We start from the raw sequence: 115,016 nt of genomic DNA on the forward strand, positions 1-115,016 counted from the left end.
GTCGCCCGGCTGTTCCCAGGCGAGGATGCCCTTGTCGTCGGTGAGAGCCGAGTTGCGCGCGTCATTAAACCAGTCGACCTCGGCTTGGGCGTGGGCGGCCGGGCGGTCGACGTCCCGGTGGTGCCTGGTGTCGTGGGCGGGGGGGCGGGGGCGCGGGGGGGGGGGGGTGTGGGTAAGTGGGGCACCGCGGGTTTGGGGGGGTGGGGGGGGGGGGGGGGGGGGGGTGCGTTGTCGGGTGCGGGTGAGTGGGGGGGCTGGTCGCGCAGTTCCCCGCGCCCCTAAAAGCATCAGGCCCCTGCGGGCCTGAAAAGCGCGGGACGCAGCCCCTGCTTTTCAGGGGCGCGGGGAACTGCGCGAGATGCCCCACCGGGGCCGCACCCGACAACGCACCCCACCGCGACATTGGCGGCCGATCCGCCGAGGAACGTCCCGAAGGACTCGACACGCGCGAGCGGGACGCCGGTCTGCAACGGATAGAGATCGATTCCGCTACGACCCATCGTGATCAGATCGAAGGATTCGGCGGGCTCGGGCATGCGCGTCGCTCCTCGGGTGGGGGATGCGGGCCACCGGAGACCCGCCGCGCGCGGGGATGCGAACGCCCGGGACCGGATGTATCCCAGGTTTAGGACCCGAACCGACCCGGTGTCAAGTGTTTGTACTGACATCCTGACCTGCTCGTGAAATGATGTCTTAACAAAGTCTTGACAGCGGGGTCGGTCAGGGGTTTGTATCCCGTCCCAACGAAACAGCGCAGTCGGCCTACCGGCACAATGATCCGGACTTCGAACGTCCGGGCCCGCGCGGGCAATCCGCCCGACGCTGTCCCGTTCCCTTTCCCCCTGTCGCACAGTGAGGTGCAGGAAAGATGGACCGCACGTACTCCCGCTCGCGCAGAGTGGCCCCCTTCTTCGCCATGGCCGCGGCTTCCGCGCTGCTGATAGCCGGCTGCTCCAGCGACTCCGGCGGGAAGGAGGCCGAGGAGGGCGGGTCGAACGCCTCCGCGGGCAAGGCCGACACCCCGCAGATGACGGTCGCGATGGTGACGCACGCCGGGCAGGGCGACACCTTCTGGGACATCGTCCGCAAGGGCGCGCAGACGGCCGCCGACAAGGACAACGTCAAGCTGGTCTACTCGAACGACCCGAACGCGGCCAACCAGGCCAACCTCGTCCAGAACGCGATCGACCAGAAGGTCGACGGCATCGCCGTCACCCTCGCCAAGCCGGACGCCATGAAGGACGTCATCGCCAAGGCGGAGAAGGCCGGCATCCCCGTCGTGGGCCTCAACTCCGGTATGGACGTGTGGCAGGAGCAGGGCCTCCTGTCCTTCTTCGGTCAGGACGAGACCGTCTCCGGCGAGGCCTTCGGCAAGAAGCTCAACGAGACCGGCGCCAAGCACGCGGTCTGCGTCATCCACGAGCAGGGCAACGTCTCGCTGGAGGCCCGCTGCGCCGGTGTGAAGAAGACGTTCAAGGGCAAGACCGAGAACCTCTACGTCAACGGCACGGACATGCCGTCGGTGAAGTCGACCATCACGGCGAAGCTCAAGCAGGACTCCTCGATCGACGAGGTCGTCACGCTCGGCGCCCCGATCGCCCTGACCTCCGTGCAGTCAGTGGACGACGCGGGCAGTGAGGCGAAGGTGGCGACGTTCGACCTGAACAAGGAGCTGACGGACGCGATCAAGGCGGGCGACATCGAGTTCGCCGTCGACCAGCAGCCGTATCTGCAGGGCTACCTGGCCGTGGACTCGCTGTGGCTCTACAAGAACAACGGCAACTACAGCGGCGGTGGCGAGGAGCCGGTGCTGACCGGTCCGGCCTTCGTGGACAAGGACAACGTCGACACGATCGCCAAGTTCGCCGCGAAGGGCACCCGGTGATCTGACCATGACCCAAGCAACGGCACCGGCGGCGAGCTCCTCGCCGCCGGCTCCGCCGGCCGCCCAGAAGGACGGCCGTACCGCACAACGCTCCCTGGGCCGACGCCTGTTGGCCCGCCCCGAGGTCGGCGCGCTGATCGCCGCGGTCGGCGTGTACGTCTTCTTCTTCGCCGTCGCCCCCTCCTTCCGGGAGGCCTCCTCACTGGCGACCGTGCTCTACCAGGCCTCCGTGATGGGCATCATGGCCCTGCCGGTGGCGCTGCTGATGATCGGCGGGGAGTTCGACCTGTCCGCCGGTGTCGCGGTCACCACCTCCGCCCTGACCGCCGCCATCCTCAGCTTCCAGCTCACGGTGAACGTCTGGACCGGTGTCCTGGTCGCCCTGGTGGTCTCCCTGGCGGTGGGCGCGTTCAACGGCTGGCTGCTGATCAGAACCGGCCTGCCCAGCTTCCTGGTCACCCTCGGCTCGTTCCTGATCCTGCAGGGCTCCAACCTCGCGGTCACCAAGATCTTCACCGGGAACGTGGCGTCCGACTCGATCGCCGACATGGACGGCTTCGACCAGGCCAAGAGCATCTTCGCCTCCGAGGTCTCCATCGGCGGCGTCGACTTCAAGATCACGATCTTCTACTGGCTGGTCTTCGCGGCGATCGCTACCTGGCTGCTGCTGCGCACCAAGTTCGGCAACTGGATCTTCGCCGTCGGCGGCAACAAGGACAGTGCGCGGGCCGTCGGCGTGCCCGTGAACTTCACCAAGGTCGCCCTCTTCATGGGCGTGGGCGCCGGTGCCTGGTTCGTGGGCATGCACCTGCTGTTCTCGTTCAACACGGTGCAGTCCAACGAGGGCGTGGGCAACGAGTTCCTCTACATCATCGCCGCGGTGATCGGCGGCTGTCTGCTGACCGGCGGCTACGGCTCGGCGATCGGCCCGGTCATCGGCGCGTTCATCTTCGGCATGGTCAACCAGGGCATCGTCTACGCCAACTGGAACCCCGACTGGTTCAAGGCCTTCCTCGGCGTGATGCTCCTGATCGCCGCCCTCGTCAACTTGTGGGTCCGCGCCCAGGCCACCCGGAGGTGAACCCATGACCACCAGCAACGACACCACCACTCCCGCCACTTCGGGCGCGGGCGAGGCCCCCGTGGTCGAACTGCGCGACACCGGCAAGGCCTACGGCAACGTCCGCGCCCTGCACGGGGTCGACCTCGCCGTCCACCCCGGCCGTGTCACCTGCGTGCTGGGCGACAACGGCGCCGGCAAGTCCACCCTGATCAAAATCATCTCCGGCCTGCACCAGCACACCGAGGGCGAGGTCCTCGTCGACGGCAAGCCGGTGCGGTTCACCACCCCGCGCGAGGCCCTGGACGCCGGCATCGCCACCGTCTACCAGGACCTGGCGACCGTGCCGCTGATGCCGGTCTGGCGCAACTTCTTCCTCGGCTCGGAGTTCACCAAGGGCCCCTGGCCCGTCCGCCGCCTGGACATCGCCCGGATGAAGGAGACCGCGGACACCGAACTGCGCAACATGGGCATCGTCCTGGACGACCTCGACCAGCCCATCGGCACCCTCTCCGGCGGCCAGCGCCAGTGTGTGGCCATCGCCCGCGCCGTCTACTTCGGCGCCCGGGTGCTGATCCTGGACGAGCCCACCGCCGCGCTCGGTGTGAAACAGTCCGGTGTGGTGCTGAAGTACATCGCCGCCGCCCGCGACCGCGGACTGGGCGTCATCTTCATCACCCACAACCCGCACCACGCCTACATGGTCGGCGACCACTTCAGCGTCCTGCGCCTGGGCACCCTCGAACTGTCCGCCCCCCGCGATCAGGTCAGCCTCGAGGAACTCACCAACCACATGGCCGGCGGCACCGAACTCGCGGCACTCAAGCACGAGTTGGCCCAGGTCCGCGGCGTCGACGTCGAGGAACTCCCCGAGGAGGGCGACCTCACCGCACCGGTGGTCTCCTCGAAGGACGGGGCTGCCTGACCCCGGCCGCTCCTCATGAGCGGTCACGCGGCCGACGACTCGGCGAGGGGGCTCCGCGCGGAGCCCCCTCGCCGGTCGGCTGACGACTTCTCGCCGGTCAGCGTACTTGGCTTGCGATCGCCTTGCTGTTCGGTTACCGGGCCGTCACTATGAGGTGTGCCGCCCGGAGCCGTACGCCCGAGGAGACGACGCCTATGGACAGGTACGAGCAGCCCTTCGCCACGAGCGTGGTCAGGGACCTGCACGACACCTCACTGGACGAGGTGCCCGAGTCCGCGCAGGAGTCAGCCATGGCAAGGATGCTCGCAGGTGGCGGAGAGCCGGTGGCCGCCTTCCAGTCGTCGCTCTGACCGGCCTGGCCGGAACGACGAGGGATCGTACCGGTGACGGTGGCGGCGCGGCCCTTCCGCCAGTTTGTGATCAAGGTGCACAGCCGGTGCGATCTGGCCTGTGACCACTGCTACGTCTACCAGCACGCCGACCAGAGCTGGCGCGGGCGTCCGGTGACGATGTCCGAGGAAACGTTCCGTCGTGCGGCCGGGCGGATCGCCGAACACGCGGCCGCGCACCGACTCACCCGGGTGCACGTCGTCCTGCACGGCGGTGAGCCCCTGCTTGCCGGGCGGGAACGCCTGCGCGGCTTCGCCCGCACACTCCGCTCGGCGCTGCACGGCGTGGCCGAACTCGACCTGCGCATGCAGACCAACGGCCTCCGCCTGGACGACGAGTTCTGCGCGATGCTCGTCGACGAGTCCATCGTCACCAGCATCTCGCTCGACGGCGACGAGGCGTCCAACGACCGCCACCGGATCAGGCGCGACGGCTCCGGTTCCTACCGCGACGTGGTCCGCGCGGTGCGTCTCCTCGGCGCGCCGCCCCACCGCGCCGCCTTCGGCGGGCTGCTCTGCACGATCGACGTCGAGAACGACCCCGTGGAGGTGTACCGGGCGCTGGCCGAACTCCGTCCGCCTGCCGTCGACTTCCTGCTGCCGCACGCCACATGGGAGTTCCCGCCGCCCCGCCCAGGCGGCGAGACCGACTACGCGGACTGGCTGATCGCCGTGCACAAGCAGTGGACCGCCGACGGCATGCCGATGCGCATCCGGATGTTCGAGTCCATCAGTCGGCTGACCCGAGGCCGTGGCAGCCTCACCGAGGCGCTGGGGCTGGGCAGTTCGGACCTGCTCGTGGTCGAGACCGATGGCGCCCTCGAACAGGCCGACTGGTTGAAGACGGCCTATCCGGGAGCCCCGGCGACCGGGATGCACCTCGCCACCCACCGTCTGGAGGAGGCCGCCGAACACCGGGGCATCCAGGCCCGCCGCGCCGGACTGGACGCGCTGAGCGCACAGTGCCGCGCGTGCCCCGTCGTGTCGGTGTGCGGCGGCGGCCTCTACGGGCACCGCCACCGCGCCTCCAACGGGTTCGACAACCCGTCCGTCTACTGCGCCGACCTGCTGAAGATCATCGAGTACGTCCAGACCACGGAACGCAACGACGCCGACGTCCGCCACGGCTGGCACGGTCTGTCCTGGACCCACTTCGACGAACTGGCCGCAGGGTACGGCAGCGCGGCGGCCGTCCGCTCCCTGGCCGCCGCACAGAACAGCCAGCGCCGGGCACTGCTGGCGGCGGCCCGCCGCGCGGACAGCGAGGGACCGGAGCCCGGCCCGGGCATGGGTTCCGACCGGGGACGGGCTTCCGGCTCGGGCTCCGGGCCGGGCCAGGGATCGGGCTTCGGATCCGGCTCGGGCGCCGGGCCGGGACTGACGGCCGGGCCGACGTCGAGGTCGATTCCGGCGGGTGCGGGTGCGGGTGCGGGTGCGGGTGCGGGTGCGGGCCTGGGGACCGGCGCGGGCGCGGCTGAGGGGACGGGGTCGGCGAGGGGGGCCGGGCCGGTGGACTCGGGACCCGGCTGGGAGGCGATCCTGGCCTTGCCGGCCGCCGCGCTGGACGTCCTGCTGGCCGATCCGTATCTCCGCGTCTGGGCCCTCGAGTGCGGGCAGCCGGTGCGACGGCGGGCCGAGGGCCGTCCGGCCGAGGCCGCGCTGTCGGCCGTGGCACGCGCCGGAGGCCGGTTGACCCTGGCCGTCCCGCTGCGGCACGAGCCCGAGGGGTGGGCGATCCACCTCCCCGGCCTGGGCCGGCTGTCACTGGGCACCGACGGCCACGACCGGCGCGCCGGGATGGTCACGGTGACGGCCGCCGACACCGCGCTCACCGTCGAAGGGCGGACCCTGGGACAGGAGTTGCCCCCCGACGGCATGCGCTGGCAGCCACTGCGCCACCTGTCCGCCGACGGACTGCGAGTGGCCCTGGACGACCTGGACCCCTCCCGCGACTGCTACGGCTACCAGCCACTGCCCCGTCTGTCCGAGGCCGAATTCCGACGGTGGGAGACGATGTTCGGCGAGGCCTGGCAGCTGATCAGGACCGAGTACGCCGAGTACGCGCAGGGGATCGCCGCCGGCCTGACCACGGTGACCCCGCTCGCGCCCGCGGCGTCCGGCGACGACGTCAGCGCCACCTCCCGGCACGCCTTCGGGGCGGTCGGGATCGCGCTGCCCCGCTCGGCCGAGGACCTGGCCATGCTGGTCGTCCACGAGTACCAGCACGTCAAACTGGGTGCGATGCTCGACATGTTCGACCTGCTCGACGGGCTCGACGACCGGCGCTACCGAGTGCTGTGGCGCCCCGACGCGAGGCCACTCGACGCCATCGTGCAGGGCGCGTACGCCCACCTCGCCGTCGCCGACATCTGGCGGCTCAGGGTCCGCCGCGGTGCGGCCGGCGTCGGCCCCGCCCTGTACGAACGCTCCCGCGCGGAGGCGGACAAGTGGCGTACGGCCGTACTGGACGCCCTCGACACGGTGGCCGGAACCGGCTCCCTGACCGCCCTGGGACACCGCTTCGTACGCGGGCTCCGGGGCGAGGCCGAGGCCTTGGGGGGAGTGGCCGAAACCGGTCCGATCGCGGTCTGATGTCGAGCCAACTCCCCTTCCTGGCACCGGTGTCCGGTACAACTTGGTCCGGCCGACCCCTGGCACCCACAGTGGTTTTCGCGTTCCAATGGATCCTGGAGGAGATTCAGCGGTGATGCTCGGGGCGGGGAGACCCGAGGTGGGCGACGGGGGAGTGGAAAGGCGAGTCCATGATTCATCCGGCTTCTCAGGCGGCACCGGCGTCGGATTCCTCCGATCCGTACGTTTTCTTCATGAGTTACGCACGGTTGCCGATGACGGGCACAAGGACCAGGAAAGACCCGTCGGATGTGGCGCTGGAGCAGTTCCACGCCCATTTATGCAGCGACATCATGCAGTTGACGGATCACGACGGCGAGGAATCGCCCGGATTCCTCGACCAGAGCATTGATCTCGGTGAGGACTGGCAGGGCAGACTCAAACACGCCCTGGCCACCTGCCGGGTGTTCGTGCCCATCTACACCAGCCGGTACTTCAAGAGGGAATGGTGCGGAAAGGAATGGGACGCCTTCGCGCGACGTCAGGAGGAACAGCTTCGAACCCGGCCGTACACGGGCAACGCGATCATCCCCGTCCTCTGGGTGGGGCAGCAGCATCTGACACTGCCGCCCGTCGCGGCGAAGGTGCAGTACGCTCACCCCGCCCTGGGTAAGGATTACCTTCAGTCGGGCCTCTACGGACTGAAGCAGGCGGGGCGCCATGCCAAGTACCGCAGCTCGGTGTGGGCGCTCGCCCAGATGATCGTCAAAGTGGCTCAGCAGACCAGCCTTGAACCGTGCGACGTGGAGCTGTTCAAAGACCTCCGGAACGTCTTCGAGGGGGAGTAGCAGGATGCCGATGTTCTTCATGAGCTATGCGCGGGTTCCTGTTCCCCGACACCGGGACGCCTCGCAGGATCCCAATCGTCTGGTCTTCCGGTTCTTCGACGAACTGTGCGCCAAAGTGGCGCGGCGCGCGAGGGTGACGCAGGAGGAGGCCGGCTTCGTCGAACGGCCGGGGACACCGGGGGAGAAGTCGGTCCACGCGCTGCTCGACTGCCAGGTCTTCGTTCCGCTGTACTCCAAGCGGTACTTCAGCAATCCCCAGTGCGGCCGGCAGTGGACCGCCGTCACTCAAGGTGTTCCCGGGGACCGGCCGAGCATCGTCCCGGTGCTCTGGACGCCGTACTCGCCAGCGTCGCTCCCGAAGAAGGTCAAGGAGCAGTACCCGGAGGTGCCGGACGGTATCGGCGAGGCCGCCGAGAACTACGCGTCCATGGGACTGCACCGGCTGCTCGACCAGGTGCTCGACCTGTCCGAACGGCCGGACCCGGAGGACGAGGGCGCGGCGGCCCGGGTCTCCGCCCAGGTCGCCCAGGTGACCGACTGGCTGGCCCAGCGCATCGTCGACCTGGCGGCCACGGGGCCCACGCGGCCGCGGACGCTGGTCGGCGAGGGGCGGGCGCCGCAGCCGGAGACGCTGGCGGGGCTGGACGACGCCTTCGCCGACCCGCCCTACGCCTCCCCGCTGCACATCACCGTGCTCGCCCCGACCGAGGAGGGATTACCGGTCGGCCGCGACGGCGCGCGCTACGGACCGCAGGTGGACGACTGGCGCCCGTACGGCACGGCGGTGGGTCCGCTGGTCGAGCTGATGGAGGCGCTGGCCCGGAACCTGGGCTTCGAGCCCACCGTGAAGCCCTTCGACAAGTTCCAGACGGAGCTCAGGGACACGGAACTCCCGACCGCCCCATGGATCCTGGTGGTGGACCCCTGGGCGCTGGAGAACTCCCAAATGGCGCGCCAGGCAAAGGAGTTCGACCGGGCCAGGCGGCCGTGGACGGCGGTGCTGAGTACTCTGGCGGGGGACGATCTGCAGACGAAGGAGCAGACCGACCGGCTGCGCGGACTGCTGGCAACGAACTTTCCCCGGTTCATCAGTGAGGGCCGGGTGGGCGAGCAGGAAGCGGTACGCGGGCTGGCCGGGGCGGATGTCTTCACCCGGTGGTTCAGCGAACTGGCTGAGGCAACCAAGATCCGCTACTTGCGGTACATTCACTCGCAATTGCCCCGGAGCGGCACGGGTGTCCGGGGCGTCCAGGATTCCGGTGCGGACCTGCCCCGACGGCCCGACACCGGCCGGGGCAACGGGGCATCGAGCGACGGCAGTCGCGTGGAGGGCAGGCCATGACCGGCGAGGACGCGCGCAGGATCATCACGTTCTACTCGTACAAGGGTGGTACGGGACGGACGATGGCGCTCGCCAACACGGCCTGGATCCTCGCCTCCGCGGGCAACCGCGTCCTGGTGGTCGACTGGGATCTCGACGCCCCCGGTCTGGACCGTTTCCTGCACCCCTTCCTGAGCGAGAGTCAGCTGCGGACCACCCCGGGCGTGCTCGAACTGGTCAGCCGATCCACGCAGTTCGCGCGCTCGATGCAGAGCAGGGGCGACACCCTCCCCCAGTTCGAACTGGGTTCCGACTACGCGGGCGGGTCCGACCTGGAGGCGGCCGACGGGATCACCCTCAACAGCTGTCTCATCCAGGTCGACTGGAACTTCCCCTCCGGCGGTCAGCTCTACTACATGCCGGCGGGCACCAAGAACAAGGGCTATCTCTCGGCGTTCTCCCAGTTCGACTGGAAGGACTTCATGGACGGGCCCCTCGCCACCAGGTTCCTGGAAGGGCTCAAGCGCGAGTTCGTCGAGAACTTCGACTACGTCCTCATCGACAGCCGCACCGGGCTCAACGACATCTCCGACATCTGCACGGTCAACCTGCCGCACACCGTGGTCACCTGCTTCACCCCGAGCAGCCAGAGCATCGAGGGCGCCGCCGGGGTCGCCGAGCGCATCGACGGGATGCTGTACGGCAACCGGGACATCCGGATCCTGCCCGTCCCCATGCGGGTGGAGAACGCCGAGGCCGACCGACTCGACGCCGCCCGGGGACAGATCCAGTACCGCTTCGACCGCATCGTGCGCAAACACATCCCCGACCGGGACCCGGAGAGCTACTGGGGCAGTGTGGAGATCCCCTACCGGCCCATCTACTCCTACGAGGAGACGCTCGCCCCGTTCAGGGAGAAGCCGGGGGACCCCAAGAGCCTGCTCGCGGCCTACGAGAGACTCACCGAGGTCATCACGGACGGCCAGGTCGACTCGATGCCCCGCATCGACGAGTCGCTGCGTCACAAGACCCTCGACCGGTACACCCGCCACCGCCCGCCGCGGATCTCCGACGTGTACATCAGCTTCGTCCCGCAGGACCGCAGTTGGGCCAACTGGGCGGGCGCGGTGCTGGAGCAGGCGGGCTTCAAGGTGCACCTGGCACAGGAAGGCACCACGGAGAGCTCGCAGGTGCGGGACGAGATCGAACGGGGCGTCGAGTCGGCCTCGCACACCCTGGTCATCTTCTCCGAGGCCTACCTCAGGTCGTCCCGGTTCCGCACCACCTGGGAGGCGGTCTACGCGGAGAGCGACCGGCGCGCGCACCAGCTGGTCTCGATGCAGGTCGACCCGATGTCGTTGGAGGCGCCCTTCACGGAACAGCTCGCCGACATGACGGGCTGCGACAACGGTGAGGCGGGCCGTGACGCCCTGCTGACCTGGTTCGGCCGAAGTGCCGACTCCCTGTCGCGCAACCACTTCACCGGCGACGAGCCGAAACTGCCCCGCTTCCCGAAGACCGAGCCCACGGTCTTCGGCGTCCCCCTGCGCACGTCGTCCTTCACCGGCCGTACGGAACTCCTGGAGGGCATCCGGGAGAAGCTGTGGAAGGACGACACCCGGGCCCTGGTGCTGAAGGGCATGGGCGGGGTGGGAAAGACCCTGCTGGCCCAGGAGTTCGCCCACCGCTACAAGAGCGACTACGACGTGGTCTGGCACATCCAGGCCGAGCAGAAGATCCTGGCCGTCGAGCAGTACGCGGGCATGGCCGAGGAACTGGGGCTGCCCGCGCGCACCAACCCCACCGACACGGCCAAGATGGTGTACGAGGCGCTCAACCACGGTGACCGGTACGACAGTTGGCTGCTGATCCTGGACAACGTCCCCGAGGCGGACCACCTGCCCGAGTGGATGATGGACGGCCGGAGCGGCCACGTCCTGGTCACCAGCCAGCGCGCCGAGGGCTGGGGACGTTACGTGGACACCGTGGACATCCCGGTGTTCGAGCGGAACGAGAGCATCGCCCACCTGCACAGCCGGCTGCCCGACTGTGGCTGGACGGAGGCCGACCAGATCGCGGAGGCCCTGGGCGACCTGCCGATCGCGATCGAACGGGCCGCGGCCTTCATCGAGCAGACCCGGGCCGACGTACGCGACTACATCAAGAAGCTTCAGCCGCAGGCCACCGGAGCCCCCGATGACAACTCGGTGGGAGCGGTCGTCAAGTCCGGTACGAACACATGGGAGTTCGGCCTCAAGCAGCTGCGGGAGAGCTTCCCGCCGGCCGTGAAGCTGCTGCAGATCTGTTCGTACTACAGCCCCGAGGAGATCTCCATGGATCTCCTGGAGGGCTATGAGGTCTCCCGCGCGCTGGGCGGGGTGCGCACGGTCTCCCGCGCCTACAAGGAACTCAGCAAGTTCTCCCTGGTCACGCTGGACCGCAAGGCCCGGAGCGTGACGGTGCACCGGATGATGCAGAGCGCGATGCGGGAGGAGATGACCGCCGCGGAGCGCGAAGCGGCTCAACAGGCCGTCTACCGCTCGCTGATCGCCGCCCGGCCCAGCGGGGACGACCCGGAGAACCCCAACACCTGGGAGAAGTACCGCATCATCTGGCCGCACCTCGGTACCCCCTGGGCGGAGAGGGCCCCCGACGAGGGCATCAAGGAACTCTATGTGGACCGGGTCCGGCAGCTGCGCCGCCGGGGCGAGCTGAGCCAGGCCATGGACTACAGCCTGCGGCGCGTGGCCGCCTGGTCCGCGGAGGAGTCGCCCGACGAACGCTGGACGCTGCACATGCGCTTCCAGATCGCCAACGTCCTGCGCGCACAGGGCAAGTACGAGGAGTCCCTCGCCCTCGACCAGGAGGTCCTGAAGCGGCAGAAGGAGGTGCTGGACGACGTTGACGACCAGCACATCCTGATGACCACCAGTAGCATCGCCGCCGACCTGCGCGGTCTGGGCCGACTGACCGAGGCCCTGCGGTACGACGAGGAGACCTACCGCAGATACGACCAGAACTACGGCGAGGACAACGCGCGCACGCTCAGCGCGGCCAACAACCTCGCCGTCGCCCTGAGACTCTCCGGCAACTACTACCGTGCCCGCGATCTCGACCGCAGAACACTGGAACTCCGTGAGGCGATCCAGCTCCACGACCACCCCCTGACCATCGAGTCGGCGGTGAACCTGGGCCGTGACCTGCGTGACTGTGGGGACTACGACGAATCCGTCGCGCTGCTGCGGCGCGCCTACGAGCGCTGTCTGCGCAATCCCCGCCTCACCCAGGGCTCACCGACCGTGCTGAACACGGCCAAGGGACTGGCCGGTTCACTGCGCAGGGCCGGCCGGGCGGCGGAGGCCGAGGAGCTGGTACGGCATGTGCTCAGAAGCACACCGGACGGCGAGAAGTCGACGTCGGAGGATCTGCTGCTGGAGATGAGCCTGGCCGGAGACATGGCCGCCCAGGGCCGGGTCGACGAAGGACTCGATCTGATCCGCAGGGTCCAGGAGAACCTGAGGGACAAGCTGGGGGAAGGGCACTCCCACACGGTGGCCTGCTCGGTCAACCACGCGGTTCTGCTCCTGCACGACATCGGGTCCATCCACCCGGAAGCCGCGGGCGAGGCACAGGAGTTGCTGCGCAGGGCCCAGGCCAAATTCACCGAACTCAACGGCGACCGGCACCCGTTCGCACTCATCTGCCACGCCAACCTGGCGGTCGCGGAGGCGGCGCTCGGCAGCTGGGAGAACGCCCGCAGAATCAGCGCCGCGTCGTTCGAACTGCTCAAGGAGAATCTCGACCCGCTGCACCCGTCGACACTGACCTGTGCCGGGAACCTCGCCGTCGCCCTCAGTCATCTGGGCAAGGCCGACGATGCCCGCACCAAACACCACGACGCGCTGGCCGCGCTGAGCAAGCGCATCGGCAGGGACCATCCCCGTGTGCTGGCCCTGAAGGACTGGAAACTCAGCTGCCTCGACCTGGAGCCGCATCCGATCTGAACCGGGTCCGGGTCCGGATCCGGGTCCGGGTCCGGACCCGATCTGATCGGGAGCCGCGTCCGGTCTAGGAGGGCCCGGCCGTGTTCCGGGCCCAGGCCAGCACCTGGGGCAGGGCGGGCAGCGCCGCGAAGTGAGCCGCGGAGGGCTGCAGCATGGCCTTGGCCGTGGGGATCCTCTTGGCCAGCCAGTGGAAGTGGGCGACCGGGGCGAAGATGTCCCGCTCGCCGTGCCACAGCATCACGGGCACGGAACCGTCGATGTCCTTGAGGTCGAAGCCCCAGGGCCGGCGGAACGCGACCAGGTCGTCCACCCAGCCCATCGGCGCGCGGGGGTCGACCGCCTCCCCCTCGCCCACCGCCGACAGGTAGTTCCGCAGGAGGTGCTGGCGGATCCCGGCGTCCTCGACGATCACCCGGTCCACGCTCGGCATCTCGTCGCGCAGGGACGCGAGGAACACGGTGGGGTCGCGCCGGATGGTCTCGGCATTGCGGGCCAGCAGCGCACCCAGCTCGGTCACATCGGGTGCGTGGCGGCGCAGCAGCTCGTAGGTCGACACATTGGACTCGGACATCTCCTTTCGCCAGTCGGGCCAGTCGAGTCCGTCCACGGCACTGTCGCCGGGGCTGTCGTCGTCGCTGTCGGGCTTCGGCGGAGCGAGGGAGACCAACGCCGCGACACTCGCCACCTGGCTGCCCATGTTCCGTGCCGCGCAGGCCAACGCGTGCGGTGCGCCGCCCGATCTGCCCACCACGGAGTACTTCTTGAGATCCAGGTCCTCGGCGATGGCGGCGACGTCCTCGGCGGCGTCGACCACTCGGCGCCGCTCGTGACGGTCGGAACCGCCGTACCCAGGCCGGTCGTAGGCGATGAGGCGCACTCCGAGTTTGTGCAGGTCGAAGGTGCGCAGTCGGGGCCCGAGTCGGCTTCCGGGAGTTCCGTGCAGCAGAAACACCGGGTGTGCGTCCGGATCGCCCCAGGTCTCGTAGGCGATCGTCCGTCCGCCGGACGGCGTCTTCACTGTCTTAACCACCCGATGCCCTCCCGTGCCAGCGGCTGTGGAGTGAAGCGCGGGACCTCCCAGCATTACGCATGGAAAGCCCCGCTCCTAGTAGCTGCTCAGCCGTTCTGGCTTCATATGGCAAGAATTGGGTAAACGTGGGCCGCTCGGCTGTTCACGGCCCAAGGTAGTGCACCGGGGCACGGGTCGCCGGACGAGGGCGGAATTCGTGGTGGCCGTACGAGTCATGGGATATGCCGCCTCACCGTGCTCCCGAGTGCCTTTCCGCCCCTGCGTGATGCCCGGCACCTGGGTGAAGGCGCGACCACCCGTAAGGAGCAGTACGGACGCTGACGTTCCGGCGAGTGGTGTGTCTCACGCCCCCACCGCGGGCTCGGGGCGGTGCACACCACGGGGCCGGTAGCCCAGGGCGTCGGAGTGGCCCAGCAGATCGGCCAGCAGCCAGACGATGGCCAACCACATCTCGGTCCCCTGCAGCCCCGGTTCCGGGCCCGGGCCCGCCGTACCCGGTCCGAACCCGAACCCCTTCCCGTCCTGCCAGCGGGCGAGGGCGGCGGTGAGTCGCTGTTCGGCCCACCCGCGGATCTCGGCCGCCCGGTAGCCGCCGTCGCTTCCGCCCCCGCCGCTCAACTGCCGTGCGCACAGCCACAACGGATGGGCGACGTCGAGGACGTTGCAGGCGTTCTCCCGGCCCGCGCCGAAGTAGCGGGTGTCACGGGCGTGGTCCAGTACCGCGTCCACGACCCGTTCCGGATGCGGGACGGGTACCCCGAACTGTGCGAAGGAACCACGGGTGAGCCGGTAGTAGCCGTTCACCACCTGGAGGCGGCCGGTGCTGGTGGAGGGGGTTCCCCACATGCCGGTCCAGGGGTCGGCGCGGGTGAGGAGCCAGCCGAAGAGGGCCTCGAGGGTGCCCGGGACGAGGTCCGCGCCGTCCGGGTGCCGGCGGTTCCAGTGGGCGGCCGTGGCCCAGGAGTCGATCCACGCGCCCGCTCCCCAGGCGCCGTCCCGCCACGGCAACTGCTCCAACCGGGCGAAAAGTTGACGAGCCGTCATATCCCTTACTGCGCTTATGGGTTGGCGGAAGGAGCCGCCCAGGAGGTCCAGGGCGTAGCCCACCGACAGGACGTGGTAGAGCGCAGGGCCCTCGCCGGTGAAGCCGTCGGCGTCCATGGCGGGCAGTCGCTCGCCGAGTTCGGGTACGAGGCCGGTGTCCCGGTCCTGGAGGGACGCCAGGTGCTCGATGTGTTCCGCCCTGTCGAGTTGTGTGGGGGCGGCCGACAGCAGCAGGTCGGCGATCTCCACGGCGTCGCAGTGGGCCCGAACGGTGGGGGCGACGCCGGGCCGGTCCGTGTACCGCTCGCCGTCCCAGCAGCGGGCGAGCAGGCCGGCGGCCTGGGCCCGAGCGGTGTCGGCGAACCGCGCCAGGGGCTCGGGGCCCGCCGTCTTCCGTCCCACGCCGGGGGTCCCCCACTGCAGGCCGGACGCCTCTGGCCCGAGGCTCGCCGCCTCCGGTCCCAGGCTTCCCGGCTCCCGGGCCAGGCTCGCCGCCTCCGGCGCCGGGCTCATCGCCTCCCGCCCCGGGCTCGTTTGCTCCGGCCCCAGACTCCCCGGCTCCCGTCTCCCGCCGGGCGGCTGGCGGCGGTCGCGGATGTGGCGGGCCGGGTTGCCCGCGGCCACCGTCCATGCCGGTACGTCCTTCGTCACCACGGCGCCCGCGCCGATCACGCAGTGGTCGCCGATCGTCACGCCGTCCACGACCACCACGTGCGAGCCGATCCAGACGTCGTCGCCGACGGTGATGCCCCGGCTGGTCTGGGGCTGCCGGTGGATCGGCCGGTCGGGGTCCGTGGAGTGGTTGAAGGCGAGGAGGGAGGTGTGGGCGCCGACGCGTACACCGGTGCCCAGGGAGACGGTGCCGCGGGCCACGGTGAACGGGTTCAGGGTGCAGTCCGTGCCGGTGGTCAGGGTGCCGGTGACATAGGCGTGGGCGGCGATGTACGAGTCGTCGCCCAGACGGAGGAGGTCGGGGAGGACCGCCGCCGACTCGGCCACGTAGCAGCGCTCGCCCACCTCGCCGTCGCCGTCGAGCGACCGCTGCCGCTCCCGCTGCGCGGCCCGCTCCTCCTCCGTCGCCTCCTTCTCGAACAGCCAGGGGCAGTGGTCGAAACGGACCGACCGGCCCGGACGGTCGGGCTGTTCGGGGCGTTCGGCGTCGTCGAAGGGCGGCGTGGGCGGCGACTGTCGGTGATCCATGGGCGCACGCTAGGCAGACCGGCGTCCCGTGCGGAAGAGGGTGAGCACCCCTTGCGCACCGCATGGCCACCCGATGAGCGAACGACCCCTTTGTCCCTTTAAATGCATTTGTCGTGTCAGAGGCTTGTCGGTGTCGCCCCGGGATGGGTCCATGCGCATGAGTTCGAACGCCGCTCCGGTCGTCGCGCCCGTCGCCGTCCCGGCGGCCGGATCGGCCGCGGGACCCGGCCCCGTCGCCGTGGTCGCCGGAGCCTTCACCCTGGCCCAACTCCTGCTCGTACCACCGGGGATGGGCCTCGGCTGGGACGAGACCGTGTACGTCAGCCAGGTCAGCCCGCACGCGCCGGCGGCGTTCTTCAGCGCCCCGCGCACCCGGGGGGTGCCGTTGCTGGTGGCCCCGGTGGTCGTCTGGACGTCCTCCACCGTGGTGCTGCGGGTGTATCTGGCGGTGCTGTCGGGCGTGGCGCTCCACCTCGCCCTGTACGCCTGGCGAGGACTCTTCCCGGCGCGGGTGCTCGCGGCCGCCGGCGCGCTCTTCGCGACCCTGTGGGTGACCCTCTTCTACGGTCCGCAGGCCATGCCCAACTACTGGGTCGCGGTCGGCGCGCTCGGGTGTGTGGGGTGCTTCCTGCGGGCGCGGAACGATCCGGGGGACCGGACGGCGCTGTGGGGCGCGGGCGCGGCCACGGCGCTGATGGCGTGGATGCGGCCCACCGACACCGTCTGGGTGACCCTCCCGCTGTTCGCGCTGCTGCTGGCCGTACGACGGTGGCGGCGGCCGCGGCTCCTGGGGCTGATGGCGGCCGGCCTCGGCACCGGGGCCGTCGCGTGGATCGTGGAGGCGTACGCGCAGTTCGGCGGCCCGGCCCGGCGGCTCGCCGACGGGTCGCGGATCCAGGGCGGGCTGGGCTGGAACATCGCCGTCGACGATCAGTTGCGCGGCCTGGTGGGGCGTACGTTGTGCCGGCCGTGCACCGGCGACCTGCCGCACCCGGCGGTCATCGCCTGGTGGTTCGTCCTGCCGGTGCTGGCCGCTCTCGGCCTGGCCGTCGCGGTCCGGGCCGGGCGGCCGACGCCCACGGTGGTGCCGCTGGTCTGCGCCGCCACGGCCGCCGTCCCCTACCTGTTCCTGATCGGGTACGCCGCTCCGCGCTTCCTGCTACCCGCGTACGCCCTGCTGGCGATCCCGGTCGCCGACGCGCTGCTGGACCTCGTCAGGGGGCCGGGCGGGGCCTGGCGACCGGTCGTGGGGGCCGTGGTGGCGCTCGGGCTCGTCGGGCATCTGGCGGTGCAGTACGCGGTGCTGGAGCGCACCGTCACGCGCACCACCGCGTTCCACCGCGACTGGGACCGTGTCGCCGCGGAGCTGCGGCGCCTCGGAGTGCGGCCGCCCTGCCTGCTGACCGGCGACTACGCCATCCCCATCGCCTACTACGCGGGCTGCTCCTCCGCCCACACCAGCGGCAACAACGCCAACATCACCCGGGACGGCATCCTGCGCACCGCCGACCGCATGCCGGTGGCGGCACTCGTCGCACCGGGCGGCGGGCCGCCCGAGTACGCGCGGGCGTGGCCGGAGCACCGGGTCGCGGGGTTCCGGCTGCGTGTGGCGCCGACCGGGGTACGCGCGCTCACGGGGCCTTGAGGGAGGCGTCGGTGGTGAAGCCGTCCTTGACCTTGTCGAAGACGGGGCGGTAGACGTCCCAGTCGAGGTCGGGGGCCGAGAGGTAGATGTCGTACTCCCGTTCGCCCTCGCGGCCGTATCCGAGGTCGATGGCGCGGAAGGTCCGGGCCCGGCCCCGGAAGGTGAACTCCCAGACGGCCGCCGGCTCCCCGCGGAAGGTGGTCCGCTGCATCCGCAGACGCCGGTACGAGTCCGGGTAGTTGATCTTGGTGTTCGCCTCGATGTCCGCGAAGTGGGCCTCGGGGTGCGAGCCGGCGGGGTCCACGACGCCGATGGTGAGTTCGACCAGTTTCGTCTCGTCGGTGTAGGTGACCGACTCGGACGTCCGCTTGCCGGCCCGCCAGCCGTCCGGGACGGGGAAGGAGATCCCCAGGGTCTTGTCCCTGACCAGGTGATAACCGGCGGGTACGGGCGGGGAGGAAGGGGAGGGGGTGGGGGCGGCGGAGGTGCCGCCCTTGGGGGAGGTGGGTTCTCCGGCGGGGTTCGACACCAGGTAGAGCGCGGCGCCGACGACCGTCGCGGCCACGGTCACCGCGACGGCGACCGGGACGAGGAGCCGTCGCTTCCCGCGGCCGCCGTGCTCCGGCCGTCCGCCGTCCGAAGGGTTGCCGTGGTCGGCCGGGGGCACCCCCTGGCCCGTGTGCCGACCGCCGACCCCGCCACCGGCGGTGTCGACGCCGACCGCGCCACGGCCGGTCGCATCGCTGTCGTACGAGCGCGTGCTTCCCCCGGCCGTGCCTCCGGCCCGCTGCGAAGGCATCGGGCCCGGTGCCGCCGCCGCTGTCGGGACCGGCATCGGCATCGGCGTCGGCAGGGCGATGGTCGCCTGGCCGGAGATGACGGCGCGGAGCGCCCGTTCCGTCTGCTCGGTGGTGGGCCGGTCGGTGGGGTCCTTGGCCAGGAGGGCCTCGATGAGGGGCTCCAGGGCACCGCCCCGCTTCAGGGGCTCCAGGGGGTCCACGGCGATGGCGTACGCGGCCTCCATCGCGGTGAGGCGGCGGAACGGCGGCCGGCCCTCGACCGCCTGGTAGAGCGTGGCCCCGAGGGCCCACAGGTCCGAGGCCGGACCGGGCTTCTGGCCGCGGATCCGCTCCGGGGCCATGTAGTGGATGGAGCCGACCATCTCGCCGGTCTTGGTGAGGGTGGAGGCGTCCGCCGTCATCGCGATGCCGAAGTCGGTGAGAACGATCCTGCCCTCGGCGCCGAGCAGGACGTTGCCGGGCTTGACGTCGCGGTGCAGGACACCGGCGGCGTGCGCGGCGCGCAGCGCGGCGACCATGCCCAGACCGATGCGGGCCGCCTCCTCGGGCGGGACGGTCCGGCCGTCGGTGAGGAGGTCGGCGAGGGTGGGCGCCGGGACGTACTCCATGACGATGCAGGGCCGGCCGTCGCCGGAACCACTCGGGGCGCCGCCCCGGCCGCCGTCCATGGGGCCGCCCGCGCCGGCGTCCAGGTGGTCGTCCACCACGTCATGCACGACGATCACGTTCGGGTGCGCGATCCGGGCCGCGCTGCGGGCCTCGCGGCGCGTGCGCTCGTACAGGGTGACGAGGTCGTCGGGCGACAGGTGCGGCTGCACATGCAGGCGCTTCACCGCGACCTGGCGGTCGAGGACCTCGTCCCCGGCCCGCCAGACCGTGCCCATGCCGCCGCGGCCTATCTGCTCCGTGAGCCGGTAGCGCCCGGCGACGAGCCGCCCTACGTCCGACACCACGTGCCTCCGCCAGCCCTGCGTACGTTCGATGTGCCTCGTCACCATAACCGGCCCCGGGTAAGGAGCAGGGAGGAGGACCACTCCGGGACGGTGGGACGGCGGACCGAGCGGACCGAGCGGACCGGACGGGGCGGGCGGGGCGGGCGGGGCGGGCGGGCTCGCGGTGGGGCGTCAGCGGGTGTTCGGCGTACCGTCGTGACTGTGGACTCCACGGCTGACGGTCTCGTGGCCCGTGTCGCGCGTGAGCTCGTCCCCCGAGCGGACGAGCTGACCGCCGAGGTGGAGCGATGCCTGCGCCGCGAGATGCCCGAACTGTGGGCGCACCCCGACGCCATGGCCTCGGACAACGTCGCCGAGCACGTCGTCGCGGTGCTGTCCGCCCTGCAGTACGGCGTCGAACCGGGCGGCATCGAGGTGCCGTCCGCCGAACTGGAGCGCGTACGCCGTGTCGCCCGGCACGGGGTCCCCGTGAGCGCGGTGCTGCGGGCCTTCCGGCTCGGCCAGGGCATCATCCTCGACCACCTGCTGGCGGAGATGCCCCGGTGCACCGACGACGCGGCCCTGATCAGCGAGGCCGCGCGCAGCCTCATCGCGACGGCGACGGGGTACGTGGACCGCACCTCCGAGCAGGGCGTCGTGGCCTACGAGGAGGAGCGGGACCGGCGGCTGCGCTGGCGGCTGTCCATGGTGAACGAGTCGAGCGTCCGCATCGGCACCACGCTGGACATCGCGCGCACCACGCAGGAACTCGCCGACTTCGCCACCGAGCACTTCGCCGACCTCGTCACCGTCGACCTGCTGGACTCCGCGCTCGGCGCCCACGAGACCCCGCCGGACGACCCGCCCAGGTCGCCTGTGCTCCACCGGGTCGCCCAGCGGTCGGCCGCCCGCCCCGGACCGGACGCCGCGCCCACGCCCCGGCTGCCCCACACCTTCCCGCCCGGCTCCCCGCCGGCCCGCGCCCTTGCCACGGGCCAGCCCAGCAGGCACCGCCTCGACGGCGGCCGTCGGGGGCCGTACGCGGCCGCCGAGCCCGCGGACGGCGGGTGCGCCGGGGACGGGGGCTGGGGCGAGACCGAGGGCCGGGGACCGGGGGAGGGCGCTACGGACGCCGTACCGCCTGCCGGCGGCGAGGGCGGCTGTGGCGCGGCGGACGCTGACGGGCCGGTGGGAACCGCAGGCGACGACGGATCGGGCGGTCGCCGGGCCGGAGGCAGCGGCGGGCGGGCCGGGGGCGATGTGGCCGGGCGTGCCGTGGACGGCGGCCGCGGCGGTCGGCGGCCGGTGCACTCCACGCTGGTGGTGCCGTTGCGGGCGCGGGGGGCCACGCTCGGTGTCGCGCAGTTCTGCCGGGACCGCGATCCCGACGCGTTCGACGACGAGGATCTGCTGCTCGCCCAGGAGATCGCGGCGAGGGCGGCGATCGCCGTCGACAACGCCCGCCGCTACACACACGCCCGCGCCACCGCCCTCACCCTGCAGCGGAGTCTGCTCCCGCGCCGCACCCCGCGCCAGTCCGCCGTCGACGTCGCCTTCCGCTACCTCCCCGCCGACGCCCAGGGCGGCGTGGGCGGCGACTGGTACGACGTCATCCCCCTCTCGGGAGCCAGGGTCGCCCTCGTCGTGGGCGACGTCGTGGGGCACGGCATCCACGCCGCCGCCACCATGGGGCGCCTCAGGACCGCCGTACGCACCCTGGCCGACATCGATCTGCCGCCCGACGAACTCCTCACCCATCTGGACGACGTCGTGCTCCGCCTCGCCGCCGAGGTGGAGGAGGACGACGCGGACGACGCTGACGACAGAGACGGCGAAGACGACGCGGGCGACGAGGGGGCCGCGACCGCCGTAGCCAACGCGACCGCCGTGGCCGACGCGGCCGATGCCGGGGGCGGGGACATCGGGGCCACCTGCCTCTACGCCGTGTACGACCCCGTGTCGCGCCGCTGCACCCTGGCTCGCGCGGGGCATGTGCTGCCCGCCGTCGTCGGCCGGGACGGCACCGTCGACATCCTGGAGCTGCCGCCGGGCCCGCCGCTCGGTCTGGGCGGGCTGCCGTTCGAGGCGGCGGAGTTCGAGCTGCCGGAGGGCAGTCTGCTCGCGCTCTACACCGACGGTCTGATCGAGGCGCGGGACCACGACATCGGCGCGGGCCTGGCCCGGCTCCGCGCCGCCCTGGCCCGGCCGGCCGCCTCTCTGGAGGCCGCCTGCGACGCCGTACTCGAAGCGCTGCTCCCGGCCACGCCACCCGACGACGTAGCTCTGCTCCTGGCCCGGACCCACGCTCTCGGCGCGACCCAGGTCGCCACCTGGGAGCTGGCGGCCGAACCCGCCGCCGTCGCGCGGGCCAGGGCGTACGTCACCCGGCAGCTGGCCGCCTGGGGCCTCGCGGAGCTGGAGTTCACCGCCGAGCTGGTGGTCAGCGAACTCGTCACCAACGCCATCCGCTACGGCCGGCCCCCCGTCCGGCTGAGGCTCATCCACGACCGCACCCTGATCTGCGAGGTCTCCGACTCCGGCGGCACCACCCCGCACCTGCGCCGCGCACGGGGCTACGACGAGGGCGGCCGGGGTCTCCTCCTGGTCGCCCAGCTCGCCGAGCACTGGGGCACCCGCCGCGCCCGCCAGGGCAAGACGGTCTGGGCCGAACTGCACGACTCCGCCGACCTCGCCCTCCCGGAGGCGGCCGCCCTCTAGGGGGGGGCGGCCGGGTCACATGTGGACCACGGGGGCGGCGTCGGGGTCGTGGACGGGGGCGCCGCGCCGGTAGAGCAGGAAGCTGACGACGACACCGGCCACGAAGAAGAGGGCCGACCACCAGTACGCGGTCGAGTAGGCCTCCAGACCGGCCTGGGCGACGACGGCGGGGTCCTTCGGGTTCCGGTCGGCCAGATAGTCCGCGGCGGCGCTGGTGGAGAGGGTGTTGAGCAGGGCGGTGCCGAGGGAGCCGCCGACCTGCTGCATGGTGTTGACGGCGGCGGAGGCGACGCCTGCGTCCTCGGCGGCGACCCCGTCCGTGGCCAGACTCATCGCGGGAGCCATGATCAGGCCGAAGCCGAGTCCGGCGAGGACCAGCGGCGGCAGGATGTCGGTGGTGTACGAGCTGTCCAGGTCGAGGGCGGTCAGCCAGGCCATCGCGGCGGCGGCCATGCCCATGCCCAGCGGGACCACCGGCTTGGGGCCGAGGCGCGGTATGAGCACCGTGGAGGCGAGCGTCGAGGTCAGCATCAGCCCGGCGATCATGGGCAGGAAGGCGAGACCGGTCTCGACGGGCGTGTAGCCGAGGTTCTGCTGCAGGTAGTAGGTGAGGAAGAGGAAGACACCGAACATGCCCGCGCCGATGATCAGCACGGAGACGAACGACGCGCCGCGGTTCCGGTCGAGCAGGACGCGCAGGGGCAGCAGCGGATGCGGCGAGCGGGTCTGCCACACCGTGAACGCGGCGAGCAGGACCGTCCCGGCGAGCAGGAAGCCCCAGGTGGCCGGTGCGTCCCAGTCGTGGCTCTCGGCGTTGGAGAAGCCGTAGACCAGGCAGAACAGTCCGGCGGAGACCAGGACCGCACCGGGTACGTCGATCCTGGCGGTCCTGTCGCGGCTGCCGCGGCCGAGCAGGATCAGCCCGCCGACGAAGGCCGCCGCGGCGAAGACGAGGTTGACGTACAGGGTCCAGCGCCAGTCGAGGTGCTCGGTCAGCACGCCCCCGAGCAGCAGGCCGACGGCACCGCCGGCGCCCGCGATCGCGCCGTAGACACCGAAGGCCCTGCCGCGCTCCTTGGGGTCGGTGAACGTCGTGGTCAGCAGCGACAGGGCGGCCGGGGCGAGCAGCGCCCCGAAGAGGCCCTGGCCCGCCCGGGCGGCGACGAGCATCTCGAAGCTGCCGGCCGCGCCGCCGACGGCGGAGGCGCCGGCGAAGCCCACCAGTCCCACCAGGAAGGTCGGCTTGCGGCCGAACAGGTCCGCCGCGCGGCCCCCGAGCAGCAGCAGGCTGCCGAAGGCGAGGGCGTAGGCGGTGACGATCCACTGCCGGTCGCCGTCCGAGAACCCCAGGTCCTGCTGGGCCGAGGGCAGCGCGATGTTCACGATCGTGGCGTCCAGCACCACCATCAGCTGCGCCAGGCCGATGACGGCGAGGATCCACCAGCGGTGGCGGTGGGGCGGGTCGACGGTCGCCGGGGGCGGCGGGGGTCCGGACGTGCCGGTCTCTGTGCCGGAGACGGTTCGAGGCATGACGGAACTCCTGAGGAGGCGAGGTTTCGGGAAGCCACGGCATTTCGGGAAGCCACAGCGGGCGAGCGGGCCGACGACCCACCCTGACACCTGTCAGATTAACGGTAATCTGACAGGTGTCAAATAGCGGGCCCGTGGGTCCCTAAAATGGGCGCGGACCGCCCGCACCGCGTACGGGCAGGCGCCCGAGCGATGGAGGCAAGCGTGGGAGCAAGAGCCGAATCCGCCCGTCGGCCGGGACGTCCCGGCGCGGACACTCCCGCCCTGCCGGAGGAGGAGAGCATCCTCCGGCGCGGCCTGGAGGCCTTCGCCGAGCTGGGCTACGACCGGGCGTCAGCCCGCGAACTGGCCCGCCGCCTGGGCGTCAGCCACAACTTCATCAACGACCGCTACGGCTCCAAGGCCGCGTTCTGGCGCGCGGTGGTGGACTCCGTCCTGGGGGCGCAGGTGGCCCGTATGCCCGAGTCCGACCCCTCGCTCGACGACGAGGAGAACCTGCGGCGGCTGATCACCGCCTTCTACCGGACCGCCGCCGACACCCCCCTGGTCGGCCGGCTCTTCGTCGACGAACTCAACCAGGACACCGAACGGTTGGACTACCTCTACGACAACTACATCGGTGTCGTCGTGGGCGAGATGGCGTCCTGCGTCGATCGCCTCGTCGCCGCCGGACGGATGGCCCCCGTCCCGATGGACGTGCTGTTCTTCGCCGTCGTCCCGACCGTCTCGGGCATGCTCGACGTGCCTCTCGCCCGCCGCCTCGGCCGCTCCGCCGCCTCCTCTCCCGAACAGATCGCCGCCACGGCGGAGTCACTGGCGTCGCTCGTGCTCGACGGGTTGCTCGGGACGGGCGGGAAGGGGCGCTCCTGAGTCCGGGGCCGTCCTGCCGGGGCCCGGGACATCACTCCGCGTGAGCCGGGATCCGTAGCCCCACCTCCCAGCCGCCGTCGGCCGTCGGGCCCGACTCCAGGGTGCCGCCGAGGAGTTCGGCGCGTTCCCGCAGTCCGACGAGGCCCTGCCGGGAACCGGGGAGCGGCAGGGAGGGGCGGACGGCGGGAGTGTTCGTGACGGTGGCACCGAAGGACGCGCCGTCGTCGGCACACCAGAGCCGTACGGTGGCGGTGGCGCCCGGGGCGTGCTTGCGGACGTTGGTGAGGGCCTCCTGCACGGTGCGGTAGACGGCACGCTGGGCGGGGGTGCCGATGTCCGGCGGGAGTTCACCCGTCAGGTCGGTCTCGATACCGCTCGTGGTGACCAGCCGGTGGAGGTCGGCCAGGGTGGGCTGCGGGGTGAGCTCCGTGGCCCGGCCGCCGGAGGCGCGCAGCAGGGTCACCATGTGGCGCAGTTCGTCGAGCGTGTCGACGCTGAGGGAACGGATGGTGCGGGCGCCCTCCTTGGCCTCCGGGTCCCGGGCGGCGACCTGCAGCGCACCGGCCTGCACGGCGATCAGGCTGACCTGGTGGGAGACGACGTCGTGCATCTCACGCGCCAGCTGGGCGCGTTCGCGGGCGAGCACGGCCTGCGAGTGCAGCAGCCGTTCGTGTTCCCGCGCGTCCTCGATCTCGACCAGACGGCCCGCCAGGTCCCGCCGCGCCTGCACGAGTTGGCCCAGCAGGACGGGGGCGGCGGCGGTGGCGAGTTGGTAGAAGAAGAACACGACCGTCCAGTTGCGGTCGTGCGAGCTGACGTCGATCAGCGGCCAGGGGGTGGCGGAGGCGAGCGCGAACAGCACGGCGCACATGCCGAGCAGACGGCGGTCGCGTGACCGTTCCGCCAGGGTGAACAGGGCCGCGAACGGGGCGAACACGACCTCCAGCATCAGCGCGGCCGGCAGTGTGCACGCGAAGACCGCGAGCGGGAACCGCCGGCGCAGCGCGAGGGCGGCGCAGCCCCCGGCCGCGATCGCCGTGGCGAGGGGCGAGGCGTCCCACAGGTTGAGCACGAGGTCGACGACCGCGATCGCGACGACCACGGCGTCCACCACCGGCTCCGGCACCCGCGCCCACCACGCCCCGGCTCTCCACGCGGTCATCGGCCCGCCTCCGGCGAGCGCCGCGGGCCGTTGTCGAGCAGCCCGGCCCGCTGTGCGAGCAGCGCGGCCTGCACCCGGCTGCTCACCCGCAACTTGCCGAGGATCGCGCTGACATGATCTTTCACGGTGCCCGCGCTGAGGTGGACACGGGCGCCGATGTCGGCGTTCGACAGGCCCTCCGCGATCAGCACGAGCACCTCCCGCTCGCGTCCGGTGAGCCGTCCCACACGGGCGGCCTCCAGGTCGTCGACCGCTCGGGCCCCGGGATGGCTCTGCCAGACGGCCCGGGACGCCTTCGGTGACATCACCACGCCGCCGGCCATCAACGTCCGCACCAGTTGGGCGAGTTGCTCGGGCTCGGTGTCCTTGAGCAGGAAACCGGCCGCGCCGGAACGCAGCGCGGTGAGGATGTACTCGTCGGCGTCGAACGTCGTCAGCATCGCCACCACCGGCGGTTCCGGCAGCGCGCGCAGCTCCCGCAGCACGGTCAGGCCGTCGACGTCCGGCATCCGGATGTCGAGCAGCACCACGTCCGGCGCCTCTCGCCGCACGGTCTCGACCGCGTCCGCGCCCGTCGCCGTCGCGACGACCTCGATGTCCTGCGCCGCGCTCAGGATCAGCTTGAAGCCGGACCGCACCAGGGCCTCGTCGTCGACCACCATCACCCGGATCACACGCGTCCCGCCTCGTCGTCCCGTGCGCGCGTCGCCGCCCGCACCTCACCGTCCACTGCCACCCCTCCGACCGTAGAGCGGGCCCGCCCCCGAACGACGGCCGGGCCCCACACTCCCGCCACTCGGGGGGAGCGTTCCAGCCGTACGGGGGGAGACCGGGGCCGACGCCGGGGGCGGCAGCCATCCGGCACCGCCCCGAGGCGACAGGTGCCCGCCGACCGTCCTCCGGGACGGGCCAAGAGCGGGGCTGCGGGACGGGGGTGGGGGAAGGGCTGCCAGGACGGGTCAGGGGCCTCGGGGACGGGTCAGGAGTCGGCAGGGGCACGGCCCCCGGAGGGGACGACAGGAGGGGCTGCGGCTCCCCGGGCGGGGCCCCGGATCGGCTCGGCGGGCAGGGGCACGAACCCGACCCCTCACACTACGGATCCGCCGACCGGTGGCTCCCGGTGGCCTCCACTGGTGTCCCGCGGCTTCCCGCTGGCTCGCGGGGACGGGCCGGTCAGTCCTGGCGTCGCGGCACCGTGTCGAGCAGCTCGGTGGCTGTCCGTCCTGCCGGGGTGGCGGTCAGTTCGGCGAGGTGGCGGAAGGTCTGCTCGGCCGGGCGGGCGGGCCAGTCGGACGGGAGGTGACGGGCGGGGAGCCGGGGGTCGGTGCGGATGGTCCACAGCCACTCACTGACCAGCCGCAACCGGGTGCCGATCGGATCGTCGCCCGCGCCGGCCCCCGATCCCAGGAGGGCCGTCCAGCGTTTGTCGAAGGTGACGTAGCGGGCGGCGATGCTCTCCAGGTCCCAGGTGTCGCGGATCATCAGCTCGATGTCGGTGGCCACGTCCGCCTGCGCGTGGAAGATCTTGACGTGGTCGGTGAGCCCGAGCTCGGCGACGACCCCGGCGATGTCGACGCTGCCGGGGGCGATCCAGAGCCCGCTGTAGAGGGCGCCGAACCCGGACCAGGTCAGCCGCGAACGCAGGTCGTGCCGCTGGCGTTTCCACGAGTCGGGGAGGGAGAAGCCGAGGAGGGTCCAGGTGCCGTCCCAGTCGTCGTTGACCGCGCCCTGCTCCCAGATGCGGGTGTGGCCGTCCCACAGGACGCGCGACGCCTGCGGGGTGAGGCCGAAGTACATCTTGCGGCCCTCGCGCCGGCGCCGCAGCAGGCCGCGGTTGACCATCCGGGTCAGGGTGGAGCGTACGGCCTGTTCACCGACGCCGACCCGGCCGAGCACATCGATGATGCTGCCCGAGTACACGCACAGATCACCGTCGCCCTCCTCCAGCACGTGGTTGCCGAAGAAGGCGAGCATGAGCGACTGCGGGCGCGGCTGCGGGCCGTCCGAGGCGTCGCTGTCGGCGGTGCCGCTGTCCGGGGTGTCCAGGATGTCGTAGTCCTCCACGGGGGCAAGCGTACGACCGTCCACCGACACTCCGACGCCCGCCCGCCCCACATCACCGGCACCGGGATGGCGCCCCGTCAGGAGCGCGGGGAACCGCGCGAGAAGCTCCACCGGCCCGCGGCCGGGCGACGCCCCCCCCGCACCCCCGACGGGAGCGCACGGCATCCTCTAGGACGCCACCCCTTCCTTCACGGCGCCCTCGACGACCGTCGCCTCGCCCAGTGACTCCCGGTGCGTCTCGCGTACGAACCACACGGTCACCGCCGTGATCGCGGCACCCCCGCAGATCAGCAGGGCGACCGGCGTCCCGGAACCCCCGTTCGCCGCGACCAGGCTCCCGGCGATCATCGGGGAGAACCCCGCCCCGATCAGCGTGGCGAGCTGATAGCCCAGCGAGGCCCCGGTGTAGCGGACCCGCGTGCCGAACATCTCGGTCAGCAGCGCCCCCAGCGGCCCGTACATCACCGACTGGGCGATGCCGTGCCCCAGCACGACCGCGAGGATCAGCAGCCCCGGCGAGCGGGAGTCCACCAGTGCCAGGACCGGGAAGGCGAGGGCGGCCGAGGCGACGGCACCGGCCAGGACCACCGGACGGCGCCCGACGCGGTCGGACAGCGCCGACGCGCACGGCAGCACCACCAGCGCCACCGCCGCGGACACCGTCAACGCCGTGAGCACCTGCGGCCGGGGATACCCGATCCCCGTCGCGTACGCGATCAGATAACTGGTCAGCAGCGACTGCGCGGTGAACGCGCCGATCCCCACACACGCCGCCAGCACCAGCGCCCGCGGCCGGCGCAGCACGTCGACGATCGGCATCCGGGCCTCCGCGCGGTCCTTCTTGACCTTGGTGAAGAGAGGGCTCTCCACGACCTTGAGGCGGACGAAGAGTCCGACGCCCAGCAGCACCACGCTCAGCAGGAACGGCACCCGCCATCCCCACGCCGCGAACTGATCCCTGGGCATGGCCACCACGAGCGTCACGACCAGCGAGGACAGCAGGGAGCCCAGCGGTGCTCCCATCTGCGTGAAGCTCGACCACAGTCCGCGCCGCCGCTCACCGGCGTGTTCGACGACCATCAGCGTGGCCCCGCCCCACTCACCACCGATGGCGACGCCCTGCACCACCCGCAGGGTGATCAGCAGCACGGGCGCCCACACGCCGATGGTGCCGTAGGTGGGCAGCAGGCCGATGAGGAAGCTCGCGCCGCCCATCAGGCCCATGGTCAGCAGCAGCATCGACTTACGGCCCAGCCGGTCGCCGAAGTGCCCGAACACGATTCCGCCCAGCGGACGGGCGACATAGCCGGCGGCGAAGGTGCCGAACGCGGCGATCGTGCCCACGGCCGGATCCGCGCCGGGGAAGAACAGCTCCCCGAACACCAGCGCGGCGACCGTTCCGTAGACGAGGAAGTCGTAGAACTCGACAGCGGTACCGAGCAGTCCGGACAGCGCCACGCGGCGCAACTGGCGCGTGCGCTCGGTCTGTTCGGCCTGCGCGGAGTTCGGGGGCGGTGAAGCGACGGGGGACGAGGGCATCGCGGTCTCCCTGGGCCGGGGGAAGGACACCGCGAACTTAGGTGCTTGTCTGATTGTCGTCAAGAAAGTGCACAACATTGACAGCTCAGGGACAGTGGGGTCCGTCAAGAACAGTGGGAACCGTCGAGCCCGTTCCGTCAGGGAGGCACACCAGCCATGTCCACCATCGCCGTCATCGGAGCCGGGCCGGGTCTCGGCGCGGCCGTCGCCCGTCGCTTCGGCCGTGAGGGGTTCGCCGTGGCGCTGGTCGCCCGCGACCCGGAGCGCACGAAGGCGCTCGCCGCCGAACTGGCCGACGGAGGTGTCACCGCGCAGGGGTTCGCCGCCGACGTACGTGACCCGCGGGCCCTGACCGCCGCGCTCGACGCGGCGCACACGGCGCTCGGCCCGATCGAGGTCCTCCAGTACAGCCCCCTGCCGCACCCGGACTTCATGCGGCCGGTGCTGGAGGCGAGCCACACCGATCTGGTCGGCCCGATCGAGTTCTCCGTCTACGGCGCGGTCGCCGCCGTACGCCAGGTGCTGCCCGGTATGCGCGCCCTCGGTCGAGGCACGATCCTGTTCGTCAACGGCGGTACGGCCGTGGTCCCGCACCCCGACCGGGCCGGGACGTCCGTCGCGTTCGCCGCCGAGAGCGCGTACGGCCACCTGCTGCACGACACCCTCGGGGCCGAGGGCGTCCATGTCGCGCAGTTGGTGGTGCCCGGCGCGATCGTCCCCGGGCACCACCGCAAGGATCCGGCCGTCCTCGCCGACACCCTCTGGGGCATCCACCGCGACCGCCACGGCTTCCGGCACTTCGCCGACGACCTCGACGCCTGACGGTCGGCACGGTCGGCGCGCGGGCGTCCGTGGGCGGTGTCAGGCTGAAGGCACAGGCGCAGGCACATGCACAGGCACCGAGAACGCGAAGGGGAATCCCGTGATCACCACTGACCTGAAGCCCGGCTCCCCCTGCTGGCTGGACCTCGGCGTGCGCGACATCCCGGCCGCGGCGGCCTTCTACCGGGCGGTGCTGGGCTGGGAGTACGAGCCCATGGGCGGCGAGGGGGAGGAGGAGGCGGAGGGCTCGGGCGGAGTCTTCCGCAAGGACGGCAAGGTCGTCGGCGGGCTCGGCGAACTCACCGAACAGGGCGCGCGTTCGGCCTGGATGATCTACTACACCGTCACCGACGCGGACGCCACGACGCGGGCCGTGGAGGGCGCCGGCGGCACGGTGCGGGTGCCGTCGAGGGACCTCGGCGACTGGGGGCGGATGGCGCAGTACAGCGATCCGCTCGGCGGCCAGTTCGCCGTCTGGCAGCCGGGGACGAACGCGGGCTTCGAACTCGCGGACGAGCCGGGCTCGCTGTCCTGGACCGAGCTGTACACGACCGACGTCCCGGCCGCCAAGGAGTTCTACGGCGGCGTGCTCGGCTGGCAGTTCGGCGAGATGCCGCTGCCGGGCGACGGGGGCTCGTACACGCTCGTCACCCCCGCCGGGCTCCCCGAGGAGCGGATGCAGGGCGGCCTGATGCAACTCCGCGCCGAGGACCTCACCCTGACCGGCGGACGGCCGTACTGGCACCCCGTCTTCGCCGTCACCGACTGCGACGCGGCCGTGGCGGCGGTCACCGGGAACGGCGGCAGTGTGCAGATGGGCCCCGAGGACGCGCCGGGCGTCGGGCGGCTGGCCGTCTGCCTCGACCCGTCGGACGCGGACTTCGTCGTCCTCGCCGCCGAGAGCTGACCCTCCGCACCCCTCCCGCGCGCCTGGCCACGCCACCGTCCCCGTGACGGTGGCGTGCTCACCGTTGCGGAAAACGAAATCAGCGTCCATCATCCCACCAACAGGAATCCTGTTAATTCAATGTTGGAACGATGGGCGGTACGATCATGTCGTTCGGTGCGAGAATCCAGGCCAGAGGGGTCCAGTTGCTGCTCAGCGGCGTCATGACCCGCGTCCACCAGGACCTGCGCTTCACCGACGTCCCGAAGCGGACGGAAAACCTGCGGGTGGAGACCGGCGCCGGCCCGGTCGACTGCACCGTCTACCGCCCGCCGACCACGGCCGCCGCCCCCGCTCCGGTCTACGTCAACTTCCACGGCGGCGGCTTCATCGTGGCCCGCCCCGAACAGGACGACCACATCTGCCGCTACATCGCCGCGACGGCCGGCTGCGTCGTCGTCAACGTGGACTACGCCGTCGCCCCGCAGCGCGTCTTCCCCACCGCCGTCACCCAGGCCTACGACGTCGTCGAGTGGGTCGTGGCGAACGGCGAGGCCCAGGGCTGGGACGGCTCGCGGGTCGCCGTCGGCGGACACAGCGCGGGCGCCAACCTGACCGCCGGGGTCTGCCGGACCGCCCGCGACCGGGGCACCTTCACACCGCGCCTCCAGATCATCGACTCCGCGCCGCTCGACCAGGTCGCCGACCCGGCCACCAAGCGGTCCCGCATCGCCAAGCCGCTGCTCAGCCCGCAGCTCATGCGGATCTTCACCGCCGCCTACGTCCCGGATCCGGCCGACCTCGCCGACCCCCTGGCCTCACCCGGCCTCGCCGACGACCTCGCGGGCCTGGCGCCTGCCCTCGTCATCACCGCCGAGAACGACCGCCTGCGCGACGAGGGCGACGCCTACGCCGAGGCCCTGGCGGCCGCCGGGGTCCCGGTCACCCACCGCGTCTTCGAGGGCGTCGACCACTACTTCACCCACACCGGCCCGGTGCCGGCCGGCAAGGAGGCGATCGACCTGATGGCCACCGCCCTGCGCACGGCCTTCGACGCGACGGTTCCCGACGCGGCGGCTTGACGGCCCGCGCCCCCGGGGCGGCGCGGGCGACTGACGTGGTCAGCGTGCGGTGCGGGCGCGTTCGTACAGGACGGGGTCGTGGGCGTTGACGACGGTCAGATCGGCGTCGGCGCGGCGGTGCAGTTCGGCGAGACGGGCGTGGTTGGCGCGCACCTGCTTCAGGTCGTGCGCCAGCAGGCTCTCCACGGTGCGCAGGGCACGCGGGACGGGCGAGCGTCCGTCGAGCGTGCCGCGGTGGAAGAAGGCGTCGCCGGCGTGCAGGATCCAGCCGCTTCCGGTGTCGACCGCGACACAGGCGTGACCGCGGGTGTGCCCCGGCAGGGACACCAGGGCGATTCCCGGGGCGACGGCGTCGAGTTCCTTGGCGGCGGCGAATCCGCGCCACGCCTCGCCGTCCGGAGTGTGCTCGACGATCTTCGGCCCGTGGGCCCACTGCGCCGACCGGTACCGGGACCGTTCCCGCCGGGACGGGGAGACCATGGCCCCCAGGGCCTCGGCCGCGGTCGTGTGGACCTGGGCGTCGGGGAAGTCGGCCACGCCGCCGATGTGGTCGAAGTCGAAGTGCGTGACGACGATGTGCCGCACGTCGTCACGCCGGAACCCGAGGGCCTCGACCTGACGCGCGGCCGTCTCCTCGGCCCGGAGTACGGGCCTGATCAGATGCCGGGAGTACCCCACCCGGCGTCCGGGCTCGGCGATGTCACGCAGCCCCAGCCCGGAGTCCACCAGCACCAGTCCCCCCGGCGCCTCGACGAGCAGGACGTGGCAGACCAGAGCGCCGGTGAGCGGGAGCATGGTCCCGCAGTTGAGGTGGTGCACCTGCACGGCAGTACCGCCTTAGGGGTGTCGAGGAGACCTGGCGCACAGCGTACGGCCGGACCTCCGCGCGGACGGTGAGATGTCGCCCCCGACGGGCAGCGGGGTCAGCCCAGGTCGAACAGGTTCGGCAGCCGCAGGTGGTACCGGGTGCGGTCGTGGCGCTTGAGCGCCTCGAGCTCGGGCGCCCGGTACAGCGGGGTGACGGCGCACCGTTCGGCGGACGAACCGATCCGGTCCAGCAGGGCGTTGACGGCCTGCCGGGCCGAGGTGTTGGCGCCCTCCATGGTGGCCAGGTCGATGGGTACGGCCACGTAGTCGCCGGACAGGAAGAGGTTGGGGATCCGCGTGGCGGACCGCGGCCGGTGGTGGAAGGTCCCTGTCGGATGGATGAGCAACTGCTCGTCGTTGACCGGGTTCGGGGTGCCGAGCCCGTCCACGGCCGGGTCGAGGAACCAGGAGTGCAGCACGGAGTCCTTCAGGACCGTACGGCCGGTGTCGTTGAGCGCGGCCTTCAGCTGCGCCCACACCTCACGGGCGACCTCGGCGCGGGTGCACTGCTTGGCGGTCTTCCCGTACAGGATGCCCGGCCGGTCCCACTCGGAGACGTCCACGGAGAGGCAGTCCGCGACGGTGCCGTCACCGAAGTCGGCGGGGAAGTCGTGGCCCGGCCAGTGCTGCGCCTGCGCGATCGCGGTGAGCGACCAGGGGGAGTCGATGAGGTCGAGATGGCCGTGCAGGATCGGCGTGCGTTCGGTCAGATAGAACTGGATGCCGGTCATCCAGTCGGTCTGCAGCCGGTCACACGCGGCCAGTTGGGGATCGGCGGCGCGCACGGCGGAGTTCCAGGTGCGCCGAGCGTGCTCGACCGGCATGGCCGAGATGTAGTGGTCGGCCGTGACGGTCCGCCGGGCGCCCGCCGGGTCCTCCACGACGGCCCCGCCGATCCGGCCCCCCTCCAGCGTCAGGTCCCGTACGCTCCAGCCGACCCGGAACTCGACGCCGAGCGACCTCAGATACGTCACCCACGGGTCGATCCAGGCCTCGTTGGTGGGCGCGTTCAGGATCCGGTCCAGCGGGCCGTCCGCGCCCCGCCCCAGCAGGTTGAAGGCGAAGGCCTCCAACAGGGTGGCGACGGTCCGGGTGCTGGCCTCCTCCGCCTTGGTGGCCACGATGTTGCGGGTGATGCCGACGGCGAGGATCCGCTGGTAGTCGAACGACATCTGCCCGGCCCGTACGAACTCCCACCACGGCGTCTGCTCCCAGGTCTCGTCGCGGCGTTCGTCGCAGCTGGTGAGGAAGACCAGGAAGCGGTTGGCGAAGTAGAGGGCCTCGTGGAGCGGGAGGTTGAAGGCGGTGTCCAGCACCGAGGTGACGGCGCGGCGGATCTCGTCGGGGGTGAGCTCGGCGGGGCTGTTGTCCGGCCAGGGCAGCGGGATCCTGATGTCCTCCCGGCCGCCGGACCGGGCGAACAGCATCTCCTTGGGGGCCACGAGATTGTCGTGCACGCCCTGGGCGTTGCCCGGGAACGGGATGCGGCGCATGGTGTCGGGCAGGTTGTGATAGATCCCCGGGATGAAGCGGAAGCCGTGTTCCCCGGGCAACGGGGCACGGCCGCCCGTACCGCTGCCCGGCACGTCCATGCTGCGGGCCTTGCCGCCGAGCGCCTTGCGTTCGTAGACCGTCACCCGGAAGCCGCGTTCGGCGAGTTCGTGCGCGGCCGTGAGCCCGGCGACGCCCCCGCCCAGGACGGCCACGGTCGGTGCGGCGGCACCCTCCTGGGCCGCCGCCCGCCCGGTGGTGCCCAGAGCGACGGCGCCACCGGCGGCCGTCGCCGTACCCAGGAACCCTCTGCGTGTGGTGCCGCCCCACGTGCCCATCGCCCACCCCTTACCGTCGGTAACCATTGGCGTACGAAGATTAGGAGCGGCACACCGATCCCGGAAGGCGACCGACGCGACCCGCGTCACTTTGGCTTGATGCCGCATCAGACGGCGGCTCACGGAGACCGCTCGCAGCGGCCGCACACGGCCGCGCACGGCCGCGCACGCCGCGTCCCGCCGTGCGCCCGACAGGCATGGCCGGTGTGGCGTGTGTCACCGCGGCTGGATTGAGTGGGGGGCCCGGGGCGTTCACGTACCCTCTCGTGACGCATGGGACCAGGACTGCGAGGATGTGGCTCGATGACCGCTGGGGGGTGCTCCCGCACGCTCAGGGCCGCCGTGTTCGCGGCGGTCTGCGTGCTGCTCACCTCCCTCGGACACGTCATGATGTCGGGGACCCCGGTGCCCTGGTGGGCCTTGGTCGCGGGAGCGGTGGCGACCGGCGGCGCGGCCTGGTGGGCGGGCGCCCGGGAGCGCGGACCGCTCCTGGTCGGCTCCGCCGCGGTCGCGGCCCAGGCCGCCCTCCACGTCATGTTCACGCTCGCCCAGACGGCCGCGACGGGCGCCGTGCCCGCCACGGCGCCGATGGACCACCCGACGGGAGCCCTGCGGTCGCCGTCGACGGACCACGCGGGCGCGGGGATCGCGCACGGGCCGCATCACGCCATGGGCGACCTGCCCCCGACGGGCATGCTCGCCGCCCATCTGCTGGCCGCGCTGTTGTGCGGCCTCTGGCTCGCCCACGGTGAGCGGGCCGCCTTCCGCATCCTGCGGGCGCTCTCCGGCTGGCTGACCGCGCCGCTCCGCCTGGTCCTGCGGCCGTCCGTCCCGCCGTACCGCCCGCGGGTCCGCGCCCGCCGCGCCCGTACGGACCGCGAGCCGCGCCGCTACCTCCTCACCCACGCGATCACCTCCCGGGGGCCACCGGTCGGGACCGCTGTCGCCGTCTGACGACAGCCGTTCACCCGGGGACGCCTCCGGAGACGACGCTCGCTCTGTCGGCTCCACGCCCCGGGCAGGCGCCGCACCCCCGTGCCCGACGCATCAGCCCCCGGCCGATCCGCGTGCGCGGGGCCGCCTCGTGTCCCACCACAGTCTTCAGCCCGCCCGTTCAAGGGAGTTCCCCCGTGCACCGCTCCACCATGTCGCGCACCCTGCGTCGATCCGGCGCGCTCACCGCGATCGCCTTCGCGTCCGTCCTCGCCGTCGCGGGGCCCGCCGCGGCCCACGCGGAGGTCGAGGCGGAGGGCGCCCGCGCCCTCGACCAGAACGTCGAACTGACCTTCTCCGCGGAGTCGGAGTCCGCCTCCGCCGGCATCACCAAGCTGGAGGTCGTCCTGCCCGAGGGCATCGCCCCCGCCGACATCACCTACGAGAAGGGCCCGGACGGCTGGAAGTTCGCCCCCACCAGCCGGGGCTACACCGTCTCAGGCGAGAAGCGCGCGGTGGGGGAGGACGTCGAATACGTCGTCACCGTACGGCAGTTGCCCGACGCCAAGGCGCTGGTCTTCAAGACCCTGCAGTCCTACAGCGACGGCAAGGTGGACCGCTGGATCGAACTGGAGGAGGAGTCCGAGGGCGACGGCCACGGGCACGGCCACCCCGCGCCCCGGCTGGACCTGAAGCCCGCCGCGCCCGGCGCGAAGCTCGTCAGCCCCACGCCCACACCCTCCGCGGAGCCCACGACGGCCGCCCCCACGACCGACGCCACGACGGAGTCGGACGCCGGGACGCCGTCCGCCGAGCCGGCGGCGGAGAGCACCGACGGCGACGACGGTCTCTCCCCGGCCGTGCCGCTGGGCATCGGCGCGGCCGTTCTCGTCGCGGTCGGCGGCGGAGTGTGGTGGTTCCGGAGCCGTCGCGGCACGACCGCCTGACCCCGGGAGCCGAGGCGGGCCCGGTCTCGGGGTGAGCCCGGGCCGCCGGACGGTGAATCGGCCACGAGGGGGTATGCGGATGTCGGTCAGCTGCCGTGGGGAAAGGATCGAGGATGACCGACGACGCCTATCTGTTCCTGCTCGACGACGAGTCCGTGCCGCTCGGCGTGGCCCCCGCCGCCGTCGAGGATCTCGCCTGCATGGAGACTCCCGCCGTTCGCGCGTGGCTGGACGCTCAAGGGACCACGCCGACCTCCGCGCACCTGCGCCTGCTGCCGCCGGAGGAGACGGCGGCCATCCCCGAGGACGCGGAGCGGCTGCCCGTCCCGCTGAGCGACGAGGAACTGAGCCGGGTCCGCCACCGGCTGGCGCCGGAGCCGCTCGCCCGGATCGAGGACGAACTGCTCGCCTACCGTGACTGCGCCGACGGCCGGGACGGCCTGATCGGACGCGCCCTCGCCGCGGGCGTGCCACCGCACCGCATCGTCGAACTGACGGGGATGGACCCCGACACGGTGACGGCCGCGGCGAACGGCTGAGACGCTCACCATGGGCACCGTCGTACACGTCCCGCAGACGCGGGACATGATCGGGGAGGAACTGTCCGGCGACGAGGCGCTGACCGCGCTGAGGCGCTACGGGGGCCGCCGGCTGCTCCTCGACGCATTCGCCCGGTTCCGCTACGCGGACGGCTTCTCGCACTCCCGTTCGCTCGCCTTCCAGATCGTCCTGGGCCTGGTGCCGTTCACCATCGCGCTGGTCGGCGTGGCCACCACCGTGCACACGGAGAGCGTGGGCCGGATCATCGAGCTCACCGTGGGCCGGATCGTGCCGGGCGCCAGCGCGAGTCTGGTCGAGGAGGCGCTGGACGCCACCGCGCGCAGCGCCGGCTCCGGCTTCTGGAACGCCGTCGCCATGTGGCTGGGACTGGCCTTCGCCCTGCTCAACCTCGCCTCGGCGATGGGGCAGGTGGAGCGGGGCGCCAACCGTATCTACGGCGTCGAACGCGACCGGCCCTTCCTGGCCAAGTACGGGCGGGCGCTGCTTCTCGCCCTCGCGGCGGGCATGCCGATGGTCCTGGGATTCCTCGTGCTCGTCGCCGGGGACGCCGTGGGGGCCGCGGTGGTGGAGGCCCTCGACTGGTCACGGGGGTGGCTCGACTGGTGGGGGCCTCTCGACGTGCCGCTGGGCGTCCTGCTCGCCTGGGTCGCGTCGGCGGTGATCTTCCGCTGGGCCCCGCGCAGGGACCAACCGGGCTACACCTGGCTGGCGTTCGGCTCGGCGGTCCACCTGGTCCTGTGGGTCACGGCCACGTGGCTGCTGGCGCTCTACGTCGCGAAGAGCGGATCGTTCGGCGCCGTGTACGGACCGCTGACGGCGTTCGTCGCCCTCCTGCTGTGGGCCAACCTCACGGGCGTCGTGCTGTTCCTGGGCATCGCGTTCGCCGCCCAACTCGAAGCGGCCCGCGCCGGAATCACGGAGGCGGTACGCCCGGACCCGGGGCCGGGGCCGTGACCCCGGTCGGGGCGGGCGGGTCATCGGTCCGTGACGGGGGTGCGCGTCTCCACGCGGTGGTCGTAGTACGCCCACACCGCCACGCCCACCACGGCGGTGAGCCCCACGGCCACGACGCGGACGACGCCACTGGTCGCGTAGCCCACCAGCCCGGTGGCCGCCCCGCCGCACAGCATGATCATGCGGCTGACGAAGCGCTGCTGCGGCTGAGGGTCCTCGCGGTCCTTCAGATCGTGCAGGGCCTCCCGGGCGGCCCGCCCGGAGCCGCGCCGGGCCCGGGCCCGGGCCCGGTAGTGCAGCCCGTAACTGATCAGCAGGTACAGCGCCAGAGCGCCCATGGCCCACAGCAATCCGTTGCCGTCCGCGCTCCCTCCCCGTGCCAGATACATGACTCTCCTCCCCTGAGGCTCCATGAGCACAAGCACGTCCCCGCCGTCCGAATGCCCCGGGCGTCCGCTTCCGAACTCGGCAGGAGAGGCACCTTCAGGCCATTTCGCCGCTCGTCCGGTCCGGACGAGGCCGGCCCTCCCGAGGCAGCTGGGGTGGCATGGATGAAACCATCGCGGGTACGGGCGCGTATGTGAGGGGGGAATGAGGGCGGGACACGTGGGATCGAATGCCGACGGTGACGGCTGTAGCGGACCGGAGAGGTGCTTGATGCGGGCCGGATACGCCCTGGGTGGCGAGGACGGCTGCATCGCCGATGCCCGCCACCACGCCCTCGCCTTCCTCGACCGCGCCCACGCCGATCATCGACTGGTCGTCTCCGCACGGGTACGGGACCTCACGCAGCTGGTGGTCAGTGAACTGGTCACCAACGCCCGCAAGTACGCCCCCGGTCCCGTGCTCCTGGAGCTGCGTGTCACCGCCGACAGCGTGGACATCGTCGTCTGGGACAGCGACCCCACGGTGCCCGCGGCCCGGGCCGCCGACCCCGACCGGATCGGGCAGCACGGGCTGGAGATCGTCAAGGCCGTGACCGAGGATCTTTTCATCGAACAGGAACCGGTCGGCAAGCGCATCACGGCACGCATCGCCCTGGCGGACCCCTCGCCGCCCGGCAGCGGCCGGTAGCGACGGGGGAGATCAGAGGACCACGGCCATACCGACGAGGCCGACCACTATCAGTGCCACCACCACCATGAGCAGGACGAGGGACATCGAACTCCATCCCCTGCGCGGTGCGGGCGGCTCCGGATGGGAGATCCCGGAGGTCCCCCCTTCGCCGGGGGGTGTCTCACCGGGTGGCACCCCACCGTGTATGTCGGCTCCGGGCGTTCGCCGGGGGCCGGGATCAGGAGTCGTCATGGCGCACGCTCCCTTCAGCGGCGTGACCAGCTACTTGTTGGGCTTGGTGGAGCTGATGTCGCCGAGGGCCGACTCGGGGTCGCGCTCGATGGCCAGGTCGCCGAGGGAGACGATGCCCACCGCGTGCTGCTCCGCGTCGACGACCGGCATACGACGGACCGAATGCTCGCGCATCAGTTCCACCGCACGGCTGACGTCGTCGTCGGGGCCCACCGTGACGAGGTCGTCGCTGCACGCGTCGGCCACGGTCGTCCGGTTCGGGTCGCCGCCCTCGGCCACCGTGCGGACCACCAGGTCGCGGTCGCTGACCAGTCCCCGCAGCCGCTCGCCCTCGGTGACCAGAACGGCGCCGATGTCCTCGTCCCGCATCATCCGGGCCACGGTCGCCACCGACGTCTGCGGTTCGACGGTCACCGGGGCGCTTGTCATCAGCTCGCTGACATGCTGAGTCATGGGAACCCATCCCTCCGTGGAGTGGGACGGCGCCTTCGCCGCCGCTCGGTCTCCCGAGTACCCATAAGCGACAAAACCCCACGCGATCGCATCGGAAGCCTCCACAGGGGAACCCGCCGGTCCCAACCATCCCGACCAACCCTGACCATCCCTGAAGTGAGTGAGGTGTCACAGATGTCCAACCCGCAGCAGCCGGAACAGCGGCGCAGTGACAAGGGCGGTGCCACACCGCAGGACAGCGCCGAACTGAAGGCGCGGCAGTCGGAGACGAAGAGCGGCCACGCCCACGGCACGGACAAGGGCGGCAAGGGCGGCAAGGGCGGCGGCAAGGGAGGAGGGGTGCCGCCGGGTCAGCAGCCGGAACACCCGTAGTCACCGTGTGGCCCCCGGATCCCCGGGTACTCGCGTGAGGCGCGATACGGGTCTGTCGGGTGTTCCGATCCGGCACCGGACAGCTCGTGGCGGCGGTGTCGCCGTCGTGCCCGAGGGAACGGAGGTGGCCGATGGCGGCGCTCACGCTGATGTCGACGTCGACGCTGCTGTTCACCCCGCCGGGCGTGTACGCCCCGCAGGGGGACACCGAACTGCTCGTGCGCGCCCTGTGCCGCGAGGACGTCGACGCATCCACCGACGTACTCGACCTGGGGACCGGCAGCGGCGCCGTCGCCGTAGAGGCGGCGCGTCTGGGCGCCCGGGTGACCGCCGTGGACATCTCACGGCTCGCCGTGTTCACGGCGCGGGTCAACGCGCTGCTCGCCCGTCGGCGGGTCCGTGTCCGGCGCGGTGACCTCACCACGGCGGTCGCGGGGCGCGCGTACGACCTGGTGATCAGCAATCCGCCCTATGTGCCCTCGCCCGCCGACCGGATGCCGCGCGGGGGCCGGGCGCGGGCGTGGGAGGCCGGACCGGACGGCCGGGTGTTCGTGGACCGCCTCTGCGCGGCGGCACCCGGGCTGCTCCGGCCCGGCGGGGCTCTGCTGGTCGTCCACTCGGGCCTGTGCGGCACCGACGCCACGCTGCGAGGGCTCGAGCAGGGCGGACTGCACGCCTCGGTCGTCGACCGGGCCGAGGTGCCCTACGGCCCGGTACTGCGCTCCCGCCGCCCCTGGCTCGTCCGCCAGGGCCTGATCGACGAGACCGACAGCCACGAGGAACTGGTCGTCATCCGCGCCGAACGCCCCTGACCGCGCGCCACGCCAGGCCCACGCGAAACACCCCCGCCGACCACGGACCAGCCCTCCACCGGCACCCTCCACAGCCCCGGCGAACGAACCACGCACGGCTCGGCGGCGACGAGCCGGTCGGCGAGGGCGTCGGGCGCCTCGGGCCCGCGATGATGGGAATTCGGCATCGGCGGCAGCTTCGTCACCTGTCGGTGCCCCGCGTTCCTTGACGGTCCTGCGCGCATGAGGCTCTGGATCCGCTCGGTACTCGCGCGTCGTCGGCCCTTCACGCTGCCGTCGGGGTGCCGCTGCGCCGGCACCCCGAGCCCGTCGGCCCTGGCACCCTCGGCACCCGGCGCGCTGGGCCCCCGGGCCCGCCCGGTATACCCGTCCGGTGCCGGTGATCGCTCCGCCCTCGGCGGCGGCCTCGTGCGACGCCTTCGGCCCCTCGCGCCCCGCGGCCCACCCCGCACCCCCGGCCCACCACCACCCCCGGCGTCCTGAGCCCGCCCGCTTGCCCGGAGGCGGTCACGTCCTGTTCTGGCGGTGGTCGGTGCTGGTGCGGCGGAGGTTGGTGGTGTGGCGGGTGATGTCGTCGACCTGGGCCGCGATCTCGGGGTGGCCGGGGGCCAGGTACGTGTGCGTGTCCGCCAGGGGGGCGATGAGGGCGGCGGCGTCGTCGTCCGCGAGGGCGGCGGTGAGTTCGACGACGGGGGTGCGGGCGGCGGCGGGGAGGTCGGTCAGCGCGGCGATCCGACCGGCGAGCCCGCGCAGGTCCGCGGCGTTGGCGCGGGCCCAGGTGGTCACGGTCCGGTCGGCGGCACGGCGGTCGCGGGTGGCCTGTACACGCTGTTCGCCCGTGGATCCGGGCCGCCCGGGGCGTACCCGCAGATAACGGCGCTCGGCGGCCTGGCGGCTGGAGACCCCCAGGGGGTGCGCGAGGTCGGCCCAGCTCGCGCCCGCGTCCCGGGCCGCCTCGATCAGCCCCGCCTCCCACTCGGCGAGCTGATCACGCGCCTCGCGGAGCGACAGGAGCGCGGCGAGCGCCTGCTCCGAGCTGGTCGCTTCGGACTCGGGACGCTCCCCGTCCCGGGGCGTCCGGGCGGTGTGCAGGGCCTCGTGGATCGTGTCCAGCGCGGCTGCGGCCGCCAGGAAGGACGTGGGGGTGAGACCGCCGGGGTCGGAGGCGGGCTTGGGAGTGGTGGTCATGGGCCCTCCAACACGATGTCGTCGTATCGACGACTTTCCACTTGTCATCACTTGGATGACATGTTACAACGAAGGCAGGTGAAACGCATTGGCAGGACGTGCCTGACCCGAACACTGGAGGTGTTTGACGATGTTGATGCGCACCGATCCGTTCCGTGAGCTGGACCGCCTCACCCAGCAGCTCCTGAACACGACCGGCACCTGGTCACGCCCGTCGGCGATGCCGATGGACGCCTACCGCGAGGGCGAGGAGTACGTGATCGCCCTCGATCTGCCCGGTGTGTCCCCGGACGCGATCGATGTCGACGTCGAGCGGAACATGCTCACCGTCAAGGCCGAGCGGCGCCCCGTCGCCAAGGCGGACGACGTGCAGATGGAGCTCTCCGAGCGGCCCCTGGGTGTCTTCTCCCGCCAGGTCGTGCTGGCCGACACCCTGGACACCGAGCACATCAAGGCGGACTACGACGCGGGTGTGCTGACCCTGCGGATCCCGATCGCCGAGCGCGCCAAGCCCCGCAAGGTCGCCATCGGCGGCGGCACCGCCCACCGGGAGATCCGCGGCTGAACCCCCGCTCGGCCGCGCCGCTACGGAGGACGGCTCCCCTCCCGCCGTCCTCCGCCCGTCCCACCGGCGGCCGGGACTCAGCCCCTGGCCGCCGCTCCCCTCGCGCCCCCTCGGACGAGAAAGGCGATCGCTTCACGATGTTCTCCCTGCAAGAGCCGTGCCGGCACACCGTGGGCATGACGTTCGAGCAGATGCTGGAAAGAGTGCGCTACGAGGGCGCCTACCCCACCCGCGCACGGGCCGAGGAGGCCGTGCGCGCCGTACTGACCGCCTTCGGCCGCCGACTCACCGGTGACGAGCGCGTCGAACTCGCGGCCAGACTTCCCCACGAGGCCGCTCGCTGCTTCACGGCGGAGATCCCCGACCCCGAACCGGTCACCGGCTGGGGCTTCGTCAAGGACCTGGCGTCCCGCACCGGCGGTACGGCGGCCACGACCCGCTGGGACACCGGGACCGTCCTGCGGATCGTCGCGCAACTCGCGGGCGAGGACCTCCTCGACCGCGTCCTCGCCCAACTCCCGCCCGGCTACGCCCTGCTGTTCGGCCGAGCCGAACTCACCCAGACGCCCACGGCTTCCCTGGTGGGCGCAGGAGCCCCGACCGGCACGACGACTCTCTGAACCACGGCCGCCGGGCCGCTCGTGGACGTGTGCCGGTGCCCGCTCCTCTGGGAGGCTGAGGGGCATGACGGTGCGCGGAGTTCCCGAGTTGTCGCAGCTGACCTGTCCCGACGAGGTCACCGGTGATCTCCGACAGGAGATCGTCGACTGCTGGGGAGAAGTGGCCAACGCGGGCGGCGCGGTGCTCGCCACCGAGTTCCCGCCGCTGCCGGTGAGCGCACGGGACGTCGCCCCCGTGGTCGACGGGCTCGTCCGCCGACTGCACCCGGAGCACGGCAGGCTGCTCGTCGCGACCGTCGGCGGCTCGCTCGCGGGCTGGCTGATCCTGCGCCGCGAGCCGCATCCACTGAGCGCGCACTGCGGCACGGTCAACCACGTCCAGACCCGCCCGTGCCACCGCGGCCGGGGCGTCGGCGTCGCGCTGATGCATCGCGCCCGTGACATCGCGCGGGACGAGATGGGTCTGGAGCGGCTGACGCTCTCCACCCGGGGCGGCATCGGGCTGGAGGACTTCTACCGCAAGATCGGCTGGGTGGAGGTCGGTCGCTGGCCCGGCGCGCTGCGCATCGCGCCGGGCGACGACCGGGACGCGATCCTGATGAGCCTCACCCTCTGAACCTGCCCCTCCGAGCCTGCCCCTCCGAGCCTGCCCCTCTGAGCTCAAGACCCGCCCCCCAACGTCCCGTTCCAGCCGTCCGGCATCCGGAAACAGTCGGAAACGGCCGCCCGTCCACCATGTCGGATTGAGAGGGGCCGGTGCTGGTTACGGTCGTTATGGCTGTCTGCCGACACCGGTACGTACTCCTCGGCGGGAGGAACCGCTGGTATGAGCGACGACCCGTTGTACCTGGAGCCACGGCTGGCACCGCCCACAGCGGCGCTCCTGGAGTCGGCTCCGCTCCTCCACGCCCTCGTGGACGCGCTCGGCTCACCCCTCAACATCGTCCTGCCGGACGGGATCGCCGAGAATGTGCGGCAGTTCCGTTCCGTCTTCGACCGCCACCACCTCGGCGGGCGGATCTTCTTCGCCCACAAGGCCAACCGCTCCAGCTCCCTCGTCCGCCGGCTCACCACGACGGACGCCGCCCTGGACGTCGCCTCGCTCCGCGAACTCCAGCACGCGCTCGGGTCCGGCTTCACCGGAGACCGGATCATGGCGACGGGCCCCAAGGACCCGGAATTCCTCTGGCTCACCGCACGCAGCGGAGCCGTCCTCAACGTCGACGGCCCCGAGGAACTGCGACAGGCCGCCGACCTCGTCCACACCCACGAACTGCCGCCGCTGCGCGTGCTGTTACGCCTCTCCGGGTTCGAGGCGACAGGAGCCGCACGGCTCTCGCGCCGAAGCCGCTTCGGCACCCCGGTGACATCCCTGCACCGGCTGCTCGACGTCCTCGACCGCCACCGGCGGGACCTGGAGCCGATCGGCGTCGGCTACCACCTCGACACCACCGGCCTCGACGAGAAGGCCGCCGCGCTCGACGGATGTCTGCGGGCCATGGAGGAGCTGCGGATCCGTGGTTTCCAACCGCGTGCCATCGACGTCGGCGGCGGCTTCGGCATCGACTACCTGGCCCACGCGGCCCAGTGGGAGCGCTACACCACCGAACTCACCGGCGCCGTCATGGGCAGCCGCCCACCCCTGACCTGGGGCGGCCACGGCTACGGCCTACGGGCCGAGAACGGCACGCTCAGGGGCGCGCTGAGCCTCTACCCCGCCCATCGCCCCGTTGCCGGGGCCGCGTACCTCGACGCACTCCTCTCGCACCCGTCACCGAGCCTGGGGCGCCCGCTGGGCGTCCTGCTGCTGGAGAGCCTGTACGACCTCTACGCCGAACCCGGCCGCGCCCTGGTCGACCAGTGCGGCCTCACCCTGGGCAGGGTCCTGGAGATCCGGTCCGCGGACACCGGGCCGCACCTGGTGCGCCTCGCGATGAACGCGGGGGACGTCGGCCTGGAGGCCCACGGAGTGCTCCTGGACCCCCTGGTCCTGCCCCGCGACACGACCTCCCCCACGGGCGCCGTCGCCGTCCACCTCATGGGAAACCTCTGTCTGGAGGCGGATCTGATCACCCGTCGCACCGTCTACCTGCCCCGGCTCCCGCGCCCCGGCGACCTCCTCGCCTTCGTCAACACGGCGGGCTACTGCATGGACTTCGGCGCCACCCAAGCCCAACAGCAGCCCGTCGCACGAAAGGTGGCCGTCCACCGGCAGGACGGACAGTGGCGGTGGTGTCTGGACGAGGAGTACTGGCCGCTCGGCCGCACAGGGGGTCCGCAGTAATGAGGTACGACACCATCACCGACGCCATCGGCGACACACCACTGGTCCGCATCGACCCGGCCGTCCACGGCCTGCGCAACATCGACCTCTACGCCAAGCTGGAGATGCTCAATCCCTTCGGGTCGCTCAAGGACCGGGCCGCGTGGAGCATGACCCGGCACGACATCGCCGGAGCCAAGGAGCGCGGCGAGACGATCGTGGAGCTGTCCAGCGGCAACACCGCCAAGGCCCTGGCCCTCATCGCCGGCCTGCACGGACTGCCGTTCAAGAGCGTCACCAACCGCATGCGCGTCCCCGAGATCAAGGACCTGCTCCTGCTGCTCGGCGCCGAGATCGAGGAACTCCCCGGCCAGACCGAATGCCTCGACCCGACCGACACCGAGGACCCCCTGACCCTCTTCCACCAGCGGCTGAACCGCCCGGGCGGCGCCCACCTGCACACCGACCAGTACTTCAACGCCCTCAACACCGAGGCCCACGCCACCGGAACGGGCCCGGAGATCATCGCCGACCTGGACGGCCGCGCCCCCGACTGGTTCATCGCCTGCGTGGGCACCGCCGGATCGTCCACCGGCGTCGCCAGGGCGCTGCGCGCGCACGACCCGGCGGTACGCGTCGTCGGACTGGTCGGCCGGAAAGGGGATTTCATCCCCGGCATCCGTACCGTCGACGAGGTGCAGGAGGTCGGCATCTTCGACCCGGCCACCTACGACACACTGGAAGCGGTGAGCGCCGACGAGGCCATCGACGGGATGCTCACCCTGCTCCGCCGCTGCGCACTGCTCGCCGGCCCGACCGGCGGGGCGGCCTACCACGGTGCCGTCCGTCATCTCGCCGCCGTGGACGCCGAGTTGACGCAGCGGAAGACAGCCGTCTTCATCGTCTGCGACCGGGCGGAGAGTTACCTCGGCTACGTCCGGCAGCGCCGCCCGGACCTGCTGGGCCGCCCTCCGGCGAGGAACGCGGCCACGGCCCCGACCGACAGCGAGATCCGCTCGGTGAAGGTCGTCGACGTCGACGAGGCGCAGAAGTGGATCGCCGAGCAGCGCCCCCTGGTGATCGACCTGCGCGGCCCCTTCGCGTACGCGGCGCTGCACATCGACGGCTCGGTGAACATCGTCGACGAACTCTTCGAGGAACTCGTCCGGCACGGGCTGCCGTTCAGCAAGCGGCAGCCCGTACTGCTCGCCTGCCCGGTCGGCGAGAAGTCGGCCCGGTACGCGGCCCTGCTCACCCGGATGGGCCACCCCGACGTGCGCAGCCTGTCCGGCGGCGTCATCGCCTGGCGGGACGCGGGCGCTCCCCTGGTGCGTGACTGAGATGACTGATCCCGCCACGGAGCTGGCCGAACTGGCGGCGTGGCAGCGGCCGTTGCGCGCCCAGTTCCCGATCATCGCCGCGCACCCGGACCTGGCCTACCTGGACAGCGCGGCCACCAGCCAGAAACCGCGGCCCGTCCTGGACGCCGTACAGACGTATCTGACCACGACCAACGCCAACGCGGGCCGGGGCTCCTATCCCTGGGCCAACACCACCACCGCGCTGGTGGAGAACACCCGGGAGCGGATCAAGGAGTTCCTCGGGGACCCCGACCCGGAACGGTCGTCGGTGCACTTCACCAGCGGGACCACCGCGGGGCTGCGCACGATCGCCCTGGACTGGCTGCCCGCCCTCCTCACCGACGGGGACGAGATCGTCGTCCCGCACGCCGACCACCAGGCCAACCTGTCGCCGTGGCTGGAGGCCGGAGAGCTGCTGGCCAGGCAGGGCGTACGCGTCCGCGTCCGGCCACTGCCGTACCAGGCCGGCTCCGGCGACTACGATCCGCGGGCGCTCGCCGCGCTCGTCGGCCCCCGTACCCGCTTCGTGGCCGCCACCCACGTCCACCACGTCTACGGCGTCGACATGAACGTGCACCGTCTCCGGCAGGTCGTCGGGCCGGACGTGCCGATCTGCCTGGACGCCGCGCAGAGCGTCGGGCACGTGCCGGTCTCGGTGGCCGAACTCGACGTCGACTTCGTGGTGTTCTCCGGCCACAAGACGATGGCCCTGCCCGGTTCCGGCGCGGTCTGGGCGCGGGGCCGGCGCGGACCGGCCCTCCGGCCCGGCGGCTGGAGCGGTACCCCCAACACGGTCGGTGTCGCCGGGCTGGCGGCGGCGCTCGACTGGCTGGCCGCCGCCGGCCCGGACCGGATCGAACGCTGGACCGTGGCGCTGACCTCCCTGCTGACCGACGGGCTGTCCCGGATGGACGCCTACGAGGTGCTCGGCTGCCGGACGAGCCTCAGGGCCGACACCGAGGTGCAGCGGCGCCGGAGCCTCGTCACCTTCCGGCACCGCGAGATCGGCTCGCAGGACCTCGGCTTCATCCTCTTCAGCCGGGGGTTCATGGTGCGCACCGACGGCCACTGCCAGGCGGGCCGCGACGCGGAGGACGGCTCGGTACGGGTGAGCCTGCACGTGCACAACACCCCTGAAGAGATCCAAGAACTGCTCACCACCCTCGCCAGTCTGCAATGATTTCCATTAACAGAACGCAGATTCCGGAGACGGGGGCAGTGCGACAGGCATGGGTCTGAGTACGACGACGGCGGCGCGCTGGGTGGAGCGCTGGGAACGCCAGCAGCAGTTGTACGCGGTCGACCGCGAGGAACGGTTCGAGGTCATCGCGGATCTGGTCGAGCTTGTGACACGCGACCGAGCCGCGCCGCTCGTCCTCGATCTGGGCAGCGGCCCGGGGTGCCTGGCGGCGCGCCTCGCCACCCGCCTGCCGACCGCCGACGTGCTCGCCGTCGACGCGGACCCGCTCCTCCTGGAGCTGGGCAGCGCCCACTACGGCCCCGCCCTGCGCTACGTCAGAACCGTGATCGGTGAACCCGGCTGGCTCGACGCGCTCGCCCTGGAGCGCCCCGTCGACGCGGTGGTGTCGACCACCGCCCTGCACTACCTCGGCACGCAGACCCTGCGGGGCGTCTACCGGGACCTCGCCGGGCTGCTGCGGCCCGGCGGCATCCTGATCAACGGCGACCACATCAGCCCGGACTCCACGAAGGTGTCCGAGCTGGCGATCGACATCGGCCGTCGCCGCAGCGAACGCACCGCCGTGCCGCTCGTCGAGGACTGGGACTCCTGGTGGGCCGGCGCCGCCGCCGACCCCGAACTCGCCCGGCTCCTCTCGCACCGCGCGGACACCGGACGCCCCCGCTGCGAGGGCAACGATCTGACCCTCTCCGGCCATGTCGCCCTGCTGCGCGACGCGGGGTTCGAACACGTCGGCCCGGTCTGGCAGGTGGGCCCCAGCCACGTCCTGGCGGCCCTGCGCTGAGGCGCCTACGCGGTCGCCGCCTCTACGCGGTCGGGCTTACGCCGTCCCGCCTACGCCGTCGCGAGGGAGACCTCGGTCGACTTGAAGAGGGCGGTGACGGCGGAGCCCTCCGTCAGGCCGAGGTCGGTGACGGCGTCCTTCGTGATCGCGGCGGTCAGTTCGCCGCCCTCGACCGAGACCCTCACCGAGGCCATCGCGGAGCCGGTCGCCACCTCGCGCACGGTGCCGGGGAGCCGGTTGCGGATGGACAGCCCGTCCACGGGGCCGGTGGCCAGCGCCACCTCCGTGGCCTTCACGAGCGTCCGTACGGGCGAGCCCGAGGCCAGACCGAGGTCCGCCACGGCGTCGAGCGTGATGGCGGCGGTGACCTCCTGCCCGCCGTCGAGGCGGACCCTGACCGTCGCCATGGCCTCGCCCGCCGTGACGGCGGTGACGGTGCCGGAGAGTTGGTTGCGGATGCTCAGGCTCATGGTGGTACGCCTCGCAGCGGGTGAGGGAGGGGGGGAGTCCGACCGGCTATGGGACGGCCGTGTGACCACCGTAGTCCGGGGCGGGCGTCAGGCGGGGTAGGCGTGGGTCTGGCTCGCCTTGACCGTCGCCCAGATCTCGCTGCCGGGGTGGAGGCCGAGTTCCGCAGCCGCGACGGTCGTCAGGTCGACGGCCAGGGGGAGCTCGCCGGCCAGGGCGGCGCGGATCTGGTCGCCATGGGCCTCCATGCCGGTGACCTCGCAGTGCCAGAGGTTGCGGGCGCTGGAGCCGGTGGGGCGCTCCCGATGGAGCGTGACGGCGCTGGGCGGGAAGGCGACGAAGACCGGTCCGGTGAGGTCGTCGGCGGTGGTGAGGGTGGGGCCGGCCGGGAGACGGACCGTGTGGCCCTCCGCCTCGCCCCGGTAGAGGTTGAGGCCGACCAGGTGGGCGATGTAGTCGGTGCGCGGGCGGCGGGCGATGTCGGCGGGCGCGCCCTCCTGGACGATCCGGCCGTCCTCGATGACGACCAGCCGGTCGGCCAGCACCATGGCGTCCAGCGGGTCGTGGGTGACGAGTACGGCGACGGCCTCGAAGTCGGCCAGGTGGCGCCGGAGTTGGGCACGGATGTCCAGGCGGGTGCGGGCGTCGAGGGCGGCGAGGGGTTCGTCGAGGAGGAGCAGACGGGGACGGGTGGCCAGGGCGCGGGCGAGGGCGACGCGCTGCGCCTGGCCGCCGGAGAGCCGCCGCGGCTTGCTTCCGGCGTGCGCGGCGAGGCCCATCCGCTCCAGCCACTCCGCGGCCTGCGCCCGGGCCTCCGCCTTGCTCGCGCCGTGGCAGCGGGGGCCGAAGGCCACGTTGTCGAGAGCGGTGAGGTGGGGGAAGAGGAGATAGTCCTGGAAGACCACTCCGACCGGGCGCGACTCCGGCGGCCGACGGTCCAGCTCGGTGCCGTCCAGCCGCAGACGGCCACCGTCCGACAGAGGTACGAGTCCGGCGAGCGCCCTCAGCGCCGTCGTCTTGCCGGCGCCGTTGGGGCCGAGCAGCGCCACCACGTCGCCGGGCGCGGCGGTCAGCGTCACATCGAGGCGGAACGACGGACCGCGCTCGACGACCAGCCGGGTGTCGAGGCCCTCGCCGAACGCCGGGGCCGAGGCGGGAGTGGGGGGAGGCGCGGAGGCCGGGGGAGGTGCTGAGGCGGGGGTGGCGGCGCTGTCGGTGGTCTTCTCGGTGCCGGTCATGAGGCGGTCATCCATCGGTCACGCAGTCCCGCCAGCACCGCGATCGACACGGCCAGCAGGACCAGGCTGAGGGCGATCGCCGCCTCCGGGTCGTTCTGGAGGGCGAGGTAGACGGCGAGGGGCATGGTCTGGGTGCGGCCGGGGAAGTTGCCGGCGAAGGTGATGGTCGCGCCGAACTCGCCGAGCGCACGGGCCCACGCCAGCACGGCCCCCGCCGCGACCCCGGGCGCGATCAGCGGCAACGTGACCCGGCGGAACGCGGTGAACCGGGAGGCCCCCAGCGTGGCCGCGGCCTCCTCGTACCGGGGATCGGCGGCCCGTAGCGTGCCCTCCACACTGATGACCAGGAACGGCATCGCCACGAACGCCTCGGCGACCACGACCCCGGCCGTGGTGAACGGCAGGGTGATCCCGAACCAGTCGTCCAGCCACTGCCCGACGACGCCGTTGCGGCCGAGCGCCATCAGCAGCGCCACACCGCCGACCACCGGGGGCAGCACGAGGGGGAGGGTGACGAGGGCCCGTACGAGACCGCGTCCGGGGAACTCGACCCGGGCCAGCAGCCAGGCCAGCGGCACCCCGACGACCAGACTCACCGCCGTGGCCGCCGTGGCGCACACGAGCGACAGCCGCAGCGCCTGCCACACCTCGGGGCTGGTGAGCAGGTCGGGCATGCTGCGCCAGGGCGCCCGGATCAGCAGGGCGACGAGGGGGAGGACGAGCAGGACGAGACCGATCAGCGCGGGCAGCAGCAGGGGGAGCGGGACACCCCCGCGACGCCCGCGCGGGCCCCCACCTCCGTGGACGCGCCGACGCCGCGGTCCCCCGTCGAGGGTGTCCGCGACGTCGGCCTCCCTCGCGGGGGGAGAGGCGGAAGGGGAGGGGGAGGTCACGGCTTGAGGAACCCGGCCTCGGTCAGGACCCGCTGGCCCTCGGCGGACCGCACGAGCGCGATGAACGCCTTGGCGGTGTCGGTGTTCTTCGACTCCTTGAGCAGGGTGATCGGGTAGTCGTTGATGGCGTCGGCGGACTCGGGGAACTCCACGCCCTCCACCTTCTCACCGGCCGCCCGCACATCGGTCCGGTAGACGACCGCCGCGTCGGCCTCCTTCAGCACCACCTTGTTGAGCGCGGACTTCACGTCCTCCTCGTACGACACCGGCGTCAGCTTCAGCTCGCTCGCGTCGAGCGCCTTCCTGGCGGCCGCGCCGCACGGCACGGCCTCGTCGCAGAGCACGACCTTCAGGCCGGGGCCGGTCAGGTCCTTGAGGGAGGAGATCCTGTCGGGGTTGCCGGGGAGGGTGGCGATCTCCAGCTGGTTGCGTACGAAGGTCTCCGGGGTGCCGGAGGCGTCACCGGCCTCGGTGACGACGGCCATGGTCTTGGGGCTGGCGGAGGCGAAGACGTCCGCCGGGGCGCCGCCGGTGATGCCGGCGGCGAGCGCGTCGCTGCCGCCGAAGCTGAACGTCACCTTCGTCCCGGGGTGCTCCTTCTCGAACCGCTCACCAAGCGCCGTGAAGCTCTCCTTGAGCGAGGCGGCCGCGAAGACGGTCACCTCACCGGAGAGCTTCCCCGAGCCGGAGGGCCCCGACTGCGCGGAGGAGCCGGAGTCGGAGGAACCGCAGGCGCTCAGGGCCAGCAGGGCGGCGGCACCGGCCCCGACGGCCCGCAGGGCCCGCGTGTTCCGACGAGTGCGACGGGTCCGGCGTACGGAACGGGTCATCACGGGTCCACTCCCTCTGGTCTGCGCTGCGCCGATGATTCTGCCGCACATGCGAGGAGAAAGTCATCAGTGGCATCGCATGAGCCGGGCCTTTCTCCGCTCGGCATGGCATGTGCGTTCTTACAGAGGGGAGGGGCGGGTGGGGGAGGGGGACGGATGGACGAGGGGCACGGGTGGAAGAGGGGGACGGGTGGGTGAAGTGCGGGGTGCTGTCGCCGGGTCAGCCCTCTTCGCCCCGCTGCTCCAGTGCCGCGAGGAGGCGCTGCGTCGCCCCCTCCATGTCTGACCTGGGCGGTTCCGCGTCCACATCAGCCTTCACCACCGCCGTCGTGAAGGCCATCCAGAACGGGGCCGGCCAGAACTGACCGCCCGCGCTCCGGAGCGGGCGGCTCCGCCGGGCGGGTCCGGGCCCAGGGGCAGGGGCAGGGGCAGGGGCAGGGGCAGGACCTACTCGGCCGCCAGGCTCTGCGTGCCGATCGCCGCCAGCAACTCCAGCTTCTCCGCGTCGGCGGAACCCGCCGCCACCGTGTAGACGACGAGGCGGACATCGCAGCCCGGGACGGTGAGGACGTCGCAGTCGCAGACCACCTCACCCACCTGGGGGTGCACGATCGTCTTGCGGGACGAGACATGCGGTCCGACCGCACCCTCGTCCCACAGCCGGGTGAACTCCGCGCTGGTGGAGCGCAGTTCCTCGACGAGGTCGATCAGACCGTGGTCCCGGGGGTAGTCGACAAGAGCCGTGCGCAGGTCGGCGACGAGGGCGGCGTCGAGGGCGTCGCCGTCCTGGAGCACGGGCCAGGCCGCGAGCCCCGAGGGCCCTGCGGCGAAGACCGCCCGCACCAGGTTTCGCTGGTCGTGGGACCGTGCGCTGGGGTCGCCGAGGAGGACGGCCCATGCCGGGGTCCAGGACAACAGGGTCCAGTCGGCGCTGAACACACCCACCGGGAACTCCCCGAGGCGAGCCAGCATCCGCTGGACCCCCGCCGGAACGTGCGTGGAGATCGTCCCCTCCTGCGGCGGGAGAAGGCCGGCCAGCCGATACGCGTGATCGCGCTCCACGGGCTGCAGTTGCAGCGCCCTGGCCAGGCTCGCGACGACCTGCGCCGAAGGGCTCGTGGCACGCCCCTGCTCCAGCCGCACCACGTAGTCGACCGACAGCCCCGCGAGCTCGGCCAGTTCCTCGCGCCGCAACCCCACCGCACGTCGTCCGGGCCGCGAGGTGCGCCCGACGTCGGTCGGAGAAAGCCGGTCGCGCCAGCGGCGCAACGCCGTGCCCAGGGTCTCGTCCACCGAGCCATTGTGTCCGCCGTACGGCCGCCGTGCCTGGTACTGGCTGTCCTACCGTCGCGGGGGGCACTGGTTGCCGTCTCGTCCCCGGCCGAGAGTGAAGGCATGACGACAACCTTCATCACCGGAGCCAACAAGTCCCTCGGGTACGAGACCGCCCGCCGCCTGATCGAGGTCGGCCACACCGTCCTCGTCGGTGCCCGTGATCCGGAGCGCGGTCGGGCGGCCGCCGACGCACTCGGCGCCCGCTTCGTCCGGATCGATGTGACCGACGACGCGTCGGTGGCCGCGGCCGCCGCCGACATCGCCGCCCACGAGGGCGCCATCGACGTCCTGATCAACAACGCGGGCGTCTTGGGGCCGCACGCCCCCGCCGAGCAGCTGACGGCCGCCGACGCGAGCGCGGTCCTCGACGTCAATGTCGTCGGGGTCGTCCGGGTCACACACGCGTTCCTGCCGCTGCTGCGCAAGTCCGCGAGCCCGGTGATCGTCAATGTGTCGAGCGGCATGGGATCGTTCGCGGCGACCCACGACACCGGGCGCGTGGAGGGCCGGGCCGTCGCTCCGCTCTACACGGCGTCGAAGGCCGCCGTGACCATGCTGACCACGCAGTACGCGAAGGCCTGGCCGGACGTGAAGGTGAACGCGGCCGACCCTGGCTACACCGCGACCGACTTCAACGGGCACAGCGGCCCGCAGACGGTGACCGAGGGCACCGACGCGATCGTCGAACTCGCCACCATCGGAACGAACGGCCCGACCGGAACCCTCCGAGACCGCCACGGCGACCTGGCCTGGTGACCCACCCCTGAACCCGGGGCCTCCCGACCCGGCCGAACCTCGAAGCACGACCATAGGACAGGGGTCGCGATCCCCCGCGGATCGGACCGCGCCTCGACACGCGTCGTTCGTCCGGTCTGCCGTCCGATGACGAATGTCAGAGCAAGCCGTGGCGCTGTGGCATGGCCATGTCCTCCTGTAGCGTCCTTGCACGCGGAGCCCGTGACGGCTGGGTCGCAGTGGCGGTCACAGCCCGGGCCACCGCGGCGCAGGGGAGGGGGCGGGGTGGCACCACGACCGGGTGGCGAGACGGACAAGTTCGGCAACCGTTACGAGGGAGCCTGGGCGATTAGACATGCCCTGTACGTGCTGCTGGGCGCGGGTACCTCGCTCTGCGTGGAGCCCGGTGGTCCGCTGGGTGACGGGGTCGAGTTCGTCTATCGGCACGACCATGGGACGGAGGTGCACCAGGTCAAGCGGCAGAACCGCAACGCGAACAGTTGGAATGTGGCCTCCCTCCGAGACAAGGGAGTGTGGGAGAGCCTGCGTTCGCATGTAGAGGCGGGCCGGATGTTCCACTTCGTCTCCGCGATTCCCGCACGTGCTCTCGACGAACTCGCCGACCGCGCCCGCCGGTCCGACGATCTGGCCTCCTTCGAGGCCGCATGGCTCACGAACGAACTCCGGGGTCCCTTCGACTCTCTCGCCGCCGCCGACATCTACGGCTCGTCCGCGACGGCCTGGCGGATGGTCAGGGGACTCCGGGTGGAGTGGCACGACGAACGGGATCTCGTGCACGTCAATGCGGTCCTCGCCGAACAGGTCCTGACCGGAGCACCGGGCCGCCTGGCGGCGCTCGCCCTCGGGCAACTGCTGCTCGACGACCTGGGGACTACGCTCGACGCCGCCGCTCTCACCGCCCGGCTCGCCCCGTACGGACTGCGGCGGGCCGGACGAGCCGACACCGTCGCGGTGTCCGACGCGGTGAGCAGGGTGACGCGCCGCTGGGCCACGTCCGTCGAACGTGAGCTGCTCCGGCCCGCCATCCCCCGTGAGGAGGCCGTCCGTCTCCTGGCGGAGGTCAGGCAGGACACACGGCGGCTTATTCTGCTGACCGGTACCGCGGGCGGCGGGAAGAGCGCCGTGCTGCACCAGGTTTGCGCAGGACTCGACGAAGCGGCCACACCCGTGCTCGCCTTTCGCCTCGACCGCTTGGAACCCTTCGGCTCCACCCACGAACTGGGGCAGCGCATCGGCCTGCCCTTGTCCCCGGTCGGTGCTCTCGGCGCCGTGGCAGACGGGCGGTCCTGCGTTCTCGTCGTGGACCAACTGGACGTGGTCAGCATGGCCTCGGGACGCATCCCTGAGGCCTTTGACGCGGTGGCCGATCTGGTGGACGAGGCCGCGGCACACCCAGCCATGCGGGTGGTTCTGGCCTGCCGCGCGTTCGACGCCGAGGCCGATCACCGTATCCGCCGACTTGCCGCCCCGGACCAGTGCGTGCGCGTCGAGATCGAGTCCCTCACCGACGCCCAGGTCGACACCGCCGTCAACGGCATGGGCCTGTCCCCCTCCCGACTGGCTGCTCCGCAGCGGGCGTTGCTGCGCTCACCGCTGCATCTCGTCCTCCTCGCCCAAGTGGCGGACCAGAAGGGGGCCCTCTCCTTCAACACCACCCGACAGTTGTTCGACGCCTTCTGGGACACCAAACGGGAAAAGTGCGCTCGGCGCCAGCCGTCCGCGCGCTTCCACGACGCGGTCTCTGCCCTGGTGGCCGCCATGAGTGCTCACCAGCGGCTGTCCGCCCCGTACAGCGTCCTCGACACGGACGACCTTGCCGTCAGCCGGAAGGTACTGGAGTCGGAACATGTCTGTGTGCGCGACGGTCGTCAACTGGCCTTCTTTCACGAGAGCTTCTTCGACTACGCCTTCGCGCGCGACTGGCTCCGGCGCGATGAGAGCCTGGTCGCGTTCCTCGCCGGCGGGGAGCAGGAACTGTTCCGCCGCGGACAGCTTCGGCAGGTGCTCGATCACCTGCGTGAGCTGGACACCGATCGGTTCGCCGAGGAGATAGAGGCATTGCTGACCAGCCCGGAGATCCGCTACCACCTCAAGGATCTGACTCTGGCCGTCCTGCGTGGTCTGGACGATCCCACCCGCACCGAGTGGGATGCATTCGCCCGGGTGCTGGAGACGCGCCCACCCTTCTGCGACCGCCTGGTTGACATGATCGGCATGCCTGCCTGGTTCCGTCGCGCGGACGACGAAGGAGTCATCGAGAACTGGCTCGCCAGTGCCGACGTCAGAGAACAGAGCTGGGCGGTACGGCTGTTGATGTCGGTCACGGACACCATGCCAGACCGGGTGGCGCGTCTCCTCGGAGCACACGCTGCGAACCCCCGATACGGTTCCTGGCTGAAGCAGATCGTTCCCTATGCCCGCCTTGCCGACAGCCGGCACCTCTTCAACCTCCTGCTTGACGGCGTACGGGGGGACCTTTTCACCGACGCCGAACACGTCCTGTGGGACTCGGCGGGCGAGCTGGCGGCGCACGAGCCCACCTGGGCGGTCGAGTTGCTGTACGCCCTGCTGTCGGAACGTCCGGACGCCCTCAGGCTGGACGACGGAGGCCGTGTGGCGGTGCTGCTGACTAGGGATCACGCAGCACTGGAGATGGTGGCCGCTGCCGCCGGTGGTGCTCCGGAAGAATTCTGTGACCGGCTGCTGCCTGTCCTGCTGGCCGTCGTGAGCGTGACCGCCTTCCGGGCACGGGCGGGACGGCCCCTCCGTGACCGTCACTTCTGGCATCGTCATCCCGACGACGATCCGGTCGACCTGGGCGACGCTCTGCTGCAAGGTATGGCTAAGGCCCTGCGGAGCGCAGCGATCCGGGACGCCTCGCGGGCGCGCCTTCTTGTGGAGCCGCTGGTGAGCCAGCCGTACGAAGCGGCGCAATGGCTGCTCTACCAGGCGCTGGCCGGAGCGGGACCCGGCCTCGCCGCGTGGTCCGCCGAGATCCTCCTCCAGGGCCCACACCGCTTTCTGTCCGGATACGCGGCCAACGCCGTGTGGGGTGCCCGCGAGGTCCTGCGTGCCGTCGGTGATGTCCTTCCCGACGAGATGCTCGGCCGGCTGGAACGGTCGTTGCTGCACTTGCGTCATCCGATGGACGAGAAACACTCCCCGTGGCACGAGTTCACGCTGCTGACCGCCCTGCCCGAAGGACGGCTCTCAGAGCGGGGGAGGCGTCGGCTCGGTGAACTCCGACGCCTCCACGGCGACTTGCGGGAACCGGACGAACCGGAGGGAGTGACGGGCGGGTTCATCGGACCACCCATCCCATCGGAGTCGGCCCGTCACATGAGCGACGACCAATGGCTCGGGGCCATGCGGAAGCACAGTCGGGACCGGACCAGTTGGGAGACCGACACCGGCGGTGCGCGCGAGCTGTCGCACGTGCTGCGGAATATGACGGTGGCGGATCCCGGCCGGTTCGCCCGGCTCGCCCTGCGGATCAACGCCGGTACACACCCGGCGTACGGTGCTTCCCTGCTCCTCGGCCTCGGAGAGGCCGAGCCGTACGACGACCCGGAGACCGTCTTCGCGGCGGTCCGCCACTTCGCGGGCCGGGGCAGGCCCGAGCAGGACCGCTGGCTGGGGCACGCACTCCAGAAGTACCTCGACCATGTGCCGCTCGACCTGGTGGAGGCTCTCCTCAGCCGTGCTCTCGATTCGGCTGAGCCGGGTGATGCCGACGATGTGTGCTGCGATGACGGCAGCGACGAGACGCGCGACCTATTCACCGCCGGGATCAACACCGTACGAGGTAGCGCGGCCGAAAGCCTGGGCGACCTGCTCGTCCACGACCCGGACGGTTCCCGCGCCGCCCTGATCATCCCCTATCTGAGCCGGCTGGCGGCCGACCCCAGCCTCGATGTCCGGGCGTGCGTGGCCCACGTACTACGAGCAGCCCTCCGCCACGACCGGCCGGCGGTGGCCGACGCCTTCGCGGTGCTCGTCCTGGCCCCCGATCACCTGCTTGCGTCACCGCACGTGGCGCGCCTGGCCGTTGCCCTTATGCGCGCGGATCCGGCGTCGGCCGGACCCCTGACGGAACGGATGCTGGACTCAGGGGTTGTGCCGGTCCGGCGAATCGGTGGACAGGTCGCCGCCCTGGCCGCGATGGAGTGGGAGACACCGGGCCCGCTGGCGAAGGTCCTCGCCGGCAACGACCCGGCCCAGCGGCAGGGAGCTGCTGACGTTTGCGCCGAGCGCCTCCTCGAAACCGGTGACGCGGCACTCGCCCACCACGCACTCGTCCGGTTCTTCCATGACCCCGAGGAGCAGGTGCGGGAGGCCGCGGCGGCGGTGGCCGTTGCCCTGCGCGACCGACGTCTGACGTCCTACCGGCGGACGCTGACCGCGCTGATCGACTCCCGCGCCTTCGAGGCCGCCCTGACGCAACTCCTCATCACACTCGAACACGCCCCGGACCGGGTCGACGAACTGGTCCTGACGTGCGTCCGGCGCTTTTTGGCGGTGTCCGATTCCGCCGCCACGCGTCGGCCTCGCCGTTCTGCGGGCGCCGACCGTCACGTTGGCCGACTGCTCGTCCGCGCGTATGTGCAGGCCACATCGCCCGTGCGCCGGTCCGAGATCCTCGACCTGCTGGACCGGCTGCTGCTGATGGGGTCCTTCGGAGTAGCCGGGGCGATCGACGCCGCCGACCGGCGCTGAAAGCTGAGGGAACGCAGCCCCCTTGCGAGCCGGGGACTGTCAGGAGCCCGGCGGATGCGCCGTAGTGCGCCGCAGTGCGCCGCTGTGCGCCGCCGCGCGCCCTGGCGTGCGTCCGGTGCACCGGGGCGGAAACCTTCGCCTCCGGGGTGGCCGGGTGCTCTGCTGTCCGAATGACGCACGGTTCGAACCCCGACGGCCGCGTGGCCTTCCTCGACACGTTGTCGCCCGGAGCACGCGCGGACTTCAGCCGGCTCGGCACACTACGCCGCTACGCCCTGGGTGACGTCCTCATCCATGAGGGCGACTATGCACAGGAGTTGATGGTCCTCCACGAGGGCCTGGTAAAGGTGACCGCCCGGCTGGACCGGGATCGGGCGACCCTCACGGACATCAGGATTGCCGGGGACGTCGTGGGTGAGGTGGCGGTGACGGATGCCGGGCCACGGTCGGCCACGGTCACCGCCTGCGGCGACGTGGTCGCGAGCGTCGTCCCGGCCCTGGAACTGGAGTCCTTTCTCCAAGCCAGCTCCGAGACGTCACGTGCCTTCCGCCGCATGCTGTGCGTCCGGTTGCGCCGGTCCGACCGTCTCCGCCTGGAGTTGGGCGGATACCCGGTCCCGGTCCGGCTGGCGCGCGTCCTGGTCGAACTCGCCGAGGCGTACGGGCGGCCGAGGCGGACTTTCAAGGGGCTCGACTGGAACAGACGCCGGATTGACGTAAACCTGTCCCAGTCGGAGTTCGCTGCTCTCACCGCGTCCACCACGTACACCATCCACAAGGCGCTTGCCCGGCTGCGGAACGAAAGGATCATCACCACCGGCTCCCGGCAGACCGAAGTTCTGGACATGGGCTGCCTGCGCGCAGCGGCCCGCCTGAGTGTGCCCCCCGCCTAGCGTCCCGCCACCAGAACCGCATTAATGCGGCTTTCTTGGCCGCCCCCGCCCCTTCCTCCCACGGTTGGCGTGCACGCACCCAACACCACTTGGAAGGTGGCGAGTTGCCATGAACGAAGTCTCTTCGGTCCAGCCGTCGGACGGCTGGCCGCACCGCCGGCTGTGCCTGGCGGCGGACGTCGAGCGGTACAGCCGACTCGATACCCGGACGCAGTCGGCCGTCCAGGCCGACCTGGTCCGGATGCTGGACGAGGCGGCGGCGCTGACCGGACTGGACCGAGCCGCCTGGGCACGTCAGCCGCAGGGCGACCTGGAATTCGCCGTACTTCCCGAAGCGACTCCGGAGGCCTCCGTACTGGGGCCCTTCGTGCACCACCTGACAGCCCGTCTCCGGGACCGCAACGCCCGCCAGGCCGTCCCGAGGGTCAGGCTGCGGCTAGCCGTGGACACCGGCGTGGTCACGGATGCCGCCCTCGGCCACGCCGGCCCGACCCCGGTCGCCGTGGCACGCTATGTCAACGCGCCCCAACTCAGGGCCGTACTCGCGTCCCTTACGGGGGCGGATCTCGTCGCTATCGTGTCGGACCGGCTGTACCAGGACGTCGTGCGGTTCGGACAGCCGGACCTCGACCCCGCGCAGTACGTGCGGGCCCACGTGAGGGTCAAGGAGTTCGGCGGTTACGGCTGGATCCGTGTGCCGGGCCACGCGCCGGACGATGTGCGATCGGCCATGGCGGAGGCGCTGGAGCCGAAGCCCTTGCTGGGCACCGCTCCGAGCCGGACACCACTGGCTCAGTACGTGAACCAGGGAGCCGCCGTCGGCCGGGACGTCGTCGGCGGTCTCACCGTCGGTCTGCCCGTGCCTCCTCCGCCCGCTGGCTCCGGTCCCGCCCGATGACGGCCCCTCTCTGGCGGGAGCGGAGTGACGTTCAGCGGGCGGACTACGGGGTGAACGTCGGCCATGCCGTGTACGGCGGCATTCACTTCCACCCGCCCACCACAGAATCGCCGCGCCGGAACGGAACGGCGCACCCGGCCCGCACGACGTGGCACGCGGCAGTGCGGTCGGCGCTGACCAGCCTCGCCCGTGCCTGCGACCGAGCGGCTGCCGCCCTGGCGCCCCTCCGTCCCGACGAGACCGGAAAGGAGGGGGGATGACATCAACCGGACCCAGGAGCGTCTTCACCCGGATCGACGCGGGCGTCCTCGGACCGTCCCCGGCCGAGCGTCCGTCGCTCACCGTGCATGTCGGCTCCCGTGCCCTCGTGCTGTCCGCGGAGGAGAGCAGGGAAGCACTCTACGGCCCACGACGGGACGGGGCGCTGGGCGCGGCGGTCTGGCGGCATGCCGTCACCGAGGCCCAGCAGGAGCCGCGGAATGGCGACGGCACAGGACGGCTGTTCGTCGTCTGGCTGGTCCTGCCTGGGCTGTACCGGAACGTGCAACGGATCCTGCGCCTCTGGCGGCGGGTCGACCGGGCTGACCTAGAGGCGGAGGCCGTCCTGGCCGTGCTCGCCGCGCTCGACGCGGCGGACCCGGATGATCCGGACACGGGCGGACGCCTGATCAAGGAGGCAGTGAACCGGATGTGGGCCTACGCGCAGCGCATCACGCGGGAGATCCCCGTCATCGACATCAGCGCCGTGGCCGAGGCCCGCAACCCCACCGTCGCGCCCGAGGAACGGCTCCACCCGCCCAAGGGCTGGGAAGTGCACATCACGCCCCCACCCAACCGCGAAGGCCTGTACGCCACGCTGCGCTTCGCCGAGGACTGCCCTCGGCAGGGCGGTCGACAGACCGGTCCCCGCCTGCCCGATCTGGTGTTCCGGGCTCGCCGCCACGAGGAGGCCGACATCATCGGCACGCTGGTCCTACGCCCCGTAGGAGTCCGGCGGTGAGCGGGCGGTCCGGCCCCCCGCTCGGCTTCGCGGAGGCCTTCGACCTGCCCTTGAGCGTCGACCTGCGCACAGCTGCCCGCGCTTTCGACATCTGCCCTGGGACGGCGTACAAGCTGATCCGCCTCGGTGCCTTCCCGTGCCTCGTGCTGCGGGTCGGCGGACGCTACCGCATCCCCACCACCCACCTGCTGCGCGCCCTCGGCGTCGATGAACGGCCGGTGTACGCGATCCCCTTGGAGGACGATGCGGCACCGGCAGCGCAGCCCAAAGACATCCACACCCACGTATCGGAGGTTCACGCATGATCACGTCACAGACACTCCGAGAGGAGTCCGACCAGCCCCGGAAGTGTTTCGTCGTCGGCCCCATTGGTGACCCGTATGCCGCGCACGGCAGCCCCGAGCGGGAGGCGTACGAGCACCACCTCAGCGTTTTCGAGCAGGTGATCGCCCCTGCTTGTGAAAAGCACGGCATCAGCGCCGTGCGTGCGGACGGCATCACGCACGCCGGTGACATCAACGAGCAGATCTGCCGGTACGTCGTCGAGTCCGACTTGGTCGTCGCCGACGTCAGTGGTGGCAATCCCAACGTGATGTACGAGCTGGGGCTGCGGCACATCACCGGAAAGCCGACGATCCACATCGGGGAGGCCGGCCAACTGCCCTTCGACATCGCGTCGATCAGGACGATCCGCTACCAGCGGACACGCAGTCATCTGGCCGGCGCCCGCAAGGAGATCGAGAACGCCTTGGAGGCCGGACTCCGCGACGGCTTCGAACTCCTCACGCCGGCACGGGTGCTGCGCGGACTCCACACCGGTGACGGACCGGCTTCCGCATCGGAGGACGGCGGCCATGTAGAGGACGAGGACTCTTCCGGGCTGCTCGACGACTTCGCCGTGATCGAGGATGGGCTCGACGAGATGGCAGCCGACCTTGAGGCGATCACCAAGACGATCGAGGCGATCGGGGCACACACCGAGCAGTCCGGCACCGAGATGCTCGATCTGACCCAGGCGAACGCACCCATGAGCGCTCGGCTTTCTGCCGTCGCCCGGTACGCGGAGGCAATCAGCGTGCCGGCTGGCGAACTGCACACCGTCGCCGCGGCGTTCGCGGAGCGGATGACGACTCTGGACAGCGGGGTGAGGGCCGCGCTGGGCCTCATCGAGATGACGCCGCCCGACGAACGAGGTGAGGGGGCGGACGAGTTTCTGGAGCAGCTCATGTCCCTGGACGAAGCCGCGCAACAAGGTCTCGCAGAGATGGGCTCCTTCGGCACCTCGGCGGGCGCCATGGTCCGGGTGAGCCGGCACCTCCGCAAACCGGTGAAGGAGATCACCGCCGCGGTGAAGCAACTGACCTCCGCCATCACGAGGATGGGGGAGTGGGCGGCCAAGGCCCGCGCGCTGGCCCACAGTGCCACCGCATGACATTTCCGCCAAGGGACCCGGGCCTCCCCAGGGCTCGGGTCCGTTCATGTTCATCTGCGGCATCCTGCCTTTTCGCTTTCGGCCCGGCTGCCGCCGGCGATCCGCCCGGGGGCGACGTGTACTTGAACCCTCGACGGGGGTTGAGGTCCGGTGCGTAGGCCAGCAGGGAGTAGCAGGTGAGCCAGCCGCGGGTGTCGATGAACTGCCGTCGACCTCCCACCTGCAGCCGGGGGCACGTTCACCGGCAGCGTCATGTTCTTGTGGAGGCGGCGGCCGTGAGGGGCCCGGCAGACCTAGCCCTTCTCGGGACAGACCAGCGGCCCGCTGTTCTGCCACCAACTCATTTCCTGATTCTTACGCTGATCGATTGCACACGGATCTCATCCTGATGACGTGATCAGCCGACGTCCTGATCATCGGCCTCATCGAGGAGACGGGGCGCGAGGTCGTCGGCCCACTCCACGGCCCAAGCGCGGAGAGCGATGATTGCGGCGTCATCGAGGCCGTAGGCGGATAATTCGTTGTTGCCGGTCCACTCGGCGCCAGTGAGGTTCGCCTGCAGATCCTCGCGCTCGAAGCGGCCGCGGGCGTGGCGGCGGCCGAATGCTGCAAGATCGGCATTGGTCCAGCGGCGGGAGGCTGCGAACACGTCGATGAGGTCGCGGGGCGCTCCGTGGGCGGCGAGGCGCGGACCTTGGTCCCGATCACGTCCTCCTCCGCGAGGACGGGGCCGTACGGGCTCTGGGCGACGGGCCGCCAGAAGATCTCCTTGAGGATGTCGACTTCGCAGTCCTGCCCGGTGGCCGGGTCGGCCACGGTGAATCGGGCGGACAGCGGGGCGGTCTCCAGCGCCTGCACCTTCCAGCCGCGGGCTTCCAGACCGGCCCGGACCGTGGCCGCGATGTCGGCCATGGGAGCCGGGTTCTCAGTTGCGACATCGAGGTCCTGGCTGGGGCGATATACGAGGCGGTGTGCCCTCAATGCGTACCCGCCGGTGAGGACCAGGGGGTATGGCGAGCCGAGGGCGATCACATCGCCAGGAGCCGCGTGTGCAGCTCCGGCATGTCCGTCACGCGGCTGCCTGGGTACGGGAGGCGAGCTGGGGGAAGGCGTCCTCCCACACGGCGCGCACGGTGCGACCGGCGAGGGGGCGCAGCACCGGCCACAGCTGGAGGAGCAGGTCCCGGTTGAGGTAGCGGGGCAGGTCGTCGCGCAGGCCCTCGTGCAGGACGGTGCGGTACAGGCCCATCAGCTGACGCGGCTTGCCCAGGTCGTACGAGGTCATCCCGGACGAGGCCATGTGCAGCGGCAGATCCACCACACCGTGCGTCGGCCCACGCAAGTTGTTCAGCGACTCCGGAAGGCGGCGGCGGAACTTCTCCCGGTACAGCGCGAGGTCCTCGGCGTCCGCGCCCGAGACGTCCCTCGGGGTGGGGGGCCTGGGTGAGCTGGTTGCCGCAGTCATGATCAGCTCTGAGACGGACGTCGGCCTTGACGCTGGCGCGGCAAATGGGCTACGTCGAGACGGGGGCTCCCGAGCGCAAAAGACCTGGCCAGGCACTCTTCGGGGTAGCGCAACGAGATCAGCGTTTGTCTCCAGAGACTCACAGCCAGTCCCAGCGCCTGAACTAGGTGGCCCTGACCAGCGCCAACGCGACAGCTGAGGGGGAGCTGGGCGACTTTGGTCCGTGTGGATGCACGCGGGAGATCACCCTTTCCGTCACGCCGTCATTCGGCGCCCGTGCGCCTTTCGGTAGCCGGTAGCGCTCGGCGGCCCCTGACATGTCTTGCGTAGCTGACGGGCCTGGTGAGCGTAAGCACCGGCTGCCAGTTGCTGGCTTTGACGACTCCGTCTCCGGGTCACTCCCTGCGATGCTCGGCTGCGTCCAGTCCCCTCTATGCGTTCGGGCGTCTGCCGTTCTACTGGGGGTTTGGCCTGCGCAGGCACGGCCGGGCCGTGGGAGGAGCGTCTGGGTCTAATGGGCAGCGTTCTCGTACAGGGTGACCACGCAGGCCCCGCCCAGGCCGATGTTGTGCTGGAGTGCGAGTCGCGCGCCCTCGACCTGGCGGGAGTCGGCCCGGCCGCGCAGTTGCCAGACCAGTTCGGCGCACTGGGCCAGGCCGGTCGCTCCGAGGGGGTGTCCCTTGGAGAGGAGGCCTCCGGAGGGGTTCGTGACCACCTTGCCGCCGTAGGTGTTGTCGCCGTCGAGCACGAACTTCTCGCCGGTGCCCTCCGGGGTGAGACCGAGGGCTTCGTACGTGATCAGCTCGTTGACGGTGAAACAGTCGTGCAGTTCGACCACATCGACGTCCTGCGGGCCGTATCCGCTTGTCTCGTAGACCTGTTGGGCAGCCGCCCGGGTCATGTCGTAACCCACCACGCGCATCATGTCGTCGGAGGCGAAGGTGCTCGGTGAGTCGCTGGTCATGGCCTGGGCGCGGATCACGACGGGTGAGGAGACGTCGTGCCGGCGGGCGAAGTCCTCGCCGCAGAGCACGGCCGCGGCGGCCCCGCAGGTGGGCGGGCAGCATTGCAGCCGGGTCAGCGGCCCGTAGATGTGCGGTGAGGCGAGAACCTCCTCCTGCGTGATGGGGGTGCGGAACACGGCGTACGGATTGCCTGCCGCGTGGCGGCGCGCCTTCACCGAGATCTGGGCGAACGTGGCGGGATCGGTGCCGTACCTGTCCATGTGGGCGACTCCGGCGCCTCCGAACAACTGGGCCGCGACCGGCGTCCGTTCGTCATGGCCCTGCAAGTGGGTCATTCGGTCGAGGAAGCGGCCCAAGGGGTCGGGCCGGTCGTCCCATCCGCTCGCCAGGGCGCCGGGCCGCATCTGCTCGAAGCCGAGGGCCAGTACGCAGTCGGCGGCACCGGAGGCGACTGCCTGACGGGCGAGCCAGAGGGCGGACGAGCCGGTGGCGCAGTTGTTGTTGACGTTCACGACGGGGATGCCGGACAGGCCGAGGGAGTAGAGGGCGGCCTGACCGGCTGCCGAGTCCCCGTAGACGTATCCGGCGTAGGCCTGCTGGACGGCCTCGTACGGCAGGCCGGCATCGGCCAGGGCCGCGCGGGCGGCGCGTTCGGCCATGACCGGGTAGCTTTCACCGGCTCCGGGTTTGCGGAACGGGATCATGCCGACCCCGGCCACGTGCACCTTGCGGACCGTGTCAGTCATGCGCGTTCCCGAGCAGTTGCGACCGGACCTCGTTCTTGAGGACCTTGCCCACCTTCGAGCGGGGGAGGTCGGGCCATACCTCGACCTGCTTGGGAGCCTTGACGCTCCCGATCCGGGCCTTGACGAAGTCGCGCAGGCCGGTGCCCGTGACACTCGCCGCGCTCGCTCCGGCGTGGAGCTGGACGATGGCGGTCACGCGTTCGCCCCATGTGTCGTCGGGGAGCCCGACGACCGCGCAGTCCTGGACGGCGGGGTGCTCCATGACCGCCTGTTCGACTTCGGCGGAGTAGACGTTGAATCCGCCGCTGATGATCATGTCCTTGGCGCGGTCGACGATGAACAGGTAGTCGTCGGCGTCGAGATAGCCGATGTCCCCGGTGTGGTGCCATCCGTGCCGGGACGCCTCCTCGGTGGCCGAGGGGTCCTTGTAGTAGCCCGCCATCACCAGTGAGCCGCGGACCACTATCTCGCCGCGTTCGCCGGGCGGCAGCAGCCGCCCCTCGCCGTCCATGATGGCGACGGTGACCAGCGGCGAGGGTCGGCCGGCGGAGGTGAAGCGCTCCACGGCGAGCGAGCCGTCGGGGTGGACGTGGTCCTCCGGGGCCATCGTCGAGATCATCATGGGGGCCTCGGACTGGCCGAAGAGCTGGGCCATGACCGGGCCGATCCGTTCGATGGCCTCCTCCAGCCGGGCCGCCGACATGGGGGCGGCGCCGTACCAGAGGCAGCGCAGCGAGGTGAGGTCCGTGGCGGGCAGGTCCGCGTGGCCGAGGAGCATGTAGATGAGCGTCGGCGGCAGGAAGGTGTGCGTGACCCGATGCCGTTCGACCAGCGCGAGGAACTCGGTGAGGTCCGGCGTCGGCATGATGACGATCTCGCCGCCCAGCGTCATGACGGGGAAGCACAGCACCCCGGCGGCGTGCGTCAGCGGGGCGAGCGCCAGGTAGACCGGGCGGGTGCCGAACGGGTAACTCATCAGCGTCAGCGCCGACATGGTCTCGATGTTCCGGTCGGTCAGCATCACGCCCTTGGGCCGGCCCGTGGTGCCGCCCGTGCCGACGAGCATGACGGTGTCGTCGGCCGGTGCGGCTTCCCACGGGTCGGCCGGCAGGTCGTCCAGCCATGCGTCCAGGGAGGTCGCGAAGGACGGGGATCCGTCGAGGCAGACCAGTGTGGTCAGCTTCGGCAGGTCGGGAAGGATCTTGGCGACCAGGGGGGCGTACGCCTCCTGGAAGATCAGGCAGACGCAGTCGAAGAGGTCCAGCGACTCGCGGTTCTCGGCGGCCTCGTTGCGCGGGTTGACGGGGCACCAGACCGCGCCGGCCCGGGAGATGCCGAAGACACAGGAGAAGGCGGTCGGATCGTTGGCGGAGAGCACCGCCACCTTGTCCCCGGGCCGTACGCCCGACCGGTCCAGGGCGCGGGCCACCCGCCAGGAGAGTTCCTGGACCTCGCCGTAGGTGAGGGTGTGTCCCCGCGTGGTGAGGCAGGGGGCGTCGGGCCCCAGGGACGCGCCCTTGTCGAGATAGTCGGTCAGACGCACGGCGTCATCCTCGTTCTTCCGGGTTCCGGGTGTCGCAAGGTTCTCGGGGGTGTCGGGCTCTGCCCGGGACTCAGCTGTGGACGGTGAGGACCGGGTCGAGGACGAGCCCGAAGGCCTTGAGCTGGCCGAGCAGTTCGCGGTGGCCGAACGCCTGGCACGCCGAGGCCAGGCCGACGCGCCGGGGCGGCTGCTGGAGCAGGCTGTGGGCGGCGTACGCCTGGAGCAGTCCGGTCTGCTTGTAGTTGCTGTGGCCGTGGATCACGCAGTGGGCGCGTCCCAGCGGGCCCGAGGCGTGGACGGAGTCGATGGAGGTGTTGACGCGCGGGTTCTCCCGGGGCGGCATGCCGGCCTGCACCGAGGCGGCCACCTCCGCGAGGGCGGCGTCCTGCTCCTCGGCGGGGAGGGTCTTGATCTGCGACTCGACCATCTTGACCGTCTCCACCACGCCCTGCATGACGCCCCGGTCCATGACGCCGCCGAGGGCCTTGCAGGTGGCCACCCTGGGGTCGTTCTTGAACCACACGGGGTGGAGCGTGCCGCCCCACGGCAGGGCTAGTGCCGTCTCGTGCTGTCCGGGAACGGCGACGTCGGCGGCGGTCAGCGGGTCCCACCTGCGGTACTGGTTCTCCTCCAGGTAGTGCCAGTCGGCCTTGAGGATGGTGAAGATCGTCTGGGTCGACGCGTAGGTGGGGAAGCCCTTCCACAGCACCAGGACGTCGAGGGTGTCCAGGCCGGGGGTCTCCAGGCAGATGTTGGCCGCGATCTCGCCGGTGGTGTACATCTGCGCGACGCCGGGGGACAGCAGCAGGCCCTTCTCGGCGTACGCGTCGCCCCACCGTGCCTGGGCGTCGAGGGCCCAGTCCTGCTCGCCCGTGGTGTCGAGGTAGTGGCAGCCGGCCGCGAGGGCGGCCTCCACGACCTCCGGCCCGTACTTGATGAACGGGCCGACCATGTTGCTCACCACCTTGGCGCCGCGGAAGAGCTCGGTCAGCGGTCCGACCGCGTGCTCGACCTCGACCACCTCGTGGTCCACGGTGTCGATCCCGGGGACCTTGTCGAGGACTTCCTGGATACGGGCCTTGTCGCGTCCGGCGGCGATGAAGGGGATGTTGTACTCGCGGAGGTACTCGCAGACCAGGCGGCCGGTGTAGCCGGAGGCACCGTAGACGACGACGGGCTTGCTGTTGCTCATGGTCGGTCGGCCTTTCATGGGTGGAGGGGTGGGCGGAAGGATGGGCGGAGGGGTGGGTGGAGTCCCGTCACATGCCCATGCCGCCGTCGACCGGCAGGCCGGCCCCGGTGATGAAGCGGGCGCCGTCGGAGGCGAGGAAGACCACGGCGTCGGCCATGTCGGTGACTTCGCCGAGCCGGCCGAGCGGGGTCAGCCCGATCACGCTGCCGACCGCCGCCTCCGCGCTGGGGAAGAGCCCCAGCGTCTCCATGTCGGCCGCCAGCCGGGCGCCCATCTCGGTCGGGACCAGACCGGGATACACACAGTTCACGCGCACGCCGTAGCCGAGCTTGCCCGACTCCAGCGCGGCCACCCGGGTCAGCCGGTCCACCGCCGACTTCGTGGCGGAGTAGCCGGCGATGCCGGGGAAGGCGATGGTCGCCGCGACCGACGCGATGTTGACGACCGCGCCGCCGGCGCCTGCCGGACCGCCCGGGCGCATCGCGCGGAACGCGTGCTTGATGCCGAGTGCCGTGCCCAGGACGTTCACGTCGAGCATCCGGCGGACGTCGGACGGGTCGAGGTCGGCGACCAGGCCGGAGATCTCGACCCCGGCGTTGTTGACGACGATGTCCAGGCCGCCGAGTTCGGCGACCGTCTGTGCGACCGCTGATTCCCAGCTCGCGTCCTCGGTGACGTCGAGGGAGACGAACCCGGCACTGGCGCCGGACTCCCTCAGCGCGTCGGCGGTCGCCTTGCCCGCCTCCTCCTGGATGTCGCCGATGACGACGGCGGCACCGGCGCGGGCCAGCGCCTCGGCCATCCCCGCGCCCAGTCCTCGGGCCCCGCCCGTCACCAGCGCCTTGCGCCCGGTCAGGTCGTACACGCTCATGGAACCTCTCCTCGTCGAGATGGCTGAGTGGCGTCAGCGTCGGCCATTTCTGGACAGTCGTCAAGACTTTCTTGGACGCTCGTCAAGATTTTGCTGGACGAGTGTCAAGGGAATCGGTGCGTGACCGTCCAGGCCGCGCTAACGTGGGGACGGAGCCCGCGCGGGGCGGGGTCAGGTGGAGAGGTTGACGGGAATGCAGCTGTGACGCAGACCGTGCGCAAGGACAGCAAGGACAGCAAGGACAGCAAGGACAGCAAGGACAGCAAGGACAGCAAGGACGCGGACCGGATCTCCCGGCGGCAGGTCGACAAGTTCGCCGAGCGGCGGGCCCAGCTGGCCGCGTCCGCGCTGCGGACCCTGTCCGAGCTGGGCTACGCCCGCACGAGCCTGCGCGAGATCGCGCAGAACTCCGAGTTCTCCCACGGCGTGCTGCACTACTACTTCCGCGACAAGGTCGAGCTGATCACCTACTGCGTGCGGCAGTACAAGGCGGAGTGCGTCACCCGCTACGACGGGATCGTCGCCACCGCCGACTCGGCTCAGGCGCTCAAGGAGGGCTTCGCCGAGGCGATGGCCGGGACGCTGCGTGACGACGCGGCGATGCACCGGCTCTGGTACGACCTGCGCAACCAGAGCCTGTTCGAGGAGTCGTTCCGTGACGACGTCCTCGACATCGACCAGAGCCTGGAACGCATGATCTGGCGCATCGTCAGCCAGTACGCGGACCTGGCCGGTTCACCCGTAGCCGTGTCATCTCCGGTCGCTTACGCGCTTTTTGACGGATTGTTCCAGCAGGCGCTGCTGAGGCATCTGAGCGGTGGAGAGAGTGCCGCCGCCGACCTGACGGCGAGCGTGGCGCAGCTTCTGGATCAGCTGGTCACCCCTGTCTGACCAGGCGTTGGGCGGGTGGGAGACGCTCGGAGCCCAGCGGCCGTCGGGACCCGCAGCCCGCCTCCCGGTCCGGCGTGGAAAGGGGTCCCCCTGCGGCTCCTCTCGGGGCCGCAGGGGGACATCCGGTCAGGAAGTGAAGGGCGTGGAGCCGTCCTCCGCGGCGATGCGCCACAGGTGGTCGGCGGTGCCGGTGTCGTCCCACTGCAGGGCCTGGGCCCCGGACGACGTGGACATGTTCTGGATGCCGAGGACCATGCCGCTGTTCTTGTTGACGATCTTGGCGTAGCCGCCGCCGGCGTCGACGATCGACCACAGATGGTCGGCGGTCAGCGTGTCACCCCACTGGAGCGCGGTGGCGCCGGCGGTCTTGGAGGCGTCCTTGATGCCGAGGACCTGTCCGCTGTTGGTGTTGAAGATCTTGTAGTAGCCGTTCTCGGCGGGGACGACCTTCCACCAGTGGTTGTCGCCGCTCGCGGCGGTCTGCTGCTGGACGGCGCCTCCGGCGGCGATGGAGGAGCCGGCGATGCCGAGTTCCAGGTTGCTGTTCTTGTTGGTGATCTTGACCCGGGGTGTCTCGGGGTACCAGGACTCCAGCTCGGTGACGCCGACGAACTTGCCCGTCTGCGGGGTGAAGACCACCCGGAACTGGGACGTGGTGATCGTCGGGAAGGTCACCTCGTTGGGGTTGTTCGCGACCGGTGTCGCCGGGCTCCTCGTCTGACTGGGCACGTTCACCCAGGCTCCGTCCTTGAGGTACTGCACGGTGTAGCTCGCCGGGACGCGGATGTTCGCGCCGTCGTCGTAGGTGTAGAACTTCACCTCGTTGATCTTGCGTGGCGCCCCGAAGTCGACGCCGAGGTGGTCGGTGGCGTTGGGTGAACCGGAGTTGGTCCAGCGGTTGTCGGGGATCTTGTCGTAGCGGATCCAGCCGTCGGTGGCCCGCAGCGGGGCGTCGAAGGTGGTGGGCTTGCAGGTCTGGCCGCTGTGGCAGTGCGGGCCGTTGGAGACGGTGTTGGTGTAGGAGGCGAAGGCCTTCGGGTACGGCTGGGTGTTCGTGCGGCCCAGCCAGTCCTGCTCGGCGGTCAGCGGGTTGGCGGCCACGTTCATCAGGCGGGCGGGCTGCGCCGGGGTGACGGGCGCGGCCACGTTCACGGTCGTGCCGGTGCCGATCGTCGAGGACTGGTGGATACGAACGCCGTCCTGGAAGATCTGCAGGCCGCTGCCCTTGCCGTAGTGCGAGCCGTCCCGGTCCCAGCGGATCGAGTAGGTGTGCCCGTGGTACGGCAGGCTCTCCACCGCGAACCAGTCCCACCCGGACGGCACCAGCGGCTTCAGCACCAGCGTGTTGTTCGCCTGCGGCTTGATGCCCAGGAGGCCGCTGAGCACCAGGTCGTTGAAGCTGGAGTGGTTGTAGTGCTCGCTGAAGTTGAAGCCGTCGTAGATCCACTCGCCGGTGTCGCCGTTGGCCGCCTCGGCGACGTACGGCTTGCCGTCCTTGTGCTGGAGGTCGGCGAACTGGGCCAGCATCGTCTGGTAGTCGGCCTTGGTGACGAAGCTCTGCGCGGGGTAGTCCTGCAGCAGGTTCGCCAGGCCGGTGAGGATCTGGCTTGTCTGGTACGGCCAGCTCGGGCCGTTCCAGTGGCAGCAGTTGGCGTCGTCGCGCTTCTGCTCGGCGGGTATCGCCTCGTAGTTGAAGTACGGGTTGGCGGTGATCCGGTCCAGCTCGGCGAAGCCTGTTCCCTTGGTGAACTTCAGCGTGTTGGCGCCGGCCTTCATGGGGACCTGCACGGTGACGGACTTCGACTCCGAGAACTGGCCCCAGCTGCCGCCCGCGGCGTAGCTCACGGTGACGGGGTTGGCCGTGTCCCCGTTCACGACGACCTTGTGCGTCGACGTACCGGAGGTGGCGTTGGCGTAGTGGACCGTCACCGGGTAGGTGCCGGCCCCGGGCGCGTCCACGGTGAAGGTGACCGCGCTGTCGTCGAAGTCGATCTGCCCGACGTACTTGCCGTTCGACGCCGTCGAGGAGTCATGGGTGTTCGCGTGGACGACGACGGCCTGCTCGGCCTCGAAATCGTGCACCCGCTCCAGGGTCGTCGGCCCGAACGGCGCCTTGAACCGCTTGGCGTCGGTCAGGTACTTCCACGCCGACGAGTACTGCGCGTCAGGGAGGTTGAACGCCCAGGGGGCGTAGCCCATCGCCTCGCGCCAGGTCGTACGGGTCTGCTTCAGCGTGCCGTTGGTGCTGTCCGTGTTGTAGACCTGCATGAAGAAGTTCCGCTGCGGGTCCCACAGCGAGTTCTGTACGGCGGCCTTCAGCTGCGCGGCCTTGCCGTCGTACTCGTTCGCGGTCGCCGTGTCGCCGTTCATCGTGGCGATCTTGCTGATGGCCTGGGCGGCGGCGAACATGTACGCGTTGATCGTGGGCCGGTAACCGCGGCCGCCGCTGAACCAGTTGCTGCTGTGCATCGACGTCTCGGTGTACTCCGTGGCGTCGGAGAGCGGGGTCTGGTGGAACAGGTCGCTGGAGGACTGCGTGCCGTTGACCGTGACGTCGGTGTCGAAGTTGGAGTCCCAGCGCTTGTAGAGGGCGATCAGGTGGGGGAGCGCGGACTTGATCTGCGCCGCGTCACCGGTCACGAGATAGCGCTGGTACGCGGCGCTCGTGATCCACTCACTGAAGTTGCGCGCACCCGAGTTGCCCGCGCCGCGCAGCCAGAAGTCCAGGTAGTCGCCCGCGTAGTCGCGGTTGTGCAGCCAGCGCCCGTCCAGCAGGTGGTAGCCGGTCGCGTCCGGCAGCGCGGTGTACGGGTTCCCGGCGTAGCCGATCGGCACGTCGTACTCGGTCGACACGTACCCCGTGCCCGGGACGGTGTAGCGCAGCGCCCGCTTGAACGTGCTCCACCGGTAGTAGTAGACCTCGTCGATGTCGTTGTCGGGGGTGTCCAGGAACGGGATGTTGTCCTTGTACCACTGGCGCTCGTCGAGCTGGTTGGCGGCGAGGATCGCGTCCTTGTCCAGTGCCACGGCATTGGGGTCGTCGGCGGCCAGCGCCGGGCTCGCTCCCGGGCCGGCCGACAGCAGGCCGACGGACAACACCGAGGCGCACAGGACGGCCAGTGTGCGGCGCCTGGGTCTGAGGGGGTGACGCATAGAGGTGTCCTCCATTGGGCACTCATGCGATGGTTCGAATGTTCGATATGACGAACATTGTTCGAAATGCTGCGAGACGGTAGCTACGCGCCGAAACCGAAGTCAAGAGTCTGGACGGAGCTGATCCAAAACGCTGCAGGAGACCGGCGACCGTGCCCCTGCGATCGATCGACAGATGGAACGCACAGCTGCCGACGGGCGTCGTACGGAGGCGGGCAGGTTGGCTGGCCACAGGCGCTCCCGCGAGTGACGTCAGGGTCGTTTCGCGGCACGTCGCGAAACGGTCCCCGCCGGATCGACGTCGTGCTCAGCCACTGGCTAGTTTGCGCCCTTAACGACATCCACGCGTCTGCTCAGACTGCCACTCAGGACGGGGTGGGGAGGGCTCGGGTGGCGGCACGGAATCGACGCCGATCGGTCGCACAGAAGCGCCGCCAGGAGCGAGTCAAGGTGGGCTTGATCGGCGGTGTGGGCTGCCTCGTCCTGCTCGTCGTGTTCTGGCAGGTGATCTGGCCGTACCTCGTCGGTGGCCTCGTCCTCGTCGGGGGTGCCGGCGGCGGATGGTGGTTGTGGCGTACGAACCGGTTGGTCAAGGGACGTGATCACCAATGGCGGCGGGAGGACGCCCTCAAGGCCGGCCGACGATCCCTCGCCGAGGTGGACACGATGTCGGGAAACGAGTTCGAGGACTTCGTCGTGGAGCTGTGCCGACGTGATGGATGCACCGAAGTTCGCCGGGTGGGCGGCTCGCACGACGATGGCGCGGATGTGTTGGGGTGTCTGCCGGACGGCCGCAGCATGGTGATTCAGTGCAAGCGTTACTCACCGAAGAGCAGGATCCCAAGCCATCAGGTCCGCGACCTTCTCGGTGCGCGGGTCCACTTCAAGGTCGATGTCGCGATCTTCGTCACGACCACGTACTTCACCGGGCCGTCTGAACGGACCGCAGTACAGAACGGCGTTATCGCGGTCCACCGCGACCACCTCGGTTTATGGAACAACGGCGTCCCACTCCTGTCGCTCAGCGAGCTGAACGGGAAGGGGCAGGGCGATCGTAGGCACCGCGCTCGCTGGAAGGAGACGTACGAGTAGGCCGCATTCCATGGCATCGTCGAGTGAGGGTGTGCCCCGAACTGGGTCACCGGACTCCGCGAGGAGTCGCGTCGCGAGGTCGTCGGCCCACTCCACGGCCCAGGTGCGCAGGGCGGTGATGGTGGCGTCGTCGAGGCCGTAGGCGGTGAAGGGCATCGTCGTCGGTCCACATGGCGCCGGTGAGGTTCGCCTGGAGATCCTCACGCTCGAAGCGGCCGTTGGGCGTGGCGTCGGCCGAACTTCTCGAGTTCGGCGATCGTCCAGCGGTGGGAAGCAGCGAGCACGTCGATCATGGAGCCAATGTCACTGTCTGTTGTCCACCGCGGATGCGGCAACGCACACCGGCGGGATGCTGGTTGTCGGCCCCGGAAGTTGTTCGGGGGGTGTGTGACGCGACGGATGTTTACGTAGACCGACGTGCTCAGGTGTACAGACCGCTGTAGGGGTGTGACGACTATGGTCTCAGCGGGGTAGCCCCAGCTCACCCGCGCGCAGCCCGGCCTGGAAGCGGGAGTTGGCCTCTAGCTTGACCATCAGCTCGGCCACGCGCCGCCGGTAGGTGCGTAGCGAAAGGCCGAGCTGTTTGGCGGCTGATTCGTCGGTGAGTCCCGAACCGAGGGCTTTGAGGATCACGCGGCCGTCGGCATCGAGGTGGGGGATGTTCTTCCGCAGATACGTGGCGGGACCGACGGCGGTGTCCCAGATCGCTTGGAACAGCGAGTGGACGCCGTCGACCAGGATCTGCGACGTCGTCACGGTGTACTCGCGGCCGGTAGGGGTCTCTGCGCCGGCGAGGATCATCACCCGCCGGTCGATGATGATGGTCTCGTGCGGCAGTCGCGAGCCGCTGATCCGGACGAGAGCTCCTTTGTTCTGCACCAGCCGCAGATGCGCGCGGGCCTCCTCGTCGGCGAGCGCGACCGGGCTGAGCAGCTTGCGAGGGGTGAAGTCCGGGGAGTGCGCAGCGCGCATCCGGTTGCGGATCGCGGCCCTGGCCTGTGGCTGCGAGAAGGTCTTGAGGTCTCGGGCGGCGCACAGGAACTCGGCCCGCGCGGACTCGAAGAGATGGCCGGCGCGCTCGATCAGCTCTGAGTCCCCTCGGACGGAGAACACCTGCTCGTTCCGCATACCTCAAGTCTGGCAGCAAGCTGCCACAAGCTCGCAGGGACTCGTGGCCGTGGACACCATGAGCCTTATGACGATCAAGACCTTCTCCCTCGGCGGGGACCTGACCATCAACCGGCTCGGCTTCGGCGCGATGCGCCTGGCAGCAAACGCCTTTGACGGTCCGCCACGAGATCCTGAGAACGGCATCGCGGTGCTCAGGCGCTCCGTGGAACTGGGCGTGAACCACATCGACACGGCCGACTTCTACCGCAGGGGTACGGTGCGGGCCAACGAACTTATCCGTAGGGCGCTGTCCCCGTACCGTGACGATCTGGTGATCGCGACGAAGGTCGGGCCACTGCCCACGCCGGACGGTGTGCCCAGTGGGCAGGCGACGCCTGATCAGCTGCGCGGCTTGGTCGAGGCGGACCTGCGCTCTCTTGGGCTGGACCGGCTAGACCTGGTCTATCTGCGGGTGGGCGGGATGACCAGGCCAGGCGGCGAGGCGATCACCGAACGCTTCGCGGTTCTGGCCGAGCTCCGCGCGGAGGGGCTGATCCGGCACCTGGGCGTCAGCAACGTCGACGCCTTCCAGCTCGCCGAGGCCCGGGAGGTCGCGCCTGTCGCGGCGGTGCAGAACCGTCACACTGGTGACATGGGGCTGCTGGCGGAATGCGAGGAAGCGGGTATCGCTTACGTGCCGTACTTTCCGCTCGGCGGTGGTGTCGGTCCGCTGGACACCGAACGGCTGGACAAGGTGGCAGTTCGCCTGGGCGCGACCGCCACGCAGGTGCACATCGCCTCGCTGCTGGCGACCTCGCCCTCGCTGCTGGCGATTCCGGGCACCGGTTCACTCGACCACCTGGAAGAGAACCTCGCCGCGAACGATCTCAGTCTCAGCGACCAGGACCTGTCTGACCTGCGAGGTTGACTGGGCGGCTCCGTGAATCGGCTTGCCTGCCATGCTTTATGTGGAATCGAGCGGGTCTAGTCCGCAGGCATGGCCCCGATCCCTTGGGGCAAGTTCCCCACTGTCGAAGAGCATCAACTGGCCCGCGCGGACACCGTCGCTGCCTGGATCAGGGACATGCTGGACCGGTCAACTCGTCGGCCGTCAAGGGCTTCGCCTCGGACTGAGACGGGTCTGGCGAACGCAACCATCCAACAGCGCCTGGTCGCGGTCCGATCCTTCTACGAGTACCTGGTGGAGGACGGCCTGCGCGAACAGAACCCCGTCCGCCGTGGGTAGGCAGGCCGTGCCGGCCGCAGACCCCGCCAGGGTCTCGTACGGCATATCGAGCAAGCTCCCTGGATTCCCAACGAGGATGTCTGGCAGCGGATCCTGGCCGCCTGCGAAGCGGAATCGCTGCACAATCGGCTGATGGTCACGCTCGCCTACGACGATGGTCTGCGCCGCGAAGAGCTCGTCCAGCTCGATGTCGAGGACTTCGAGCCCGCCCACCGGCTGATCCATCTGCGGGCAGAGACCACCAAGTCCCAAAGGGCCCGGGAGGTAGCCTTCGGTACCATCTCGTCGCAGCTGTTCGTGGCCCACCTCCGCGAACGTCGCACGCTCTTCGGTCACATCGACGGGCCGCTGTTCCGGCGACGTCCAACCGCAACTGCCGCGCCCCGCTGGGCACTTCCAGCTGGTCCAAGACCGTCGAAGCCATTGCCCGCAGCGCCGGGGCCGCCCGGCTGTCCACGCACACCTTCCGGCATCTGCGGCTGACCGACCTGGCTCGCGCCGACTGGACCATCGACCAGATCGCTCAGTACGCCAGGCCACTGCGATCCGGCGACCACCATGCGCTACATCCACCTGTCCGGCCGTGAACTGGCCGCCCGCTTCCACCGCGCGACCACCGCCATTCACGCCGACCGCGAACAACTGCTCACCTCACTGCTGGAGGAGCAATGCACCCGACCGACCCCGGCCAAACCTCCGCTGGAGGGATGACACGCGAGGTCCTGTTCGACCTGATGTGCCCGGTCGACGAGGCAGTACGGGCATGGCCCCGCAAAACAGGCCGCGCCGCGCGCAACCGAGTCCTCGACGCGGCCCACCGGAGGAAGGCTGTCGCCTCCGCTTGACCGGCCTATGCGTCACCCCGGTACACCGGAAGGTCACTGAACGCCAGCAGCGCCTGAACCTGCCCGACCACATGTCTCCGCTCTTCACTGAGCTGATCGACAATGACACTGCAGCCAGCCCAGCTGCTCCCACACACTGAAACCATGTCCCGGACGGCGGCTGCCTGGTTGCCGGTCTCGATCCAGTCATCAACCAGCAGCACCCTGTCATCCGGGCCCAACGCAGACCGCTGAAGTCGAAGGGAGTGCCGTTGTTGCCGATAATCCGGCCCCGACAGGCGCTCTACCTTCTCGCCGGGAAACAGCCCTTCGCTCTTACGAACCGGGACGAAGCCAACCCCAAGCTCCACCGCACCGGCGGCACCGAGCAGGAACCCCCGCGACTCGACACCGCAGACCGCAGTGATCCCGGCATCCCGGAACGGCTCAACGAGCGCCTTCACGACCGCATTCAGGGCCTCAGCGTCTCGGAAGATCGCCCACACATCGGCATGGCCGCCAATCCATGCGAAGTGCTCCAGAGCAAGGTCACGCGCGGATTTGGTCACGGACCGGAGTCTTCCCAGGGACCGGTCAGAGATCAACCGAGTATCAGCGACCGCCTGCGCTGCAGACCAAACCCAGCCATCCCCACGACAGAAAGGTCACGCTCCTGTCTCGTTTCTCAATAACTTGCCCGTTGCCACCGCCCGCCCGATATCCACGACCGATACCGAGCTGCACCGGTTGAAGAAGGCAGCCGAGGGCTACAAGACCGAGGACCGGCTGCGGGTGCGCGCACTTGGCGGAGCTACTTCGCTGAGCAGGGCATGCCCGGCACGAGTGTGGGAGCGAAGAGGATCGCCGCCCATGACTCTCCCCACGCGCTCCCCAGCACCGTCCATAATCCCCAGATTCGACAGAGGCTTTGTCAGGGCCTGTTGGGGGACTGCCACCGACCGGAGGAGGGCCCTTGCCCCGACAGTCGACGGCCTTCCAGAGCTGTCTCGACCAGCACAAGATTCCTCGGCTCACCTCCTGGCGAACCCTTGGCAGCTGATCGGTCCCCAGCGACGCTCTAATCCTGGCTTCAGGTTGATCGGGGACAATGAGCGGAAAAAGCATCGACTGGAAGGGGGGCGGGCCGGCGTGCGGATCATGATCGCGGATGATGAAGCGGCCATCCGTGAGTCGCTGGAGCGGGTGCTCCAGGTCGAGGGTTACGACACCAGCACCGTCGCCAACGGTCTCGCCGTGCTCGACGGGGTCGGTGGGGCCGACGGTGACACGCTGGATCTGCTGATCCTCGACGTGATGATGCCCCGCCTCGGCGGGTTGGAGACCTGCCGGCGGCTGCGGGCCGCGGGTCGGGATCTGCCGGTGCTGATGCTGACCGCCCGTGACCAGGTCTCCGACCGGGTCACGGGGCTGGACGCGGGCGCCGACGACTACCTGCCCAAGCCGTTCGCCACCGAGGAGTTGCTGGCCCGGGTGCGGGCCCTGCTGCGCCGGCGCACGCCGACCGACGAGGAGTCGCAGATCCTGTCGTTCGCCGACGTCCGGCTCGATCCCGACAGGTTCGAGGCGTGGCGGGGCGGGCGGCCGCTGCGCCTGACCCGGACCGAGTTCTCCCTCCTGCAGGTCCTCATGCGCAACGCGACCCGGGTCTTGACCCGCGACGCGCTGTTCGAGGCGATCTGGGGCTTCGACATGAGCGCCACCGCCAACAACCTCCAGGTATACGTGAGTTACCTGCGCCGCAAGATGGAGGCCGACGGTGAGCCGCGATTGATCTACACGCTGCGCGGCCTGGGATACACGTTGCGGGAGACTCCTCCGTGAGCGGGCCCGCCGGCCGGGAACCACGCCGGCTGACCCGTTGGTGGCGCCGGCGGTCCCTGCGGACCAGGCTGACGGTGATCGCGGCGACGGCCATCGCGGTCAGCGTGTTCGTGGCCTTCCAGGTGGCCAGCGAGCTACTGGACTGGGAGCTGCGGGACACCGCCGAGAATCAGCTACGCGCCGACTCCCGCGTCCTGGCGACGAACGCGCAGCGCGCCGGTCTGGCGCAGGTCCAGTTACCGCCGTATCCCGGATCCGGTCGGCTGATGCGGGTCATCCTGCCCGACGGCACGACCCGGACGCCGGCCGGCCAACCCGCGCTGCCCCCCGTCAGCGAGCACGCCGGGCGCGTGGCGCAGGGCCTGTCGGCCGACCTGATGGAGTCGAAGGACAGCGACGACGAGGGCTACCTCATCTACACGCTGCGGGCGGGCGACGGCGCGGTCCAGGTGGCCCGCGTCGCCGACGACAGCCCGATCAACCGGTTCGGGTTGGGCATGCTGGTGATCGGGCTGCTCTGCGTGGCCGGCGGCGCCCTGGTGGGGCGGACCGTGGCGCGGACCGGGCTGGCGCCGATCGACCGGCTGACCGCCGCCGCGGTACGTGTCGCGCACACCCGGGATCTCGACGCCGACATCCCGGACGAGGGCGGTGGGGAGATCCGGCGCCTGATCCAGTCGATCAACGACATGCTCGCCGCGCTCCGGGACTCCCGGCGGGCCCAGCGGCTGCTCGCCGAGGACGCCGCCCACGAGCTCAAGACCCCGCTCACCAGCCTGCGCCTCAACGTCGAGCTGCTGATCCGGCTCGATCGGCGCGGCACCCTGGACAGCGCACTGCCGGCGGAGAGCCGGACCCGGCTGCTCAACGATCTCGGCGCCCAGGTGGCCGAGTTGAGCACCCTTGCCGCCGAGCTGACCGACCTGGCACGCGGTGACGTCAGCGACGAGAACACCGAGCTGCTCGACCTCGCCGACGTGGTGGGGGCCGCCGCGACCCGGGCGCGTTCCCGCGTGCCCGACATCGAGGTCGCGCTCGACGTGACCTCCGTGTGGGTGAGCGGGCGTCCCGCCGCGCTCCAGCGGGCGGTGCTCAACCTCATCGACAACGCCGGCAAGTGGTCCCCCGCGGACCAGCCGGTCCAGGTCCGGCTCCGTGCCGAGAGCGCGTCGGCGGTGCTCGAGGTCGACGACGCCGGGCCGGGCATCGACGCCGCCGACGTACCGCGGGTGTTCGACCGGTTCTACCGTGCCGACAGCGCCCGGGCGTTGCCGGGATCCGGTCTGGGGCTGTCGATCGTGCAGCGGGTCGTCGACGCCCACGGCGGCCGGGCCACCGTCGCCCGCTCCGCACGCGGTGGCGCGCTGCTTCGGGTCGACCTTCCGGCCGCGGCCCCGCCCGCCCCGATCGCGCGGCTCACCGCCGGGGAGGACACCGCGATGCGCTGACCCGCCCCGGCGGCGCGGCGCAGGACAAGAAACGGCGGGGGCCCTCGGGCAGGGCCCCGCACGGCTCACCGTCGGGGCAGGACACCGCGATGCGCCGACCCCGGCCCCGGCGGCGCGGGGCAGGAGCAAAGGGCGGCGACCGTCGGGCCCATGAAAAGACCCGGGACGGGCCTGGGTCCCCGTCCCGGATCTCGTCCGTGCCGCCGCGCTCACCGTTGCAGCGCAGGCTCCTCCTCGTCGGCGAGCGGCTGTTGACCGTCCGGCAGCTCCGCCGCCGGCCGGGACAGCCGGCTCGGCCACCACATCCGCCGGCCGATCAGCAGGGTGAGGGCGGGCACCAGGACCGACCGCACCAGCAGAGCGTCGAGCAGCACGCCGAAGGCGACCAGGAATCCGACCTCGATCAGCATCACCAGCGGAAGTGTGGCGAGGACCGCGAACGTGGCCGCCAGGACCAGGCCGGCCGAGGTGATGACGCCACCGGTGGCGGAGAGGGCTTTGAGCATGCCCTCTCTGGTGCCGAGGCGCACGGTCTCCTCCCGGGCCCGGCTGGCCAGGAAGATGTTGTAGTCGACGCCGAGCGCCACCAGGAACAGGAATGCCAGCAGCGGCACCGAATAGTCGACGCCCTTGAACCCGAGGATCGTGTCGAAGACGAACACGCTGCCGCCGAAGGCCGCGGCGAATGAGACGATCACGGTGGCCATCAGAACCAGCGGGGCCAGGATCGCGCGCAGCAGCAGCCCGAGGACGATCAGGACGACGGCGAGCACCAGCGGGATCACCAGCTTCTCGTCGCGCCTGGTGGTCACCTCGGTGTCGAGGTTCTCCGCACTCGGCCCGCCGACGATCGCCTCCGCCCCGCTCACCGCGTGCACGGCGGTGCGCACCCGCTTGATCGTGTCGTACTCCGCGACGGTGTCCGGCGCGTCCTTCGGGAACACGGAGATGTTGGCCCAGCCACCGCTGGTCTGCTCCGGGACGGCCAGGGCCACACCGCGAGTGTCCTTGACGATGTCGAGCACCCGCCCCTGGTGCGCCGGTCGCGTGAAGATCGTCATCGGCTGGCCGCCGAGTTCCGGGAAGTGCTGGCGGAGAACGGTGAAGCCGGTGACCGACTCCGGCGCGGACACGAACTGGTCCTGCTCCCGCAGGGCGCCGGTGTTGCCCGCCAGCCCGAGGGCGAGCACGCCGAGGACTCCGAGCGAGCCGAGCGCCGCCACCCACCGGCGGCGGCTGATGGCGGCGCCGAGCCGTCCCCACAACCCCGGCTTCTCCTCCATGGCCGTGCTGAACCGCGGGATGGCCGGCCAGAAGATCCGCCTGCCGAGCACCACGAGCACCGCCGGGAACAGCGTCAGCATGGCCACCAGCGCGCACAGGATGCCGGCCGCACCGATCGGGCCCAACCCACTGGTGCTGTTCAGGTCGGCGACGAGCAGGCAGAGCAGGCCGGCGACCACGGTGGCCGCGGACGCGACGATGGCCGGCGCCGCGCCGCGCAGCGCGTGCACCATCGCGACCCGGACGTTCTCATGGTGGTGCAGCGCCTCCCGATATCGAGCGATGAGCAACAGCGCGTAGTCCGTGCCGACGCCGAACACCAGGATCGTCAGCAGCGCCGAGTTCTGGTCGTTGACCACGATGCCGAAGCCCTTGACGAGCAGGTAGACGGTCCCCATCGAGGTCAGTGCGGCCGCGCCCACGACCACCAGCGGGATGATCCACAACACCGGGCTGCGGTAGGTGAGGATGAGCAGGAGCGTGACGACGACGATGGTGGTGAGGAGGACCTGCACGTCGATGCCGTCGAAGACGGCATCCATGTCGCCGTCGATCGCGCCCGGGCCGGTCACGTCGAGTTCCAGGCCGGAGGGGCGGTCCTTCGCGGCGTCACGCAACGGGCCGACGATGTCCTCCGGTGCGCCGTAGGCCGTGCTCACCTCGAGGGTGAACATCATCGCCTTGCGGTCGGTGGAGGGGCTCGTCGGTGAGCCCTCGTCGTCCTCGCCGGCCGCCGCCGTCGCCTTCGGCGGGTACCGCTTGGCAAGGGTGTCGTAGTGGCGCTCGACCGTCGCGCGGTCGGCGTCGGTCATGCCGCCGGCGCGGTGGTACACGAAGACGAACGTGTTGTCGTCACCGCCGGGGAGACTGTCCTCCAGCACCGCCACCTTGGTGGACTCGGCGCTGGCCGGCAGGGTGTCCGCGGCGCTGTCGGTGGTGACCGAACTCAACTTTCCGCTCAGCGGCACCATGCCCGCCGCCAGCACCAGCCATAAGCCGATCACCAACCACGGCACCCACCGGCCTGCCAACCGACCGGCCGGCGCTTCCCCGGACGGCGCTGCGTCGACTGCCATCAATAGCCTCCTACATACGAGTTACATCGCTTGTCCGATGGCCTACTTCCTAACGAGCGAAGCTGAGACGACTGTTAGAGCCTGTGAAGTAACCGGCGTCCGTTGTAGATGGTGATGTTGATCATCGATGCCTTGTGGGTGGGTGCGTCGCGGTGAATCGTCCGCGCCGCTATCCGTCGGACACCTCGGATACCGTTGCAGAGAGGATCGATCATGCCCTCGGACCGCGACATGTTGTGGCGTCGCTGCGCGTACCTGGGTCGCGTCCTGCTACCGCTGCTGGACCAGGAGCTGTGGCGTCGGGACAGCCGCCGGGAGAGGCTGCGGTCCTGGGGCATCGACACGGCGGTGGGGGAACGACTCGGTGAGGTCATCGCGGCCTTGGCCGCCCACGCTGTCGCGGTGGACGCTGCCTTGTCCGCAGCAGAGTTGGAGACCCTGCCTCTCAGCGCCGTGGCTGACGCGGCGACCGGCAAGCAGGATTTCGAACTACTCGCCGGGCTCCCAGACACCTTCGCCGACGACCGCGACGAAATTGCGGTCAAAGTCGTCCGCCTGTACGCCTACAAGGGCGGCCAGACCAGTCTCCAGTTGGTTCGGCTGAGCACGGAAGTGCGCCGTACGCTGAACGTCCTTGCAGCCCGCGAGCCAGTGCGCTCTCCCACGTGCGGAGACATCTTCCGCAAGGCGGACGAGGCCAACCTGGCGCAGTAAGCACGGCGATCCCGACTCCGGGCCGTTGGCGCCGGCAACACAGCCTGACGGACGATCTACCGCTCAGACTGGAGGGCAACCTGATTGCTCAGAGCCAGTCTCGCCGCTTGAAGATGACGTACAAACTGGTACATACGATCCCCATCAGGCCGATGGCGAAGGGGTATCCGAAGCTCCAGTCCAACTCGGGCATGTGCGTGAAGTTCATGCCGTAGATCGTCCCGACCAGCGTCGGGGCGAACAGGATCGCCGCCCACGACGAGATCTTCTTGATCTCCTCGTTCTGTTCGAACCCCGCCTCCGCCAGGGCGCGCATCTCCGCGTTCTGTTGCTGGGTGACGAGGGTGGCGTTGACCGTGAGGATCTCGGTGAGGGCCTGGCGGAAGCCGTCGACGCGTTCGCTGGTGTGGGTGACGTGGTCGGCGACGTCGCGGAGGTAGCGCTGGAGTTCCTCGTCCGTCTCGTACTTGGTGAAGCCGGCCATCAGGCCGTGCAGCATGCCGACCAGCGGGCGCGTGGCCCGCTGGAACTCGACCATCTCGCGCGAGAGTTCGTAGATGCGGCGGGAGACCTCCGGGTCGCCGCGGAAGACCTCCGTCTCGATCTCGTCGACATCGTTCTGCACACCGGCCACGACGGGCGCGTACCCGTCGACCACCGCGTCGAGAATGGCGTAGAGGACCGCCTCGGGGCCCAGCTTCAGCAGTTCCGGGGTCTCCTCCATCCGGCGGCGCACGGCGGAGAGATCGGGCGCCGCCTCGTGCCGGACCGTGATGACGAAGTCCGGCCCCACGAAGACGTGCAGCTCGCCGAAGTCGACCTCCTCCTGCGCGTCGAGGTAGCGCGCGGCGCGCAGTACGACGAAGAGCGTGTCGCCGTAACGCTCCAGCTTGGGGCGTTGATGCGCCTCCATCGCGTCCTCGACCGCCAGCGGATGCAGGTCGAACTCGGCTGCCAGGGAGAGCAGTTCAGCCTCGGTCGGGCGGGCCAGTCCGATCCACGCCATGCCGGCCGGAGCCTGGCGGAGTTCACGGAATGTGTCCGCGAGCGTGGCCGGGGAGGAGACGCGTACACCGTCCTGGTACACGGCCGCCTCCACCACACTGGCCGCCCGCTCGGCCGTCGTCGGTGGCTTCGCCGCCGGGCTCGGGGGCGTCGGCCCCGCGGGGGGCGTGGGCGAAGGCGGCAGCGCCCGGCGCCACACGGACTTTCGGCCGCCCTTGGAGGTTGAGCCGGTGCCGGTGCCGGTGCCGGTGCCGGTGCCGGTGCCGGTGTTCTTCGCGGCCGGGCGGGCGCGTCGATCGGCCATCGCGGATGCCTCCCGAGGACGAGATGCGCGGACTCGTAGGACTTGTGATCACCAAGCAGCATACGGGGCCGACGGTATCGGCAGGATATACGGGGCAAACGCGACGGGAATCGGTGAGGGGTGGGGCGCGTCGCCAGGGAGGCCATGGCGACACCAGGGGATGGGATGAAGGGACGGGATGACAGGGACGGGATGAGAAGGACGGGATGAGAGGGGACTGGCCCCGTCCTCTAGGACAGACCCTGTCCGCGATGCCCGCTAGCGTGCACCGTATGACGAACAAGGCCTCCCAGCCCGCCGCCCCCCTGCTCGGCACCAGCGCTCTCAACCGCGCGACCCTGGCCCGTCAACTCCTCCTGAACCGGGTGGAGATGACCGCCCACGACGCCGTCGAGCACCTCCTCGGCCTCCAGGCGCAGAACGTCCAGCCGCCCTACTACGCGCTCGCGGCCCGGCTGGACGGGTTCGCGCCCGAGTGGCTGTCGGCGCTGATGGCCGATCGGCGGGTCGTCCGCATCGTCAGCATGCGGTCCACGATCCACACGCACACCGCCGAGGACTGCCTCACCCTGCGGCCGTTGGTGCAGCCGGCCCGGGAGCGGGAGCTGAACCTGTTCCGCAAGGGGCTGGTCGGCGTCGATCTCGACCGGCTGGAGGCCATCTCCCGCGAACTCGTCGAGGTCGAGCCCCGCACGCTGAAGCAGTTGCGTGAGGCCTTGGCCGTGGAGTGGCCCGACGCCGACCCGTTCGCCCTCGGTCTCGCCGCGCGCTGTCGGCTGCCGCTGGTCCAGGTCACCCCGCGCGGCCTGTGGGGGAGGAGCGGCCAGGTCGCCCTGACCACCGCCGAGCACTGGCTCGGCCGGCCGGCCGAGGAGGCCCCGCCGGCCGAGGCCGTGGTCCGGCGCTATCTCGCCGCCTTCGGGCCCGCTTCCGTGAAGGACATGCAGGCCTGGGCCGGACTGACGCGGCTGCGCGAGGCGTTCGAGCGGCTGCGCCCGGAGCTGGTCACCTTCCGGGACGAGCGCGGCACCGAACTCTTCGACCTCCCCGACGCGCCCCGCCCGGACCCGGAGACCCCGGCACCGCCCCGGCTGCTCCCCGAGTTCGACAATCTGCTGCTCTCGCACGCCGACCGTTCCCGGGTGGTCCCGCCCGACCTCAAGGGCCGTTCCTGGCAGGGGAACCAGGCCTACCGCACCTTCCTCGTCGACGGGTTCCTGGCCGGCATCTGGAAGCTCGACGCCGACGTCGTCACCCTCGAACCCTTCGGGTCCCTCACCGCTCGGCAGCGGACGGAGCTGGTGGAGGAGGCGGGCCGCCTGCTCGGCACCCTGCACGGCGGCCGCTCGTACGACATCCGCTTCGGCACGGTGGCGGCCACCGGCCAGTGACCGTAGAGACCATCGGCGCCGCGCCGCCGCCGCACAGTGGAGAGGGGGCGCCCCGAACCGCTCGTGGCAGGTTCGCGGCGCCCCCTGGTATCACCTGAGGATGTGCCTCAGGAGTCCGTGGGCCGGCTTCTCCCCGTCAGGTCAGGAGTTGACCTGCGCGGCGACCGCGCTGGAGAAGGTCGTCAGCCGGGTGTAGATACCGGGGTACTGCGCGTCGGCGCAGCCGTAACCCCAGGAGGTGATGCCTGCCAGGACGCCCCCGATGACCAGGGGACCGCCGCTGTCGCCCTGGCAGGTGTCCACGCCGCCGGACGCGTTCCCGGCGCACACCATGTCGCTCGCGATGAACTCGGAGCCGTAGGAGCTGGAGCTGCCGCAGACCGAGTTGGCGACGATCGGCACGGTCGCGGTGCGCAGCTGGTTGGAGGAGGAGCCGCCCGAGGACGTCGTGCCCCAGCCGAGGATGCGGGCGGTGGTGCCGGCCGCGTAGACGCCGGTCTGCGACGACGTGACGTAGGGCAGCGCGGTGTACGGCATCGACGTCGACAGCGTCAGCACGGCCACGTCGGAGCCGGTCTCGGCGGACGAGTAGTTCGGGTGGATCCAGATACGGCTGACCTGGCTGACCGTACCGTTGGTGCCGTTGCGGTAGGTGCGGCCGCCGACCACGCGGGTGCTGGAGGTCGTTCTGCCCTCGACACAGTGGGCCGCGGTGATCACCTTCGTCGGGGAGACCAGGGTGCCACCACAGAACTGGCTCTGCGAGGCGTTGGTGATCTGCATGACGTACGGGTACGCGCTCGCGGTGGTGGTGGTGCCACCCACGATGGGCTGGGGAGCGGCGACGGCGCCGGGGGCGGCCAGAAGAGCGGCCGCGGAGGCGGCGGCGGTCGCGGCGGCGGCGACGAGCGTCTTCTTGGCACGGTTGAACCCGAACATGGTTCTCCTCATGGGGGATTGCCGGTGGGGGACGCGCGGGTGGGGGGAGTGCACAGAGCCTGCGGTGCCGCCCCCGCTCGGGGGAGCCGAGCGGGGGCGGCGGGCCGGTCTGTGTGCCCTGGCGTGCGGCACGTCACAAAAACTAAGAGCGGGAGTGATCTCCTCCCAAGGGGGGATCCCCCTAAGGGAGTTGGGGAGGGAAAACCCTCGATGACCCGGGCCGGGGTTTGAGCCTAGGCTGGAGCCGCAAGGTCGCTGCCCGCACGGATGCCACGGATGCCTCCGACCGCGACAGACGAGGAGCGGACGGGAACGCGACGACAGGGCCCAGCCCCCGTTTGGGGGCTCGTCAGCCGGTCCCGGGGAGGTCAGTTCGTACGGTGTCCCGCCGCCAGACGCACGATGTCCACACGCGACCGGATACCCAGCTTCCGGTAGACGCGCGTGAGCGTCGCCTCGACCGTCTTCACGCTGATGTACAGCCGACCGGCGATCTCCCGGTTGGTCGCGCCCTCCATGACCAGCTCCGCGACCTGGCGTTCCGTCGCCGCGAGCACGGCGAGGGCGTCCAGCGCCGACGGGGCGATCGCGGGCTGCGGCGGGGGCGCCGGCGCGACGGACAGCTCCTCCACCTGGCGCAGCCACGGCAGGGCACGGCACCGGCGGAACAGCCGGGACGCCTCGTCGTACGCGCCCGGCGCGGGCGTCCCCCCGGGCCGGGCGGGACCGAGGCCCTGCGGGACGGCGCGCAGCCCCGCCAGGGCGTACGCGGCCCGCGCCTCCTCCAGGCCGTAGCCCAACTTGGCGAGCCGGTCCTGAGCCGACGTCAACTGCCGTACGGCGGCGTCCTGTTCACCCCGTGCCGCCCGCACCAGGGCCTCGGCGCGGTCGAGGACGGCGAGCACGCTCTCCCGGCCGAGCCGCAACGCCTGCTGCCGGGTGACGTCGATGACGTCCTGCGCCTCCGCCAACTCGCCCACCCGCACCAGGGCTTCGGCGAGGTCGCCGTGCCACCGGCCGCGCGCCGGGTCGTTGATCCCGAGCCCGTCCTCCAACTCCCGCACGCGCCGCAGGGACTGGACCGTTCCCGGCGCGTCCCCGGCCACCAACTGGGCGTGCCCGAGGGCGCCCAGGGCGCGGGAGAGGTACATCAGGTCGCCGTCCTGCTCCGCGCGGTCGGCGGCCTCGCGGGCGAGCGCCCGGGCCCGCTCCACGTCGCCGCCCGCGGCCTCCGCGAGCGAGGTGAGCATGGCGGACGCGCCCTCGCCGATGCCGGAGTCCCGGGCCAGGACATAACCCTCGCGAGCGAGGTCGAGGGCCCGGCCGCAGTGTCCGGAGCGCAGCTCGGTCTCGGCGAGGAAGCGCACGTAGTGCACCTCGCTCTCGACCATGCCGCGCCGGCGGACCTCCCGCAGCAGCGAGGTGATCGTGGCGCGGGCCTCGCCGAGCTGGTCGCTCATCATCAGCCAGCGGAAGCGGGTCGCGCCCGCACCGTTGTGGTGGCAGGCGAGCTGCGGGTCCTGCGGCTCCTTCAGCGCGCGCTTGATCGTCATCGGGGCGTCGGGGTGGCCCATCAGGATCTCGGCCTGCGCCTGGAAGGCGAGCGCGAGGAGTTCGGTGCGCCGGTCCTCGGCGCGGCCGGCCAGTTCCGCCGCGCGCGCGGCCTCCTCCCGGCTCTGTGCGAAGTCGCCCTCCAGGACCAGCGCCCGCCAGGCCAGCTGGTAGCGGACCAGCCCGAGCAGCCGCGGGTCGTCGCCCGCGTCGGCGAGGACCTGCGGGTAGACGGCGTCGACCTCGGCGAGCGACTGCCCGGCCGCGTCGATCACCACCATCCAGGCGCGGACCCGCTCGGCGGGCTCGGTGGCCCGGCTCAGCACCTCACGGGCGATGTCCCGGCCGAGGTCGTTCTCCCCGGCCGTCAGCGCGTCCTCGGCGGCCTGCAACCGGCGCTCGTCCGGACCCGGTGTCGCGTCCGCCGGGGTGTGCCGGGCCGAGAGCAGCCCCAGCTCGGCGGCGACCGACGGCGCGCCCCGGTCCCGGGCCACGGCGGCGGCCTCGCCGAGCCGTGCGGCGACCTGTGGATCGGTGCCCTGGGTGGCCAGCGCCAGGTGCCGGGCCCGCTCGATGGGGTCGACGGCGGCGGTGGACAGCGCGGCGTGGGCGGCCCGTCGCTCCTGCGCGGTGGCCTCGGCGTACAGCGCGGCCGAGACCAGGGGATGCGCGAACCGCACACCGGGCCCCTCCCGCTCCGGCGCGAGCAGGCCCAGCTCGACGGCCCGCGCGGTCTCCGCCTCGGCGTTCTCCCGCCCGGCGGCGCGCAGCAGCGCCACCGTGGGCCGGGCACCGGCGCTGGCGACCAGCAGGGTGTGGCGGGCCTCGGCGGAGAGCATGTCCAGCCGGTTCAGGACCAGGGTCCGCAGCGAGGTCGGCACGGGCAGCGGCTCGCCCGGACGCGGCGGGGTCGAACTGTCGGCGAGGGCGCGGCCCAGCTCCAGCGCGAACAGCGGGTTGCCGCCGCTGGTGCGGTGGATGTCCCGCACGGTCGAGCGCGGCAGACCGGTGTAGCCGCGGTTCTCCAGCAGCTCGGCGACGTGCGTACGGGACAGCGGGGCGACCCGGAGGGCGAGGGTGTCGGGCGGGGACGCGCGTAGATACCTGTCCTGCTCGTGACCGTGCGGGTCCGTCGAAGTACGGACGGCGCACAGCATGCGCACCGGCATCTCGCCGAGCCGCCGCGCGGCGAACCCGAGCAGCTCCACACTGGCCGGATCCAGCCACTGCAGGTCGTCGGCGACGATCAGCACCGGGCCCTTGGCGGCCAGCGCCCGCAGCGTCGACAGCACGGCCAGCCGCAGGGCCAGCCCGTCACGCTGGAGCGTGGACTCGCCACGGCCGGTGAGCGCGGACTCCAGCGCGGTGCGCTGCGGCGCCGGCAGCTGGTCGGACACCTCGTCCATGACCAGCCCGAGCAGGTCGGTCAGGGCGAGGAACGGCAGATGGGACTCGGACTCGGTGGCCGAGCAGCGCAGCACCGTCCGTGCAGATTCGTCGTATTCGGCGGCCAGGGCGCGCAGGACGGTCGATTTTCCGATGCCCGCGGAGCCGTGCACCAGCACGCTGCCGCCGCGCGAAAGCTGTTCGCGCGCGCCGGCGAACAGCTCCTCCCTGCCTATGACCAGGTCGGGGCGGGGTCTCCCAGGCTCCTTGAACTCCCGTCGCACGGGCCACCGCTCCCCTCGAGTGTCGTGTCCGGGCCAATATTAGGCGTCCGGTCTTTGAATTTCGGAACGCGGCCCGGTGTGGGAAATAACAGGAAGGGTACGGCATAGGGAAATTCACATGCCGGTTACATGAATGCCCCCGAGGGCCCCGCGCCCCGGAGGGCGCGCCCCCTAAGGGGCGCGGGGAACTGCGCGAGCAACCACAACGGACCCGCGGCCCGAACAGGACAGGCACCCTACGGCGCGACCCGGCCGAACGCGGCCGAACCCAGCGGAGCGCTACGGCAGCAACCCCGCCCGCCGAGCCGCCACCACCGCTTCCCACCGGCCGTGCGCGTCGAGCTTCCGCATGGCCGACCGCAGATACGCCTTCACCGTCTCGGGCCGCAGCCCCAGCCGCTCCGCGGCGACCGCGTTGGTCGCACCCGTCGCGACACAGGCCAGCACATCCGTCTCACGAGGAGTGAGCGCGATCCGGGGCGCACCCTCCGTCCCGGTGTTCTCCCCGCCCGCCACGCCGGCGAGGCGCCCGCACACCCGCAGCAGCTCCGCCCGCAGCTCCGGATCGTCGACGCGGGGGGCGAGCGCGCGCAGCGCCCCGTGCGCTTCCCGGACCTCCTCCCACGCCCCGGCCGAGTCCCCCGCGGGCGGCGCGGTCGCGGCCAGCAGGCCGCGCGCCTCGTCGCGCACCACCAGGGACTGCTCCAGATCCCGCGCCGCGTCCAGCGCGGCGGAGACCGTGCGGTCGCCCAGCGGCTGGGCCGTGCGCAGGGCGCCGTACAGCACCCCGCGCACCTGACGCCGTACGACGACGGGGACCGCGAGGACGGAGCGGATGCCCTCGGCGGCGACCGCGGCGTCGTACTCGTGGCTGATCCGGCGCGACGCGGAGTAGTCGGTCACCCTGCAGGGGCGGGCGAGGGCCACCGCCTTGCCGCCGAGGCCGTTCCCGGAGTGCACGGCGAGACCCTGGAGCGAGGTGGTCCGGTTGCCCTGCAGTTCGCTGATGCGCAGTTGCCCGGGCCCGGGCTCGACCAGCCCCGCGAAGGCCAGCGGCAGCCCGGTGGCCTGCCGCAGCCGATGCAGCGCGGCGCGCAGGTCCGCCCGGCCCGACAGGGCCGTCCCGACGGAATCCGAGGGATCCAGTGCCACGAACTCGCCCCTTCCGCGCGGCGCACCCCCGTTCGGGGGTGGCGAGACGTGTATCACGCATTACACGATGCCAGGCAACGGTCCGGCAATGAGGAGGACACATGTCGGCGAGGACGAGCGCCACGGAGGAGTTCCGGGCGGCCCGGGACTTCCTGCTGGCCCACCGCGAGGACTACGCCACGGCCTACAAGGGTTTCGACTGGCCCCGTCCCGAGTACTTCAACTGGGCGCTCGACTGGTTCGACGTGATCGCACGTGGGAACGACCGCACGGCCCTGCACATCGTGGAGGAGGACGGCAGCGAGACCCGGCTGTCCTTCGCCGAGATGTCCGAACGCTCCTCGCGCGTCGCCAACTGGCTGCGGGACCGGGGTGTCCGCGCCGACGACCGCATCCTCGTGATGCTCGGCAACCAGGCCGAGTTGTGGGAGACCGCGCTCGCCGCGATGAAGCTGCGCGCCGTCGTCATCCCCGCGACCCCGCTGCTCGGCCCCGCCGATCTGCGGGACCGGGTGGAGCGCGGCCGGGTCCGGCATGTGATCGTACGGGCCGAGGAGACGTCCAAGTTCGAGGAGGTGCCCGGCCGTTACACCCGCACCACGGTCGGCGGCACGGTCGACGGCTGGCGTCCCTACGAGCAGGCCTACGCCGCCCCCGCCCGCTTCGAGCCGAACGGCGCGACCAACGCCTCCGACCCGCTGATGCTGTACTTCACCTCCGGCACCACCGCCCGGCCCAAACTGGTCGAGCACACCCATGTGTCGTATCCCATCGGCCACTTGGCCACGATGTACTGGATCGGTCTGCGCCCCGGCGACGTCCACCTCAACATCTCCTCGCCCGGCTGGGCCAAGCACGCCTGGTCCAACCTCTTCGCGCCGTGGAACGCGGAGGCGACCGTCTTCCTCCACAACTACACCCGCTTCGACGCGAGTCGGCTGCTCGCGGAGATGGACCGCGCGCGCGTCACCACCTTCTGCGCCCCGCCCACCGTGTGGCGGATGCTCGTCCAGGCCGACCTGACCCGGCTCGGGACCCCGCCACGCGAGGTCGTCGCCGCCGGGGAGCCCCTGAACCCCGAGGTCATCGAGCAGGTCCGCCGCGCCTGGGGCGTCACCGTCCGGGACGGCTTCGGCCAGACCGAGACCGCCGTGCAGGTCGCCAACAGCCCCGGCCAGGAGCTGAAGACCGGCTCCATGGGCCGGCCCGGCCCCGGCTACAAGGTCGTCCTCCTCGACCCCGTCACGGGCGCCCCCGACGCCGACGAGGGCGAGATCGCCCTCGACCTCTCCAACCGCCCCGTCGGCCTCATGACCGGCTACCACGGAGACCCCGACCGTACGGCGGAGGCCATGGCCGGCGGCTACTACCGCACCGGCGACATCGGCTCCCGGGACCCGGACGGCTACCTCACCTACGTGGGCCGCGCGGACGACGTGTTCAAGGCCAGCGACTACAAGATCAGCCCGTTCGAGCTGGAGAGCGCCCTGCTGGAGCACGACGCGGTCGCCGAGGCGGCCGTGGTGCCCGCGCCGGACGAGGTACGGCTCGCCGTACCGAAGGCGTACATCGTGCTCGCGGCCGGCTGGGAGCCGGGCCCGGACACCGCGAAGGTGCTCTTCGAGCACTCCCGGACCGTCCTCGCCCCCTACAAGCGCCTGCGCCGCCTGGAGTTCGGTGACCTCCCGAAGACGGTCTCCGGCAAGATCCGCCGCATCGAGCTGCGCGAGGCCACGGCCGCGGGCTCCGACGCGGAGTACCGCGAGGAGGACTTCCGGTGACGATCGACTCGTACACCCACGGGACCAGCGCGACCCCGCTGCTCGGTGACACCATCGGCGCCAACCTCGACCGGGCCGTCGCCGCCTGGCCGGACCGTGAGGCGCTCGTCGACGTGCCGTCCGGGCGTCGCTGGACCTACGCGCGCTTCGCCGCGGACGTCGACGCGTTGGCGTACGCGCTGCTCGCGAGCGGCGTCGCCAAGGGCGACCGGGTGGGCATCTGGGCGGTCAACTGCCCCGAGTGGGTGCTCGTGCAGTACGCCACCGCCCGCATCGGCGCGATCATGGTGAACATCAACCCGGCCTACCGCACCCACGAGGTCGAGTACGTCCTCCAGCAGGCCGGGATCTCGTTCCTGTTCGCGTCCCTCCGCCACAAGACGAGCGACTACCGGGCGATGGTCGAGCAAGTGCGGTCCCGCTGCCCGCGGTTGAGGGAGACCGTCTACTTCGGCGACCCCGGCTGGGACGCGCTGCTCGCGCGCGGGACGCCGGTGCCGTACGAGGACCTGTCCTGCGACGACCCGATCAACATCCAGTACACCTCGGGCACCACGGGCTTCCCCAAGGGGGCGACCCTCTCCCACCACAATATCCTCAACAACGGTTATTTCGTCGGGGAGTTGCTCGGCTACGACGAGCAGGACCGGATCTGTGTGCCCGTGCCCTTCTACCACTGTTTCGGCATGGTGATGGGCAACCTGGCGGCCACCTCGCACGGCGCGTGCGTCGTCATCCCGGCGCCCTCCTTCGACCCGAAGGCCACCCTGGAGGCCGTCCAGCGGGAGCGCTGCACCTCCCTGTACGGCGTACCGACCATGTTCATCGCGGAGTTGAACCTTCCCGACTTCGCCGCGTACGACCTCTCCTCCCTGCGCACCGGCATCATGGCGGGCTCGCCCTGCCCGGTGGAGGTGATGAAGCGGGTGGTCGCCGAGATGCACATGACGGAGGTCTCGATCTGCTACGGCATGACCGAGACCTCGCCCGTCTCCACCCAGACCCGGCGCGACGACGACCTGGCACACCGCACCGGCACGGTCGGACGCGTCCTGCCGCACATCGAGGTGAAGATCGTCGACCCGGCGACCGGGGTGACACAACCGCGTGGCAGCGCAGGGGAGTTGTGCACCCGCGGCTACAGCGTGATGCTCGGCTACTGGGAGGAACCGGAGAAGACCGCCGAGGCCGTCGACGCGGGGCGGTGGATGCACACCGGGGATCTGGCGACGATGCGCGAGGACGGTTACGTCGAGATCGTCGGCCGGATCAAGGACATGATCATCCGGGGTGGCGAGAACATCTACCCGCGCGAGATCGAGGAGTTCCTGTACGGCCACCCGAAGATCGCCGACGTCCAGGTGGTGGGCGTGCCGCACGAGCGGTACGGCGAGGAGGTGCTCGCCTGCGTCATCCCGCGCGAGAGCGCGGAGCCGCCCACGCTCGAGGAGCTACGGGCCTACTGCGACGGGCGGTTGGCGCACTACAAGATCCCCAGCGCGCTGCGCATCCTGGACGCCTTCCCGATGACGGTGTCGGGGAAGGTGCGGAAGATCGAGCTGCGGGAGCGTTACGCCGCCGGGTAGCCGGCGCGTCCCATCCGGCGGGTTGGTCGCTCAGGCTCGCGCGCCGGTGGCGATGAGGTCCGTCGCCGCGCGGTTCACCGGCTGTGGGGTGCCCGTGAGATCCAGGACGAACAGGGAGACGCCCAGGCCGTCGGCGCGGTCGCGGGCGTCGTTCGCGTACCCGGCGAGGGAGAAGTAGACGCAGTCGGTGGACTCCGTCATGGCGGTCAGCCACAGGCACTCGACGTCGCGCAGCGAGGCCGGGCGCACCGAGGGGTCCACCTGGGCCAGGACACCCCGCGCGGCGAGCCCGATCCCCGAGGGCTGGCGCTGGTCGGCGCGGCGGATGTCGTGGTAGCCCAGCCAGCGCAGATAGAGGGCGACGGCGGTGACCGCGTCGCGGGCCGTGCGGATGGTGACGGGCCGGAAGGTCGCCCGGGGCGCGGTGGACGCCCCGGCCGTGCCCACGGCGCCGCCCGGGGCCAACGGCCGTAGGGCGCCGGCCACCGGCACGCGCAGCACGGTCCCGCAGGAGCAGCCCAGCTCCGGGTGGGGCCACTGGTCGGCGCGACCGCAGCTTCCGCAGCGGACGGTGATCCAGTCCTCGTCCCAGGTGCGATGGGTGACCGAGGTGGGGGCGGCGCGGTGGTTCAGGGCCGGGGCGACCGGGGTGCCGCACGCGCAGGGGTAGGCCGGGGCGGCGTACTGGTGCTCCCGCCCGCAGTCCGGGCACCGCACCGCCATGCTCTCGCTCATGCTCCCCACCCCACCGCCGTGCCCCGTCGAGAACGCCTCCTCATCGTCCTCCAGGCAGGGCTGCTCCGGCAGGGAAACACCCCGACACGGCCCGGTGGATTCCACGGGCCACGCCCTTGACGCTCCTGGGACCGACCCCTACATTGCTTCCAGATAGCAGAAAACACTTTCCGCAATATGGAATAAGAGCGGCTGCGGAAAGCACACTGACGAGATCACGGAAGTGCTCACCGCGGGGCGCGACGGTGGCGCGAGTCCGGCAGCTGAAGCAGGAGTACGCAATGGCTCGTATGACCGCTGCCCGCGCGGCAGTCGAGATCCTCAAGCGCGAAGGAGTCCGTGACGCGTTCGGGGTCCCCGGCGCCGCGATCAACCCCTTCTACGCGGCCCTGAAAGCCGCCGGCGGGATCCAGCACACCCTCGCCCGGCACGTCGAGGGCGCGTCGCACATGGCCGAGGGGTACACCCGCACCCGTGCCGGGAACATCGGAGTCTGCGTCGGCACCTCCGGGCCCGCCGGCACCGACATGATCACCGGGCTCTACTCGGCCATCGGTGACTCCGTGCCGATCCTCTGCGTCACGGGTCAGGCGCCCACGGCCGTCATCCACAAGGAGGACTTCCAGGCGGTCGACATCGCCTCCATCGCGGGGCCCGTCACCAAGATGGCCGTCACCGTCCTGGAGGCCGCGCAGGTGCCCGGCGTCTTCCAGAAGGCCTTCCACCTGATGCGCTCCGGCCGTCCCGGGCCCGTCCTCATCGACCTGCCCGTCGACGTCCAGCTCACCGAGATCGAGTTCGACCCGGACACGTACGAGCCGCTCCCGGTCTACAAGCCGGCCGCCACCCGCGCCCAGATCGAGAAGGCGATCGGGATGCTGAACGCGTCGCAGCGGCCGCTGATCGTCGCCGGCGGCGGGATCATCAACGCCGACGCCTGCGAACTGCTCGTCGAATTCGCCGAGTTGACCGGTGTGCCGGTGGTCCCCACCCTCATGGGCTGGGGCGCCCTGCCCGACGAGCACGAGCTGAACGCCGGCATGGTCGGCCTCCAGACCTCGCACCGCTACGGCAACGCAACCTTCCTGGAGTCCGACTTCGTCCTCGGCATCGGCAACCGCTGGGCCAACCGGCACACCGGGAAACTGGACGTCTACACGGCCGGACGCACCTTCGTCCACGTCGACGTCGAGCCCACCCAGATCGGCCGGATCTTCGCCCCCGACTACGGCATCGCCTCCGACGCCAAGGCCGCGCTGGAGCTGTTCGTCGCCGTGGCAAGGGAGTTGAAGGCCGCGGGCCGACTGCCCGACCGCTCGGCCTGGGCGGCCGACGCGCAGGACCGCAGGGCCCGGCTGCAACGCCGTACGCACTTCGACGACATCCCCATCAAACCGCAGCGCGTCTACGAGGAGATGAACAAGGCCTTCGGCCCCGAGGCCCGGTACGTCTCCACCATCGGCCTCTCCCAGATCGCCGGCGCCCAGCTGCTGCACGTGCACCGCCCCCGCCACTGGATCAACTGCGGTCAGGCGGGCCCTCTGGGCTGGACCGTGCCGGCCGCGCTCGGCGTCGCCAAGGCGGACCCCGAGGCGTCCGTCGTCGCCCTCTCCGGCGACTACGACTTCCAGTTCATGATCGAGGAGTTGGCCGTCGGGGCGCAGCACCGCATCCCCTACGTCCACGTCCTGGTCAACAACTCCTATCTGGGCCTCATCCGGCAGGCCCAGCGCGCCTTCGAGATCGACTTCCAGGTCAACCTGGAGTTCGAGAACGTCAACTCGCCCGAGCTGGGCGTCTACGGTGTCGACCACGTCAAGGTCGCCGAGGGCCTCGGCTGCAAGGCGATCCGGGTGACCGACCCGGCCGACCTGGCCGACGCCTTCGAACAGGCCAAGAAGCTCGCGGCGGAGTACCGGGTGCCGGTCGTCGTCGAGGCGATCCTGGAGCGGGTCACCAACATCTCGATGTCCACGACGAACGACATCGGCAACGTGGTCGAGTTCGAGGAGATCGCGACGGAGCCGGGACACGCGCCGACGTCGATCAGGCCGTTGCGGGTCTGACGGACGCGGGACGTGAGGAGCCGGCGGTGGCGCGTGGTCCATCGCCGGCTCCACCGGCGTCAGGGGGGCGGCTCATCCGAGGGCACGGGAAAGGGAAGGCCCTGCTCCAGCGCGACCTCGCGTGATGCGAGCCGCTTTGTCGCGCTGGAGCAAGGCCTCCCCTGTTTCCCCGGTTCACCCCCGATCCCCGGGCCCCCGTTTCCCCCGTTCCTGTGCTCCCTTGCTTCCCCGTTGTTTCCCCCGTGCCCCTGTTTCCCCCGTGGGGCTGTTCCCCCGTCGAGGCCCGCCGCCCCCGTGCCGGCGGACCTCGTGTGACGAGAATGTGCCCTGCCCCAGGGGTAGTTGAAGCCCCCATGCAGGGTTTCAGAGGTTGATTTGAGGGTTCCGTAGACGCTCTACGCAGCCTTGCGTAGGCAGAGAGCCGTGACGGCTGCCGGTGATCGGCTTGTCGGACGCCTTTTCCGGCGCGGACGCGCGGGTCGGCGACCGACGGGTCGGACCGCGGCGGCCGCGCGGCACCGGTTCCGTGTCCCTCACGTCGAGACGCGGGCCGGGGCCTTCACCACCGCACTGGCGCGCGACGCCGCCGCGGTCCGTGCCCTGCCCGCGGGTGACCGACGCTCAACCCCTCATCCGGGTCGGTCGGAAACGGTCGCGGGCGGTGCGTCCGGTGGCTGATGGGTGTCCACCAGGGACCGGACGCCGATCGGGGATGGAAGAGGATGGAAGAAGTCGATCGCCGGGGTGGAGAGGACGGCACACCCGTCGGCGACGGCCCGAGCTTCACCCACCGTCGAGAGTCGTACGAACCTCGCGAGGGGCCCGCCGACGTCCCTGAGGAAGTCGGCGTACCCGGGACGGCGGTTCCGGCCCGCGGCGGCACCTGGGCGCGACAGGACAGATGTCGGCGCCGCCGCGGACCGGAGGTTCGGTGGGGTGTCTCCTCAGACCTGGGCGCCGGAGAGGCGTTCCACGGCCCGCAGCAGGGCCGAGTGGTCGAGGCCGCCGTCGCCCTGGGCGCGCAGCGAGGCGACCAGCTGGGCCACCACGGCGCCGACCGGCAGGGCGGCACCCACGGTGCGGGCGGCGTCGGTGACGATGCCCATGTCCTTGTGGTGCAGGTCGACGCGGAAGCCCGGCTCGAAGTGCCGGTTCAGGAAGTTGTCCTTCTTGCGGGTCAGCACGGTCGACCCCGCGAGCCCGCCGTTCAGGACGTCGAGGGCCGCCTTCAGGTCGACGCCCGACTTCTCCAGGAAGACCACGGCCTCGGCGCACGCCTGGATGTTCACGGCCACGATCAGCTGGTTCGCGGCCTTCACGGTCTGCCCGGCGCCGTGCGGACCGCACAGCACGATCGTCCTGCCGAGCGCCTCGAAGAGCGGCTCGGCCTCGTCGAAGTCGGACTGCTCGCCTCCGACCATGACGGACAGCACGGCCTCGACGGCGCCCGCCTCACCACCGGAGACCGGGGCGTCGAGCACCCGGATGCCCATCTCCTTCGCGGCCTTCGCCAGGTCGACGGAGGTCTGCGGCGTGATGGACGACATGTCGATCAGCAGGGCGCCGGGCCGGGCGTTGGCCAGGATGCCGTCGGGGCCGTACGCGACGGCCTCGACCTGCGGGGAGGCGGGCACCATCGTGATGACGACGTCGGCGTCGCGCACGGCCGCGGCGACGGAGGCCGCAGCGGTCCCGCCGGCGGCGGTCAGCCGGTCCAGCTTGTCCTGCTCCAGCGTGAAGCCCGTGACGTCGTAACCCGCCTTGATCAGGTTCTCGGACATGGGGGAGCCCATGATGCCGAGGCCTATCCACGCGACCTTGGGGAGATTGCTCATGGTGAGGGTGCCTCTCTGACTGCTCTGCTACGGCGGTGGGGTGGGCGCCCGGCGGCGGGGCGACGTGTTCGGCGGCGCGGCGGCGCTCAGCGCGCGGTGCGGGCGTCGCGGGGGAGCCAGTCGAAGGCCTCGGCGCTCGGCCGGTCGCCCGGCTTGTACTCCAGGCCGACCAGACCCTCGTAACCGGCCTTGCCCAACTGGTCGAGGAGGTCCTCCAACGGGACGGTGCCGGTGCCGGGAGCGCCGCGGCCGGGGTTGTCGGCGATCTGCACGTGTCCCGTGCTGCCGACGTGGTCGGCGATCACCCGCGGCAGGTCCTCGCCGTTCATGGACAGGTGGTAGAGGTCCATCAGGAAGCGCGCGTTGCCGAGGCCCGAGGCCTCGTTGACCCGGTCGACGACGCCGACGGCGGCCGGTGCGGACACCAGCGGGTAGAGCGGTGACTCCACCTCGTTCAGGGCCTCGACCAGCAGGACCGCGCCGATCCTGTCGGCGGCCCGCGCGGCCAGGACCAGGTTGTCCAGGGCGAGCGCGTCCTGCTCGGCCGGGTCCACGCCGGCGACGCGGTTGCCGTAGAGGGCGTTGAGCGCCGTGCAGCCGAGGGACTCGGCGAACTCCGCTACGACGTCGACGTTGGCGCGGAAGCGCTCCGACTCCGCACCCGGGATCGACAACGCGCCCCGGTCCGGCCCCGGCAGCACTCCCGAGTAGAAGTTCAGCCCGGTCAGCCGGACGCCCGCGGCCTCGAACGAGCCCCGCAGGGCGTCGAGTTCGGATTGAGGGGGAGTGGGGGAGTCGACCCAGGGCCACCACAGCTCGGCCGCGGTGAAGCCGGCCGCGGCGGCGGCCGCGGGGCGCTCCAGGAGCGGGAGTTCCGTGAAGAGGATCGACAGGTTGACGGTGTAGCGCTGCTCCGTGAATCCCATGGGGCCTCGGACGCTCCCTTCCGTGCACTCTCCGGATAATATTTCGTTTATTCCGTATGGTGGAAACTATTTTCTGCTTAATGGAAGACTGCCGCCGCCGGTCGGAGCTTGTCAAGAGGGCTCGGTGGAAAACGGCGCCGCGCGTTAGGTTGTGCCCGTGCGATTGAGAGTGGAGTTCACGACCGAGCCCTTCGATCTCGACGAGGCCCCGGCGCACGCGCTCGTGGCGCGGGAGGTCGTCGAGGCGGCCGACCTGGACGCGGTCGACGTCGGCCCGTTCGGCAACACGGCGGAAGGGGGAGCCGACGCCGTGCTCACGGCCGTGGACGCACTGCTGCGCCGGACCCTGGAGTCCGGCGCCACTCGGATCTCGCTCCAGGTCAATGTGATCGGGGAGGGCGGCGAGTGACCGGCGCCGGCGCCGGCACCGGCGACGAGCGCTTCGTCGCGGCCGTCAAGCCGCTCGTCGACGCCATGGGCGGACTCATGCTGCCGCCCGGCGAGGCCGGCCCCGACGACGTCGTCCTGTCCTGGGAGGGCGCCGACGTCGTCGCCGTGCGGCTGCCGCAGCTCGCCGAGTCGCTGGATCACATCCTCGCCGCGATGGAGCGCCAGAAGGGCAAGCCGCTCGCCGACCTCGACCGCAAGGCCAAGCAGGAGGTCGTACGCGTCCTGGAGGCGCGCGGGGCCTTCTCCGTGCGCCACGGCGTGGAGACCGTCGCGACCGCCCTCGGCGTCAGTCGCTTCACCGTCTACAACTACCTCAACCGCGAGAAAGAGGCCTGAGGGGCGGTTCCGTCCCGCCGGGTGGGCGCGGTCGCGGCAGCTTTGCCGTAACCGCGATTTTTCAACAAACTGTTGACGTGGTGTCGTCGCGGGGCGTTAGCTTGCCGTAGCCAGTCCAGCACCACGGCGACGGAGGCTCCCGTGACTTCGCGTTCCTCGACACCGGGCCTCGCCCGTTTCAACGCCCTGGAGGAGCACGCGGCCGCCGCCGCGCTCCACGAGGCGTGCGCCTCGGCGGAATGGGGCCGCAGACTGCTCGCCGGCCGCCCCTACACCGCCGTCGAGGACCTCTTGACCGCCAGCGACGCCGCCATGGCCGAGCTGGGCGAGGCGGACCTCGCGGAGGCGATGGCCGGGCACCCGCCGATCGGTCGCCCGAAGCCGGGCGACCCCACCTCGGCCCGTGAGCAGCGCGGCATGGCCGGCGCCTCCGACGCGCTCAAGGCCGAGATGCTCGAACTGAACCTGGCCTACCAGGAGAAGTTCGGCCATGTCTTCCTGATCTGCGCCACCGGCCGGACCGGCGAGCAGATGCGCGACGCCGTCCGGGACCGGATCGGCAACGCGCCGGAGCGGGAACGCGAGATCGTCCGCACCGAACTGGGCAAGATCAACCGCATCCGCCTGGCCCGGCTCGTCGACGTCGAAGAGGAAGCCCGCTCATGAGCACCAGCACGACCGCCTCGGTGTCCACGCACATCCTGGACACCTCCGTCGGCCGCCCCGCCGCGGGCGTCACTGTCCGCGTCGCCGCCCGCTCCGGACGGGAGGCCGAGTGGCAGGCAGTCGGCGGCTCGGCGACCGACGCCGACGGCCGCTGCAAGGACCTCCCGGCCCTGCCGGAGGGCACCACCCACGTACGCCTCGACTTCGAGGTCGAGCCGTACCTCGCACAGACCGCCGCACAGCCCGTGCGGAAGCAAGCCGATGCGCAGCAGGACGCCCCCGCGAACCGGGACAGCGGTGCCGTGTTCTTCCCCGAGGTCGTCATCACCTTCACGGTGACGCCCGGCGAGCACTACCACGTACCGCTGCTGCTCAACCCGTTCGGCTACTCCGTTTATCGAGGGAGCTAGCTATGCCCATCCTTGGACCGAACCAGTACGGCAAGGCCGAGAACCGCGTCGTACGCATCACGCGGGACGGCGCCACCCACCACATCAAGGACCTCAACGTCTCGGTGTCGCTGAGCGGCGACATGGACGAGGTCCACCTCTCGGGCTCGAACGCGAACGTCCTGCCGACGGACACCACCAAGAACACGGTGTACGCCTTCGCCAAGGAGCACGGCATCGACTCCGCCGAGCAGTTCGGCATCCACCTCGCCCGGCACTTCGTGACCTCCCAGCCGGCCATCCACCGGGCCCGCATCCGTATCGAGCAGTACGCGTGGGAGCGCATCGAGCACGGCGGCGAGGGCGCGCACTCCTTCGTCCGCGCGGGCCAGGAGACCCGGCTGACCCAGGTCACCTACGACGGGTCGGCGTGGGAGGTCGTCTCCGGCCTCAAGGACCTCACGGTCATGAACTCGACCGACTCCGAGTTCTGGGGCTACGTCAAGGACAAGTACACGACCCTGCCCGAGGCGCACGACCGCATCCTCGCCACCGACGTCTCCGGCCGCTGGCGCTTCAACTGGACCGACGACGAGCAGCCGGCCCCCGACTGGGAGGCGTCCTACGAGCAGGTGAAGCAGCACCTCCTCCGGGCCTTCGCCGAGACGTACTCGCTCTCGCTCCAGCAGACCCTCTACCAGATGGGCGCGCGGATCATCGACAACCGCGAGGAGATAGACGAGGTCCGCTTCTCCCTCCCCAACAAGCACCACTTCCTGGTGGACTTGGCCCCGTTCGGCCTGAAGAACGACAATGAGGTCTATTTCGCCGCCGACCGGCCCTACGGCCTCATCGAGGCCACCGTCCTGCGGGACGGGTGCGAGGCGAGGATCCCGGCCGACCTCACCAACCTCTGAGAGATCTCGAGCGACTTCCGAAGGACGAACGAACCATGGCAGCAACCCAGCGCATCGTCATCGAGAACGCGGCGATCGCGACCGTGGACGCGCGGGACACCGAGTACACGTCCGGTCATGTGGTCGTGGCGGACAACGTCATCGAGTCGGTCGGCGAGGGCCGCGCCCCCGAGGGCCTGACGGACGTCGTACGCCGGATCGACGCCACCGGCCACCTGGTCACCCCCGGCCTGGTCAACACCCACCACCACTTCTACCAGTGGATCACCCGGGGCCTGGCCACCGACCACAACCTCTTCGACTGGCTCGTCGCGCTCTACCCGACCTGGGCGCGCATCGACGAGCGCATGACGTACGCGGCCGCCCAGGGCTCGCTCGCCATGATGGCCCGCGGCGGGGTGACCACGGCCATGGACCACCACTACGTCTTCCCCCGGGGCTCCGGCGACCTGTCGGGCTCGATCATCCGGGCAGCACGCGAGACGGGCGTCCGCTTCACGCTCGCCCGTGGCTCGATGGACCGCAGCGAGAAGGACGGCGGCCTCCCGCCGGACTTCGCGGTCGAGACCCTGGAGGGCGCGCTCGCCGCCACCGAGGAGACGGTGAACCGGCACCACGACGCCTCCTTCGGCGCGATGACCCAGGTCGCCGTCGCCCCCTGCTCGCCGTTCTCGGTCTCCACCGAACTGCTGCGTGAGGGAGCCGAGTTGGCCCGTCGCCTCGGGGTGCGGCTGCACACCCACGGCTCGGAGACGGTGGAGGAGGAGAAGTTCTGCCACGAGCTGTTCGGCATGGGCCCGACCGACTACTTCGAGTCCACGGGCTGGCTCGGCGAGGACGTGTGGATGGCCCACTGCGTCCATATGAACGACTCCGACATCGACGCCTTCGCCCGGACGGGGACGGGTGTCGCCCACTGCCCCTCCTCCAACGCCCGGCTGGCGGCCGGTATCGCCCGTGTCCCCGACATGCTGGCGGCCGGCGTCCCGGTCGGCCTCGGCGTCGACGGCACCGCGTCCAACGAGTCCGGCGAACTCCACACCGAGCTCCGCAACGCGCTCCTCGTCAACCGCCTCGGCGCCCACCGCGAAGCCGCGCTCACCGCCCGCCAGGCCCTCCGGCTCGGCACCTTCGGCGGCGCCCAAGTCCTGGGCAGGGCAACGGAGATCGGCTCCCTGGAGCCCGGCAAGCTCGCCGACCTCGTCCTCTGGAAGCTGGACACCCTCGCGCACGCGTCGATCGCCGACCCGGTGGCCGCCCTGGTCCTCGGCGCGGCGGCCCCGGTGACGGCGTCGTTCGTGAACGGCCGGCAGATCGTGGAGAACGACCGCCTGCTGCACGTCGACGAGGACGAGATCGCCCGCTCGACGAGGCAGGAGGCGCGGCGGCTGGCACGGATCGCCGCCGAGGCCTGACCCGCTGGACTCTGGTCGAGGGGGACGGCCCTCGACCAGAGCCGTGGACCTCGGCGAGGTCCACGGCAGCCGTCTCCGGGGCGCGCACGAGCGTGCGCGCCCCGGAACGGTGCCTGGTTCGGCGGAGACCCGTCAGGAGAGCGCTGTGAGCCGGTCCCGGACCTGGGTCGCGACCGTGTACGTGTCCCCGGTCGGCTCGGTCGCGAGCGTCCCTGGGTTGCGCGCCCAGCGGTCCTCCAGGGCGAACCAGTCGATCTTCGCCGGGGCCCGGCCCGCCGCCAGCGCGGTCCTCAGCTCCGCGAAGTACGTCGACCAGCGCAACCGGTACAGTCCGCCGACCAGTCCCGCCCACTCCCGGTTGGCGTAGTCCCGTAGCCCCGCGTCCGCGCCCTCCCGCGTCCCCCACACGGTCAGCAGCGACAGGTTGTCGTACGCCAGCTGGTCACGCTCGGCCGCGTCCGCGCCCCAGGAACGGGCCTGGGTTACCCAACGGCCCAGCAGATGACGGGAGTCGGTGGCCACCAGCGCGTCCAGCAGATCCATCAGCGACAGCCAGTCCCCGCTCGACCTCGCGAACGCCGTCGCGTCCCCGGCGTCGTACGCCGCCTTGATCTTCGGCAGCATCACACGGCTGCGGTTGGCGAGGGCCTGGCGGGCCACGTCGAGGAGATCCCGGCGGTACGCCGCCGAGACGCGCAGCTCGGGTCGTACCTTCAGCAGTTCGGTCAGCGCGGGTTCGAAGTCCGCCGCGCTGTAGCGGAGTTGCTTGGGCGACCAGCGGCCGGCCCGTACGACGTTCAACGCCGGCCGGGCGCCGAACAGACCGTCCGCGCCCTCGCTCCAGGAGTCGGCGCGGGTGGTGCCGTACGCGGTGCGGCGCAGGACGTCCCAGGCCGCCTCGGCGTGCGGATCGCGGGCGCCGTACCGGGCGCGCGCCCACTCGGCGAACCAGCTCTTCAGATCCAACTCGCCCTCCCGCCAGGCTAGTTCGGAGAACAGCGCGAAGGCGGCCGGGTTGTTGTCCGCCGCCTCCGGCATCAGGGCGATCCCGCGCAGCCTGCTGCCGTCCTTGGTGCGCCACTTCTCGTACAGCGCGGCCCAGTCGGGGGTGTTCGCGCCGAGCGCGGTGTGCCCGCCGAAGTTCCAGATCGAACCGAAGGCGTACGGGGTGTCGCCCCAGTCGGCCTCGCGGTCGGTGACGGTGGGGAACCGGTCGGACAGACCGTCGACGACGAGCATGCGTTCCTTGTCGACGGCGTCGACGATCGCGCGCGGCGGATTGTGCTGCCAGCCGAGGATCACCCAGGTGGCCCCCGCGTGAGCCCGCTGGAGCGCCCTCTCGACGCCCTTCGCCGCGTCGGCCACGGGCACGTCCCCCGGGTCGCCGCCCTCGTGCAGCAGATCCATCTTGTACAGCGTCGACGGACCGAACATCTCGTCCTGGACCCGGTAGAAGGCCGCCGCCACCCGGGCGAACTCGTCTCCGCGCGGATCCAGCCAGTCGGGGCGCGCGAAACCCATCCACTCGCCCTGCGGCACGGTCCGCGCCCCCGGGACCCGCTCCGCGAAGCCCGGTGGGACGGTCCCGAAGTAGCCCGGGAACACCGGTGTCATCCCCAGCTCACGCGCCCGGTCGGCGATCCGGCGGCCGAGCACGGCCCGCGCGTCCAGGAGCTGCCGGGAGACGGGGGAGGGGAAGGCGGACAGGTTCTGCAGCAGCCACCACGGCTGGTGGGCGGGGCCCGGCACCCACGCCCGCAGCTCCTCCTCCCCGTACCCGAACTCCTGGAACACCCGGTGGTACAGCGCGTCCGCGCCCGCGTAGACGAGGACCTCGTTGTAGCCGTGCAGCGCCAGCACGTCCAGCTCGCGCTCCCAGTACGACCAGTCCAGGTACGCGCCCGTGTAGCCGTCGTTGGTGTCGTTGAGGGCGAAGCGGTGCACGACGTTCGCCCGCCGGCTCACCGTCCCGTCGAGGCCGGGGAGCTCGCGCGGCAGGAGCTCCGTCTGCTCGCCCGCCCAGTTGATCTCGGCGTACGCGACATGCCGCAAGTACCAGTTCAGGCCGGTGAGTTGCGTGGCCGGAGTGTCACCGGCGACGGTGATGCGCCCGGTGCTCCCCGAGACACGGAAGGTGTCCTTCTCCTTGGCCTCCGTGAAGGTGATCTGCCGCCAGTGGTCCGGCAGCAGCCTTCTGGCCGCCACCGAGGCCGTGCGCTGTGCCTTGTCGGTGCGGGGCGCGTCGTCCGACGGGATGGCACGGGCCGAGGTGCAGGCGGCCGCGGAGCCGGCGGCGAGCGCGGTGAGCAGGGCACGGCGAGCGAGCGGCATGGTGTCTCCGGGGATGCGGTGGGGGTACGCAGGGGGAGGAATACCCGCCGACACCCCACTTGCGCGCGGACACACGGCCACACGGGGGAGAACCTGACGTGAACGGCTCCTTCCTACGTCAATATGAGTAGATTTCCTGGGTCATGCACCCTTCGGGAACCACTCCCCGCATCCGACACGTTGTCGGGAAACAGGGATTTATCCGAATGATCGCTTCGCATCCGGTGGGGGCCGGTACCGACGGAGAGGAACCGGTAAGTCCGGTTGTGACCGTTCGCGGAGCCGGGGGACAGAACGGGGACACCCATGGTGCATCGACACCATCGCGAGACCTACTACGTCGTCAACGAGGGCCGGATCCTGGAGTTCGAGAAGGGGGCGGCGGTCGCGCGCGTACCGAGCGCGACCGAGCAGCAGATGGCCTTCCGCTTCTCCCGTTTCGGCGAGAAGGGAGTCCAGCTCGACGAGGAACTGCTCGGCAAGCTGGCCGTGGCCATGACCACGGGCACCGGCGGCGCCGACCCCGACTCGGGGGAGCCCGGGGCGTCGGTCCCGGCGGGGTTCACGTATCTCGGTCAGTTCGTCGACCACGACCTGACCCTGGACCGCACCCAGGTGGGACTGGGCGAACCGGTCCCGGTCGAGGACCTGGTGCAGGGGCGCAGCCCCGCCCTCGACCTGGACTCGCTCTACGGCATGGGCCCGCGCCACGCGGGCAGTGCCCGCTTCTACGAGTCCGACGGCCGCCTGAGGACGGGCACGACGCTCGGGGTGGGCTTCCCGCCCGAGTCGACGTCCAACATCGACCACGCGGGCTTCGACCTGCCGAGGGCCGGCGAGGCGGCCGGCGGCACCCGGGCCGACAAGCGGGCCCCGCTCATCCCGGACGCGCGCAACGACGAGAACCTCGCGGTCGGCCAGCTCCACCTGGCGTTCATCCGCTTCCACAACCGCGTCGTCGACCTCCTTGCCGAGCGCGGAGTGCCCGAGCACCGGCTGTTCCAGGCGGCCCGGGACATCGTGGTGAAGCACTACCAGTGGGTGCTGCGCACCGACTTCCTGCCGCGCATCGTCGACCCGGACATCGTCGAGCGGGTCTTCACCCGGGGGCGCAAGCACTTCGAGCGGCCCGGGTACGTCCGCCCCGGCGACTTCCCGACGATGCCCATCGAGTTCTCGGTGGCCGCCTACCGCCTCGGCCACAGCATGGTGCGCGGGGCCTACCAGTGGAACAGCGTGTTCCGCGCGGGCGGCCCGGGCCCGATCGCCTCGCTCGGTCTGCTGTTCCGCTTCAGCGGCACGGCGGGCAACCTCACACCGGGCCCGGACGACCTGAGCGACCTCGACGACCCGAACTCCGGGGAGAACCTGCGGCTGCCGAGCAACTGGATCGTCGACTTCCGTCGGCTGTTCGACTTCGGCGAGATCGGCCGTGACGACCTGGTCGTGCCCGAGGGCGAGTTCAACGTGGCCAAGCGGCTCGACACGCTCCTCGTCGACCCGTTGTCCACGCTGCCCACCGGCACCTTCGACGGCCGTGGCCGCCCGGCCCCGCCGCCGATCCAGCGCAACCTCGCGTTCCGCAACCTGGTGCGGGCCTCGATGGTGGAGCTGGCCACCGGGCCGCAACTGGCCGCCCAGATGGGCTTCAAGCCGCTGACGGAGGACCAGATCCTGCGCGGCAACGGCGGAGCCGCACTGGAGGGGCTCACCGACGCCGAGCGCGCCCAGCTGGTGGAGCACACCCCGCTGTGGTTCTACGTGCTGCGCGAGGCCGAGGTGAACGAAGCACGCCCCGGCAGCCTCACCGGGGTCGGCGGCACCCTCGTCGCTGAGGTTTTCCACCGGGCGATGGAGGGCAGCCGGAGGTCGATCGTGAAGCACCCGGGCTGGCGCCCGAGCCTCCCGTCCCACCGGAAGGGCAGGTTCACCATGGCGGACCTGCTGCTCTTCGCCTTCGAGAACGACCCGGAGCTGCTGAACCCGCTGGGCTGAGCGGCCACCGGCCGTGAGTCCCCGGCGCCGCGAACCGCGAGCGAGAGCCCACGGTCCGCGACGCCGGGGACCACGAGGCTTGCTCAGGCGGAGGGGTCGACCCCTCCGCGCCCAGTCCACCGGTAGAGCTACGTCCAGTTCGGCTACGCCCAGGTCGCCTACGCCGGTTCGGCTACGCCCGTCTCGGTGACGCCAGCAGATACCGCTCGCGCGTGCGTGGGTCCGTGTGCTCGCTCACCTGCCAGCCCGTCTCTTCCAGCGTCGCCCCGCAGGCCCGCAGCGCCTCCGCGTCGGGCTCCCGTACGGCGACGGCCTCGGGCTGGGGCGTGGCCCGCACGCGGTAACCCCCGCCCGGCCGCGTCGCGGCCCGCGTACCCGCCGAGTCAGCGGTGTCCGCCGAGTCCACCGTGTCCGTCGACTCCGCACCCGCGGGTCGGTGGCCCGCGGCCTCCAGGGCCAGCGCTGCGGCCTGCACCAGATGCGTACGCTCCCAGCCGCACGGGCGGTCCGTGGCGCCGTCGGTGTTGGTCATCCGGCGCAGTTCCAGAAGTCCCTGCCAGGCGCTTTGGACCTCACGGGTGCGGGCCGGTCCGGTGACGGCGCCCTCCTCGCCGCCGACCCGGGCGGCGAAGACACCGCCGGTCCCGGTGGTGGTGTCCCTCCCGGCTGTCTCCCGTGGGGCCGTCTCCGCGACAGCGACACCAGCGACCGCGGCAGGTGCCGGTGCCGGTGCCGTCTCCCGTATGCGGTGCCCGGCCGGGGTGAGGAAGTGGTCGTGCGGCGGGCGCGGATGCCGGAAGGCCAGCCCCCGCTTCACCAGGGCCGCGAGCTGGTACTCCGTGCCCGTCAGGCGCCCGGTCACGGGCTCGGCGGCGTCGATGATCCGCCGCTGCGCGGCGGTCGGCGGTCGTGTCACGGCACCCTCCCTCACCTCGACCGGCCGTGGCCCCCGCCCGAACCGGTTGTGGTCCGACCCTTCTGAAGGCTACGAGGGGGGTCTGACATTCCACCCCGCGACGACCGGCCGCCCGTGCTCCGTGCCGAGCCGGCAGACCGTGCCCGTGGCCAGCTGGAACAGCGCCCCGTCGGAGGCGGGCAGCCCCAGGTAGCGGGCGGTGAGGACGCGCAGGAAGTGCCCGTGGGCGACCAGCAGCACGGGTCCCTCGGCGTACTCCATCGCCGTGCGCGTCTTCGCCAGCATCCGGTCGGCACGCGCTCCGACCTCCTCCGGGCTCTCCCCGGGATGCTCCGGCGGCCCGGGAGCGACCCCGTTGGTGAACAGGAACCAGTCCGGCCGGGTGCGATGGATCTCGACGGTCGTGATCCCCTCGTACCCGCCGTAGTCCCACTCGACGAGGTCCGCGTCGACGCGTGCCCCGGTGAGCCCGGCCAGTTCGGCCGTCTCCTGGGCACGCTTCAGCGGGCTGACGAACACGGCGCCGACGCGGAACGAGTCGAGCAGCGGCGCGAGACCGCGTGCCTGCGCACGGCCGTTCTCCGTCAAAGGGAGGTCGGTCCAGCTGGTGTGCTGCCCGGACACCGACCACTCGGTCTCACCGTGCCGCACGAGAAGAAGATCACCCATGACTCACAGGGTACGAGCCCACCGCTCCAACTCTCTGAACTCCTCCTCCCGCAGACCCCTGCGTGGATCGATCCGCATGAGCAGCGCGGCGGTGTCGTGGTGCTCGGCCACATGTCGTACGTCGAGGTCGGTGATCATGTCGTCCACCCAGACGAACGGCCGTCCCGCCGCCCACTCCAGGACCTGCCGGGTCTTCCAGTACAGCCCGTCGGGGTCCTCGGTGAAGAGGCCGGTGAACTCGATGACCGGAAGATCGCGGGGCAGTCCGATCACGGGGCCGATCATCTCGTTGGCCTCGTGCATCCAGGTCGTCGCCCACGCCAACTCGTACGGCAGCGCGAGCAGTCGTTCGCCGTGCGCCGGATTGAGCCGGATCCGCAGGCCCCGGCGCAGCCGCCGGGAGCCCGGTTTCTGCCGGGCGGACCAGTTGGCGGGGCGCATCCGGTGGGTCACATAGCCATCAGGACGCCACCACCGGGCGCCGAAGGGGTTGAGGGGGCCGTCCACGTCGAGGAGGAGCAGCGGGCGCTCAGTCATGGGGAAGGGCTACCCATCCCCGGTGGGCGCCGATGCCCGTACCCCGTGTACGCCGACGCCCCGGTCCACGTACGCGACGGTGCCGTACCGCCGTCGCCGGCCACCGGTACCGGTCGTCGACGACCGGTACCGGCCGTCGGCTACTGCCGGTACCCGCTCAGGAAGCGGCCGATCCGGCTGATCGCCGCGTCCAGGTCGTCGGCGTGGGGGAGGGTGAGGATGCGGAAGTGGTCGGGGGTCGGCCAGTTGAAGCCGGTCCCCTGGACGACCTGGATCTTCTCGCGGAGGAGGAGGTCCAGGACGAACTTCTCGTCGTCGTGGATCCGGTGGACCTTGGGGTCGAGCCGGGGGAAGGCGTACAGGGCGCCCTTCGGCTTCACGCAGGAGACACCGGGGATCTCGTTGAGCTTCTCCCACACCACGTTGCGCTGCTCGTGGAGGCGCCCGCCCGGCGTGGTGAGGTCGGTGATCGACTGGCGGCCCCCGAGCGCGGCCTGGATGGCGTACTGGGCGGGCGCGTTGGCGCACAGCCGCATGGAGGCCAGCATCGTCAGGCCCTCCAGGTAGTTGCGGGCGTGCTGCTTGGGGCCGGTGACGACCAGCCAGCCGGAGCGGAAGCCCGCGACGCGGTACGTCTTGGAGAGCCCGCAGAAGGTGAGGACGACCAGGTCGGGGGCGAGCGCGGCGGCCGAGTGGTGCACGGCGTCGTCGTACAGGATCTGGTCGTAGATCTCGTCGGCGAAGACCATCAGTCCGTGGCGGCGGGCGAGGTCGAGGATGCCCTCGATGATCTCCTTGGGGTAGACCGCGCCGGTGGGGTTGTTCGGGTTGATGATGACGACGGCCTTGGTGCGGTCGGTGATCTTCGACGCCATGTCGTCGAGGTCCGGGTACCAGTCGGCCTGTTCGTCGCAGAGGTAGTGGACCGCCTTGCCGCCGGCGAGGGTGGTCACCGCCGTCCAGAGGGGGAAGTCGGGGGCGGGGATCAGGATCTCGTCGCCGTCCTCGATCAACGCCTGTACGGCCATGGAGACCAGCTCGGAGACGCCGTTGCCCAGGAAGACGTCGTCCACGTCGACGTCCAGGCCGCGCTCCTGGTAGCGCTGGGCGACCGCGCGGCGGGCCGAGAGGATGCCGCGCGAGTCCGTGTAGCCGTGGGCCTGCGGGAGCATCCGGATCATGTCCTGGATGATCTCCTCCGGCGCCTCGAAGCCGAAGAGCGCGGGGTTGCCGGTGTTGAGGCGCAGGACGCTGTGGCCCGCCTCCTCCAACGCGTTGGCGTGCTCGATCACGGGGCCGCGGATCTCGTAACAGACCTCGCTGAGCTTGCTCGACTGCCGGAACTCCATGCGCCCTCGCCCTCCGGTTCGTGATGCCGCTGGTTCGCTTGGTTTTACCAAGTAGGCGCTTGGAAAGTCCAACGACATGTCTAGACTGCGTCCCATGTCACCTCGCCGAAGCTACGACCAGTACTGTTCCGCCGCGCGGGCGCTCGACCTCGTCGGTGACCGCTGGACCCTGCTGATCGTGCGCGAACTGCTGGCCGGGCCGCGCCGCTACACGGATCTGCACGCGGACCTGCCGGGCGTCAGCACGGATGTGCTGGCGTCGCGGCTGAAGGACATGGAGCGGGACGGTCTGTCGACGCGACGCCGGCTGCCGCCGCCGGGGGCGGCGTACGTGTACGAACTCACCGACCGGGGGCGCCAGTTGCTGCCGGTGCTGCAGGCGCTGGGGGCGTGGGGGGAGTCGGCGCTCGGGGAGCGCCGGGCCACGGACGCGGTACGGGCGCACTGGTTCGCGTTGCCGCTGCTGCGGGCGTTGCGCGGTGCGGGCGCCGGGCTCGTCGAAGTCCGGCTGGAGGAGGGGGCGTTCCATGTGTGGGCGGGCGCGGAGGAGGGGCCGGTGTACGGGGACGGGCCCGCGCCCGGGGAGGCGGACGTACGACTGACCCTCGACGCGGACACCTGCGGTGCGCTCGGCCGGGGGGAGTTGGGGCTGCGGGAGGCCGTTCGGGCGGGGCGGGTCGAGGTGGACGGGGAGGGGGCGCTCGCGAAGGAGTTGCGGGAGGGGTAGGGGTGGGGGCCGTTTGAGCGCCGTCGCCCGGTTCGGGTGGGTGGGGCTTATCGCGCAGTTACCCCCCCCCCAGAAAATCACGGGCTGCGCCCCCGTGCTTTTAAGGCCCCCA

96 protein-coding genes and 3 pseudogenes are annotated in these 115,016 nt (G+C 71.1%); 55 read left to right on the forward strand and 44 right to left on the reverse strand.

Going from position 1 to position 115,016, the window contains the following annotated elements; all coding sequences use genetic code 11:
* Positions 1 to 392 precede the first annotated feature (392 nt).
* Positions 393 to 536 (reverse strand): annotated as a pseudogene (locus PUR53_RS36475) (5-dehydro-2-deoxygluconokinase); the annotation flags it as partial.
* 332 nt (positions 537 to 868) lie between these two features.
* On the opposite strand from PUR53_RS36475, the gene PUR53_RS36480 reads away from it, so the two are divergent.
* The 8 genes from PUR53_RS36480 (at position 869) to fxsT (ending at position 13,003) form a co-directional block, all read left to right on the forward strand.
* Positions 869 to 1,885, forward strand: a complete 1,017-nt coding sequence (locus PUR53_RS36480) for a sugar ABC transporter substrate-binding protein (RefSeq protein WP_329911180.1) — start codon at positions 869 to 871, stop codon at positions 1,883 to 1,885.
* A 7-nt stretch (positions 1,886 to 1,892) separates the two neighbouring features.
* Complete coding sequence (locus PUR53_RS36485) at positions 1,893 to 2,966, forward strand: ABC transporter permease (RefSeq protein WP_329896196.1); 1,074 nt, start codon at positions 1,893 to 1,895, stop codon at positions 2,964 to 2,966.
* Positions 2,967 to 2,970: 4 nt separating this feature from the next.
* Positions 2,971 to 3,870: an ATP-binding cassette domain-containing protein gene (locus tag PUR53_RS36490; RefSeq protein WP_329911181.1), complete on the forward strand. Its 900-nt coding sequence runs from the start codon at positions 2,971 to 2,973 to the stop codon at positions 3,868 to 3,870.
* A gap of 194 nt (positions 3,871 to 4,064) precedes the next feature.
* Positions 4,065 to 4,220 (forward strand): FxSxx-COOH cyclophane-containing RiPP peptide, encoded by a 156-nt coding sequence (gene fxsA, locus PUR53_RS36495; protein ID WP_005482117.1) that lies wholly within the window; start codon positions 4,065 to 4,067, stop codon positions 4,218 to 4,220.
* A gap of 33 nt (positions 4,221 to 4,253) precedes the next feature.
* Positions 4,254 to 6,851 (forward strand): FxsB family cyclophane-forming radical SAM/SPASM peptide maturase, encoded by a 2,598-nt coding sequence (locus PUR53_RS36500; protein ID WP_329911183.1) that lies wholly within the window; start codon positions 4,254 to 4,256, stop codon positions 6,849 to 6,851.
* Positions 6,852 to 7,021: 170 nt separating this feature from the next.
* Positions 7,022 to 7,678, forward strand: a complete 657-nt coding sequence (locus PUR53_RS36505; RefSeq protein WP_329911184.1) for a TIR-like protein FxsC — start codon at positions 7,022 to 7,024, stop codon at positions 7,676 to 7,678.
* 4 nt (positions 7,679 to 7,682) lie between these two features.
* Positions 7,683 to 9,020 carry an FxsC protein gene (fsxC, locus tag PUR53_RS36510; RefSeq protein ID WP_329896192.1) on the forward strand — a complete coding sequence of 446 codons (1,338 nt, stop codon included), beginning with the start codon at positions 7,683 to 7,685 and terminating at the stop codon, positions 9,018 to 9,020.
* The gene (gene fxsT / locus PUR53_RS36515) at positions 9,017 to 13,003 is read left to right on the forward strand and encodes an FxSxx-COOH system tetratricopeptide repeat protein (RefSeq protein ID WP_329911185.1); all 3,987 of its coding nucleotides are present in this window, start codon (positions 9,017 to 9,019) and stop codon (positions 13,001 to 13,003) included. The genes fsxC and fxsT overlap by 4 nt, the downstream gene beginning before the upstream one ends.
* A gap of 64 nt (positions 13,004 to 13,067) precedes the next feature.
* On the opposite strand, the gene PUR53_RS36520 is transcribed toward fxsT, so the two are convergent.
* Positions 13,068 to 14,033, reverse strand: coding sequence for an alpha/beta hydrolase (locus PUR53_RS36520; RefSeq protein WP_329896190.1), 966 nt, complete (start codon positions 14,031 to 14,033; stop codon positions 13,068 to 13,070).
* 342 nt (positions 14,034 to 14,375) lie between these two features.
* Entirely contained in the window at positions 14,376 to 16,277 is a 1,902-nt protein-coding gene (locus tag PUR53_RS36525) for an acyltransferase (RefSeq protein ID WP_329911186.1), read from the reverse strand.
* Between the two features lie 151 nt (positions 16,278 to 16,428).
* On the opposite strand from PUR53_RS36525, the gene PUR53_RS36530 reads away from it, so the two are divergent.
* Entirely contained in the window at positions 16,429 to 17,922 is a 1,494-nt protein-coding gene (locus PUR53_RS36530; RefSeq protein WP_329911187.1) for a hypothetical protein, read from the forward strand.
* On the opposite strand, the gene PUR53_RS36535 is transcribed toward PUR53_RS36530, so the two are convergent.
* Positions 17,909 to 19,675: a serine/threonine-protein kinase gene (locus PUR53_RS36535; protein WP_443080406.1), complete on the reverse strand. Its 1,767-nt coding sequence runs from the start codon at positions 19,673 to 19,675 to the stop codon at positions 17,909 to 17,911. The genes PUR53_RS36530 and PUR53_RS36535 overlap by 14 nt on opposite strands.
* Positions 19,676 to 19,876: 201 nt before the next feature.
* On the opposite strand from PUR53_RS36535, the gene PUR53_RS36540 reads away from it, so the two are divergent.
* Positions 19,877 to 22,372, forward strand: a complete 2,496-nt coding sequence (locus tag PUR53_RS36540) for a SpoIIE family protein phosphatase (protein WP_329911189.1) — start codon at positions 19,877 to 19,879, stop codon at positions 22,370 to 22,372.
* Between the two features lie 15 nt (positions 22,373 to 22,387).
* On the opposite strand, the gene PUR53_RS36545 is transcribed toward PUR53_RS36540, so the two are convergent.
* Complete coding sequence (locus tag PUR53_RS36545; protein ID WP_329911190.1) at positions 22,388 to 23,902, reverse strand: MFS transporter; 1,515 nt, start codon at positions 23,900 to 23,902, stop codon at positions 22,388 to 22,390.
* Between the two features lie 204 nt (positions 23,903 to 24,106).
* Between PUR53_RS36545 and PUR53_RS36550 the strand changes: the two genes are divergently transcribed.
* Complete coding sequence (locus PUR53_RS36550) at positions 24,107 to 24,772, forward strand: TetR/AcrR family transcriptional regulator (protein WP_329896184.1); 666 nt, start codon at positions 24,107 to 24,109, stop codon at positions 24,770 to 24,772.
* Positions 24,773 to 24,803: 31 nt separating this feature from the next.
* Here the strand turns inward: PUR53_RS36550 and PUR53_RS36555 are convergent, their stop codons facing one another.
* The 4 genes from PUR53_RS36555 to PUR53_RS36570 all read right to left on the reverse strand — a co-directional run bounded on the left by PUR53_RS36555 (position 24,804) and on the right by PUR53_RS36570 (position 29,537).
* On the reverse strand, positions 24,804 to 25,934 hold the full coding sequence (locus PUR53_RS36555) for a sensor histidine kinase (protein WP_329896183.1): 1,131 nt from the start codon (positions 25,932 to 25,934) through the stop codon (positions 24,804 to 24,806).
* Entirely contained in the window at positions 25,931 to 26,596 is a 666-nt protein-coding gene (locus PUR53_RS36560) for a response regulator transcription factor (protein ID WP_329911192.1), read from the reverse strand. Before PUR53_RS36560 ends, PUR53_RS36555 begins: the two co-directional genes overlap by 4 nt.
* A 511-nt stretch (positions 26,597 to 27,107) precedes the next feature.
* On the reverse strand, positions 27,108 to 27,998 hold the full coding sequence (locus PUR53_RS36565) for a PaaX family transcriptional regulator (RefSeq protein ID WP_329911193.1): 891 nt from the start codon (positions 27,996 to 27,998) through the stop codon (positions 27,108 to 27,110).
* Positions 27,999 to 28,166: 168 nt separating this feature from the next.
* Positions 28,167 to 29,537: an MFS transporter gene (locus tag PUR53_RS36570; protein WP_329896180.1), complete on the reverse strand. Its 1,371-nt coding sequence runs from the start codon at positions 29,535 to 29,537 to the stop codon at positions 28,167 to 28,169.
* A gap of 156 nt (positions 29,538 to 29,693) precedes the next feature.
* On the opposite strand from PUR53_RS36570, the gene PUR53_RS36575 reads away from it, so the two are divergent.
* The 3 genes from PUR53_RS36575 (at position 29,694) to PUR53_RS36585 (ending at position 32,327) form a co-directional block, all read left to right on the forward strand.
* Positions 29,694 to 30,359 carry an SDR family NAD(P)-dependent oxidoreductase gene (locus PUR53_RS36575; protein WP_329911194.1) on the forward strand — a complete coding sequence of 222 codons (666 nt, stop codon included), beginning with the start codon at positions 29,694 to 29,696 and terminating at the stop codon, positions 30,357 to 30,359.
* A gap of 100 nt (positions 30,360 to 30,459) precedes the next feature.
* Entirely contained in the window at positions 30,460 to 31,266 is an 807-nt protein-coding gene (locus PUR53_RS36580) for a VOC family protein (protein WP_329896178.1), read from the forward strand.
* Between the two features lie 203 nt (positions 31,267 to 31,469).
* The gene (locus PUR53_RS36585; protein WP_443078077.1) at positions 31,470 to 32,327 is read left to right on the forward strand and encodes an alpha/beta hydrolase; all 858 of its coding nucleotides are present in this window, start codon (positions 31,470 to 31,472) and stop codon (positions 32,325 to 32,327) included.
* Positions 32,328 to 32,366: 39 nt separating this feature from the next.
* Here the strand turns inward: PUR53_RS36585 and PUR53_RS36590 are convergent, their stop codons facing one another.
* Complete coding sequence (locus PUR53_RS36590; RefSeq protein ID WP_329896177.1) at positions 32,367 to 33,152, reverse strand: MBL fold metallo-hydrolase; 786 nt, start codon at positions 33,150 to 33,152, stop codon at positions 32,367 to 32,369.
* 98 nt (positions 33,153 to 33,250) lie between these two features.
* Positions 33,251 to 35,023 (reverse strand): hydroxysqualene dehydroxylase, encoded by a 1,773-nt coding sequence (locus PUR53_RS36595; protein WP_329911195.1) that lies wholly within the window; start codon positions 35,021 to 35,023, stop codon positions 33,251 to 33,253.
* 303 nt (positions 35,024 to 35,326) lie between these two features.
* Here PUR53_RS36595 and PUR53_RS36600 point away from each other — a divergent pair, with 303 nt between their 5' ends.
* The 4 genes from PUR53_RS36600 (at position 35,327) to PUR53_RS36615 (ending at position 38,418) form a co-directional block, all read left to right on the forward strand.
* The gene (locus PUR53_RS36600) at positions 35,327 to 35,977 is read left to right on the forward strand and encodes a hypothetical protein (protein ID WP_329896175.1); all 651 of its coding nucleotides are present in this window, start codon (positions 35,327 to 35,329) and stop codon (positions 35,975 to 35,977) included.
* A 176-nt stretch (positions 35,978 to 36,153) separates the two neighbouring features.
* On the forward strand, positions 36,154 to 36,903 hold the full coding sequence (locus tag PUR53_RS36605) for a DUF1775 domain-containing protein (RefSeq protein ID WP_329896174.1): 750 nt from the start codon (positions 36,154 to 36,156) through the stop codon (positions 36,901 to 36,903).
* Between the two features lie 113 nt (positions 36,904 to 37,016).
* Entirely contained in the window at positions 37,017 to 37,442 is a 426-nt protein-coding gene (locus PUR53_RS36610; RefSeq protein WP_329896173.1) for a DUF6003 family protein, read from the forward strand.
* Between the two features lie 10 nt (positions 37,443 to 37,452).
* A complete protein-coding gene (locus PUR53_RS36615; protein WP_329911196.1) occupies positions 37,453 to 38,418 on the forward strand; it encodes a YihY/virulence factor BrkB family protein in 966 nt (321 codons plus the stop codon).
* Positions 38,419 to 38,438: 20 nt separating this feature from the next.
* Here PUR53_RS36615 and PUR53_RS36620 read toward each other — a convergent pair whose 3' ends face one another.
* On the reverse strand, positions 38,439 to 38,807 hold the full coding sequence (locus PUR53_RS36620) for a hypothetical protein (protein ID WP_329911197.1): 369 nt from the start codon (positions 38,805 to 38,807) through the stop codon (positions 38,439 to 38,441).
* 268 nt (positions 38,808 to 39,075) lie between these two features.
* Between PUR53_RS36620 and PUR53_RS36625 the strand changes: the two genes are divergently transcribed.
* The gene (locus PUR53_RS36625) at positions 39,076 to 39,492 is read left to right on the forward strand and encodes an ATP-binding protein (RefSeq protein WP_329896170.1); all 417 of its coding nucleotides are present in this window, start codon (positions 39,076 to 39,078) and stop codon (positions 39,490 to 39,492) included.
* A 12-nt stretch (positions 39,493 to 39,504) separates the two neighbouring features.
* On the opposite strand, the gene PUR53_RS36630 is transcribed toward PUR53_RS36625, so the two are convergent.
* The gene (locus PUR53_RS36630; protein ID WP_329896169.1) at positions 39,505 to 39,726 is read right to left on the reverse strand and encodes a DUF6480 family protein; all 222 of its coding nucleotides are present in this window, start codon (positions 39,724 to 39,726) and stop codon (positions 39,505 to 39,507) included.
* Between the two features lie 30 nt (positions 39,727 to 39,756).
* Entirely contained in the window at positions 39,757 to 40,179 is a 423-nt protein-coding gene (locus PUR53_RS36635; protein ID WP_329896168.1) for a CBS domain-containing protein, read from the reverse strand.
* Positions 40,180 to 40,353: 174 nt separating this feature from the next.
* Between PUR53_RS36635 and PUR53_RS36640 the strand changes: the two genes are divergently transcribed.
* Both PUR53_RS36640 and PUR53_RS36645 read left to right on the forward strand, forming a co-directional pair.
* Positions 40,354 to 40,551 carry a hypothetical protein gene (locus PUR53_RS36640; RefSeq protein ID WP_329911198.1) on the forward strand — a complete coding sequence of 66 codons (198 nt, stop codon included), beginning with the start codon at positions 40,354 to 40,356 and terminating at the stop codon, positions 40,549 to 40,551.
* Positions 40,552 to 40,682: 131 nt separating this feature from the next.
* A complete protein-coding gene (locus tag PUR53_RS36645) occupies positions 40,683 to 41,363 on the forward strand; it encodes a HemK2/MTQ2 family protein methyltransferase (protein ID WP_329911199.1) in 681 nt (226 codons plus the stop codon).
* A gap of 507 nt (positions 41,364 to 41,870) precedes the next feature.
* Here the strand turns inward: PUR53_RS36645 and PUR53_RS36650 are convergent.
* Complete coding sequence (locus PUR53_RS36650) at positions 41,871 to 42,551, reverse strand: type III effector protein (protein ID WP_329896165.1); 681 nt, start codon at positions 42,549 to 42,551, stop codon at positions 41,871 to 41,873.
* Between the two features lie 130 nt (positions 42,552 to 42,681).
* Here PUR53_RS36650 and PUR53_RS36655 point away from each other — a divergent pair, with 130 nt between their 5' ends.
* The 7 genes from PUR53_RS36655 to PUR53_RS36685 all read left to right on the forward strand — a co-directional run bounded on the left by PUR53_RS36655 (position 42,682) and on the right by PUR53_RS36685 (position 49,345).
* Complete coding sequence (locus tag PUR53_RS36655) at positions 42,682 to 43,116, forward strand: Hsp20/alpha crystallin family protein (RefSeq protein WP_239758188.1); 435 nt, start codon at positions 42,682 to 42,684, stop codon at positions 43,114 to 43,116.
* A 137-nt stretch (positions 43,117 to 43,253) separates the two neighbouring features.
* On the forward strand, positions 43,254 to 43,736 hold the full coding sequence (locus PUR53_RS36660) for a DUF2267 domain-containing protein (protein WP_443078075.1): 483 nt from the start codon (positions 43,254 to 43,256) through the stop codon (positions 43,734 to 43,736).
* A gap of 64 nt (positions 43,737 to 43,800) precedes the next feature.
* Entirely contained in the window at positions 43,801 to 44,352 is a 552-nt protein-coding gene (locus tag PUR53_RS36665) for a GNAT family N-acetyltransferase (protein ID WP_329896163.1), read from the forward strand.
* A 210-nt stretch (positions 44,353 to 44,562) separates the two neighbouring features.
* Complete coding sequence (locus PUR53_RS36670; RefSeq protein WP_329911200.1) at positions 44,563 to 46,020, forward strand: Y4yA family PLP-dependent enzyme; 1,458 nt, start codon at positions 44,563 to 44,565, stop codon at positions 46,018 to 46,020.
* Entirely contained in the window at positions 46,020 to 47,339 is a 1,320-nt protein-coding gene (locus PUR53_RS36675) for a pyridoxal-phosphate dependent enzyme (protein WP_329911201.1), read from the forward strand. Before PUR53_RS36670 ends, PUR53_RS36675 begins: the two co-directional genes overlap by 1 nt.
* Before the next feature lies 1 nt (position 47,340).
* On the forward strand, positions 47,341 to 48,540 hold the full coding sequence (locus PUR53_RS36680) for an aminotransferase class V-fold PLP-dependent enzyme (RefSeq protein ID WP_329911202.1): 1,200 nt from the start codon (positions 47,341 to 47,343) through the stop codon (positions 48,538 to 48,540).
* 49 nt (positions 48,541 to 48,589) lie between these two features.
* Complete coding sequence (locus PUR53_RS36685) at positions 48,590 to 49,345, forward strand: class I SAM-dependent methyltransferase (protein ID WP_329896159.1); 756 nt, start codon at positions 48,590 to 48,592, stop codon at positions 49,343 to 49,345.
* 50 nt (positions 49,346 to 49,395) lie between these two features.
* On the opposite strand, the gene PUR53_RS36690 is transcribed toward PUR53_RS36685, so the two are convergent.
* From PUR53_RS36690 to PUR53_RS36710, 5 genes are all read right to left on the reverse strand, one after another.
* Complete coding sequence (locus tag PUR53_RS36690; protein ID WP_329896158.1) at positions 49,396 to 49,815, reverse strand: TOBE domain-containing protein; 420 nt, start codon at positions 49,813 to 49,815, stop codon at positions 49,396 to 49,398.
* An 87-nt stretch (positions 49,816 to 49,902) separates the two neighbouring features.
* A complete protein-coding gene (locus PUR53_RS36695) occupies positions 49,903 to 51,051 on the reverse strand; it encodes an ABC transporter ATP-binding protein (protein WP_443078074.1) in 1,149 nt (382 codons plus the stop codon).
* On the reverse strand, positions 51,048 to 51,944 hold the full coding sequence (modB, locus tag PUR53_RS36700; protein WP_329896156.1) for a molybdate ABC transporter permease subunit: 897 nt from the start codon (positions 51,942 to 51,944) through the stop codon (positions 51,048 to 51,050). Before modB ends, PUR53_RS36695 begins: the two co-directional genes overlap by 4 nt.
* Positions 51,941 to 52,774, reverse strand: coding sequence for a molybdate ABC transporter substrate-binding protein (modA, locus tag PUR53_RS36705; protein ID WP_329911203.1), 834 nt, complete (start codon positions 52,772 to 52,774; stop codon positions 51,941 to 51,943). The genes modB and modA overlap by 4 nt, the downstream gene beginning before the upstream one ends.
* Before the next feature lie 447 nt (positions 52,775 to 53,221).
* Positions 53,222 to 54,067: a helix-turn-helix transcriptional regulator gene (locus PUR53_RS36710; protein WP_329896154.1), complete on the reverse strand. Its 846-nt coding sequence runs from the start codon at positions 54,065 to 54,067 to the stop codon at positions 53,222 to 53,224.
* Between the two features lie 102 nt (positions 54,068 to 54,169).
* Here PUR53_RS36710 and PUR53_RS36715 point away from each other — a divergent pair, with 102 nt between their 5' ends.
* From PUR53_RS36715 to PUR53_RS36745, 7 genes are all read left to right on the forward strand, one after another.
* Positions 54,170 to 54,865 (forward strand): SDR family NAD(P)-dependent oxidoreductase, encoded by a 696-nt coding sequence (locus tag PUR53_RS36715; RefSeq protein WP_329896153.1) that lies wholly within the window; start codon positions 54,170 to 54,172, stop codon positions 54,863 to 54,865.
* A gap of 264 nt (positions 54,866 to 55,129) precedes the next feature.
* Positions 55,130 to 59,581 carry a hypothetical protein gene (locus PUR53_RS36720; RefSeq protein ID WP_329911204.1) on the forward strand — a complete coding sequence of 1,484 codons (4,452 nt, stop codon included), beginning with the start codon at positions 55,130 to 55,132 and terminating at the stop codon, positions 59,579 to 59,581.
* A 170-nt stretch (positions 59,582 to 59,751) separates the two neighbouring features.
* Positions 59,752 to 60,474 carry a Crp/Fnr family transcriptional regulator gene (locus PUR53_RS36725; protein ID WP_329911205.1) on the forward strand — a complete coding sequence of 241 codons (723 nt, stop codon included), beginning with the start codon at positions 59,752 to 59,754 and terminating at the stop codon, positions 60,472 to 60,474.
* 109 nt (positions 60,475 to 60,583) lie between these two features.
* A complete protein-coding gene (locus tag PUR53_RS36730; protein ID WP_329911206.1) occupies positions 60,584 to 61,372 on the forward strand; it encodes a hypothetical protein in 789 nt (262 codons plus the stop codon).
* Positions 61,373 to 61,628: 256 nt separating this feature from the next.
* Positions 61,629 to 62,372: a hypothetical protein gene (locus PUR53_RS36735; protein ID WP_329911207.1), complete on the forward strand. Its 744-nt coding sequence runs from the start codon at positions 61,629 to 61,631 to the stop codon at positions 62,370 to 62,372.
* Positions 62,369 to 62,677 carry a helix-turn-helix domain-containing protein gene (locus tag PUR53_RS36740; RefSeq protein ID WP_329911209.1) on the forward strand — a complete coding sequence of 103 codons (309 nt, stop codon included), beginning with the start codon at positions 62,369 to 62,371 and terminating at the stop codon, positions 62,675 to 62,677. The genes PUR53_RS36735 and PUR53_RS36740 overlap by 4 nt, the downstream gene beginning before the upstream one ends.
* Positions 62,674 to 63,804 carry a hypothetical protein gene (locus PUR53_RS36745; protein ID WP_329911211.1) on the forward strand — a complete coding sequence of 377 codons (1,131 nt, stop codon included), beginning with the start codon at positions 62,674 to 62,676 and terminating at the stop codon, positions 63,802 to 63,804. The genes PUR53_RS36740 and PUR53_RS36745 overlap by 4 nt, the downstream gene beginning before the upstream one ends.
* 397 nt (positions 63,805 to 64,201) lie before the next feature.
* Here the strand turns inward: PUR53_RS36745 and PUR53_RS36750 are convergent.
* From PUR53_RS36750 to PUR53_RS36775, 6 genes and pseudogenes are all read right to left on the reverse strand, one after another.
* Positions 64,202 to 64,868, reverse strand: a pseudogene (locus PUR53_RS36750) (nucleotidyl transferase AbiEii/AbiGii toxin family protein).
* Positions 64,869 to 64,873: 5 nt separating this feature from the next.
* On the reverse strand, positions 64,874 to 65,269 hold the full coding sequence (locus PUR53_RS36755; protein WP_329911212.1) for a hypothetical protein: 396 nt from the start codon (positions 65,267 to 65,269) through the stop codon (positions 64,874 to 64,876).
* Between the two features lie 511 nt (positions 65,270 to 65,780).
* Complete coding sequence (locus PUR53_RS36760) at positions 65,781 to 66,980, reverse strand: lipid-transfer protein (protein ID WP_329911213.1); 1,200 nt, start codon at positions 66,978 to 66,980, stop codon at positions 65,781 to 65,783.
* Entirely contained in the window at positions 66,973 to 68,523 is a 1,551-nt protein-coding gene (locus tag PUR53_RS36765; RefSeq protein WP_329911214.1) for an acyl-CoA synthetase, read from the reverse strand. The genes PUR53_RS36760 and PUR53_RS36765 overlap by 8 nt, the downstream gene beginning before the upstream one ends.
* 70 nt (positions 68,524 to 68,593) lie before the next feature.
* On the reverse strand, positions 68,594 to 69,715 hold the full coding sequence (locus tag PUR53_RS36770) for a DUF5938 domain-containing protein (protein WP_329911215.1): 1,122 nt from the start codon (positions 69,713 to 69,715) through the stop codon (positions 68,594 to 68,596).
* A 67-nt stretch (positions 69,716 to 69,782) separates the two neighbouring features.
* Positions 69,783 to 70,586, reverse strand: a complete 804-nt coding sequence (locus PUR53_RS36775; protein WP_329911216.1) for an SDR family NAD(P)-dependent oxidoreductase — start codon at positions 70,584 to 70,586, stop codon at positions 69,783 to 69,785.
* A 201-nt stretch (positions 70,587 to 70,787) separates the two neighbouring features.
* On the opposite strand from PUR53_RS36775, the gene PUR53_RS36780 reads away from it, so the two are divergent.
* Positions 70,788 to 71,477, forward strand: a complete 690-nt coding sequence (locus PUR53_RS36780; protein ID WP_329911217.1) for a TetR/AcrR family transcriptional regulator — start codon at positions 70,788 to 70,790, stop codon at positions 71,475 to 71,477.
* Positions 71,478 to 71,603: 126 nt separating this feature from the next.
* Here PUR53_RS36780 and PUR53_RS36785 read toward each other — a convergent pair whose 3' ends face one another.
* Positions 71,604 to 74,630 carry an MGH1-like glycoside hydrolase domain-containing protein gene (locus PUR53_RS36785; RefSeq protein ID WP_329911218.1) on the reverse strand — a complete coding sequence of 1,009 codons (3,027 nt, stop codon included), beginning with the start codon at positions 74,628 to 74,630 and terminating at the stop codon, positions 71,604 to 71,606.
* 303 nt (positions 74,631 to 74,933) lie between these two features.
* Between PUR53_RS36785 and PUR53_RS36790 the strand changes: the two genes are divergently transcribed.
* Positions 74,934 to 75,722: a restriction endonuclease gene (locus tag PUR53_RS36790; RefSeq protein WP_329911219.1), complete on the forward strand. Its 789-nt coding sequence runs from the start codon at positions 74,934 to 74,936 to the stop codon at positions 75,720 to 75,722.
* Between the two features lie 42 nt (positions 75,723 to 75,764).
* On the opposite strand, the pseudogene PUR53_RS36795 reads toward PUR53_RS36790, so the two are convergent.
* Both PUR53_RS36795 and PUR53_RS36800 read right to left on the reverse strand, forming a co-directional pair.
* A pseudogene (locus PUR53_RS36795) lies at positions 75,765 to 76,015 on the reverse strand (hypothetical protein); the annotation flags it as partial.
* A 169-nt stretch (positions 76,016 to 76,184) separates the two neighbouring features.
* The gene (locus PUR53_RS36800; protein ID WP_329911220.1) at positions 76,185 to 76,850 is read right to left on the reverse strand and encodes a DNA-binding response regulator; all 666 of its coding nucleotides are present in this window, start codon (positions 76,848 to 76,850) and stop codon (positions 76,185 to 76,187) included.
* 67 nt (positions 76,851 to 76,917) lie between these two features.
* On the opposite strand from PUR53_RS36800, the gene PUR53_RS36805 reads away from it, so the two are divergent.
* A complete protein-coding gene (locus tag PUR53_RS36805; protein WP_329911222.1) occupies positions 76,918 to 77,760 on the forward strand; it encodes an oxidoreductase in 843 nt (280 codons plus the stop codon).
* Positions 77,761 to 77,943: 183 nt separating this feature from the next.
* Here the strand turns inward: PUR53_RS36805 and PUR53_RS36810 are convergent, their stop codons facing one another.
* Positions 77,944 to 78,303, reverse strand: coding sequence for a hypothetical protein (locus PUR53_RS36810; protein WP_329911223.1), 360 nt, complete (start codon positions 78,301 to 78,303; stop codon positions 77,944 to 77,946).
* Between PUR53_RS36810 and PUR53_RS48410 the strand changes: the two genes are divergently transcribed.
* Together PUR53_RS48410 and PUR53_RS36815 are read left to right on the forward strand one after the other, a co-directional pair.
* Positions 78,211 to 78,561, forward strand: a complete 351-nt coding sequence (locus PUR53_RS48410) for a hypothetical protein (RefSeq protein WP_443080407.1) — start codon at positions 78,211 to 78,213, stop codon at positions 78,559 to 78,561. The genes PUR53_RS36810 and PUR53_RS48410 overlap by 93 nt on opposite strands.
* A gap of 75 nt (positions 78,562 to 78,636) precedes the next feature.
* Entirely contained in the window at positions 78,637 to 78,789 is a 153-nt protein-coding gene (locus tag PUR53_RS36815; RefSeq protein WP_329911224.1) for a hypothetical protein, read from the forward strand.
* Between the two features lie 139 nt (positions 78,790 to 78,928).
* Here PUR53_RS36815 and PUR53_RS36820 read toward each other — a convergent pair whose 3' ends face one another.
* Positions 78,929 to 79,471, reverse strand: coding sequence for a phosphoribosyltransferase (locus PUR53_RS36820; protein ID WP_329911225.1), 543 nt, complete (start codon positions 79,469 to 79,471; stop codon positions 78,929 to 78,931).
* A 580-nt stretch (positions 79,472 to 80,051) separates the two neighbouring features.
* On the opposite strand from PUR53_RS36820, the gene PUR53_RS36825 reads away from it, so the two are divergent.
* Together PUR53_RS36825 and PUR53_RS36830 are read left to right on the forward strand one after the other, a co-directional pair.
* Positions 80,052 to 80,744 (forward strand): response regulator transcription factor, encoded by a 693-nt coding sequence (locus PUR53_RS36825; protein ID WP_329896143.1) that lies wholly within the window; start codon positions 80,052 to 80,054, stop codon positions 80,742 to 80,744.
* A complete protein-coding gene (locus PUR53_RS36830) occupies positions 80,741 to 82,192 on the forward strand; it encodes a HAMP domain-containing sensor histidine kinase (protein ID WP_329896142.1) in 1,452 nt (483 codons plus the stop codon). The genes PUR53_RS36825 and PUR53_RS36830 overlap by 4 nt, the downstream gene beginning before the upstream one ends.
* A 209-nt stretch (positions 82,193 to 82,401) precedes the next feature.
* On the opposite strand, the gene PUR53_RS36835 is transcribed toward PUR53_RS36830, so the two are convergent.
* Complete coding sequence (locus PUR53_RS36835) at positions 82,402 to 84,552, reverse strand: MMPL family transporter (protein WP_329911227.1); 2,151 nt, start codon at positions 84,550 to 84,552, stop codon at positions 82,402 to 82,404.
* 213 nt (positions 84,553 to 84,765) lie between these two features.
* Here PUR53_RS36835 and PUR53_RS36840 point away from each other — a divergent pair, with 213 nt between their 5' ends.
* Positions 84,766 to 85,266, forward strand: a complete 501-nt coding sequence (locus PUR53_RS36840; RefSeq protein ID WP_329896140.1) for a hypothetical protein — start codon at positions 84,766 to 84,768, stop codon at positions 85,264 to 85,266.
* Positions 85,267 to 85,354: 88 nt separating this feature from the next.
* On the opposite strand, the gene PUR53_RS36845 is transcribed toward PUR53_RS36840, so the two are convergent.
* On the reverse strand, positions 85,355 to 86,575 hold the full coding sequence (locus tag PUR53_RS36845; RefSeq protein ID WP_329911228.1) for a magnesium and cobalt transport protein CorA: 1,221 nt from the start codon (positions 86,573 to 86,575) through the stop codon (positions 85,355 to 85,357).
* Positions 86,576 to 86,847: 272 nt separating this feature from the next.
* Between PUR53_RS36845 and PUR53_RS36850 the strand changes: the two genes are divergently transcribed.
* Positions 86,848 to 87,966: a winged helix DNA-binding domain-containing protein gene (locus PUR53_RS36850; RefSeq protein ID WP_329896138.1), complete on the forward strand. Its 1,119-nt coding sequence runs from the start codon at positions 86,848 to 86,850 to the stop codon at positions 87,964 to 87,966.
* A gap of 141 nt (positions 87,967 to 88,107) precedes the next feature.
* On the opposite strand, the gene PUR53_RS36855 is transcribed toward PUR53_RS36850, so the two are convergent.
* From PUR53_RS36855 to PUR53_RS36865, 3 genes are all read right to left on the reverse strand, one after another.
* The gene (locus tag PUR53_RS36855) at positions 88,108 to 88,905 is read right to left on the reverse strand and encodes a S1 family serine peptidase (protein WP_329896137.1); all 798 of its coding nucleotides are present in this window, start codon (positions 88,903 to 88,905) and stop codon (positions 88,108 to 88,110) included.
* 368 nt (positions 88,906 to 89,273) lie between these two features.
* A complete protein-coding gene (locus PUR53_RS36860; RefSeq protein WP_329896136.1) occupies positions 89,274 to 92,126 on the reverse strand; it encodes a helix-turn-helix transcriptional regulator in 2,853 nt (950 codons plus the stop codon).
* A gap of 279 nt (positions 92,127 to 92,405) precedes the next feature.
* Entirely contained in the window at positions 92,406 to 93,278 is an 873-nt protein-coding gene (locus PUR53_RS36865; RefSeq protein WP_329911230.1) for a helix-turn-helix transcriptional regulator, read from the reverse strand.
* A 101-nt stretch (positions 93,279 to 93,379) separates the two neighbouring features.
* Here PUR53_RS36865 and PUR53_RS36870 point away from each other — a divergent pair, with 101 nt between their 5' ends.
* Both PUR53_RS36870 and PUR53_RS36875 read left to right on the forward strand, forming a co-directional pair.
* A complete protein-coding gene (locus tag PUR53_RS36870) occupies positions 93,380 to 95,059 on the forward strand; it encodes an AMP-binding protein (protein WP_329896134.1) in 1,680 nt (559 codons plus the stop codon).
* Positions 95,060 to 95,061: 2 nt separating this feature from the next.
* Complete coding sequence (locus tag PUR53_RS36875; protein WP_329896199.1) at positions 95,062 to 96,645, forward strand: AMP-binding protein; 1,584 nt, start codon at positions 95,062 to 95,064, stop codon at positions 96,643 to 96,645.
* Positions 96,646 to 96,675: 30 nt separating this feature from the next.
* On the opposite strand, the gene PUR53_RS36880 is transcribed toward PUR53_RS36875, so the two are convergent.
* Positions 96,676 to 97,380 (reverse strand): hypothetical protein, encoded by a 705-nt coding sequence (locus PUR53_RS36880; RefSeq protein ID WP_329896133.1) that lies wholly within the window; start codon positions 97,378 to 97,380, stop codon positions 96,676 to 96,678.
* 281 nt (positions 97,381 to 97,661) lie between these two features.
* On the opposite strand from PUR53_RS36880, the gene gcl reads away from it, so the two are divergent.
* Positions 97,662 to 99,446, forward strand: a complete 1,785-nt coding sequence (gcl, locus tag PUR53_RS36885; RefSeq protein ID WP_329911232.1) for a glyoxylate carboligase — start codon at positions 97,662 to 97,664, stop codon at positions 99,444 to 99,446.
* 944 nt (positions 99,447 to 100,390) lie between these two features.
* Here gcl and PUR53_RS36890 read toward each other — a convergent pair.
* Both PUR53_RS36890 and PUR53_RS36895 read right to left on the reverse strand, forming a co-directional pair.
* Entirely contained in the window at positions 100,391 to 101,281 is an 891-nt protein-coding gene (locus tag PUR53_RS36890) for a 2-hydroxy-3-oxopropionate reductase (RefSeq protein WP_329911233.1), read from the reverse strand.
* 86 nt (positions 101,282 to 101,367) lie between these two features.
* On the reverse strand, positions 101,368 to 102,207 hold the full coding sequence (locus PUR53_RS36895) for a TIM barrel protein (RefSeq protein ID WP_329911234.1): 840 nt from the start codon (positions 102,205 to 102,207) through the stop codon (positions 101,368 to 101,370).
* A gap of 157 nt (positions 102,208 to 102,364) precedes the next feature.
* Here PUR53_RS36895 and PUR53_RS36900 point away from each other — a divergent pair, with 157 nt between their 5' ends.
* The 6 genes from PUR53_RS36900 (at position 102,365) to PUR53_RS36925 (ending at position 106,380) form a co-directional block, all read left to right on the forward strand.
* Positions 102,365 to 102,616, forward strand: coding sequence for a hypothetical protein (locus PUR53_RS36900; RefSeq protein WP_033530035.1), 252 nt, complete (start codon positions 102,365 to 102,367; stop codon positions 102,614 to 102,616).
* A gap of 65 nt (positions 102,617 to 102,681) precedes the next feature.
* A complete protein-coding gene (locus PUR53_RS36905; protein WP_329896198.1) occupies positions 102,682 to 102,993 on the forward strand; it encodes a helix-turn-helix domain-containing protein in 312 nt (103 codons plus the stop codon).
* Between the two features lie 141 nt (positions 102,994 to 103,134).
* The gene (gene uraD, locus PUR53_RS36910) at positions 103,135 to 103,659 is read left to right on the forward strand and encodes a 2-oxo-4-hydroxy-4-carboxy-5-ureidoimidazoline decarboxylase (protein ID WP_329896129.1); all 525 of its coding nucleotides are present in this window, start codon (positions 103,135 to 103,137) and stop codon (positions 103,657 to 103,659) included.
* Entirely contained in the window at positions 103,656 to 104,069 is a 414-nt protein-coding gene (uraH, locus tag PUR53_RS36915; RefSeq protein WP_329911236.1) for a hydroxyisourate hydrolase, read from the forward strand. The genes uraD and uraH overlap by 4 nt, the downstream gene beginning before the upstream one ends.
* Before the next feature lie 2 nt (positions 104,070 to 104,071).
* A complete protein-coding gene (gene pucL / locus PUR53_RS36920) occupies positions 104,072 to 104,965 on the forward strand; it encodes a factor-independent urate hydroxylase (protein ID WP_329896127.1) in 894 nt (297 codons plus the stop codon).
* Between the two features lie 35 nt (positions 104,966 to 105,000).
* Positions 105,001 to 106,380, forward strand: coding sequence for an 8-oxoguanine deaminase (locus tag PUR53_RS36925; RefSeq protein ID WP_329896126.1), 1,380 nt, complete (start codon positions 105,001 to 105,003; stop codon positions 106,378 to 106,380).
* A 132-nt stretch (positions 106,381 to 106,512) separates the two neighbouring features.
* On the opposite strand, the gene PUR53_RS36930 is transcribed toward PUR53_RS36925, so the two are convergent.
* Positions 106,513 to 108,711 (reverse strand): alpha-N-acetylglucosaminidase, encoded by a 2,199-nt coding sequence (locus tag PUR53_RS36930; RefSeq protein ID WP_329911237.1) that lies wholly within the window; start codon positions 108,709 to 108,711, stop codon positions 106,513 to 106,515.
* Positions 108,712 to 109,017: 306 nt separating this feature from the next.
* Between PUR53_RS36930 and PUR53_RS36935 the strand changes: the two genes are divergently transcribed.
* Positions 109,018 to 110,706 (forward strand): peroxidase family protein, encoded by a 1,689-nt coding sequence (locus PUR53_RS36935; RefSeq protein ID WP_329896124.1) that lies wholly within the window; start codon positions 109,018 to 109,020, stop codon positions 110,704 to 110,706.
* Between the two features lie 172 nt (positions 110,707 to 110,878).
* Here the strand turns inward: PUR53_RS36935 and PUR53_RS36940 are convergent, their stop codons facing one another.
* The 4 genes from PUR53_RS36940 to PUR53_RS36955 all read right to left on the reverse strand — a co-directional run bounded on the left by PUR53_RS36940 (position 110,879) and on the right by PUR53_RS36955 (position 114,177).
* A complete protein-coding gene (locus PUR53_RS36940; RefSeq protein WP_329911238.1) occupies positions 110,879 to 111,622 on the reverse strand; it encodes a hypothetical protein in 744 nt (247 codons plus the stop codon).
* A 69-nt stretch (positions 111,623 to 111,691) separates the two neighbouring features.
* Positions 111,692 to 112,291, reverse strand: coding sequence for a histidine phosphatase family protein (locus PUR53_RS36945; protein ID WP_329911239.1), 600 nt, complete (start codon positions 112,289 to 112,291; stop codon positions 111,692 to 111,694).
* Positions 112,292 to 112,294: 3 nt separating this feature from the next.
* Positions 112,295 to 112,828, reverse strand: coding sequence for an HAD domain-containing protein (locus PUR53_RS36950; protein ID WP_329896121.1), 534 nt, complete (start codon positions 112,826 to 112,828; stop codon positions 112,295 to 112,297).
* A 140-nt stretch (positions 112,829 to 112,968) separates the two neighbouring features.
* Positions 112,969 to 114,177, reverse strand: coding sequence for a pyridoxal phosphate-dependent aminotransferase (locus PUR53_RS36955; protein ID WP_329911240.1), 1,209 nt, complete (start codon positions 114,175 to 114,177; stop codon positions 112,969 to 112,971).
* A gap of 94 nt (positions 114,178 to 114,271) precedes the next feature.
* On the opposite strand from PUR53_RS36955, the gene PUR53_RS36960 reads away from it, so the two are divergent.
* Entirely contained in the window at positions 114,272 to 114,904 is a 633-nt protein-coding gene (locus PUR53_RS36960) for a winged helix-turn-helix transcriptional regulator (protein ID WP_329896119.1), read from the forward strand.
* The last annotated feature ends 112 nt before the right edge of the window (positions 114,905 to 115,016 follow it).

This window comes from Streptomyces sp. SP18BB07 (genome assembly GCF_036322545.1).
Classification (GTDB): domain Bacteria; phylum Actinomycetota; class Actinomycetes; order Streptomycetales; family Streptomycetaceae; genus Streptomyces; species Streptomyces deccanensis.

Excerpts from the sequence above, each read along its gene's own strand:
- PUR53_RS36480 (WP_329911180.1), top strand. The coding sequence starts at position 869 with ATGGACCGCACGTACTCCCGCTCGCGCAGAGTGGCCCCCTTCTTCGCC.
- PUR53_RS36485 (WP_329896196.1), top strand. The coding sequence starts at position 1,893 with ATGACCCAAGCAACGGCACCGGCGGCGAGCTCCTCGCCGCCGGCTCCG.
- PUR53_RS36490 (WP_329911181.1), top strand. The coding sequence starts at position 2,971 with ATGACCACCAGCAACGACACCACCACTCCCGCCACTTCGGGCGCGGGC.
- fxsA (WP_005482117.1), top strand. The coding sequence starts at position 4,065 with ATGGACAGGTACGAGCAGCCCTTCGCCACGAGCGTGGTCAGGGACCTG.
- PUR53_RS36505 (WP_329911184.1), top strand. The coding sequence starts at position 7,022 with ATGATTCATCCGGCTTCTCAGGCGGCACCGGCGTCGGATTCCTCCGAT.
- fsxC (WP_329896192.1), top strand. The coding sequence starts at position 7,683 with ATGCCGATGTTCTTCATGAGCTATGCGCGGGTTCCTGTTCCCCGACAC.
- fxsT (WP_329911185.1), top strand. The coding sequence starts at position 9,017 with ATGACCGGCGAGGACGCGCGCAGGATCATCACGTTCTACTCGTACAAG.
- PUR53_RS36525 (WP_329911186.1), bottom strand. The coding sequence starts at position 16,277 with ATGGATCACCGACAGTCGCCGCCCACGCCGCCCTTCGACGACGCCGAA.
- PUR53_RS36530 (WP_329911187.1), top strand. The coding sequence starts at position 16,429 with ATGCGCATGAGTTCGAACGCCGCTCCGGTCGTCGCGCCCGTCGCCGTC.
- PUR53_RS36545 (WP_329911190.1), bottom strand. The coding sequence starts at position 23,902 with ATGCCTCGAACCGTCTCCGGCACAGAGACCGGCACGTCCGGACCCCCG.
- PUR53_RS36555 (WP_329896183.1), bottom strand. The coding sequence starts at position 25,934 with ATGACCGCGTGGAGAGCCGGGGCGTGGTGGGCGCGGGTGCCGGAGCCG.
- PUR53_RS36560 (WP_329911192.1), bottom strand. The coding sequence starts at position 26,596 with ATGGTGGTCGACGACGAGGCCCTGGTGCGGTCCGGCTTCAAGCTGATC.
- PUR53_RS36570 (WP_329896180.1), bottom strand. The coding sequence starts at position 29,537 with ATGCCCTCGTCCCCCGTCGCTTCACCGCCCCCGAACTCCGCGCAGGCC.
- PUR53_RS36575 (WP_329911194.1), top strand. The coding sequence starts at position 29,694 with ATGTCCACCATCGCCGTCATCGGAGCCGGGCCGGGTCTCGGCGCGGCC.
- PUR53_RS36585 (WP_443078077.1), top strand. The coding sequence starts at position 31,470 with ATGACCCGCGTCCACCAGGACCTGCGCTTCACCGACGTCCCGAAGCGG.
- PUR53_RS36595 (WP_329911195.1), bottom strand. The coding sequence starts at position 35,023 with ATGGGCACGTGGGGCGGCACCACACGCAGAGGGTTCCTGGGTACGGCG.
- PUR53_RS36600 (WP_329896175.1), top strand. The coding sequence starts at position 35,327 with ATGACCGCTGGGGGGTGCTCCCGCACGCTCAGGGCCGCCGTGTTCGCG.
- PUR53_RS36610 (WP_329896173.1), top strand. The coding sequence starts at position 37,017 with ATGACCGACGACGCCTATCTGTTCCTGCTCGACGACGAGTCCGTGCCG.
- PUR53_RS36615 (WP_329911196.1), top strand. The coding sequence starts at position 37,453 with ATGGGCACCGTCGTACACGTCCCGCAGACGCGGGACATGATCGGGGAG.
- PUR53_RS36620 (WP_329911197.1), bottom strand. The coding sequence starts at position 38,807 with ATGTATCTGGCACGGGGAGGGAGCGCGGACGGCAACGGATTGCTGTGG.
- PUR53_RS36625 (WP_329896170.1), top strand. The coding sequence starts at position 39,076 with ATGCGGGCCGGATACGCCCTGGGTGGCGAGGACGGCTGCATCGCCGAT.
- PUR53_RS36630 (WP_329896169.1), bottom strand. The coding sequence starts at position 39,726 with ATGACGACTCCTGATCCCGGCCCCCGGCGAACGCCCGGAGCCGACATA.
- PUR53_RS36635 (WP_329896168.1), bottom strand. The coding sequence starts at position 40,179 with ATGACTCAGCATGTCAGCGAGCTGATGACAAGCGCCCCGGTGACCGTC.
- PUR53_RS36640 (WP_329911198.1), top strand. The coding sequence starts at position 40,354 with ATGTCCAACCCGCAGCAGCCGGAACAGCGGCGCAGTGACAAGGGCGGT.
- PUR53_RS36645 (WP_329911199.1), top strand. The coding sequence starts at position 40,683 with ATGGCGGCGCTCACGCTGATGTCGACGTCGACGCTGCTGTTCACCCCG.
- PUR53_RS36650 (WP_329896165.1), bottom strand. The coding sequence starts at position 42,551 with ATGACCACCACTCCCAAGCCCGCCTCCGACCCCGGCGGTCTCACCCCC.
- PUR53_RS36655 (WP_239758188.1), top strand. The coding sequence starts at position 42,682 with ATGTTGATGCGCACCGATCCGTTCCGTGAGCTGGACCGCCTCACCCAG.
- PUR53_RS36660 (WP_443078075.1), top strand. The coding sequence starts at position 43,254 with ATGTTCTCCCTGCAAGAGCCGTGCCGGCACACCGTGGGCATGACGTTC.
- PUR53_RS36665 (WP_329896163.1), top strand. The coding sequence starts at position 43,801 with ATGACGGTGCGCGGAGTTCCCGAGTTGTCGCAGCTGACCTGTCCCGAC.
- PUR53_RS36670 (WP_329911200.1), top strand. The coding sequence starts at position 44,563 with ATGAGCGACGACCCGTTGTACCTGGAGCCACGGCTGGCACCGCCCACA.
- PUR53_RS36675 (WP_329911201.1), top strand. The coding sequence starts at position 46,020 with ATGAGGTACGACACCATCACCGACGCCATCGGCGACACACCACTGGTC.
- PUR53_RS36680 (WP_329911202.1), top strand. The coding sequence starts at position 47,341 with ATGACTGATCCCGCCACGGAGCTGGCCGAACTGGCGGCGTGGCAGCGG.
- PUR53_RS36685 (WP_329896159.1), top strand. The coding sequence starts at position 48,590 with ATGGGTCTGAGTACGACGACGGCGGCGCGCTGGGTGGAGCGCTGGGAA.
- PUR53_RS36690 (WP_329896158.1), bottom strand. The coding sequence starts at position 49,815 with ATGAGCCTGAGCATCCGCAACCAACTCTCCGGCACCGTCACCGCCGTC.
- PUR53_RS36695 (WP_443078074.1), bottom strand. The coding sequence starts at position 51,051 with ATGACCGGCACCGAGAAGACCACCGACAGCGCCGCCACCCCCGCCTCA.
- modA (WP_329911203.1), bottom strand. The coding sequence starts at position 52,774 with ATGACCCGTTCCGTACGCCGGACCCGTCGCACTCGTCGGAACACGCGG.
- PUR53_RS36715 (WP_329896153.1), top strand. The coding sequence starts at position 54,170 with ATGACGACAACCTTCATCACCGGAGCCAACAAGTCCCTCGGGTACGAG.
- PUR53_RS36725 (WP_329911205.1), top strand. The coding sequence starts at position 59,752 with ATGACGCACGGTTCGAACCCCGACGGCCGCGTGGCCTTCCTCGACACG.
- PUR53_RS36730 (WP_329911206.1), top strand. The coding sequence starts at position 60,584 with ATGAACGAAGTCTCTTCGGTCCAGCCGTCGGACGGCTGGCCGCACCGC.
- PUR53_RS36735 (WP_329911207.1), top strand. The coding sequence starts at position 61,629 with ATGACATCAACCGGACCCAGGAGCGTCTTCACCCGGATCGACGCGGGC.
- PUR53_RS36745 (WP_329911211.1), top strand. The coding sequence starts at position 62,674 with ATGATCACGTCACAGACACTCCGAGAGGAGTCCGACCAGCCCCGGAAG.
- PUR53_RS36755 (WP_329911212.1), bottom strand. The coding sequence starts at position 65,269 with ATGACTGCGGCAACCAGCTCACCCAGGCCCCCCACCCCGAGGGACGTC.
- PUR53_RS36760 (WP_329911213.1), bottom strand. The coding sequence starts at position 66,980 with ATGACTGACACGGTCCGCAAGGTGCACGTGGCCGGGGTCGGCATGATC.
- PUR53_RS36770 (WP_329911215.1), bottom strand. The coding sequence starts at position 69,715 with ATGAGCAACAGCAAGCCCGTCGTCGTCTACGGTGCCTCCGGCTACACC.
- PUR53_RS36775 (WP_329911216.1), bottom strand. The coding sequence starts at position 70,586 with ATGAGCGTGTACGACCTGACCGGGCGCAAGGCGCTGGTGACGGGCGGG.
- PUR53_RS36785 (WP_329911218.1), bottom strand. The coding sequence starts at position 74,630 with ATGCGTCACCCCCTCAGACCCAGGCGCCGCACACTGGCCGTCCTGTGC.
- PUR53_RS36800 (WP_329911220.1), bottom strand. The coding sequence starts at position 76,850 with ATGCGGAACGAGCAGGTGTTCTCCGTCCGAGGGGACTCAGAGCTGATC.
- PUR53_RS36805 (WP_329911222.1), top strand. The coding sequence starts at position 76,918 with ATGACGATCAAGACCTTCTCCCTCGGCGGGGACCTGACCATCAACCGG.
- PUR53_RS48410 (WP_443080407.1), top strand. The coding sequence starts at position 78,211 with ATGGTCACGCTCGCCTACGACGATGGTCTGCGCCGCGAAGAGCTCGTC.
- PUR53_RS36810 (WP_329911223.1), bottom strand. The coding sequence starts at position 78,303 with ATGGATCAGCCGGTGGGCGGGCTCGAAGTCCTCGACATCGAGCTGGAC.
- PUR53_RS36815 (WP_329911224.1), top strand. The coding sequence starts at position 78,637 with ATGCGCTACATCCACCTGTCCGGCCGTGAACTGGCCGCCCGCTTCCAC.
- PUR53_RS36835 (WP_329911227.1), bottom strand. The coding sequence starts at position 84,552 with ATGGCAGTCGACGCAGCGCCGTCCGGGGAAGCGCCGGCCGGTCGGTTG.
- PUR53_RS36840 (WP_329896140.1), top strand. The coding sequence starts at position 84,766 with ATGCCCTCGGACCGCGACATGTTGTGGCGTCGCTGCGCGTACCTGGGT.
- PUR53_RS36845 (WP_329911228.1), bottom strand. The coding sequence starts at position 86,575 with ATGGCCGATCGACGCGCCCGCCCGGCCGCGAAGAACACCGGCACCGGC.
- PUR53_RS36850 (WP_329896138.1), top strand. The coding sequence starts at position 86,848 with ATGACGAACAAGGCCTCCCAGCCCGCCGCCCCCCTGCTCGGCACCAGC.
- PUR53_RS36855 (WP_329896137.1), bottom strand. The coding sequence starts at position 88,905 with ATGTTCGGGTTCAACCGTGCCAAGAAGACGCTCGTCGCCGCCGCCGCG.
- PUR53_RS36870 (WP_329896134.1), top strand. The coding sequence starts at position 93,380 with ATGTCGGCGAGGACGAGCGCCACGGAGGAGTTCCGGGCGGCCCGGGAC.
- PUR53_RS36880 (WP_329896133.1), bottom strand. The coding sequence starts at position 97,380 with ATGAGCGAGAGCATGGCGGTGCGGTGCCCGGACTGCGGGCGGGAGCAC.
- gcl (WP_329911232.1), top strand. The coding sequence starts at position 97,662 with ATGGCTCGTATGACCGCTGCCCGCGCGGCAGTCGAGATCCTCAAGCGC.
- PUR53_RS36890 (WP_329911233.1), bottom strand. The coding sequence starts at position 101,281 with ATGAGCAATCTCCCCAAGGTCGCGTGGATAGGCCTCGGCATCATGGGC.
- PUR53_RS36895 (WP_329911234.1), bottom strand. The coding sequence starts at position 102,207 with ATGGGATTCACGGAGCAGCGCTACACCGTCAACCTGTCGATCCTCTTC.
- PUR53_RS36905 (WP_329896198.1), top strand. The coding sequence starts at position 102,682 with ATGGGCGGACTCATGCTGCCGCCCGGCGAGGCCGGCCCCGACGACGTC.
- uraH (WP_329911236.1), top strand. The coding sequence starts at position 103,656 with ATGAGCACCAGCACGACCGCCTCGGTGTCCACGCACATCCTGGACACC.
- pucL (WP_329896127.1), top strand. The coding sequence starts at position 104,072 with ATGCCCATCCTTGGACCGAACCAGTACGGCAAGGCCGAGAACCGCGTC.
- PUR53_RS36925 (WP_329896126.1), top strand. The coding sequence starts at position 105,001 with ATGGCAGCAACCCAGCGCATCGTCATCGAGAACGCGGCGATCGCGACC.
- PUR53_RS36930 (WP_329911237.1), bottom strand. The coding sequence starts at position 108,711 with ATGCCGCTCGCTCGCCGTGCCCTGCTCACCGCGCTCGCCGCCGGCTCC.
- PUR53_RS36935 (WP_329896124.1), top strand. The coding sequence starts at position 109,018 with ATGGTGCATCGACACCATCGCGAGACCTACTACGTCGTCAACGAGGGC.
- PUR53_RS36945 (WP_329911239.1), bottom strand. The coding sequence starts at position 112,291 with ATGGGTGATCTTCTTCTCGTGCGGCACGGTGAGACCGAGTGGTCGGTG.
- PUR53_RS36950 (WP_329896121.1), bottom strand. The coding sequence starts at position 112,828 with ATGACTGAGCGCCCGCTGCTCCTCCTCGACGTGGACGGCCCCCTCAAC.
- PUR53_RS36955 (WP_329911240.1), bottom strand. The coding sequence starts at position 114,177 with ATGGAGTTCCGGCAGTCGAGCAAGCTCAGCGAGGTCTGTTACGAGATC.
- PUR53_RS36960 (WP_329896119.1), top strand. The coding sequence starts at position 114,272 with ATGTCACCTCGCCGAAGCTACGACCAGTACTGTTCCGCCGCGCGGGCG.